Origin of the sequence: Bradyrhizobium sp. BLXBL-01 (assembly GCF_051853025.1) — a bacterium.
Classification (GTDB): Bacteria; Pseudomonadota; Alphaproteobacteria; order Rhizobiales; family Xanthobacteraceae; genus Bradyrhizobium.
This window is the reverse complement of record NZ_CP182471.1, coordinates 5,372,627-5,484,889: the sequence shown is the minus strand read 5'-3', so window position 1 is coordinate 5,484,889 and position 112,263 is coordinate 5,372,627. Positions and strand designations below refer to the sequence as shown.

The window sequence follows — 112,263 nt, the reverse complement described above, 5'->3', positions numbered from 1 at the left end:
GCTGAAGGTGAGGGGAAGCAGGATCGCGACGCCGTTGGCGCCCCCTAGTCCCGGCAGCACGCCGATGATGACCCCGAGCGTGATGCCGATCACCATCAGCATGATGTTGTAGGGCTGCAGGGCGACCGCGAAGCCGTGAAACAGGTTGGCCAACTCTTCCATGTCAAAACGTCCTGCAGCAGCAATTGAATGAATGCGTAGCTCTTACAGACCGAGCCATTCCTCGAGCGGCCCCTTGGGCAGCGGGACCAGGAACCAGCGCTCGAAAACGAGATAGGTCACGACGGGCATGCCGACCGCCACTGCGACGACTGTCAGCCAGCGATAGCCGCCGAGCCAGCGCATGAACCAGGCGATGAACACCATCGAGGCGACGTAGAGGCCGATGAACGGCATTGAGCCGACATAGATTGCGGTCGGCACGACGACGCTCATGACCTGGCGCAGCTGCCCCCATTCCGCGAACAGCCGGCCATCGTCGTCGCGCCGCGCATGCCAGAGGTTGATGGCGCTTGCAACGACGATGGCGCTGCCGACATAGAAGGGGAAGAACCCGGCGCGCGGCCCCTCCGCGCCCCAGTTGATGCCGGCCTTCAGGCTGCCGACGATCACGATCAGGCCGAACACGCCGATCAGCAGCGCCGTGCCGATTTCCAGCGTCTTGTGTGCGGGGCCGGACTCGGATCCGGATCGTTCAGTCATGAGCCCTCCAGGCGGAAATCGCAGTGCTGCGCAGTCGAGGAGACGGCCGGAAGCAGCGTCCTCAGCCGTCATCGATGTCGCGGGTCAATTCGCGGATCAATTTCCCGGCGCGAGGAAGCCGGCTTCCTTCATCAGGCCTTCGTGGCGCTTCTCCTCCGCCTCGACCCACTTGGCGTAGTCGGCGCCGGTCAGGAAGGTCGTGTTGAAGGCGCCGCTCTTCATGAACTCCTGCCATTCCGGCGTCGCGCGGACCTTCTTGAACAGCTCGACATAATATTCGATCTGGTCCTTCGTGGCCTTGGGCGACATGAAGATGCCGCGCAGCATGAGATATTCCATCGCAAGCCCCTGCGACTTGCAGGTCGGAATGTCCTTCCAGGCCTTGCCGTCGGCGATCGGCTCGTCATAGGCCATCGGCTGGGCGTCGAAGACGCAAAGCGGACGGAGCTTGCCGCCGCGCCATTGCGCCACCGCCTCGATCGGGTTGTTGACGGTCGAATCGACGTGGTTGCCGACGAGCTGGACCGCGACCTCGCCGCCGCCCTTGTAGGGGATGTAGGTGAACTTGGCGTCGATCGCCTTCTCGATGCCGACCGTGATGATCTGGTCTTCCTGCTTCGAGCCGGTGCCGCCCATCTTGAACGAGCCGCTTGGCGCCTTCTTCGCGGCTTCGACATAGTCCTTGACGCTGTTGTAGGGCTTCTCGGCATTGACCCAGAGCACGAACTCGTCGAGCGCCAGCATCGCGACCGGGGTCAAATCCTTCCAGTTGAACGGGATGCCCGTCGCCAGCGGCGTCGTGAACAGGTTCGAGAGCGTGATGATGATCTTGTGCGGATTGCCCGACGAGGTCTTCACGTCGAGGAAACCTTCGCCACCCGCACCGCCGGCCTTGTTGATGACGACAAGCGGCTGTTTCATCAGATTGTGCTTGGTGACGATGCCCTGGATGGTGCGCGCCATCTGATCGGCACCGCCGCCGGTGCCCGCGGGCACGATGAACTCGACCGGACGGACCGGCTCCCAGGCAGCCCGGCTTGCGGTGCTGCTCGCGCATGACATCGCGATTGCCGCCAAAGCGACATTCAGAACGAATGGCTTCATCTGTTTCTCTCCCTGTCGAACCCTCAACGCAGCCGCTCTTTGTCGGCTTGCGTCAGCCCATCTCGATTCAAATGCCTGGTGTCGCCCATGGTGCCGATTCTCCCATGGCAGTCCCGGTAGAAACTCTATGAGCAGGGACAACGCGCGGCATCCGCTCCTTTCGGCTAAGCCTCGGCCAGGGTCCGTGCAAATGTGCCCCTCGGCTGCTTCCGCTGCGCTACGTCGTCCCCCGCCTTACACCTTTGATTGTTCAATTGGGCTTGCTGGTCGAATGGTATGCGAGATGCCAAGGGGCAAACAATCGGATCGGCGGGCACGTCGGTGGACGAATCGTCGCAGCTGTGGTCGCGCGGAGGCAGGCGTAAAACGAAAATGGCCCCGACATGGGGGGGCCATTTAATCCAACAAAGGGGTCGCGGTGGTCTGCGGTCCCGCCGTTGGGCGGGGCCGCCAAGCTGTCTTACAGGCCGAAACGCGGCAGGTCGCCATTGTGGTTCGAGATCTCGGCGCTTGCCAGCAGGAACCGATCGACCGCGGCCATGAACCGGGCGAACAGCGAGGAGGAGGAGGGGGCGAAAGCGACGGAGGCGGTCTTCGACATCGGAATTCCCTTTCTTGAGACGGTCAGCCTTGCTGTCTCATTTCTGGGAGCAATCTATGTATACCAGATGCCAGTGTCCATGCCCGTGGTTGCATAGCAGCATGCAGTCTATCGCATTGCAGCATAATAGTGGGTTAAAGGGTCCGGTTCGGACATAAAGTTGCCAATGCGGACACACGGCGGCGCCTTTGTTGAACAAACGGGCACTAAAGCCGGCTGAAAAAGCGGTCCGAGAGGGGCGACCTGGCCCTAGGCGGTCCGGGTTCCGGCCGTGCTGCAATGCCAGGGCCCTTGGCATGGTCATGCAAAGCCGCTAGTGGTCCGCCCCCTTATCCAATCAACTGTCAGAGTGGTTCATGTCGAGCGCCTCGCCCGCCGTCTCGATCGGCATCGATTTTGGCACGAGCAACACGGTCGTTGCGCTGGCGGCGGACGACCGCCGGGTCGAGGCCATTCGCTTCGACCATGGCGGGCAGCGCCACAGCGTCTACGTGTCGGCCCTGTGCTTCTGGGAGGATCGGCCGGGCGCCGGCGCCCAGGCCGAGGGCGGGCCGTGGGCGATCGAGCAGTTTCTCGAAGGGCGCCACGTCTATCGCTTCCTGCAATCGTTCAAGACCTTCGCGGCGAGCTCCAGCTTCAATACCACGCAGGTGTTCCGGCAGCGCTACAAGTTCGAGGACATCCTGGCGGCTTTCCTGCGCACGCTGGCGCGCCACGGCGGGGACAAGTTCGGCTTCGAGGCGGCCAACATCACGGTCGGTCGTCCGGTGCGCTTTGCCGGCGGCAATCCCGACGAGGCGCTGGCGATGCAGCGCTACCGCGCCGCGTTCGAGCGCTTGGGCGCCGGTCACGCGCGCTATGTCTACGAGCCCGTGGGCGCGGCATTCTCCTTCGCCCGCAGGCTGGAGCGCGATGCCACCGTGCTGGTCGCCGATTTCGGCGGCGGCACCAGCGATTTCTCCGTGATGCGTTTCTCGCGTGCGGGCGGCGTGCTTCGCGCCGAGCCGCTCGGCCACGCCGGCATCGGCGTTGCCGGCGACACCTTCGACTATCGCATCGTCGATCACATCGTCTCGCCGCGGCTCGGCAAGGGCTCCAGCTTCCGCTCCTTCGACAAGGTGCTGCCGGTTCCGACCGGCCATTACACCAACCTCGCGCGCTGGCATCAGCTGGCGATGATGAAGAGCAACGGCGATCTGCGCGAGCTCCGCGAGCTCCAGCGCACCGCGCTGCAGCCGCAGCTGCTCGAGGATTTCATCACCATCGTCGATCTCGACCTCGGCTTTGCGCTGTACCGCGCGGTGTCCGACGCCAAGGTCGCGCTGTCGGCGCAGGACGAGGTCGACTTCCGCTTCAAGGGCGGCGGCGTCGACATCGGCGCGGCCATCACGCGCAAGAAATTCGAAGCCTGGATTGCAGACGACATCGCCCGGCTCGGCGCCACCGTCGACAAGGTGCTGGCCGAGGCCCGCATCGCCGCGCGCGAGGTGGAGAAGGTGTTTCTGACCGGCGGCACCTCGTTCGTTCCCGCGGTCCGGAAATTGTTCGCCGACCGCTTCGGCAACGAGCGGCTGATGTCGGGCGACCAGTTCGAGTCGATCGCCTACGGCCTGGCGCTGATCGGGCACAGTTCGGATCCGGACAGGTGGACCGCGGACGGCGAGCTCAAGCGGAAGGCGGGCGCGTAACGATCATTCGTCATTGCGAGCGAAGCGAAGCAATCCAGACTCGTTCTGCAGAGGGACTCTGGATTGCTTCGCTTCGCTCGCAATGACGACGTGGGTAGAGCGGCGCATCTGACCGAACAGCCGTAGGGTGGGCAAAGGCGCGCTCTTCGCGCGCCGTGCCCACCATCTTTGAGAGGTTTAGAGAGCGTTGGTGGGCACGCTGCGCTTTGCCCACCCTACGATGCTGATGTCGTTGCTACTGGTTGATCTCCGGCTCGACCAGCCGCGCCAGATTCCGCAGCGACTCCTGCCAGCCGAGATAGCAGGCCTCGACGGGAATGACGTCGGGCAGGCCCGACTGCGTGATCTCGACCTCGGTGCCGACCGAGACCTTCTTCAGGCTCACGGTCACCTCGATCAGGCCCGGCAGGTTGGGGTCGTCGAACTTGTCGGTGTAGCGGAGGCGCTCGCCGGGCACGAGCTCGACGAATTCGCCGCCGAACGAATGGCCGTTGCCGGTCGTGAAATTCCGGAACGACATCTTGAACGTGCCCCCGACCTTGGGCTCGAAATGATGCACCGTGCAGGTAAAGCCGTTCGGCGGAAGCCATTTCGCCATCGCGTCGGCTTCCAGGAAGGCGCGATAGACCTTCTGCGGGCTGGTGGCGAGAACGCGGTGCAGGCGGACGGTATTGGGCATGGTTGTTATCCCTGGTGATTGATGGGCCCGAGTTGGCCTCTATGGCCCATTCATGTCACGAGGACGACGGGCAAGCCGCCGATCCGACAGGTGGTTTGGATTTTTTTTGGTGCCCTGTCCGCTAGACGGCTGCGACATCCTGCGGTGTCATCGTGAATGCCAGCCTGTAGCGGCCAGTGATGAAATTCTCGCGAGCCCCGGCTGCCTGAAGCGATGACGCCGAAAACTGGCCGGCGATCACGTCCTCGACCACATCGGCATCGTAACCCGATAGCAGCACGATCCAGTCGGCGGTGCTGTCCTTGCCGCGGATCTGCTGTTCGGTGGTGGGCGCACTCGTCCGGGGTGTGTCGGTGAGGAGGAGGTGGGCACCGGTCAGCCCCGGCTTCTGCGCCAACGCGCCGAGCATGTCCGAAAGGCGCGCCTGCAGCGCCGCCTCCCGTCCGGCCTCCGGCGATAGCCTGATGGTGGCCAGCGAAGTCGCCACACCCCCGCCAAAGCTGGCGACGATCCGGCACTGGCTGCGGATCATGCCGAGATGATGCGGCATCATCTTCGTCGACCATGGCGTCGGCGCGTTGAGCCGGTCGAGATAGCCTTTCGATGTGAGGACGTCGTAATGCTCGAGTTCATAGAGCACGAAAAAGCCTTCGGCGTCGGTCGTGCTGGTCCATCGCGACCCGCGCCGAAAGCCTGGAATGCTCATCCGCTCGGGAAAGTGCTCATGCGAATGCCAGTCGCCGAACTCGGTGCGCTGCTCGGGGTGAACGCTCCACCACATCGCAACGGCGGCCTTGCCGAGCAGTGACATGCTGATCTCCCTCTCGTTGTCCGGCAGATTGCTTCAGGATGCGCTCCCGATCAATCAGCCACAATTCCGCTATCCTGCGCCGGCTACCCTGACGCGGGAGAACCTCGCTCTCGTCAAAGCGCCTTTCCAGTTCTGGCGATCGCAGTTCGGCGGACCCGGCGTCGGCGACGGTTTGGGCAACGCACGCGTCGCTGAAAGCTTGCCGGGTAAGCCTGACATTCACGTCGTGCCGGCCGGCCACTATGCGTTCCTCGCACCGTGCTCGGCCGATCTCGCTGCGGCCGTTCCGCGCATCTGCACCGATGTGCCGGCAGGCTTCGACAGGGCCGGATTTCATCGCGAGTTCAACGCGGCGGTGGTGGGGTACTTTCATCGACAGCTCGCCGGCGGAGATCAGTGAGCATCGGGCATTCGCGAGGAGCGAGGATGAGGCGACTTGGCTCGGTAATCGGCTGACGCGCTGTCGATGGCATTTCGCCGTGCTTCCCCCGCTGGCCGGCGGCGCTCGGCAGTCAGCCAAACGCGCCTCTCCATCCCGCGCGGCTCACAAGCGACCTCAGAGGCCACCTATGCGCCGAACATGCCGTATGGCGCGGTGAGCGAACTGTAGGACGGACTCTTGATGATATTGTGCAGGTTCCTGCGGCGAGCCCCCATATTGCCGCCATCGTAGAGCGGGAAGCACATCGCATCATTCATCAATTCCGCCAGCGGGTGCATGTCGGTGTAGCTGTCGACACCGACCAGCCGCATGGCGTCATAGACGACATCGACGCAGGTTTCCGAGCAGAACACTTTCGTCATCACGGCAAGTTCGTGCTCCCTGCCTTTGGACAGGTCGAATTGCTGGCAGGCCTTCCAGGTCAGGTACCGGCAGGCCTCGATCTTCATCTTCATGTCGGCCAGCATGTAGCCCACCGTGGAATATTCGATGATCGGATGCGGCCCGGAGCGGGCATCCTTCCGCGCGAACGCGACCGCATGGTCGAACGCGGCGCGCATGACCCCGACGCAGGCGGCCCCGATCAGCGCCGCAGTCCACGCAAAATTGGTCGAGACGATCTCGATCCCGTCTCCCGGCTTGCCGATGATATTGCCGGCGGGAACGCGGACATTCTCGAACTTCATTCGCGGCGAGATCGTAGCCCGATGCCCGGCCGTATCCAGAATCCCCGTCACCTTGACGCCCGGCGTGCTGCCCGGAACCATGATCACGGCCAGGGAGTCCTGTGCGCCCTTGCTCGGATCGGTCCGGCAGACCACTGCGAAGAGATGGCAATTCTTGCCATCCCAGCCGGTGCCGTTGGTGGTGTAGTGCTTTTCACCGTTGATCACCCACTCATCGCCTTCGCGGATGGCGAAGGTCTTCACGCCGAAGCGCGGATCCGGGGCATCGAAATTCGCGCCACCCGTCACCTCGGTGAAGGCGAGTGCGCCGAGCAGGGATCCGTCCTGGATGAAATCGGGAAGCAGGCGCTGCTTCTGCTCCTCGGTCCCGAACATGATGACGGGCTTGACGCAAAGGCCGGTTCCGAGCATCGCACTGGGAACGTTGACGTCGACGACGCACAACTCTTCCGCCGCAAGCGCGAAATCGAGCGTCGAAACGTCGGTGCCGCCGACCTCCTTGGGAAACAATCCCTTCACGAAACCGGCGTCGACGCCCATCTTGTGGAACGGCCTGATCGCATAGAAGCGGTCATCCGGCTTGGCGTAGTTGCGAATGGTCGCTCGGACGTCCTTGAGAGCTGTTTGCGCGAAGGCACGCGCGCCGTCACGAAGCGCGATCTGATCTTCGCTGAGCCTGAAGTCGATTGCCATGGCGATCTCTCCCCGCGAGAAATGAATGCGCGCCGAAGCTAACGCCACGGCGGCGTTCGATCTTGGCTGGGAGTGACGAAAGAGTTGACCTGGAGTGCACTTCTCGCGGGATCGCGCGGGACGTCGCCGGAATCTATTCCTGCCGTTGCCTCAGTCGATATGCGCGCGGCGAAGCTCCGAAGCGCTGGCGGAAACTTCGGTTGAAATGGGAGATGTCGTTGAAACCCCAGCGGAATGCGACATCGGAGATCCGCGATTGCGCTGAAATATCGAGATCGCCTGCGCAACGGAGCAGTCGGCGCTCCAGCACGACTTGGCCGAACGATCTGCCCTTTTCCTCGAAGATCCGATGAAGATAACGAACGGAAATCCCGAAATGCGCGGCAACGGACGATGCCGATAGCCCGGCATCGGCCAAATTCGTTTCGACGAACTTCACGATGGCCGCGTTGAGGGCGCGTTGCGCGGATTGGCGCTGCCCAATCCGCGTCGCCTCGGTGGCACCGAGGGACAGTGCAGCCAGGTTGACCACATCGGCCGCGAGCGGCTCGATGGCCTCCGATGGCAGCTCGGCCACGCGCATTGCGATCGATTTCAGGAATCCGATCGTGATCTCGCCCAGTGCCTGATCACCTGACACGCATATGCCGGTCGAACAGTCGGGCGTCTGCAGCAACGGCCGCAACATGTGGCGCGGGATACGAAATGAGAATACGTTCCAGTCGTCCATGAAGTCGAGGAAGTAGGGCCGCGTCGAATCCACGATCGCAAACTGGTTCGGGCCGACGATCGTTTCCCGGCCTTCGGTCTCGTAACGGCATCGGCCGCTCAATTGAAGATTGAGGAAATAGACCTCTTGCGGCGACCTGCGGATTTCCGCCTCGTCACGGATGACGCGGTGCGCTTTGGACTGGACCGTCGTCACGTTGATGGTTGACAGCGGATGCGCGGTGACGCGACTGGGAAAGCGGCCTCTGTTATGGTCTCGAGGCCGCTCCGGTCTCAGCGTCACGAAGGCTTCGCAGAGGACCTCGCGCCAATAGACGAACTGTTCGTGGTCGGGCAACTCTTCGGTGTTCCAGACTTTCATCGACCACCTCTCTCGGCGCGATGGTTCATCGACAAGCAAAGCCAGTGCCATTCCAGTGGGGTTGCGGCCGCTTCGTTTCTTCTGATCGCCAACGGCTCATCCGAGCCATGACGCGGTCGAAGCTGGCGGGTCGCTCAAGTGTAGTCCGAGCGCGTTATGCCGGAGCCGGCAGCCCCGGACGCTTCACCAGCGTAAAGGCCGCAGCGGCCAACGGGCAGAGGACCCCGACGAGAAGAAACGCGGGCACGAGGCTAGGCCCGGGCCAATCCCCGCTCAAGAGCAAATCGACGGCAGAACAGCGGGAGCGCTCCCCGTTCAACGCTACCGCTTCAACTTCCCGGAGAATCGGCGAAGAGTTCGCGCCCCGTTGCCCGCCTCCACTGGATCAACTCCAGTGGGTTTGACTTACGCTGTCGGCCGATAGCAGCGGCCGCACGTCCACGTCAGCGAACTTCAGGAGGCTGCGCGGAAGCAATCGACCCGTCCGCGGAACAGACGATCAGCTGGATCAGGCTTCCGATGCTCGGCCGATCTCGCCGCGGCCGTTCCGCGCATCTGCACCGATGTGCCGGCAGGCTTCGACAGGGCAGCCCTTCACCGCGACTTCAATGCGGCCGTGGTGCAGTTCTTTCGCGGGCAGCTCGTCAGCGGAGATCGCTGAGCACCCGGTCCAGGTGTTCCGTCATGTCGGAGCTCTCAGGCCAGGAGAGTTCAGCCATGCCTCGATCTCGATGGCCGTCTCGTCCTGCCGTACCCTTCGTAGCAGCCTTTCGCGATGCTGACCGGGAGGAAGCAAGTGGGCTTCATCTCGCGAGCGTCTGGCGTCGTCTGTCAGACGTTGCTTGAGACTTTCGGTTCGCTTGATGTCGTTTTGACGCCGTCCCATGGCGCTGCTCCATGCTGGAGGAGGCGGGAGCGCTATGCGTTCTCATCACCGATGGATGCCACGAGCCGGGCGGTGATGACGAAGTCTACCACAGATCGCGAGAGGATCGATCATTTAGACTTGTCATCTGCCTGGAACTCCGGAGGAGATCATCGCCGTGTCGAAGTGACGCGCGCGCATTGTGACGATCTCGTCTGGCACTTGCGCCAGAGATCAGGAGGCGAATCCTCAAACGCGAAAACGTTCCACCGCAGGCGGGCGCAATTATATACGGCTCGAGCCTTGTAAGTGCTTGCGATGAGGTATACCTTCAATCTATTCGTTCAGCCGCTGTGCTTGTTGAATGCGCCTGCGGGCTCCTTTTCCAGAGACATCGACGAATTGAATCGATCTGCGTGAACGTCACGCGGAATGCGCGCCTATGCGCTTTGGAGAAGAGAATGACGACAGGTACTGTGAAGTGGTTCAACGGCCAGAAGGGCTTTGGATTCATTCAACCCGACGACGGCGGCAATGACGTGTTCGTTCACATCAGCGCGGTCGAACGGGCTGGTCTTGCGGGTCTCGCCGAGGGCCAGAAGGTCAACTTCGAGACCAAGACCGATAAAATGCGGGGCAAGGTCAGCGCAGAGAATCTCTCGCTGGCTTGAGCTCTGTACGGCCGTTTCACGGATGTACTGAAACGGCTATGTGACCCGCTCGATCGTAAGGGATTGAGCGGGTTCTATCCGTTGCCGAGTAGGCGAAAGACGAGCGCGACGCGATGAGCGCCAGGAAATCGGCCGAACCGTCTCCCGAATCCATCGCGCGATCCGAGCGTCAACGCTTGGCCGCCGAAGAGGGCGCGCGGGCGATCGCCGATGTCGAAAGGCGCGCTGTCGATATCCGCAGCAACATGGCGCGGCTGCGCGAGCAGCGTGAGGCCAAGGAAGCAGCCGAGCAAGCAGCCAAGCAAGCAGCCGATGTCAGTTTTCGCGCATCGGCGCCTCCACCGAAGAAGCGCACGAGGAAATTGCCGAGATAGCCGAATTCGACAGTGCAGACAAAAGGGGCCGTTCACATGCGAATGAGTGCAAGTCGTGCCTAGGATCAAACCGGACGGCGGCGGCACAATCACCTTCTTTCTTGCGCTCGGCGCGGGCCGACAGCTGTGCCGTCTTGCGACGACCTTCCAGACGCAGAAGCAGGCCTTCAGCTACCTTCAGAAATATCGGACGGAGTTCGAGCGCATCGCGCGGGCGCGGCTGGCTTCCGGGGAGCTCGAGGACGGGGTCATCGTGCTCTCGATGCTCTGAAGCTTACCAAGGTCGGTCTCTCTTCGTCCACAGAGATTGCCTGGCCGTGTCGAAGTAATAACGCGGGCACCGGCAATCCCTTATCTGCGACGATTTCCCTGCTCGGCCTCTCGCGCCAGCCGTTCCGCTTTCAGGCGTTCGCGATTTTCGTGATGGGATTGTTGCGCCTTTGCATAGTCGGTCATCGGCTTCTTGGTCTCGACCGGCTTGAATGCCTTGTTGGCCTCCCGCAGAGCCCGGGACGCGGGATGATCTCTCGTCATGTCGACCTCGATGTCGGCGTAGGGGAACGCGGCTCGAAACACGCCCGAGCCGGCGTGTCCGGCTCGCGAGCCGGTAGCGTTAGACTTGTCGTCGGATGGCCGGCTGCGCTCCGAGCGTGCTCCGGTGCAGGAGACAACGAGGCGCAACCCGGTCGGTTCCAATTAGGCGGCTTCAATTCGGCATTGATGCTTGCTCGGCTCGCGCTGACTCGCCTGGCGACCATGGCATAATACCCCTGTTTTGCCCGACGGGTCAGGATTTTTTTCGTCGAATCAGAAATCTCGTTGCGTGCCAATGGGATGGCTACTGTGCATGGGGTTGTTTTCCGAGTTTTGATTTCGAGCCTGCGGCTGCACGCCTTCCCAAGCAAAAAGGGCCGCCCCTTCGGGCGGCCCTTTCGTCTCGTGCAATGTGGGGCCGCTTACTCCGCGGCCTGCTTCTGCGGCGGGTCGAGCGCGCCGGATTTGTGGATCTCGGCGACCTGGTGATCCGAGAAGCCGAGCACCGAGCGCAGGATCTCGTCGGTGTGCTCGCCGAGCAGTGGCGAACGCGTCACGTCCGCCGGCGAGTCCGACAGCTTGATCGGGTTGCCGACCGAGACGTACTTGCCGCGGGTGGGGTGGTCGACCTCGACCACGGTGCCGGTGGCGCGCAGCGACTGGTCTTCGGCGATCTCCTTCATCGACAGGATCGGGCCGCAGGGGATGTCGTCCTTGTTGAGGATCTCCATCGCCTCGAATTTTGTCTTCGTCATCGTCCATTGTTCGATGCGGGCGAAGATCTCGTTGAGGCGCGGCAGGCGGGCGGCCGGCTTGGCGTAATTCGGATCGGTCTTCCAGGTGGGCTCGCCGATCACGTCGCAGATCTTCTCCCAGACCGGGGCCTGGGTGATGAAATAGATGTAGGCGTTGGGATCGGTCTCCCAGCCCTTGCACTTCAGGATGCGGCCGGGCTGGCCGCCACCGGAATCGTTGCCGGCGCGCGGCACGGCATCGCCGAACGGCACGCCTTCGCCGAACTGGCTGTATTCCTTCAGCGGGCCGTGGGCGAGGCGCTGCTGGTCGCGCAGCTTGACGCGGCAGAGGTTGAGCACGCCGTCCTGCATCGCGGCGGTGACGCGCTGGCCCTTGCCGCTGTGGGTGCGCTGATAGAGCGCGGTGACGATGCCGAGTGCCAGGTGCAGGCCGGTGCCGGAATCGCCGATCTGCGCGCCGGTGACGAGCGGCAGGCCGTCGCGGAAGCCGGTGGTGGAGGCGGCGCCGCCGGTGCACTGGGCGACGTTCTCATAGACCTTGCAGTCCTCGTACGGTCCGGGGCCAAACCCCTTGATCGAGGCGACGATCATCTTCGGGTTGATCGCCTGGATCTTCTCCCAGGGGAAGCCCATGCGGTCGAGCACGCCGGGGCCGAAGTTTTCGACCAGCACGTCGCACTTCTTGATCAGCTCGGTCAGGACTTCCTTGCCCTTGGGGTTCTTGGTGTCGAGCGTGATCGAGCGCTTGTTGTGGTTGAGCATGGTGAAATACAGGCTGTCCACGTTCGGGATGTCCTGCAGCTGGCCGCGGGTGATGTCACCCACGCCGGGGCGTTCAACCTTGATCACGTCGGCGCCAAACCAGGCCAGCAACTGCGTGCAGGTCGGTCCGGACTGGACGTGGGTGAAGTCGAGAATGCGAACGCCCTCGAGCGCTTTGGTCATCATATTGCTCCGTACTCTGTCTGCCCCTGCTACCACAGGGAATAAGGGTTGAAGGGGTGGACTTACTTTTTCTTCTGCAGGACGCTCTGCGGATTGAGGTTGCCGATGCGGCCGCTCTCCGAGCCTGCGGCCGGATCGATCACCGCGTTGATGAGCGTCGGCTTGCCGGACTTCATGGCGTCGTTGACGGCACGCTTCAGCTCGTCCGGCGAAGTCGCGTTCACGCCGACGCCGCCGAAGGCTTCCATCATCTTGTCGTAGCGCGCGCCCTTGACGAACACGGTGGTCGCCGGATCGTCGTTGGCGCCGTTGACGTCGGTGCCGCGATAGATGCCGTCATTGTTGAAGATGACGACGCAGATCGGAAGGTTGTAGCGGCAGATGGTCTCGACCTCCATGCCGGAGAAGCCGAACGCCGAATCGCCCTCCACAGCGAGCACGGGATGGCCGGTCTCGAGCGCAGCCGCGATCGCCTGGCCCATGCCGATGCCCATCACGCCCCAGGTGCCGACGTCGAGACGCTTGCGGGGCTTGTACATGTCGATGACGCCGCGGGCGAGGTCGAGCGTGTTGGCGCCTTCGTTGACGAGGATCGCCTCGGGATACTCCTTGATGACGTTCTTCAAGACGCCGAGCGCGCCGTGATAGTCCATCGGCGATTTGTTGTTCATGAGCTTCGGCGCCATCTTGGCGACGTTCTCTTCGCGCTTGGTTGAGACGGCCTTGGTCCATTCGGTGGGCGGCGCGGTCCAGCCGGAGCCCATCGCCTGGTTGAAGGCGGAGACCACCGAGCCGATGTCGCCGACGACGGGCGCGACGATCTCGACGTTGGAGTCCATCTCCTTCGGCTCGATGTCGACCTGGATGAACTTCTTCGGCGTTTCGCCCCAGCTCTTGCCCTTGCCGTGCGACAGCAGCCAGTTCAGCCGCGCGCCGATCAGCATGACGACGTCGGACTCCTTCAGCACGGTCGAGCGGGCGGCGCCGGCGCATTGCGGATGGGTGTCGGGGAGCAGGCCCTTGGCCATGCTCATGGGCAGGAACGGCACGCCGCTCTTCTCGACGAAGCTCTTGATCTCCTCGTCGGCCTGCGCGTAGGCCGCGCCCTTGCCGAGGATGATGAGCGGACGCTTGGCGCCCTTGAGCACGTCGAGCGCGCGCTTGACCGAAGCGGGCGAGGGGATCTGCGCCGGCGCCGCGTCGATCACCTTGACCAGCGACTTCTGGCCGGCCTCGGCGTTCATCACCTGGCCGAACAGCTTTGCCGGCAGGTCGAGATAGACGCCGCCCGGACGGCCCGAGACCGCCGCGCGGATGGCGCGGGCGAAGCCGATGCCGATGTCCTGGGCGTGCAGCACGCGATAGGCCGCCTTGCACAGCGGCTTGGCGATCGCGAGCTGGTCCATCTCCTCGTAATCGCCCTGTTGGAGGTCGACGATCTCGCGCTCGGAAGAGCCCGAGACCAGGATCATCGGATAGCAATTGGTGGTGGCGTGGGCGAGGGCGGTGAGACCGTTGAGGAAGCCGGGCGCCGACACCGTGAGGCAGACGCCGGGCTTCTTGGTGAGATAGCCGGCGATGCCTGCGGCGTAGCCGGCGTTCTGCTCGTGACGGAAGGAGATCACGCGAATACCGGCGGCCTGCGCCATGCGGCCCAGATCCGTGATCGGGATGCCCGGCACATTATAGATGGTGTTGATGCCGTTCAGCTTGAGCGCGTCGATGACGAGATGGAAGCCATCCGTCAGTTCCTGCTCGGTGCCCGGTGCTTCGGACTTGGTCGCGGTATTCAGCATGGGCCTTGTCTCCCTGGTCTCAAGGTCGTTGGGGCGAATTGTTCGCCCTTCTGGTGAACGTTGCTAAGCGAAGAGTTACGTAAACAGTTCTTGGCCGTGCGCTTCGACGTAAGCGGCAAGGCCGAGGGTGTGATCGCGGGCGCGCTTCTCGGCGAGCTCGGTGTCGCGCGCCTCCAACGCTTCGATCATGCCGAGATGCTCGGGCAGTGACGTCGCGGTGCGGTCCTTGCGTCCGATGGTCAGCTGGCGATAGCCGCGCACGTGCAAGAGCAGGTCGTTGGTGAGATCGACCAGCACCGGCGATTCCGACAGCGAGATCAACGCCTGGTGGAAGGCGATATTGGCGCGCGAATATTCCTCGACGTGATCCTCGGGCAGGCGGTCCTTGCCGAAATCCTTGAAATAGTCGCGCAGCGCCGTGATGTCCTTCTTCCGCGCGGTGGTGGTGATGAGCCGCGCCGCCATGCTCTCCAGCGCCGCCCAGGCGCGGATCATGTCGACGATCTCACTCTTGGTCCGGCGCACCACCATGATGCCGCGGCGCGGAACCGTCTTCACGAAACCGTCCTGCTCGAGCATCGCGATGGCTTCGCGGATCGGGGTGCGACTGACGCCGAGACGTTCGGACAGCGCGCGCTCGTCGAGCATCACCGGCTCGGGCGTCGAATAGATGTCCATCTTGAGGATGGCTTCCTTCAAGGCGTCATACGCCTTGTTCTTGAAGCTGCTCTCCGGGGCAATACGAACGATTGCGATGTCTGCCTCGGCCATGTTCGGCAACGCCTTGGTTGGTTTCCGTAGTGACACGACGAATCTCCTCCAGTGGGAGTCGTCTTTTACAGGAATATTAACGGGAAAGTTTTTGGCATACCACATGCCAGAATGTCAAGCTGCCTATTTTTTGCGGCGTTCTGGGGCGTGCACCAGCTTGACAAGTTGGCTTCTGGCATACCAAATGCCATCGCCAGCCATTTTTGATCCAAGCCGGCGGAGTAGTCTTGGCTTTATGCCACTCCGTTCCGCCGCATGGAACAGAGCGCGGCGAATGGCAAGCATCACGGGCAGCCGCAAACTCGCGCGCGCTTTGAAAAGAACGAACTCAGGTCAAGGGAGAAGCCACATGTCCAATTCCAAAGATGCCGTCCGCAAGGTGCTTGACCAGGTCAAGGCGGACAACCGCACCAGCCTGACGGCGCCGGAAGGCAAGCTGGTCTGCGACGCCTACGGCATTCCGGTGCCGAAGGAGGGCGTGGCCAAGTCGGCGGGCGAGGCCGGCAAGATGGCTTCGTCCATGGGCTTCCCGGTGGTGATGAAGATCGTCTCGCCGGACATTCTCCATAAGACCGAAGCCGGCGGTGTCATCGTCGGCCTCAAGACGGCTGAAGAGGCCGAGAAGGCCTACGAGACCATTCTCGGCAACGCCAAGAAGTACAAGGCCGATGCCAAGATCGAAGGCGTCCAGGTCCAGCAGATGCTGGCCGGCGGCACCGAGGTCATCGTCGGCTCGATCACCGACGGCTCGTTCGGCAAGCTGGTTGCCTTCGGCCTCGGCGGCGTGCTCGTCGAGGTGCTCAAGGACATCACGTTCCGCCTTGCGCCTGCCACAAAGGAGGATGCGCTCTCGATGCTCGACGGCATCCAGGCGCATGAGATCCTCAAGGGTGTGCGCGGCGGCGAGCCGGTGAACCGCAACGCGCTCGCCGATGTCATCGTCAAGGTCTCGCAGCTCGTCACCGATTTTCCCGAGATTGTCGAGCTCGACCTCAACCCAGTGTTCGCAACCGCGAAGGGGGCCACGGCCGCCGACGTCCGTATTGTCGTCGACTTCGCTTATGTGCCGAAGCCGAAGCCGCGTCCGACCGAAGAGATCGTCGCGGCGATGAACCGCATCATGCAGCCGAAGGCTGTCGCCGTGGTCGGCGCCTCCGCGGAGGACGGCAAGATCGGCAATTCCGTAATGAAGAACCTCATCAACGGCGGCTACAAGGGCGAGATCTATCCGATCCATCCCAAGGCCGCCGAGATCCTCGGCTACAAGGCCTACAAGAGCGTCAAGGACGTGCCAGGCGTGATCGACGTCGCGGTGTTCGCGATCCCGGCGAAATTCGTCGCCGCCGCGCTGGCCGAATGCGGCGAGAAGAAGATCCCGGGCGCTGTGCTCATCCCGTCGGGCTTCGCTGAAGCCGGCGCGCCTGAGCTGCAGGCCGAGATCGTCGAGGTCGGCAAGAAGTACGACATCCGCCTGATGGGGCCGAACATCTACGGCTTCTATTATACGCCCGCCAATCTCTGCGCGACCTTCTGCACCGCCTATGACGTCAAGGGCCATGCGGCGCTGTCGTCGCAGTCGGGCGGCATCGGCATGGCCATCATCGGCTTCTCGCGCTCGGCCAAGATGGGCGTCTCCGCGATCGTCGGCCTCGGCAACAAGTCCGACATCGATGAGGACGATCTGCTCGCCTTCTTCGAGCAGGACCCGAACACCAATCTGATCGCGCAGCATTGCGAAGACCTCAAGGACGGCCGCGCCTTCGCGGAAGCCGCCAAGCGCGTCTCCAAGAAGAAGCCTGTCGTGGTGCTCAAGGCCGGCCGCACCTCGGCTGGCGCGAAGGCGGCATCGTCCCACACCGGCGCGCTCGCCGGCAACGACCGCATCTATGAGGACGTGTTCAAGCAATCCGGTGTGATCCGTGCCCGCTCACTTCGCCAGCTGCTCGAATTCGCCCGCGGCGTGCCGGTGCTGCCGACGCCGAAGGGCGAGAACGTGCTCATCATCACCGGTGCCGGCGGTTCGGGCGTGCTGCTGTCGGACTCCTGCGTCGACAACGGCCTGTCGCTGATGTCGATGCCGCCGGATCTCGATGCGGCCTTCCGCAAGTTCATCCCGCCGTTTGGAGCTGCCGGTAATCCCGTGGATATCACCGGCGGCGAGCCGCCGATCACCTATGTCAACACCGTGAAGCTCGGGCTGTCGGATGAGCGCATCCACGCGCTGATCCTCGGCTATTGGCACACCATCGTCACCCCGCCGATGGTGTTCGCCCGCAACATGGTCGAGGTGAAGAAGGAGATGGAGGCCAAGGGTTTTGTGAAGCCGATGGTCGCCTCTCTCGCCGGCGACGTCGAGGTCGAGGAAGCCGCCGAATATCTCTACCAGAACGGCATCCCGGCCTACGCCTATTCGACCGAGCTGCCGGTCGAGGTCCTCGGCGCCAAGTACAAGTGGGCGCGCGGGGCAGGGCTGCTCTGAGCTTGCGTTCGCCTCTCCCCGCTTGCGGGGAGAGGTCGGAATTTGCGCAGCAAATTCCGGGTGAGGGGGACTCTCCACGAGTCTGTCTCTCACCGTCTTTGTGGAGATAGCCCCTCACCCCCGCCCTCTCCCCGTAAGAACGGGGAGAGGGAGAAGAGGCGGCTCGCGTCTTGTCTGATTGGCAAATGCAGGTCGCGATGAGCAAGAACGTGATCCGGCGCAAATCGTTCGAGCCCAAATCGGCCGCGGAGGCTGATCACGAGGGCCGCGACGGTGGCGTGCAGTCGGTCGACCGCGCGCTGTCGATCATCGAGACGCTGGCCGAGGACGACGAAGGTTATCGTCTCAGCGATCTCGCGATCCGCACCGGCCTGTCGGCGTCCACCGTGCACCGGCTTCTCGCAACGCTCGAAAGTCGCCGTTTCGTGCAGTTCGACCGTGGCGAGTCCAAATGGCACGTCGGCGTGCGCAGCTTCACGGTTGGCGCCAGCTTTGCGCGGCGACGCAATTTCTCCGCACAGGCCATTCCATATTTGCGCAAGCTGCGCGATCTCACCCGCGAGACGGCCAATCTCGCCGTGGTCGACGATGAGTTCATCATCGTGCTGACCCGCATGGAAAGCCGCGAGATCATGCGCTCGCTCACCAAGGTCGGCGGCCGCGTCCCCATGGTGACCTCCGGCGTCGGCAAAGCGGTGCTCGCAACCTATTCAGACGAGGACGTCGGCGCCGTCATCCGCCATCACGGCATGCCCCGCCTGACCGAGAAGTCGATCGTGCGCCCGAGCGACCTGTTCAGGGAGCTCGAGAAAATCCGCAAGCAGGGCTTTGCCGTCGACGATGAGGAGGCACAGATCGGCCTGCGCTGCGTCGCGGCGGTGGTATACAATGCGTTGGCCGAACCGCTTGCCGCGATCTCCGTATCCGGCATGACCAGTCGGGTCACCGACGAGCGGTTGCCGGAGATCGGACAAATCGTCCGGGAAGTGGCGGCCGAACTGACGGCTGCGCTCGGTGGGGTCATCCCGGCGCCCCGCTGACCAAAAACACTGAGGCATGTCACTGGACAGCATCGGCCGTTTTGGTTGATATGCGACCAAACGACACAATGCGGCGAACGTCCGCATGAGCCCTGGAGATGCCCCCATGTTCCGATTTCCCGCGCGCCTTGTCGGCGCAGCCGTCGCGTTCACCCTGGCGGCAGCCAATCCGGGCTTTGCCCAGCAGCTCGAGCTCAAGCTGATGGCGCCGGCGGCTCCGGGCGGAGGCTGGGACCAGACCGCGCGCTCGATGCAACAGGCGCTGGTGGCTGCGGGCATCGCCCGCAGCGTGCAGGTCACCAACGTTCCCGGTGCAGGCGGCAGTGTCGGCATCGCGCAGTTCGTCAATGGCGCCAAGGGTGACGGCAACCAGATGATGGTCAACGGCTTCGTCATGGTCGGCGCGCTCGCCATGAACAAGTCGCCGGTGACGCTGGAGCAGGTGACGCCGATCGCGCGCCTCACCGAGGAAATCCAGGTGATCGTGGTTCCCGCGAATTCGCCGATCAAAAATGCGCAGGATCTGGCCGCGGCGGTGAAGGCCGATATCGCCAAGGTCACTTTCGCCGGCGGCTCGGCCGGCGGCGTCGACCATGTGATGGCGGCCTTGTTCGCCGGCGCGGTCGGCGCCGACGCCAAGAAGATCAACTACATCCCGTTCTCCGGCGGCGGCGAGTCGCTCGCGGCGATTCTCGGCGGCAAGGTCACCGCAGGCATTTCGGGCCTCAGCGAATATGAAGGGCAGATCAAGTCCGGCAAGCTGCGTGCGATCGGCGTGACCTCGGAGAAGCGAATCGCAGGCAGCGATCTCCCGACCTTCAAGGAGCAGGGCATCGACCTCGTAATCGCCAATTGGCGTTCGGTGGTCGCGCCTCCCGGCATCACGCCGGAGCAGCGCAAGACCTTGAGCGATGCGGTCGAGAAGATGGTGAAGTCTGACGCCTGGAAGGAGATCCTCAAGCAGAAGGGCTGGGAGGACGCCTATCTCGGCGGCGACGCCTTCGCCGACTTCCTGAAGAAGGAAACGGCCCGCGTCACCGACGTGTTGAAATCGGTCGGCTTGGTCAAGTCATGACCTCAGGCGATCCCGTCCAGCCGCCGCGGCGCGTCGACCGTGCCGGTCTCGTCATCGCGGTATTGCTTGCGGTGCTCGCCGTCGTGCTGGTCTGGGACGCGCGCGGCCTGCAATCTGCGGCGATGTACGGGATGGGACCGGAGGCGATGCCGGTCGTGGTCGCCAGCGGCCTTGGGCTGCTTGCGATCGGCAACTTCATCGACGCGCTGCGCGGCAATTTGCCGGCACGCGAGAGCGCCGATCCCGTGCCTGTGGTTCTGATCCTCGTAGGGCTTGCGCTGCTGATCGCCATCATCGGCATTGGCGGCGGCTTCATCCTGGCGACCTCGGCGCTGTTCGTGACGACCTCGGCGGCCTTCGGACGCCGTGCCATCCTCATCGACGCCATCATCGCCCTCGTGATGTCGACCCTCATTTACCTGGCGTTCGACCGGTTGTTGACGCTGAGCCTGCCTGCCGGCCCACTGGAGCGACTGCTGTGATGGATACCTTTGCCGCGCTGGCTCACGGCATGGCGGTCGCCGTCCAGCCGATGAACCTGCTTTACGCGCTGATCGGCGTGTTCCTCGGCACGGCCGTGGGCGTGCTGCCCGGCATCGGCCCGGCACTGACGGTCGCGCTGCTGCTGCCGGTGACCTACAAGCTCGACCCCGGCGGCTCGCTGATCATGTTCGCCGGCATTTATTATGGCGGCATGTATGGCGGCTCGACCACCGCGATCCTGATCAACACGCCCGGCGAGAGTGCCTCGATGGCCACCGCGCTTGAAGGCAACAAGATGGCCAAGGCGGGCCGCGGCGGGCCGGCGCTCGCGACCTCCGCAATCGGCTCCTTCGTCGCCGGCACCATCGCCACCATTGGCCTGGCTTTCCTCGCACCATGGCTGGTCGATGTCGCCGTACGCTTCGGCCCCGAGGATTACTTCGCGCTGATGTGCGTCGCCTTCGTCACGGTGTCGGCGACCTTCGGCGGTTCCCCGATCCGCGGCCTGACCAGCCTGTTCATCGGTCTGACGCTCGGCCTCGTCGGCATCGACAAGCTGACGGGTCAGGCGCGGCTTGCATTCGGCGTCCCCGAACTGCTCGATGGCGTTGAAGTCACAACGCTTGCCGTCGGCCTGTTCGCGGTGGGCGAGGCGCTTTATGTCGCATCGCGCCGCCACCACACCGAAGAGAAGCTGGAGCCGGTGCGCGGCTCGCTGTGGATGACCAAGGAGGACTGGAAGCGGTCCTGGAAGCCGTGGCTGCGCGGGACCATGTTCGGCTTCCCGATCGGTGCGCTGCCGGCAGGCGGCGCGGAGATCCCGACCTTCCTGTCCTATTCGACCGAGAAGCGGCTGACGAAGCACCCCGAAGAGTTCGGCAAGGGCGCGATCGAAGGCGTCGCCGGCCCCGAGGCCGCCAACAACGCTTCCGCAGCCGGCACGCTGGTGCCGCTCTTGACGCTGGGCCTGCCGACTTCGGCCACCGCCGCGATGATGCTGGCGGGCTTCCAGCAATATGGCCTCAACCCGGGCCCGCTGCTGTTCGCCGAGCGGCCTGACCTCGTATGGGGCCTGATCGCCAGCCTCTTCATCGCCAACATGATGCTGCTGGTGCTCAACCTGCCGCTGGTCGGCCTGTGGGTGCGGCTGCTCGCGATCCCGCAGCCCTGGCTCTATGCCGGCATCCTCGTGTTCGCGACCATGGGCACCATCGCGGCAAAGCCGTCGGTGGTGGAATTGTCGATGCTCGCCGGTTTCGGCGTGCTCGGCTTCCTGATGCGCCGGTTCGATTTCCCGATCGCGCCCGTCGTCGTCGGCCTGATCCTCGGCCCGATTGCCGAGAGCCAGCTGCGCCGCGCGCTCGCGATCAGCCTCGGCGATCCCATGACGCTGCTGCAGAGCCCGATTTCGGCAACGCTTCTCGGCATCGCGCTGATCGCGCTGGTGGCGCCCTTTGTGCTGAAGGGGTTGGGACGGTTCAAGGCAAACGAGGACTAGGGCGTGTATGCCGGCTCCTGAGCCCGAGCGGAAATCTCTGATCGGCGAGAGCATTGGTGACACTGAGCCGAAGTCGGATTGCGGCAGCCGCGCATCCATTGCCGGCGGAGCTGCCCAAGCCGTTGGCATCGTTCCTAGGCGGCGCGAACGTAGCCGTAGCGCAGGTTCGACGGTTGCTTCGAAGCTTGCGTGTACTCGTTCTTGAGCGCCGCGAGGCGGTCCTCGGAAAAGGCCGGCATCCTGGTATTCTCAGCCGCCTTCAGCTTGATCTTGTAGAATCTGGTTGCGTTGCCCGCGAAGATCAGCTGCTTGGTAGCGCTGTTGGCGTCGCCAAGCGCCGCAAAGCCGTACTTCCTCTGCATGTCCTCGGGGATTTCGAGCCGGCGCAGCGCCTCGATCTGCCACTGTGGTGAGCCGTACCAGACCGAGTCGGTGCCCCACATGACGTGGTCAACACCCATCCCCTTTATCAGCGTGCCGATCAGCGCGGCGCAGAACTTCGGATGCGCGACCGCCGAGTTGGCAAAGGACGTGCCGAGCTCGGCATAGACGTTGGCGACGCCGAACTTCTGCGGGACTTCCGCGAGATCGGTGGCCCACTGGATACGGCCGGTCTGTTCGAAATCCGCCCACGCGTGATCAGGTAGTTCGAGGAACGGCCGCAACGCCGAGTGATAGATCACGAAGTTCATCTGCGGCCAATCCTTCGCGGCTTTTCCGATGTCCCACGCCGTTGCGTATTCCCAGACGCCGGCGAACGACTTCTCATAATCGGGCGGCAGCAACCCCTTGTGGATACACAGCGTGTTGATGCCGGCCTTCACTGCTTTATCGTAGAACGGATACATCACCTGCTCGTCGTCGAGCCGCCATGGGAACTTCGAGGGCGCCAGCGGATCGCCAATCGTGTAGGACTTCCAGGAATCCGGTTTGTAGACTTCGATTGCCTTGTCCACCTCGTCCATCCAGCCGGGTTGCTTGGGAGTAATGACGCTGTGCGCCAGCAGGCGGCGCGAACCGGCGAAGTCGTTGATCAGTTCTCGCGCCTTGACGATCTGCTCATTGGACAGCAGCCACCAACTCGGGTCGTCGAAGGGCGCGCCGCTCAGGAGCGCCATGTTTGTGTCGCTGTCGTAGTAGATCTCTTTCACGTAGTTTTGGAACTTGTAGCGGGCGAGCGAAGAGACGCCTTCCTCCTTCATCTTCGGATTCCAGTGCTGGCTCGCAAAGTCCGCCAGGCCCAACAGCTCCTTATGATCGAAGTCGTCCCGCACGAAATGAGTCTGGACGTCGAAGATGAATTGGCCGGCAAGGCTCTGCGCGCGGGCCAGCATCAGTTCGGGCTCGCGGGCTTCAGCGGGCGCGACCTGGAAAACATTGCCGTAGATGTCGTTCATGGCGAGGAAAGCAGCTGCCATGCCGCAGCTCGTGTGCAAGAACTGCCTGCGGCTCAAGCCGAGGTGCCTACCGTTAACATCAGCGAGCTCGTTGATCCGTGCCTCGACTTTCTTTTGCCTATCGCTCTGCGGGGGCGGGAGATACTCGCCATTGGAGACGATCTGGGTCGGGATAGGCGTTGCCGCCGATGCCGCCTCCGCGCCCGCGACGAGACGCTGTTCTCGCTCACTAAGCCAGGTGCTCATTGTTCTCCTCCCCGTTTGTTGGCCGACCGTGGTAGGCGGGCATGAGACGCGTATGGCTACTCCCAATCAGTTGGCAGGAGCGACCAGGCGTACCTCTCCGGTTCAGCTACGCATGAAGCCATTACGCGCCCGAAGCCTAGGCGAATCCCTGCGTCGCTTGGTCCTGCGAGAGCGGCAGGCATACCCGAGAAACCACTTACAGTTGTGGATATCCGCGCTGATTCAATGCTCAAAGTTCTATTCGCGCAACCGATTGAATCGACAGTCACGCTGTCCCAACGCCGCATCATTCTTTCATCTGATCAATCTTTCATCTGATCGATTTCACCCGAAGTGAAAGGCTAGTTGCTCAAATGGACTGCGTCGGCTCATGTCCCCGAGCCGAACACCGCAGCAGCGCCATCTCGACTCTCTGCCGGAGATCCTCATAGGTGGCTGCGCGAACTGCTGCTTTTGGACCCATAGCCGACCTCAACGCGCAGTGTTCGAATAGCGCATCCGAGATGGACCAATTCAGCGCCTGAGTCGCTGCGCCGGCGGGTCATTAACCAGCGCTTTTGACCCGTTACGGACGTTGGCTGGGAGATCCTCACCGCATCGGGCCGCAGCCCGGTCAGACGGATGCGCATCCGGCGATGCTATTCGAGCATCGTGCCCGCCGGCTTTACCCGGACGCGCCGAAACGGCTAGCATCGCCTCGTTTCATCTACCGGATCGGCAGATCGAAAACGCGAGATGGCGCTGTATCCGTAGAGAAGATCTTCTCGAGTTCGAGCCGCATGGTGTCGTGGCATTCGCACGCCACCGCAGCGAGCCGCGATGAGTCGATCTCGATTTCGCCTCGCCGCTCAGATCTGATCGCTCCGGAAGCGCGCAGATTGCGCATCAGGAGCGTCACCGTCGTTCGTCGCACACCCAACATCTGCGAAAGCGCGTCCTGCGTGAGGGGCAGGACGTCGTGGTTGATGCGGTCGTGAAGTTGAAGCAGCCAGCGTGCCATACGCGCTTGGACCGGATGCAGTGCATTGCAAGCCCCGCCCAATTGAAACTGTATCAGCACCGCCTTGAAGTGAAGCTGGACTACGTGGCGGATCGCGGGACTCCGGCTGAAAGCGGCATGGAATCGCGCCGCGGGGATCCGCGAGGCCGTCCCCGCGGCACGAACGATAGTCGTAACGGCCGCAGGGGACGGTCCCAGCACGGAAAGAGTGCCCACTGCCCCCTCGCGCCCTATTGCGGCGCTGGCGACCGTTTGCCCATTCGCCATGTCGACCATCACCGAAACGGCGCCACTGTGAGGGAAGAGGACGTGCTCGGTATGATCCCCCACCCGCGAGACGACCTCTTCCCGATCGAGAGTTACCATCTGTAGGTCGGGTGCCAAAAGATCGAGATCAGCGATCGGCAGTGCTGACAGAAGCCGGTTGCCAACTTCGCTTACAAGCATCACTGCAGCCCGATGCGAACGGTCCGCCCCATCGCATTTCGAGCGACAAACGGCAACAACCTCAAACTTTGTTTGAATTCGCCTGTGCGTGTGGCCTCGAAATCCAATTCAGATGCGAAAGCTCTTAATCGCAAAAATGAAACTCCAAGCAGGCGAATTCTGCTGGTGCAGGATCATTCAACTAGATCCGGGCGCCACGCGCAGACAATTGCAAAATGGGTATGGGTAACATCATAAGGGTTCCAATTTCGGCGCGTGGCAAACGCCACAATCAGTGATGCGTAAATTGGGGCGATTGCGCCGCAAGCTGGTTCCCGTTGAGCCTCGAGCTCAAGCCTGGCACCGCTTGCAAAGGGGCGACCAAGCCGCCGCATCTGCGACTTACCTCAGTGGGTAGTTTGGGGCCCGATGCCTCAAGTACGTCGGGGGCCCTTTCGGCCCTCAGCTCTGCGAGAGAACAAGGCCTCAGGTTTGGCGGCTTTAAAATCGATAAGCGCAGCATCGCAGGCGAACGCAATTGGCGCATTGGCGGCGTCTAGGCAAAGTCCGGTTATGGCCCATCGGCGCCTTCAACGTTGTGCACTGTTGAGAGACGAGCCGACATCTGGCGCGCCCAAACTCAGCGTATGATTTTTAAGCACATGCCCTAGCGGAAATTAAGAAGGCGGGGCGCGTCTGCCCAATGCGTAAGCACCGGTGACGTATTATTTGAGTTGCTCTCGCCGCCAGCGGCGGCAACCATCGCGGCGCTGTCCATTCCCACGCGAGAGCCCCGATGACCAAGCTCACCCGCTTCTCCGTCGCGCCGCTGCACAGCATGACGCGGCGTCTGGCTGACGTCGCCTCGGCGCGTGTGACGCCGGATCTCGTCATCACGGGCGCGCGCGTGCTCTCGACCTATTCCGAGCGTATCCATCCGGGGCGGGAGGTCTGGATCTCAGGCGGCCGCATCGCGGCGGTGAAGCCGGCCGGTACAGCGAAGAAGGCGTGGGGCGATGTTCCGCTTTATGACGTGGCCGGTGGCATCATCGCGCCGGGCCTCGTCGATCCGCACATTCACATCGAATCCTCGATGGTGACGGCCTGTGCCTATGCCGAGGCCGCGCTGCTCAACGGCACCACGACGATCTTTTGCGACAGCCACGAGATCGGCAACGTCATGGACGTCGCCGGTGTGGAGGCGATGCTGGAAGATGCGCGCGAGGCGCCGCTCTCGATCTTCCTGACCGTGCCGAGCACCGTTCCTGCGACCTCGGCTGAGCTCGAGACGGCGGGCGGCGACCTTACGCCGGACAAGATCGCCGGCCTTTTCGACCGATGGCCCGAAGCGGTGGCGCTTGGCGAGAAGATGGATTTCGTGCCCGTCACGATGGGTGACGAGCGCAGCCACGCCATCCTCGCCGCCGCCTTGAAGCGGGGGCGCCCGGTGTCCGGCCACGTTTATGGCCGCGAATTCGTCGCGGCTTATGCGGCATCCGGCGTCACCGACACCCACGAGGCGATCGACCGCGACATTGCCGATGACTTGCTCGATGCCGGCGTCTGGGTGTTTTTGCGCGGCGGGCCGCCGACCACGCCGTGGCATTCGCTGCCGCAAGCGATCCGAACGATCACCGAGCTCGGCGCCTCGCACAAGCGCACTGCCGTGTGCACGGACGACCGCGATGCCGATGATCTGCTGCTGTTCGGCCTCGACTGGGTGGTGCGCGAAGCCGTTAAGGCGGGGATGTCGCCGGAGCAGGCCTGGTCGATGGGCTCGCTGCATGGCGCGACCCGCTTCGGCATGGAGGGCGATATCGGCGGGCTCGGCGGCGGCCGCCGCGCCGATCTCGTGCTCATGGACGATCAGCTCAAGCCGCAATGCACCTGGTATGGCGGCGAGCTCGTGGTCGAGCGCGGCAAGATCACGCCGCGTCTCGATCGGGCGCTGTCGCAGCGCTATCAATATCCGAGGGCAGCCTATGCGACCGTCAAGCTGCCGCAGACGATGAAGCTGACGCCGGAATTGCCGGCCAAGGCCTGCACCGTCAACGCCATCAGGACCGCGCTTCCCGGCATCACGCTGATCCACGAGAAGGTCGCGATCGAACCGGCCAAGGACTGGCCGTCGCTGTTCGCGCGCTACAGCCTCTGCTTCGTCGCGGTGGTCGAGCGCCACGGCAAGTCCGCCGGCAATGTCGCCCACGGCCTTCTCAAGGATTTCGGCCTGAAGCGCGGCGCGGTCGCCTCCAGCGTCGGTCACGACAGCCACAACATCATCGTCGCCGGTACCAACGAGGCCGACATGCAGGTCGCGATTGCAGCGATTAGGGAGCAGCAGGGGGGCGTTTGCGTCGTCGCCGATGGCGAGGTGAGGGCGCTGGTTCCGCTGCCGATCGCAGGACTCCTCTCCGACAAGCGTGTCACCGAAGTGGCGGAAGAGGTGAAGGTGCTGAAGAAACAATGGGCCGAGGCTGGCTGCACCATCCCGTACATGGGCTTCAATTTGATTCCGCTATCGGTCATTCCGGAAATTCGCATCACCGACAAGGGCCTCGTGCTGGTGCCGCAGATGGAGCTGGCGCCGCTGTTCGAGTGAGGCGGCTTTCACGCGTCTCACGGTCTAACTGGTTGAGAGCACCGCGATTTTTTCCGCGGCTGCCGCATCGTGGAAAATAAAATCGATCTCGTTGAGATCGCATCCTGCGCATCTGATGATCCCCTCGCTGACTTGAACCCGAGCGAGGTCCGATATGGCGAAGATGCGAGCTGTCGATGCGGCCGTGCGTATCCTGGAGAAGGAAGGTATCTCGACGGCCTTCGGAGTTCCCGGCGCTGCGATCAATCCGCTTTACTCGGCGCTGAAGAAGCGCGGATCGATCCGTCACATCCTGGCGCGCCATGTCGAGGGCGCTTCGCACATGGCCGAGGGCTATACGCGCGCCAAGGCCGGCAACATCGGGGTCTGCATCGGCACCTCCGGGCCGGCCGGCACCGACATGATCACCGGACTCTATTCGGCGATCGCCGATTCCATCCCGATCCTCTGCATTACCGGGCAGGCGCCGCGCGCGCGGCTCTACAAGGAGGATTTTCAGGCGGTTGACATCGAGTCGATCGCAAAGCCTGTCACGAAGTGGGCGGTGACCGTGCGCGAGCCGGCGCTGGTGCCGCGCGTATTCAGCCAGGCCTTCCATGTGATGCGCTCAGGGAGGCCGGGGCCGGTGCTGATCGACATGCCGCTCGACGTGCAGCTCGCCGAGATCGAGTTCGACGACGAGACCTATGAGCCGCTGCCGGTCTACAAGCCCGCCGCGACGCGCAAGCAGGTCGAGAAGGCGCTCGAGATGCTCAACACCGCCGAGCGGCCGCTGATCGTGGCAGGCGGCGGCATCATCAACGCCGACGCCTCTGACCTGCTGGTCGAGTTCGCCGAGATCGCCAACGTGCCGGTGGTGCCGACGCTGATGGGATGGGGCGCGATCCCTGACGATCACGTGCTGATGGCCGGCATGGTCGGGCTTCAGACCAGCCACCGCTATGGCAACGCCACCCTGCTGGAATCCGACTTCGTGCTCGGCATCGGCAACCGCTGGGCCAACCGCCACACCGGCTCGGTCGAGACCTACACCAAGGGTCGCAAATTCGTTCACGTGGACATCGAGCCGACGCAGATCGGGCGTGTGTTCAATCCCGATCTCGGCATCGTCTCGGACGCCAAGGCCGCGCTCGAGCTGTTCGTCGCCGTCGCCAGGGAGTGGCGGCGGTCGGGCAGGCTCCGCGAGCGCCAGGCGTGGCCCGCTTCCTGCCGCGACCGCAAGAAGACGATGCTGCGCAAGAGCCATTTCGACAACGTTCCGATCAAGCCGCAGCGCGTCTACGAGGAAATGAACAAGGCGTTCGGCCGCGACACCACCTATGTCACGGTGATCGGCCTGTCGCAGATCGCCGGCGCGCAATTCCTCGGCGTCTACAAGCCCCGCAACTGGATCAATGCAGGGCAGGCGGGGCCGCTCGGGTGGACGCTGCCGGCCGCGCTCGGCGTGCGCGCGGCGTGTCCGGAGCGCGAGATCGTCGCGCTGTCGGGCGATTACGACTTTCAGTTCCTGATCGAGGAGCTCGCGGTCGGCGCGCAGTTCAATCTGCCCTACATCCACGTCGTCGTGAACAATTCCTATCTCGGCCTGATCCGCCAGGCCCAGCGCGGCTTCGATATGGACTATCACGTCCAGCTCTCCTTCGAGAACATCAACGCGCCCGAGATCGGCGTCTACGGCGTCGACCACGTCGCGGTCGCTGAAGGTCTCGGCTGCAAGGCCATCCGCGTCACCGACCCGAAGGACACGCAAGCGGCGTTTGTGACCGCCCGCGAATTGATGGCGAAGCACCGCGTGCCAGTCGTGGTCGAGTTCATCCTCGAACGGGTCACCAACATCGCCATGGGCACGGAGATCGACAACATCGTGGAGTTCGAGGAGGTGCTGGACCTTCCGCTCGACGAAGTCGAGACCACGCGCGTGCTGCAGCCGGCGGAATAGGGGAAGAAGCACCATGCCGAAGTTTGCCGCCAACCTTACCATGCTCTTCAACGAGATGCCGTTCCTCGACCGCTTCGCGGCGGCGAAGGCGGCGGGGTTTGCCGGGGTCGAATATCTCTTCCCCTATGATTTCGACAAGGCGCAGCTGCGCGAGCAGCTCGAGGCCCACGGGCTGACGCAGGTGCTGCACAATCTCCCCGCTGGCAACTGGGCCGGCGGCGAGCGCGGCATTGCGATCCTGCCCGACCGCACCGCCGAATTCCGCGATGGCGTGTTCCGCGCCATTGATTATGCCAAGGCGCTCGATTGCGAGCAGCTCAACTGTCTCGTCGGCATCGCGCCTGTTGATGCCGATCCGCGCGAGCTTCAGGAGACGCTGGTCGGGAATCTGCGTTTTGCGGCTTCGACGCTGGCGCGGGAGAACATCAAGCTGCTGGTCGAGCCCATCAACACGCTCGACATTCCCGGCTTCTTCCTCAACGGCACCGAGCAGGCGGTGCAGCTGATCTCCGAGGTGAGGTCGAACAACCTCTTCATCCAGTACGACATCTACCACATGCAGATCATGGAGGGCGATCTCGCCCGCACCATGCAGGAATACCTGCCTCAGATCGCCCACGTCCAGCTGGCCGACAATCCCGGCCGCCATGAGCCTGGCACCGGCGAGATCAACTATCCCTTCCTGTTCCGGCACCTCGACGCGATCGGCTATCGCGGCTGGATCGGGTGCGAATACAAGCCGCGCACGACGACGCTGGAAGGCCTGTCCTGGCACGCGGCACAGACGTTTGAGACCTGAGGAAACGCAAACATGACCAATATCGGCTTCATCGGACTCGGCACCATGGGGCGGCCGATGGCCGGCCATCTCCTGGCCGCGGGTCATCGCGTTTTCCTGCATGACATTGCGCCGATCGCGCCGGATCTGATGTCCGCGGGCGGCATCGCCTGCACGTCGTCCAGGGAGGTCGCAGAGCAGGCGGACGCGGTCATCATCATGGTGCCGGATACGCCGCATGTGGAGGCCGCGCTGTTCGGCAAGGACGGTGTCGCCAGCGGCATCTCCAAGGGCAAGATCGTCGTCGACATGAGCTCGATCTCGCCGCTGGCGACGAAGGAGTTCGCGAAGAAGATCGAGGCGCTCGGCGCCGACTATCTCGACGCGCCGGTGTCGGGAGGGGAAGTCGGCGCGAAAGCTGCGAGCCTCACCATCATGGTCGGCGGGCCGGAGCGGGCCTTTGGCACCATGAAGCCGATCTTCGACAAGTTGGGCAAGAACGTCACCCATGTCGGCGCCAACGGCGACGGACAGACGACGAAGGTCGCCAACCAGATCATCGTCGCGCTCACCATCGAAGCTGTGAGCGAGGCGCTGTTGTTCGCATCCAAGGCAGGTGCGAATCCCGCGCTGGTGCGCAAGGCGCTGATGGGCGGCTTTGCCTCCTCGCGCATTCTGGAGGTGCATGGCGAGCGCATGGTGAAGCGCAATTTCGATCCGGGCTTCCGCATCGAGCTGCACCAGAAGGATCTCAATCTCGCGCTCGAAGGCGCTCGCTCACTCGGCCTGTCGCTGCCGAGCACGGCCGTGGCGCAGCAATTGTTCTCGTCCTGTACCGCACATGGCGGCAAAGCATGGGATCATTCGGCGATGGTTCGGGCGCTGGAACTGATGGCCGGCCACGAGATCGCAGCTAGCTGAACTGTTACGCCGTAACAGTCTCCAGATGCGGGGTGACTTTCGCCGCAGGGGAACCGGAACAATGATCTGGCCCCGCGGTTGAAGGCGCAGGACAATCACTGGAGACAAAACACCATGAAAACCCGTCTTGCGATTACGTTGGCTGCAGCGTCGCTGCTGGCGTCGAGCGCAGCCTTTGCCCAGTCGACGACCGAACAAGGCGCCAGGGACGGCGCGCGTGCGGGTGGCGACATCGGCGGCCCGATCGGAGCGATGGTCGGCGGCACCGTGGGTGCAGCCGTCGGCGCCGGTCTTGAAATTCCGAATGCGGTCCTGGGCGGAATTCCGCGCAGCGACTCCGTCGTAGTCCACGAGCGCGTCGTGGTCGGCGAGCCCCTGCCACCCACCGTGGTGCTCCGCCCGGTGCCGAATTACACCGAGTATCGCTATGCGGTCGTGAACGATCGCCGCGTGATCGTCGAGCCGCGCACGCGCCGCGTGGTCAAGATCATCGACTGATCGACGCAATCCTCTGTGCTGAGCAGGGCCCTGCGGAGTGTCACTCCGCGGGGCCTTCGCTTGCCACGGCGGAGCTGGTGCAAAAGCGCGAGAGCAGCCGGTCGGCCGTGGCGGCGAGCGCAAAGCCGAGGCAGGCGGTGGCGGCGTCGACCAGATAATCCTCCAGCCGCGCATGGCGGCCGGGTGCCCAAAATTGCATCAGCTCGAGCACGCCGATCAGGATGACCGCAGCCGCCGCAATCAGCAGACGCCGGCGTGGATAGGCGAGGCCGAAGGCCAACCCCACCATGATGAAGGCAAGCGCATGTTCGCCGTCCTGACCGAGGGTGGAATGGGGGCGAAGGCCGGAAGGACCGAGAGTGGCGAACGTAACGGCAGCGGCGAGCAGCCAGGCAAAGGTACGAATGAAAAGCGACATCTGGGTCGCTTAGCACGAATTTGGTCGGGTTGTCGCGAGGCTCGTATCAGATCGCCGTGTAGTTAATGACAAAATGTTAAAGCGGATCGCGCACGCCAAGGCCATGCATGAAACGTTCCCGGATCTGCACGGGGTCACGGCGGGTGGTGCCCACGCCAGGCTTGTCGTCGATCCTGACCGCGATCAGGCTGGGCTCGGAGGCCGCCATCGCATCGTCGACCAGCCGCTCGAAATCCTCCTCGTCCGCGGCCCAGGCGCTGCTCGCAAGACCAGAGCCGATGGCGATGGCGACGATGTCGGCGACGCTGGCTGCCGGTGTCGGCTGCGCGCCGGTGATCTGGTAGATGCCGTTGTCCATCACGATCATCGTGAGGTTTTTTGGCTTCAGAGCCGCGATCGTCGAGAGCGCGCCGAGCTGCATCAATAGCGAGCCGTCGCCTTCGAGCGCGAAGACGCGGCGGTCGGGCTGTGCCAGCGCCACGCCGAGCGCGATCGGGAAGGCGAGGCCCATGCTGCCCAGCATGTAGAAATTCTGCGGCCGGTGGCCGGCGGCCCAGAGGTCGAAATTGGTGTTGCCGATGCCGCCGATCACGGCTTCCTCGTGCTCGAGCTTTGCGATCAGCCGCGAGGTCACGTCGAACCGGTTCATCACCTTGGTATTGCCAGTGTTCATCGCCGGCCTCACTTGTCGAAGACCTTGCCGCCCGTGAGCAGCGGGTTGAGGATCAATGCCACCGGCGCCTGCGTGGTGACGGCCTGCCTGATCGAGCGGTCGGTGATGAATTCGAGCTCGTCGAGCCGGGTGATGGTGTGGTGCTCCAGCGCCAGCGAATCCAGCACCGGTCGCATGGTGCGGCAGACCAGCGACTGGCCGTAGTTGAACTCGCCGAGCGTGCCGCGCTCGGAGACGAACATGATCAGCGGAATCTGGTAGGGCACCGCGAGCGAGGCCAGCACGTTGGCGAGCGTGGCAAAGCCGGAGGTCTGCATCAGCACCGCGCCGCGCCGTCCGCCCATCCAGGCGCCGGAGACGATGCCGACGGCCTCTTCCTCGCGGGCGGTCGCGAAGGTGGTGAAGAAGGGATCGGCGTGCAGGTTCTTGATCAGCGGCGTGAGCACGCGGTCAGGCACGTAAGGAATCAGGCTGATCTCGTTCCGCTTCAACGTTTGCAGGACGATGCCGTGCCAGCTTCCGTCGCGGCTCCCCTGCGTCTGCTGTTCCGCAATCGCCATTGCGCTCTCCCTGCGGCCGCACATGCTTCTTGGTTCTGGCCGTCGCGGCAGTCTGCCGAACTTGACGCGAACAGCGGGATTGTCAACATGTCCGCGCCGTCACCATGATCTGCGCCAGCAGGCCTGCCGTGGCCGGCACCGCCATGGCATAAGCGGCGATAACCAGAACACGGGAGGGGCACGGGCGGGCGCGCATCGCGCTGACCTTGCGGCTCTCCCTCGCAAGAGCCGGAAGGGTCCTGATGTCCGTCAACAACAAACGCGTCGTCTACTCCAATTACTTGGCCAATCCGATCTATATCGACATCCTGAAGGCGCGGCCCGACGTGCGGCTCGATCGCATCGAGAACGCAAGCCCCGAGGACGTCTATGGGCCGCTCCTTGGCGCTGCCCACGTCTACCAGGTCGGTGCCGCCCGCGATGAGCTCGCCCCGCATTTCCATGTCGATGCCGCCTTCCTGAAGCGTACGCCGAACTTGCTGCTGGTCTCCAGCAACGGTGCCGGCTTCGACCCGGTCGACGTCGAGGCCTGCACGGCCGCCGGGGTCGTGGTCGTCAACCAGTCCGGCGGCAATGCCCATTCGGTCGCAGAGCACGCGCTGGCGATGATGCTGACGCTGTCCAAGCGCATCATCCAGTCGGATCGCCGGCTGCGCCGCGAGCGCGACGTCAACCGCAACGATCTCGTCGGCAACGAGGTCGAGCACAAGACCGTCGGCATCATCGGCCTCGGCAATGTCGGCCGGCGCATCGCCGCATTGTGCAAGGGCCTGCTCGGCATGACGGTGCTGGCCTACGATCCCTATTTGTCGGCCGAGGTGATGGCCGAGCGGGGCGGGGAGAAGGTCGAGCTCGACGAGCTCTTGCGCCGTGCCGATTTCGTCTCGATCTCCTGCCCTCTCAACAAAGGCAGCCGCAACATGATCAGCACGCGCGAATTCGCGCTGATGCAGCGGCATGCCTATTTCATCACGACTGCGCGCGGCTTCATCCACGACGAGGATGCGCTGCTGCAGGCACTGCGCGACAAGCGCATCGCCGGTGCCGGTCTCGACGTCTGGTCCAAGGAGCCGCCGCCGCCGGAGCATCCGCTGCTCCAGCTCGACAACGTGCTGGCGAGCCCACACACCGCAGGCGTCACCATCGAGGCGCGCCAGAATATGGGCCGGATCGCCGCCGAGCAGGTGCTGGATGTGCTCGACGGCAAGCGCCCGCCGCGCATCATCAACCCCGAAGCCTGGCCGCGCTATGCGGAACGCTTCAAGCAGGCCTTCGGGGTGACGCCGGGGTAGGGGCGCACCAAGCGCTCTGGATGATGGCCGGGAACTGAGCCCCGGCCTTGATCCGCGTCAAAATCTCCTTTCCCCGTCCGGCCTAAATGGGACTAGAGTGCCGGCGGGCAGGCAGGGAGGTCCCATGTCAACTTATGTCGTCAGGTTCATGAAGGACGTGCTCGGCGAATACGGCCGGCAGTGCGAGGTCTGCCAGGGCACGCTCGAGATCGACGCCGCCGACGAGGACGAGGCCAGGGAACGTGCGAAAGCGAGGTTCTGCAAGGACCAGGCGTTGCATCACTGGTCGCTGCATGCCGACCGCATCCATGTCAAAGCGGCCGACTTCCCGTCGTAGGGCCTAACGCCCGGGTGCCGTGACAGGCGGGGGCGTCGTCGTCCCCGCGCCGAGCGAGCGTTGCACCATGACGGTGTCGGACCAGCGGCCGTGGCGATAGGCAACGCCGCTGAGCAGGCCGGCGCGCGCGAAGCCAAACCGCTCGTGCAGCGCCAGCGAGGGCGCGTTGTCGGCATCGATATAGCCGATCATCTGGCGAAAGCCGGCCGCCGCGCAGGCGTCGATCAATTCTTGCAGCAACAGCCGTCCGACCCCGCGGCCGAGATGGGCGTGGTGGACATAGATCGAGTGCTTGGCGGCGTAGCGATAGGCCGGCCGCTTGCGGAACAGCACGGCATAGGCATAGCCGACGACCTCGCCGCGCCAGGTCGCGACCAGATGCGGCAGGCGGGTCTGCTTCAGGTTCTTGCGCCGGTCGCGCAGATCGTCCGGCTCCGGCGCACCGGTTCCCTCGACATCGCGCGGCACGCCATTGCGGACGTGATGGCGGTAGATCGCCAGCATCGCCTCGACGTCGCTCTCGCGTGAGGTGCGGACCAGGACCGCTTCGTCGCTCGCGCGCGCAGCTGTCTCGTTCATCGGCACCTACTCGGTCACGACATAAGTGTAGAGCCCGATGCGCCCGTTAGCGTCGACCTCCTTGTAGACGCCCTGGATCTCGACGTCGAAGCCCGGGAACGTGTTGAAGCAGGTCTCGAACATCTTGAGATAATCGATCATGGGCTTGGCCCGTTCCGTCAGTCGCTCGCCGGGCACGATGGTGGCAATGCCGGGCGGGTAGACCACGAAGGGCGTGGTCGCGATGCGGCCGGCGATCGCCTCGATCGGGAGGTAGTCGACGTCGTTCTTGAACAGATAGCGAGCGGCATCGCGGGGCGACATCGCGATCTCGGGCATATGCTCGGGCATGAACTGCCGAGCCTGGAGCGCGCTGACATCGGCGGCGCGGAAGAAACGGTGCATCTCGCCGCAGAGGTCGCGCAGCCGCGCGCCGGCGTAGCGCGCCTGCCGCCGCTGATAGAATTCGGGGATGACATCGGCCAGCAGCGCATTGTCGTCATGCAGCCTCTTGAAAGCGACGAGGCCGGAGATCAGCGTGCCCGCCTTGCTCGCCTCGACGCCGGGCGTCAGCAGGAAAAGCATGGAGTTGAGGTCGTTCTTTTCGGGGACGATGCGGTTCTCGCGCAGATATTGCGCGACGACCGGCGCGGGAATGCCGTGCTCGGCATAGGCCCCAGTCGTACGATCGAATCCGGGGGTGAGCAGCGTCAGCTTGTTCGGATCGGTCATGGCAAAGCCTTCCGCGAGATCGGGAAAGCCGTGCCAGTTGGTATCCGGAGAGAGCTGCCACAGCGCGGGATTGGTGGCGAGCTCGTCGGTCGAGAGGGTCTCCCAGGCGACGTTATGCGCCGCGCCGGGGCGGCTGACATCGGCAATGGCGACGCGATCGGGAACGAACGGCTCGAAGAACCAGCGGCGATCCGGATTCTGCTCCTTCTCCTCGAACTCCCGGCGCATCGCCCGGATCTTCTTGCGCAGCTCGATGCCGAGCCGGATCGTGTCGTCCCACAGCACTTCGCCGGAGCGGCCCTTCATCATCTGCGCGCCGACGTCGAGCGAGGCGAACAGCGGGTAGAACGGCGAAGTCGAGGCGTGCTGCATGAAGCTCTCGTTGAAACGGCGATGCTCGACGCGACGCTTCTGGCCGCGGATGTGGCGGTCCTTGATGTGGATCTGCGAGGCCTGCGAGAAGCTGGCGAGCTGCTTATGGGTCGATTGCGTCGCGATGATGCCCGGCGCTTCAGGGGCCAGGTTCGCAAGCCCCATGGCGAAGCGGCCGGAATAGAGCGGGTGGAATTTCATGAAGCCGGCCCAGGCCTCGTCGAACAGGATGTAGTCGCAGAGATGGCCGATGCGCTTGATGATCATCTCGGCGCTGTGGATCGAGCCGTCATAGGTGCACTGCTCGACCACGGCGACGCGGAACGGCCGCTCCTTGCGCCAGGCATCGCGATCCTTCACGAGGGGATGGTTGCGGATCGCCTCGCGCAGGGTCTTCTCGTCGAGGATGTCCCAGCGCATCGGTCCGATCAGGCCCCAGGCGTTGCGGACGGTCGGGACGTAGACCGGGATGCCGCCGTTGATCATCAGCGCGCCGTGATGGGCGGCCTTGTGGTTGTTACGGTCGAACAGCACGAGGTCGCCGTCGGTGACGAGGGCGCCCAGCGCGACCTTGTTCGAGGTCGAGGTGCCGTTGAGCACGAAATAGGTCTTTTCCGCGCCGAAGATCGCCGCCGCTTCCTTCTGCGCCTTCAGCGCCGGGCCCTCATGGGTGAGGAGGTCGCCGAGGTCGAGCACGGAATTGTCGAGGTCGTCGCGGAACACGGATTCCCCGAGATGCTCGACGAACACGCGCCCGATCGGGCTGCGATTGTAGAAAACGCCGCCATTGTGGCCCGGGCAGGTCCAGAGCTGGTTGCCTTCCTCGGCATAGTCGACCAGCGCGCCGAAGAAGGGCGTCTTCAGCGTCTCGGCATATTGCTTGAGCCGGCTGATCAGGTTCTTGGCGATGAAGGTCGGCGTCTCCTCGGAGAGGAAGACATAGCCGTCGATGAAGTCGAGCACTTCGACCGGCAGGTCCTCGAACCGCTTGCGACGGATCAGGAGAATGATTGGGAAGTCGAGGCCGCGGCGGCGCATCAGGTTGATCAGCGCCGAGGTTTTGCCCTCAAGCCCCTTCTTGCCCCAGTCCACCACCATGCAGCCGATCGCGGCATCGGTCTGCACCGCCATCTCGGCATCCTCCAGCTTGCGGGCGCGGACCACCTCGAAGCCGGAGCGTTGGATCTCCTCGATGATCTGGTTGAAGCGGACGCCTTCGAGATCGTCGGCGTCGAACACAGGTGCGGCGAACAGGAAGTTGAAGCGCTTGAAATAGTCCATGTCGGATCCCGAATGTGCAGGCGATACAGCTCTCGACACATTCGATGACAGTTGGATGACAGGAGCCGGGAGCTGAGGAGGGGGCGAGGGTCTGCGAGCTCAATCCAGCAGCTTGTCCAGCGTGATCGGGAAGCGCCGGATGCGCTTGCCGGTGGCATGATAGACGGCGTTCGCAATCGCGGCCGGCACGCCGACGATGCCGATTTCGCCGAGCCCCTTGATGCCCAGCCGGTTGATGCGATCGTCGGGCTCGTCGACGAAAATGACGTCAATGTCGTGGACGTCGGCGTTCACGGGAATGTGGTATTCGGCAATGTTCGCGTTCATGATGCGGCCGAAGCGGTGATCCATCAATATCTCCTCGTGCAGCACCATTCCAATTCCCCAGACCACGCTGCCCATGATCTGGCTGTGGCCCGTCTTGGTGTTCAGGATGCGCCCGGCTGCGATTGCACTGACAACCCGCGTGACGCGAATGACGCCGAGCTCTTCATCGACCTTGACCTCGGCAAAGACGGCAGAATGGGTGTTGCGCGCGTGCGACTTGTCCTCGGGGAACTCATTCAGCTTCTCCTTCTCGATCCGCTCGACCTGGCCATGGCGCATCGCATCGGCAATCGAAACGGAGCGGCTGCGGTCGGCGGCCTTAGCAACCGTGCCGTCGAGGAGAATGATGTCTGGCACATCGACCCCGGCAAGCGGCGAGGCAGGCATCGCCTTGGCGTATCGCGCGAGCTCGCGGCGAATCTCTTCGGCTGCGCCCAGCACGGCGTGCGCGCTCGAGGCGGCCATCCATGAGCCGCCTTCCACCGGTGCCTGCGGCAGGCTCGAGTCCGCGAGCTTGACGCTGATGTTCTCGATCGGCAGCCCGAGGGCATCGGCTGCGACCTGAGCCACGATGGTGTACGTGCCGGTGCCGATGTCGGACGCGGCACAGGAGACCTCGGCATGGCCGTTGGCCGTCAGCACGATGCGGACGGCGACCGGCATCTGCAGCGCCTCCCACACGCCTGTCGCCATGCCCCAGCCGACCAGTTCCTTGCCGTCGCGCATGGAGCGCGGTGCCGGATTGCGCCTGCTCCAGCCGAACGCCTCCGCGCCGCGGGCGTAGCATTCGCGCAACTGCTTGCTGGTGTAAGGGAGGTCTTCGGTCTGGTCGCGATCCGAATAGCACTTCAGGCGCAATTCGAGCGGATCGAGCTTCAGCGCGACGGACAATTCGTCCATGGCACATTCAAGCGCGCACACGCCCGTTGCCGCACCCGGCGCGCGCATGTCGCAGGGCGTCGAGACGTCGAGGTCGACCAGCTTGTGGGAATAGTGGCTGTTGGGGCTCTTGTAGAGCTGCTCGGCCCAGCCGGTGTCATTGCGAGAGAAATCCTCGTAGCGGGAGGTCACGGCAATCGCTTCATGGCTGACCGCATCGAGGGTGCCGTCCGGCTTTGCGCCGAGCGCAAGGCGCTCGATTGTCATGGGACGATAGCCCAGGCCATACATCTGCTGCCGCGTCAGCACGACGCGAACAGATCGCTTCAGTGCGAGCGCGGCAAGGGTTGCCAGCACGACCTGGTGTTGCGGCCGCAGGCCTGAGCCGAAAGCGCCGCCGACGTACGGCGAGATCACGCGGATGTCGTCGGGCTTCTTGCCGAAAACGCCGCAGAGAAACTTCTGGACGTTCTGGACGCCTTGCGTCTTGTCGTAGACCGTAAGCCTGCCACTGCCGTCCCAGACCGCCGTCGTCGCATAGAGCTCCATCGGATTGTGGTGCTCGCTCGGAATGACGTAGTCCGCCTCGTGGCGCACGGCCGCGCGCGTCAGGGCTGCTGCCGCATCGCCACGCGGCTTGTGCGGCTGATCCACTTTGGAAGCCTTGCCGCGTTCGGATTCGAGATTGGTCGCAAACGCCTCCTGCTCATATTCGACGCGAACACGGGTTGCGGCGAACTTGGCGGTCTCCCAGTCCTCCGCGACGACCAGTGCGATCGGCTGGCCGTTGAACTTGATCCTGTCGTCATAGAGCGGACGGAAGGGCGAGCCCTTCTCCGGCGCGACCTCATCCTTCCAGGCTTCGTCCTTGTCGGCGAGGGGCGGCCGATGTGCATGGGTGAGCACGTCGACCACGCCCTTCACCTTCAGAGCCTCGCTGGTGTCGAGACGAGCGATGCGCCCGCGCGCGATGGCGGCCTCGACAACGAAGCCGTGAAGAAGACCGTCTGCTGCGAATTCGCCGGCATATTTGGCGGCGCCGGTGACCTTGGCCCGGCCGTCGACGCGCGACGTTGGTGTTCCGATATAGGCGTTCATCGGGACCTCATGCGATCTTCTTGTAAGCTTGTGACTGCGGCGTGGCGCTTGCGGCCTGCATCAGCGCCCGCAGGACGGCTCGGCGCGCCAGCTCGATTTTGAATCCATTATGGGAGCGGGCAGTCGCTCCCTGCAGCAGCAGATCGGCAGCGCGCCCGAAATGATCCGGTGTTGCCGCCTGGCCGCGCAATGCGGCTTCGGCCTCGAGGCTTCGCCAGGGCTTGTGAGCCACGCCGCCCAGCGCAAGGCGCGCTTCGCCGATTGCGTTGCCCTCCAGTTCGAGCGCGGCCGCGACGGAGACCAGAGCAAAGGCGTAGGAGAGCCGGTCGCGGATCTTCAGATAGCTGTAGTTCCGGGCAAAGCCGTGCGGCGGCAGCTCGATGGCGGTAATGATCTCGCCGCTGCCGAGATTGGTATCGAGATGAGGCTTGTCATCGGGAAGCCGATGGAAATCCGTCAGCGCGATGGTGCGCTGCCCCGAGGGGCCTGCGATGTGCACGAGCGCGCCGAGCGCGGCCAGCGCCACGCTCATGTCGGATGGATTGGTCGCGATGCAGGACGTGCTGGTGCCGAGGATGGCGTGGTTGCGGTTGAGGCCGTCGATGGCCGAGCAGCCCGTGCCGGGGGTTCGCTTGTTGCACGGCGTCGTGGTGTCATAGAAGTAGGGGCAGCGCGTTCGTTGCATCAGATTGCCGCCGACCGAGGCCATGTTGCGCAATTGCGCGGAGGCGCCGGCCAGGATGGCGCTGGCAAGCAGGGGATAGCGCTGCTCGATCAACGGATGGTAGGCGAGGTCCGAATTCGGCACCAAGGCGCCGATACGCAGGCCGCCGTCGGCGGTCTCCGCGAAGTCGCGGAGCGGCAAGCGGGAAATGTCGATCAGCCGGGAGGGCTGTTCGACATTCTCCTTCATCAGGTCGATCAGGTTGGTGCCGCCGGCAATCAGCTTCGCGCCGGGATCGGCGGCGAGCAGGCGGATGGCGTCGGCCACATCGCTTGCGCGGGAATATTGGAAGTTGTTCATGACCGGCTCATTGCCTGCTCGATCGCAGCCACGATGTTGGGGTAGGCACCGCAGCGACAGAGGTTTCCGCTCATCAGCTCCCGGATCTCGTCCGCATCGCGCGCACGGCCTTCGGCCAACAGGCCCGCGGCGGAGCAAATCTGTCCCGGCGTGCAATAGCCGCACTGAAAGGCATCGTGGTCGATGAAGGCCTGTTGCAGGGGATGCAGCGCGCCGTCCGCGGCCAAGCCTTCGATCGTCGTGATCTCAGCGCCATCCTTCATGACGGCGAGGGTGAGACAGGAATTGACCCGTCTTCCGTCGACCAGCACGGTACAGGCACCGCATTGGCCGTGATCGCAGCCTTTCTTGCTGCCGGTCAGCTCCAGGCGATCACGCAGCGCATCCAGAAGCGTGGTCCAAGGCACGACTTCGAGCGCGTACCTTTCGCCATTAACGACGAGGTTGATCGGAATGCGTTCGGGGATCGTAAGGTCGGCCATGGTCGGTTTCCCTGCGGAAAGGCCGAGTCGGGCAAATTGGGCAAGTGACGCGAGAATGCGTTGCCGCCGCTGGCCAATAGCGCCCAACGGATGAGGAGTTGCTTGGTTCCTGACCGGTTCTCCCGATCTGGATCGACGAGATCAGCGCTTCGTCTCGCCGAACACGACGGTCGGCACCGCGCGGTTAACGATCTCGCGCAGCGCGAAGCTCGATTGCACCCGCGCCACGCGTGGCAGGCGGGACAGCTCGGTGCGATGGATGCGCTCGAAATCCTGGATGTCGCGGGCGAGCACGATGAGGATGTAGTCGTCCGTCCCCGACATCAGGAAGCAGCGCACGACAGAGGGACATTTCGTCACCTCTGCCTCGAATGCCTTCAGCGCCTCGTCGCTCTGGCTTTCCAGCGCGATGCGAACCAGCACCGTGGTGGTGAGGCCGAACTGGCCGAGGTCGAGCGCGGCCTGGTAAGCCTGGATGTAGCCGTCATCCTCCAGCGCCTTCTGCCGCCGCGCCAGCGCCGTGCTCGACAAGCCGATCTTGTTGGCAAGCTCGGTGTGGCTGGCTCGCGCATTGGTCGTGAGTTCCGCGAGGATGGCGAGGTCTTTCCGGTCGAGGGCCAAGGTTTCGTTTCCAGCGCCAAAGGACGTTTTCGCGCCTGAAACCGGCGCGGGTGCCGCCAAGGTAGCGGATATTTGCACGAAACCAAACCGACGCTCTCGCTACGATCAACAATGGAATCAAAGCATTGGCGAAGGAGAGCAAGATGCGCGTCGGGGTGCCGAAGGAGATCAAGGTGCAGGAATATCGCGTCGGGCTCACCCCAGGGGCGGTCCGCGAATATGTCGCCGCCGGGCACCAGGTAATGGTCGAGAGCGGCGCCGGCAGCGGCATCGGTGCGTCCGACGAGGTGTACCGGCGGGCTGGGGCGTCCATTGCCGAGACGGCTCGCGAGATCTTTGCAAAGTCCGACATGATCGTGAAGGTGAAGGAGCCGCAGAAGAGCGAATGGGCTCAGCTTCGCGAAGGCCAGATCCTTTTTACCTATCTTCATCTTGCGCCGGATCCCGAGCAGGCCAAGGGCCTGCTTGCTTCCGGCTGCACCGCAATCGCCTATGAAACCGTCACGGACGCGAGTGGTCACCTCCCGCTGCTCGCCCCGATGAGCGAAGTCGCCGGCCGCCTCGCCATCGAGGCCGCCGGCGCCGCCCTCAAGCGCTCGGCCGGCGGCCGCGGTCTGCTGCTGGGCGGCGTGCCCGGCGTGCAGCCGGCTCGCGTCGTCGTCCTCGGCGGCGGCGTGGTCGGAATGCAGGCGGCGCGCATGGCGGCCGGCTTAGGTGCCGAAGTCACCGTGATCGACCGCTCGATTCCGCGCCTGCGCGAACTGGACGATCTCTTCGTCGGACGCGTGCGCACCCGCTTCTCCACCATCGAGGCGGTCGAGGACGAGGTGTTCGCCGCCGACGTCGTCATCGGTGCAGTGCTGGTGCCCGGCGCCAGCGCGCCGAAGCTCGTCACGCGCGCGATGCTGAAATCGATGCGGCCGGGAGCCGTGCTGGTCGACGTCGCGATCGACCAGGGCGGCTGCTTCGAGACCTCGCACCCGACCACGCACGCGGAGCCGACCTACGAGGTCGACGGCGTCGTGCACTATTGCGTCGCCAACATGCCGGGAGCGGTGCCGGTGACCTCGAGCCAGGCCCTGAACAACGCGACGCTGCCGTTCGGCCTGATGCTCGCGAACAAGGGCTTTGCGGCGGTCCTGGAGAATCCGCATCTGCGCAACGGGCTCAACGTGCATCGCGGCCGGGTGACGAACAAGGCGGTGGCGGAGAGTCTGGGGCTGGAGTTTGCGCCAGTAGAGAGCGGGCTGGCGGCTTAGCGAGATGGGCTACCGCCAATGCGGTGCCATCAACCGACTGGAAGATGGCGCTGCCGCCTTGCCCCGGGCCGGGAATCCCAGCGCGGGAAGGGCGTTGTGACTGGAGTGGCGGTATCCAAATCGGCGGGAAGAAGAAAACTATTGCCGCGGTCCTGTCACGAGGAAGGAGTTTCCCCTTACGAGGGCAAAAACGCCAATCGCTTCCATTGCTGTTTGGAGCCGAAACGACGACATTTGCGCCAGAAATTGGTGGATCGGCAGCCATGGAACGCACTGGATTTGAGCCCTTCGGCGAGCAACTGGTGTCCGCAACGGACACACAGCCGAAGTCGCGTGCGTCGAAGCTCCTGCTGCGGGCCGGCACCACCCTGTTCTGGTCGCTGGTCGCCGGCATCGTGCTGGCCCGTGCCGCCTTCTTCGAGCCGGGCATCTACGACGGCTTCAGCCGCGTCGCCTCGCTGGCCAAGAACCTGATCTTCTGAGGCCGCTTATTCCGGGCCGAGGACAGAACTTCTCTCGGTCCTGATATGTCGAAAACATATTTCCCAATTGGGTCGCACTGCGTATAAATCTTTCTCCTTCGGGAGAGATTTGTGTCGCAGAATCAAGCATCCAGCCCGGCCGATTCCAAGCCGGCCACCGCCGCGAGCCGTATTGCGGCGCTGATTCCGGGCATTCTCCTCTGTATCGCTGTAGCCGGTGTGTCGGCCCTGCTCGAGCGGGCCGAATTGGGCGTGTTCGAGCATCCCTATGTCGAGGCGCTGGTCATGGCGATCCTGCTCGGCATGGCGGTGCGCAGCTTCTGGAAGCCGGCCCCGCGCTGGCAGGCGGGCATCGCCTTCAGCGCCAAGCAGCTGCTCGAGGTCGCGGTCATGCTGCTCGGGGCCTCCATCAGCTTCGCTGCGATCGCGGCTTCCGGCATTGCGCTGCTCGCCTCCATTGCCGCGGTCGTCGTGGTCGCGCTCTGCGTCTCCTTCGGCCTCAGCCGGCTGCTCGGCCTGTCGACGCGGCTGTCGATCCTGATCGCCTGCGGCAACTCGATCTGCGGCAATTCCGCCATCGCCGCGGTGGCCCCCATCATCGGCGCAAGCAACGACGAGATTGCATCCTCGATCTCCTTCACGGCGATTCTTGGCGTGATGATGGTGCTGGGCCTGCCGCTGCTGATCCCGCTGCTGCAATTGTCCGCAACGCAGTACGGCATCCTCGCCGGGCTCACCGTCTACGCGGTGCCGCAGGTGCTTGCCGCCACGGTGCCGGCAGGCCTCGTCTCGACCCAGATCGGCACGCTGGTGAAGCTGATGCGCGTCCTGATGCTCGGGCCGGTCGTTGTCGGCCTGTCGCTGGTCGCCTCGCGCTGGCAGAGCGATGCCCGGAAGACCAGCGTCGGCTTCTTCCGCCTGGTCCCCTGGTTCATCCTCGGCTTCCTTGCGCTTGCGACCCTGCGCTCGCTGGAGATCGTGCCGGCCACGGTGGTCGGCCCCGTGACGAAGATCACCGGCTTTCTCACGGTGGTCTCGATGGCAGCCCTCGGCCTTGGCGTCGACGTGCGCGTGCTCGCCAATGTCGGCGGCCGGGTGACGGCCGCCGTGACGCTGTCGCTGATGCTGCTGCTGGGGATCAGCATCGCACTGGTGCACTGGTTCAAATGATCATGGCATAGGGTGGGCAGAGGCGCGTAAGCGCCGTGCCCACCAGTTCTATAACAGACGGAGAATGGTGGGCACGCTTTCGCTTTGCCCACCTACGAGACCGTCAATGCTGCGAGCGGGAAGCTAAATCACGTCCGCCAGCGAATGGCCCTGCAGCTCGATGTTCAGCCCCTGCATGCCCATGTCGTTGATCTCGCCGCCCATCGCCTTCAGGCTCTCTTCGCGGATCAGCGACATCAGCCCGCGGCGGAGCGCCAAAAACTCCGACGACATCATCATCGATTGCTGACGCGGCCGCTCCAGCGGAATCGGGATCTCCGCCTTGATCGAACCGGGCCGCGCGGTCATGCAGTACACGCGGTCGGAGAGGAAGATCGCCTCGTCGATGTCGTGGGTGACGAACAAGACCGAGATCTTCAACCGCTGCCACATGTTGGTAAGGATCTGCTGCATGATGACGCGCGTCTGCGCATCGAGGGCGCCGAACGGCTCATCCAGCAGCAGCACCTTCGGTCCCGTAGCCAGCGCGCGGACGATGCCGACGCGCTGCTTCATGCCGCCGGAGAGCTTTTCCGGATAGTGCTTTTCGAACGCCTCCAGACCCGCGAGCCCCAAGAGCGTGCGCGCCGCCCGCTCGCGCTGCGATCGCGGCATGCCGCGCATCTTCAGCCCGAACTCGACGTTCTCCCGCACCGTCTTCCAGGGAAACAGTGAATATTGCTGGAACACCATGCCGCGCTCGGCACTAGGGCCGTTCACGCGCTCGCCGTCGACCGTCACGATGCCGGTAGTCGGCTTGAGGAAGCCGGCGACGGCGTTGAGAAGCGTCGATTTTCCACAACCGGAAGGACCGACGATCGAGACGAACTCGCCCGGCTTCACATGGATCTGCGTGTCAGTCACGGCCTGGACCGCTCCCTCGATCGTCTCGTAGGCGAGGGAGAAGTTTTTGACCTCAATGTGGCCCTTCGGCGGACTCGCAACTAATTCGCTCATGTCGATCTCCACGGCATTACCAGCTTCCCTGCACCCCGGATCAGCAGGCTCGATCCGAGCCCGAGCACCCCGATCGCGATCATGCCGAGGGCGATGTCGGCGTACTGGACCAGCGAATAGGCCTCCCACGTGAAATAGCCGATGCCGTATTGGCCCGAGATCATCTCGGCGGCGATCAGCGAGACCCAGGCGACGCCGATGCCGACAGTAAGGCCGGTGAAGATGTGAGGCAGCGATGCCGGAAAATACACTTCGCTGAAGATCGAGCGCTCGCGCGCGCCGAGGCATTGCGCGGCGCGCACCAGCACGGGGTCGACCAGCGACATGCCGTGCAACGTGTTGACCAGGATCGGGAAGAACGAGCCGAGGAAGGTAATGAAGACGATGCTCTGCTCGTTGGTCGGCCACAGCATGATCGCCATCGGCACCCAGGCGATCGCCGGAATCGGCCGCAGCACCTCCGCGACCGGGAAGATTACCTCATGAACCAGCTTGAAGCGGCCCATGATGAGGCCGAGCGGCACGCCGATGATCGCCGCCAGCGAGAAGCCGATGAAGATGCGCCGGCAGCTGAGCAGGATGTGCATCAGGAATTTGGGATCGTGGATCGCCTTGGTGAAGCTCGCATAGACCGCGAGCGGCGAGGGCACGTTGGTGAAGCGCACGAAGAACACGACGCGATAGGTCGTGAGCAGGTGCCAGACCAGCAGGAACGCGAACAGCGAAATCACGCCTATCGCGGCCGCGCGCAGACCTGACCGATTGAGCCGGTACCAGCGCAAGGCGAGTGTGTCGAAGGACGGCGGCGTCGTAGGCGGGGTGATGGCAGCGGGCGAGGAGCCCGCCTCTGCAAGTGCTGTTGCCGGCATGCTGTCCTCGGGAGGTCTGACGAGGGCGGGACTGCTCACGTCTTGCCTCCGACTGCGGCCTTTAGGGCGTCGTCGAAGCCGAGCACCTTACCGCTGATCTTGGCGGCATAGGCTTCGGCATCCTTCTTCAGCAGGAACGGGGCGAGTTCGCCATTGCCGACCGCAAAGAAGGCCTGATCGGCGAACAGCTTGATGCCGCGCGTGGTGTCGAAGACGTAGGCGACGTTGATCTTTTTGCCCTTGGCCTTGTAGTCGGCATAGGCACCGAGTGTGCAACTCGCGGACGAGAACGGCAAGATACCGGCGTCATCGACCCAGACCTCGCCGGCCTTGCGGGGATCCGCGATCGGCTTCTTGCAGAAACCATCTTCACCCGAAATTTCATAGTTCTTGGTGCTCGCAAGCTGCGCATCATAGTCGAGCTTCATATCGGCATAGGCTTTGCGGATGTAGCTGTCGTCGACCCATTTCTTCGGATCGAACTCCTTCATGCGGCCGAGATTCTGCAGCACTTTGACGTCGGTCGTGGCCGCATCGATCAGCGCCGGCTTGATGGTGGGATCAGTGGTCATGTTGCCGCTGGGGCCGAGGAAGATGTAGACGACTTCCTTGCTGATGCCGGTCCATTCCTGGATCTTTTCCGCGGCGAGCTTGGGATCGTCGCGCAGCCACTGATTGGCAGCGATCAGCGCCTTGAAGTAGGCGACGACGACCTCCGGATATTTTTGGGCGAAGTCGGTGCGAACCACGATGCCGTGGAAGGTCGGCAAGTTCGTCTCGACACCGTCGAAGATCTTTCGCGCGAAGCCGCGGAACGGCAGCAATTCCGCAAAGGGGACGAAATCGGCATGCCCGTCAATCTTCTTCTCCTGCAGATTGGTTGAGCCCACTTCCGGGCTCTGGCTGACGAGCTGGAAGAAGTCAGATGCGTAGCCGCGATCCTGCATAGCCTTCAGCACCATGCCGTGCGCGGCGGAGCCGAAGGGAACGCTGACCAACTTGCCCTTGAGATCGGCGAGGTCGTAATAGGGCGAGTCCTTGTGGACGGCGAGGCCGTTGCCCGAGCCGGACAGGCTGTAGGCGGCGATGCCGATCAGGCGGCTCTTGCTCTCGGGGTTACTCTCGAAAGTGAAGCCGTTCACGATCAGCGGATAGTCGCCCATCATGCCGATCTGCAGCTTGTTCGCCATCATCGCGTTGGTGACGGGCGGACCTGAGGTGAAGTTCTGCCACTCCAGCTCGAACTTGATGTTGGCGTATTTGCCGTCCTTCGGCAGGTATTTTTCCAGCAGATGCAACTGGCGGATGACGACCCCCGCGGTCACCGTGTTGGTTGTGGTGTCCTGGGTTCCGATGCCGAGCGTGACGGTTTCCGCGGCGGCCGGCTGCGCGGTGAGAAGCGCCAGCGACGTCACTGACATCGCGATCGAGAGCGTGGGAAGATGGCGGACCATTCTCATCCTCTTTCGGTTGGATGTGCTGTGGTTGCCATGATTGGTTGAGGGCACCGGCAGGGCAAATCCGGAATGACGACAGCGGTCGATTAGTTGCCCGGAAAAGGTGATTGCATACTCCTTGAGCAGTTCTGCACTATAAAGCCGCTTGCCTGTGCATCGGTCTTGGCTGCAAATTCTCCTAATCGGATGCGTGACCGCGCATCTCCTCCAGCACGTCGGTACGGCAGACGACGATCTGCGACCGCTTGGTCAACACGATTCCCTTCTCTTGCATGCGCTTCAGGCTGATCGTGACCCATTGCCTGGTGGCGCCGACCATGTGGGCGATGTCGGCGTGAGTGAAGGCGGCGGCAATGACGGTGCCGTCAGCATCCTCGACGCCGTAAAGCTCAACGAGGTGCAGCAACAGATGCGCAAGGCGCTGGGTGATCGAGCGCGTGCCCAGCATCTGCGCGAGCGCCGAATAGCACTTTCCCTTGAACGTGAGGCCCTCGATCAGGCCGATCGCGAGGTTCGGGATCTCTGCGGCAAGCGACCGCAACTCCTTTCCGGGCAAGTGCACGACGCTGCAATTGCTGGAGGCGACGCCGGACCATTGATGCACGGTGCCTTCGAACACTTCGGGGCCGCCCACGAAATTGCCGACGTGCCAATAGGCGAGTGTGATCTCGCGCCCGAGTGGAGAGGTATAGAATACGCGGATGCGGCCGCTCTCGATCAGCCAGATGCCATCATGCTTGCCACCCTGGCTAAACAGCGTCTGGCCGCGGTTGAGCACCTTGCGGCGGCCCTGCTTCAGCACCAACTCCCGCTCGCGCGGTGAGAGCTTGTCCATCAGCGGTGGTGGACCGCCGATCCATTGCTGGTTCTCGGTGAGCAGCAGGGAGGAACTGCCTGCAGGCCGGGCCGCCGGGGGGGCGGTCCCACGAACCACATTTGCCGCCTGCAACATCGTCTGCCTCCGGAACGTTCAAATCGTTCTAAAGAGGAGCAATGTCTGTGCCAGATGGAGCGAGATTGACGCTCTTCGTCATTCCGGGCTCGCCCTTCGGGCGCCCCGGAATGACGACCGTCGATGGGTCACCGCCCCGCCAGACTGAGCAAATACGGCTTCGGATATATCCCCCGGCTGTGCCCGTCCGAAAACGAGATGTTCAGCCCATAGCCGAGATCGCCGATCCCGGTGATCGCAATCCCGGGAAATGCTTCCGGGAAGCGGCCGTCGAAACGGGCGCGGGTGCAGTGGGCGCATTTGCATGAGAGGCGGAGTTTCTCGGCGGGCACGCTGAGCGCGTCGTCCTGCGTGGTGCGGACGAGAAGCGCGGCGAGATCGGCGCTGGCTTCATAGTTGGCAACGGTCGGTGCCACCAAGGTCATGGTCATGACGAACCTCCGACTTCTATCTATGCCGGCACCGGCGCGGCGAATAGCAACTAATTGCCGGCGCCGGCATGACCGCGTGCCTGGTCTTCGATCACAACGCGCGAAATGTGAAACTAATCGACCGGGAATTTCACTTCTGAATTGCCGGGCCCCCCTCTCTCCATGACCTTGGCGTCATCGACAAGGAGAGACCATGAGTTCATTTCAGAAGGAAACGGTTTTGTCAGTCAGGCATTGGACCGACTCCCTGTTCAGCTTCACTGCGACGCGCGATCCCGGCTTTCGTTTCCAGAACGGCCAGTTCGCGATGATCGGACTGGAGGTCGAGGGCAAGCCGTTGATGCGGGCCTACAGCATGGCCAGCGCCAATCACGAGGAGGCGCTCGAGTTTTTCTCGATCAAGGTGCAGGATGGCCCGTTGACCTCGCGCCTGCAGAAGATCAGGGAGGGCGACATCATCCTGGTCGGCCGCAAAGCGACGGGCACGCTGATCACCGGCAATCTCATTGCGGGAAAGCGCCTGCTGCTGCTCTCGACCGGAACCGGCCTTGCCCCCTTCGCCAGCCTGATCAAGGACCCGGATGTCTATGAGAACTACGAGACCATCGTGCTCGCTCATGGCTGCCGGCAGGTCTCCGAACTCGCTTACGGCGAGCATCTCGTCGAAGGTCTGCGCGATCACGAATTCTTCGGGCCACTGATCCGCGACAAGCTCGTCTACTATCCGACCGTCACCCGCGAGCCGTTCCGCAACCGCGGCCGCATCACCGACCTGATCGCCTCGAACCAGCTGTTCGACGATATCGGTCAGTCCGCCCTCGATATCGGGACCGACCGCATCATGCTGTGCGGCAGCCCGGCGATGCTCGAGGAACTCCACGCGATGTTCTCCGCGCGCGGCTTCGTCGAGGGCAACCACAGCCAGCCCGGCCATTTCGTGATTGAAAAGGCTTTTGTCGAGCGCTGAGGCCAAATCGCTGTCCGGCGACAACTAATTGCTATCGCCGGACATCCACCTGAACAAATCTGATGCACAGGCGCCGCGGGTCGGCGAACCAGGAGCAAGTGATGTCACTAGATCAGATCGTCGACGGACTTTCGGAGGTTTCCTGCGATGTGCTCGTGATCGGCGGCGGCACGGCCGGCCCGATGGCGGCGCTGAAGGCGAAGCTGAAAAACCCGAAGGCCAACGTCGTTCTGCTCGAAAAGGCCAATGTCAAGCGCTCCGGCGCGATCTCGATGGGGATGGACGGGCTGAACAATGCCGTCATTCCCGGTTACGCCACGCCGGAGCAGTACACCAAGGAAATCACTATTGCTAATGACGGCATCGTCGACCAGAAGGCGGTCTATAAATACGCGCAGAATTGCTACAAGATCATCGAAGAGCTGGACAGCTTCGGCATCCGCTTTCTGAAGAACGAGAACGGTGACTACGCGGTCAAGAAGGTGCACCACATCGGCACCTATGTGCTGCCGATGCCGAACGGCGAAACCGTGAAGAAGGCGCTGTACCGCCAGCTCCGCCGCGCGCGCATCCTCATTTCCAACCGCTACATGGCGACGCGGCTGCTCAAGTCGACCGACGGCCGGATTGCCGGTGCCATCAGCGTCAACACCCGCACTGCCGAGATCCTGGTGATCAAGGCCAAGGCCGTGATCCTCTGCATGGGCGCCGCCGGTCGGCTCGGCCTGCCGACCTCCGGCTACATGTTCGGCACCTACGAGAACGCCGCCAATTCCGGCGACGGCTACGCCATGGCCTATCACGCCGGCGCAGCGCTCGCGAACCTCGAATGCTTCCAGATCAACCCCCTGATCAAGGACTATAATGGGCCTGCCTGCGCCTATGTCGCTGGTCCCTTCGGCGCCTACACGGCGAACAATGAGGGATCGCGCTTCATCGAATGCGACTACTGGTCCGGCCAGATGATGCTGGAGTTCTACAACGAGCTGCTGTCAGGCAAGGGCCCGGTGTTCCTCCAGCTCAAGCATCTCCATCCCGACACCATTTCCGAGATCGAGTCCACGCTGCACAAGGTCGAGCGTCCGACGCGCGGCCTGTTCCAGCAGGGGCGCGGGGTCGACTACCGCAGCGAGTCCATCGAGATGCACATCTCCGAGATCGGCTTCTGCTCCGGGCATAGCGCCTCAGGCGTGTTCGTTGACGACAATGCCCGTACCACAGTGCCCGGCCTCTATGCCGCCGGCGACATGGCGAGCGTCCCGCACAATTATATGCTCGGCGCCTTCACCAACGGCTCGGTCGCCGGCATCGACGCGATGGAGTACGCCGACAGCCAAGACTTCGCGGAGTTTGACGCGGCCGACGTCGCGATGGAGCGCGACCGCGTGATGGCGCCGACCAAGCGTGAGGACGGCATTCCGCCGAACCAAATCGAGTACAAGACCCGCCGCTTGGTCAACGACTATCTCCAGCCGCCGAAAGTCACGCGCAAGTACGAGCTCGGCATGCGCCGGCTCGCTGAGGCGAGGGACGACATGCAAGAGCGCATGATCGCGCGCAATGCGCACGAATTGCTCCGCGCGCTCGAGGTGCGATCGATCATGGACTGCGCCGATATGGCCGCGCACGCTTCGCTCTACCGCGAGGAGAGCCGCTGGGGCCTCTATCACTGGCGCACGGATTTCCCGGAGAAGGACAACGAGAACTGGTTCTGTCACACGCTGCTCTCCAAGCGGGACGGCAAGATGACCAGCGAGAAGCGGGCGGTCGAGCCCTACGTCGTACCGATCGCGGACGACGAGAAGGACCTCTACGACAAGCAGCGCATTCGCGCCTCCGCCTGACCACCAGAACACAGCAATAGGAGACATCAAATGCCTCTCGCGTCCTATCAGACATCGGTTCCGGTGGTCGTCGACGATGCCAAATGCATCGCGGACAAGGGCTGCACGGTGTGCGTCGACGTCTGCCCGCTCGACGTGCTGCGCATCAGCGACATGACCAAAAAAGCTTACATGGCCTATGATGAGTGCTGGTACTGCATGCCCTGCGAAGCGGATTGTCCGACCGGCGCCGTCACCGTCAACATTCCCTATCTGTTGAGGTGAGCATGTCGAGCCCGTTCGAATCCTACGACGACCTTGAAGATGCAGACGAGCGGCTGCAGGCCGCCGATCCCGCCGAGCGCCGCGTCGCCATCATCGCGCTCGGCCATTCCGGAGACCCGGCCGCGGTCGCTCATCTCGCCGACATGGTCGCCGATCCCGATGCCGGCGTGCGCCAGCAGGTCGCGATGGCGCTCGGGGAGTTCGACGGGCCGGAGGCGGCAAGCGCGCTGGTCAAGCTGCTGGTCGATCCCGAGAGGATCGTCGCGGCGGCTGCGGCCGACAGCATGGCTGAATTCAAGGATCCCGCCTGCGCCGACGCGATCCTGCCGCTGATCAGGCATACCCACGCCTTCGTCCGCATGGGCGCTCTGCGCGCACTGAAGGAACTGCGCCGCAGGGATACACTCAAGCCCGCTCTGGAAGCACTCCAGGACACCGACGCTGCCGTGCGTGTGCAGGCGATCGGCGTGATCGGCTTCCTCAAGCTGGAGGAATCGATTCCGGCGCTGACCGCGCTGATCAACGATCCCGATGCCCATGTGCGCCGCGCCGCCGTGAGTGCGCTAGCCTTTTCTCAGATGAAGCCGGCGGCCGAGACCATCACCCGCGCGCTGAAGGATCCGGATTGGATGGTCCGTGAGATGGCCGCGGAGACGCTGGGTCTGAACGTGAATGGTGCAATCGCGGCTGATCAGCTCGTCGCTTGTCTCGCGGACGAGTTTTGGCAGGTGCGGCTCAAGGCGATCCGCAGCCTTGGAAAGATGAAGATCGAGCGCGCGGTGCGGCCGATTGGTAGTTGCATCAATCACGACCAGGCGAACCTACGCAAAGAGGCCGCCGCCGCGCTAGGCGAGATTGCCCATCCCGACGGCGAGGCATTCCTCGCCGTGATCGCCGATGATCCTGATCCCGATGTCCGTAAGAATGCGCGCTGGGCACTGCACCAGATTGCGGCACGAAAGGCGCGGGCAGGGGCATAATTGCACGGCGGGTCGCCGCTCTGGACTTCCCCCGCCAGACGTTTATTGGTCTTCGCCAACGGGAACGGCCGCTGCGAACGCGGCCGATCCCTAAAAACAGCGAGGACGCGGCCATGACGACATTGACGGTAAAAGACCTTCTCCCCGAGGACGGCACGCGGGGAACATTGGCTGGCCGCGTCTGGCTGCCGCAGGTGAATGGGCCGGCCGTGGTCGCCGTGCGCGACGACGGCGTGTTCGACGTCACTGCGAAGTTTCCGACCATCAGCGCGCTCTGCGAGGCGGACGATCCCGCCAAGGCGCTTGCCGCCACCAAGGGCGAGCGCATCGGTGATCTCGAGGCGATCGTGGCCAACACCCCGCCGGACCGGCGCGATCCCCAAAAGCCCTGGCTGCTCGCGCCGGTCGATCTCCAGACGTTGAAGGCCGCCGGCGTCACCTTCGCGATCTCGATGCTGGAACGTGTCATCGAAGAGCGCGCCAAGGGCAACCCTGCCTCGGCCGAAGCGATCCGGAAAGAAGTGACGCGCCTGATCGGCGACGATCTGTCGAAACTCAAGCCGGGATCGGACCAGGCGATGCACCTGAAGCAGGTGCTGATCGATCAGAACGCCTGGAGCCAATATCTCGAGGTCGGCATTGGTCCGGATGCCGAGGTCTTCACCAAGGCGCCCACCTTGTCGTCGGTCGGCACCGGCATGGACGCCGGCCTGCATCCGAAATCGACCTGGAACAACCCCGAGCCCGAGCTCGTGCTGTTCGTTTCGAGCCGCGGCAAGATCGTCGGCGGCGCGCTTGGCAACGACGTGAACCTGCGCGACTTCGAAGGCCGCTCGGCGCTGCTGTTGTCGAAGGCCAAGGACAACAACGCGTCCTGTTCGATCGGCCCGCTGCTGCGTCTGTTCGACGACACCTTCACGCTCGACGACGCGCGCAGGCTGGACATCAGCCTGAACGTCACGGGCACGGACGGTTTCGTTCTCGACGGCCATTCCTCGATCAGCAAGATCAGCCGCGATCCGACCGATCTCGTCGCGCAGACCATCGGCAAGGTGCATCAATATCCCGATGGCTTCGTGCTGTTCCTCGGCACCATGTTCGCGCCCGTGAAAGATCGCGATGCGCCGGGGCAGGGATTCACCCACAAGCGCGATGACATCGTCACGATCGCGGCGCCTCAGCTCGGCAAGCTCGTCAACCGCATGCGCACCAGCGACGAGTGCGAGCCCTGGACGTTCGGCATCGGCGCGCTGATGAAGAACCTGGCGCAGCGGAAGCTGATTTAGCGCTGCTGCCCTTCGCCTCCCGCAAGCGGGCGAAGGTCGCATCTTCGCCGCGCTGAAAGCTGAAGCTCAAACGAGCCCGCCTTATTTTTTCATCTCCTCGTTGCATGAGGGGAACGAAATCGCGCTGAGCGTGTCATAATCAGCTCGCCGCCACCTACGTGCGTTTTCCTCCAAATAGTCAAATAATATGACTAGTCGGAACTCCACTTCCGTGAAATAGTGCCCACCGCTGGCCCGAAGGCCGGCCTGTGGGTGCCATGATACCAATGGGCGCCCCGGATAACATCTTGGGAGACACGCCTGATGACCCCTAAAGCCCTCTTTGCGGCCAGCGCCATGGCCGCCTTGTTGCTCGCGACCCCGGCCAGCGCCGGCGAGCTCACCATCGGCTTCTCGCAGATCGGATCGGAATCCGGCTGGCGCGCGGCCGAGACGTCCGTGTCCAAGCAGGAAGCTGCCAAGCGGAAGGTCAACCTCAAGATCGCCGACGCCCAGCAGAAGCAGGAGAACCAGATCAAGGCGATCCGCTCCTTCATCGCGCAGAATGTCGATGCGATCTTCCTCGCGCCTGTCGTCTCGACGGGATGGGATTCGGTGCTGAAGGAAGCCAAGGAGGCCAAGATCCCGGTCGTGCTGCTCGACCGCGACATCGATCCCTCCGGCAAGGAGCTCTATCTCACCGCCGTCACCTCCGACAGCGTGCATGAAGGAGAGGTCGCCGGCGACTGGCTGGCGAAGACGGTCGGCAACAAGGCCTGCAACATCGTCGAATTGCAGGGCACGGTCGGCGCCAGCGTCGCGGCCAACCGCAAGAAGGGCTTCGACACTGCGATTGCCAAGCACGCGAACCTGAAGGTTGTGCGCAGCCAGACCGGCGACTTCACCCGCGCCAAGGGCAAGGAGGTGATGGAGAGCTTCATCAAGGCCGAAGGCGGCGGCAAGTCGATCTGCGCGGTCTATGCCCACAACGACGACATGATGGTGGGCGCGATCCAGGCGATGAAGGAAGCCGGCCTCAAGCCCGGTAAGGAGATCCTCACCGTCTCGATCGACGCGGTGCCCGACATCTTCAAGGCGATGGCCGCGGGCGAAGCCAACGCCACCGTCGAATTGACGCCGAACATGGCCGGCCCCGCGCTCGATGCCATCGCGGCGTTCAAGGACAAGGGTACGGTGCCGCCGAAATGGATCCAGACCGAGTCGAAGCTCTATACCGCCGCCGATGATCCGCAGAAGATCTACGACAGCAAGAAGGGCCTCGGTTACTGAGGTGGGCTCCGCCGGACCGCGTCTTGCGGTCCGGCACCCCCTTTCAAAACCGCTGCGCGAACGAGTAGGCTTGGCGTCCGCGCTGTCCGCGGGCGCCGGTGGGAGTGACGTTGCGATGGAAAACAGCCTTGATCCTGCTCTGCCGCTGCTGGAGGTGCGCGGGATCAGCAAGAGCTTTGGTGCGGTGCGCGCGTTGCAGGAGGTCGACTTCACGCTGCGCGCCGGTGAGATTCATGCGCTGCTCGGCGAGAACGGCGCCGGCAAGTCCACGCTGATCAAGGTCGTCACCGGCGTGTTTCCGCGCGATGTCGGCATCGTCAGGCTCGGCGGTGAGGAGATCGCGCCGCGCTCGGCCAAGGCAGCACTCGCAGCGGGCATCGCGACCGTCTACCAGGAGGTCAACTTGCTGCCGAACCTTTCGGTGGCGCAGAACCTGTTCCTCGACCGCCAGCCGATGCGTTTCGGCATCGTGCGCGAAGGCGAGATGCGGCGCCGCGCCAAGGCTCTGCTCGCGGATTTCGACATCGACATCGACGTCGCCGCGCCGCTCGGCAATTATTCGGTGGCGATTCAGCACGTCACCGCGATTGCGCGCGCGGTGGATCTCTCCGCCCGGGTGCTGATCCTGGACGAGCCGACCGCGAGCCTCGACCGGCACGAGGTCGAGATTCTCTTCCGTATCATGCGCCAGCTCGCGGGGCGCGGCATCGGCATTGTCTTCGTCAGCCACTTCCTCGACCAGGTCTACGAGATCTCCGACCGCATCACCGTGCTGCGTAACGGCCGCCTCGTCGGCGAGCGCGAGACCGCCTCGCTGCCGCGGCTGGAATTGATCCGGATGATGCTCGGCCGCGAGCTGGCGGAAACCACCGCGCGGGCGGCAACGCGTGAGCGCCAGGCCGGCGAGGTGTGTGCGAGCTTCGAGAGTTACGGAAAGGCCGGCTATGTCGCGCCGTTCGATCTCGAGCTGCGTCACGGCGAGGTGGTCGGTCTGGCCGGGCTGCTCGGCTCAGGCCGCACCGAGACGGCGCGGCTGGTGTTCGGCGCCGAGCGCGCGGATCGTGGGCAGGCGAGGGTGGCGGGCGCAGCCGTTCGGCTGCAGTCGCCGCGCGACGGCGTTCGTCACGGCTTTGGCTATTGCCCGGAGGAGCGCAAGACCGACGGCATCGTCGCCGAGCTCAGCGTGCGCGAGAACATCGTGCTCGCGCTCCAGGCCAAGCGCGGGCTGCATCGGCCGCTGTCGCGCCGCGAGCAGGACGAGATCGCGCGCCGTTACGTCAAGATGCTCGACATCCGCCCGCCCGATCCGGAGCGCCCGGTCGGCCTGCTCTCCGGCGGCAACCAGCAAAAGGTGCTGCTGGCGCGCTGGCTCGCGACCTCGCCGCGGCTGCTCGTGCTGGACGAGCCGACCCGCGGCATCGATGTCGGCGCGCATGCCGAGATCATCCGCCTGATCCGCGAGCTCTGCGACGACGGGCTTTCGCTGCTCGTCATCTCCTCCGAACTGGATGAGATCGTTACGTATTCCGATCGCGTGGTCGTGCTGCGCGACCGCGCCCATGTCGAGGAGCTCACGGGCGAGGCGATCGACGTTGGCAACATTCTCGCCGCCATTGCCGCCGATAGCGTCGCTGTTGCGCTTGAGGCCCACACATGACAGCGCTGTTGCCGCGCCGCGGCCTTGCCCAGATCCTGGCGCTGATCGTCATCCTCGCGGTCGATCGCGTGGTCTCGCCGCAATTCTTCGACCTGCGCCTGCAGGATGGCCGTCTGTTCGGCAGCCTTATCGACGTGCTCAACCGCGGCACGCCGGTGGCGCTGCTCTCCCTCGGCATGGTGTTGGTGATCGCGACGCGCGGCATCGATCTGTCGGTCGGTGCCGTGATGGCGATCTGCGGTGCGATCGCCGCGAGCCTAGCCGACAGTCATAGTCTCCCGATCGTGCTGGCGGCTGCACTTGGGGCGGGCCTCGTCTGCGGCCTCTGGAACGGCTTTCTCGTCGCCGTGCTCGGCATGCAGCCGATCGTGGCGACCTTGATCCTGATGGTCGCGGGGCGCGGCATCGCCCAGCTCATCACCGAAGGACGCATCGTGACGTTCTCCTCGCCGGATCTGGTGTGGCTCGGCAATGGCTCGGTGCTCGGCCTGCCGGTGCCGGTCGTGATTGCGTTGGGCATGCTCATCCTCACCGGCGCGGTCGTGCGTGGCTCCGCGCTAGGTCTCCTGATCGAGGCAACCGGCGGCAACGCGCGGGCGAGCGAGCTCGCCGGCGTCGGCACACGCGCAATGATTTTGGCCGTCTACGTCTGGTGCGGCGTCTGCGCCGCGCTCGCCGGCGTGATCGCCGCGGCCGACATCATGGGTGCAGACGCCAACAATGCCGGCCTCTGGCTCGAGCTCGATGCGATCCTCGCCGTGGTGATCGGCGGCACCTCGCTGTTCGGCGGCCGATTCAGTCTCGTGCTGGCCGTGCTGGGTGCGCTGATCATCCAGACCATGAACACCGGCATCCTGTTGTCGGGCTACCCGCCGGAGTTCAATCTGCTGGTCAAGGCGGTGGTGGTGCTCGCGGTGCTGCTGCTGCAATCGCCGAAATTCTCCGGTCTCGCCGGAATCGCCACGTGGCTGCGGAGGGCCAAAGCATGAAAGGCCTGCCGCCCGTCCTGATCACGGCGATCGTGCTCGTTGCGGCCTTTGCGCTCTGCGCCATGCAATTCCCCAACATCGCCTCCACCCGCGTGGTCGGCAATCTGCTCACCGACAATGCCTTCCTGGGGATCGTCGCGACCGGCATGACGTTCGTGATCATCTCCGGCGGCATCGACCTCTCGGTCGGCTCGGTGATCGGCTTCACCACCGTATTCGTCGCGCTGGCTATCGAGCGCTGGGGCGTCCCGCCGCTGGTCGCTTTCGTCGCCATCCTCGCGCTCTCGGCGGCGTTTGGCGCGGCGATGGGCGCCGTCATCCACGTCTTCGATCTGCCACCTTTCATCGTGACGCTGGCCGGCATGTTCCTGGCGCGCGGCGCGAGCTTCCTGCTGTCGACCGAATCGGTGCCGATCAACGCGCCGATCTATTCGACGGTGTCAGATTTTGCACTGCGGATGCCCGGCGGCGGCCGGTTGACGGCCATCGCGATCATCATGCTCCTGATCGTGATCGGCGGCGCCCTGCTGCTGCATCTCACCCGGTTCGGCGCCAACGTCTATGCGCTCGGCGGCAGCCGGGCCACCGCGAGCCTGATGGGCGTTGCCGTCGGCAAGATGACGATCAAGATCTACATGCTGTCGAGCCTGCTCGCGGGGCTCGCCGGGATCGTCTTCTCTTTCTACACCAGCGCCGGCTATTCGCTCTCCGCCGTCGGCGTCGAGCTCGACAGCATCGCCGCCGTTGTGATCGGCGGCACGCTGCTCACCGGCGGCCAGGGCTCGGTGGTCGGAACATTCCTCGGCGTGCTGATCCAGGGCCTGATCCAGACCTACATCAATTTCGATGGCACGCTGTCGAGCTGGTGGACCAAGATCGCGACCGGCGTGCTTCTGTTCGCCTTCATCGCCCTGCAACAGGGGCTGGTCACGCTTGTGCGCCGGCCGGCGGTGAAACATATGGGAGCGGCGTCATGACCTCGCGGATCGTCGTTATCCCGACGCGGCGGGCCCACTCCAACCATGCGGAGGTGGCGCGTTCGATCGGCGTCGACATCATCGCCGGCCGCTATGCGGAAGGCACGCGCCTGCCTGGTGATGCCGAGATGATCGCGATGTTCGGCGTGTCGCGGCCGGTGCTGCGCGAGAGCGTGAAGACGCTGGTCGCCAAGGGCCTGCTCACCACCAAGGCCCGGGTCGGCACGGTCGTGCGCGAGCGCGGCGCCTGGAACATGTTCGACGCGGACGTGCTGGCCTGGCACCTCGACGCCGGCATCGACAAGCGCTTCCTCAACGACCTCGCCGAGATCCGTCTGGCAGTCGAGCCGCGCGCGGCGATGCTGGCGGCCACGCAGCGGTCCGAGGAGGACATCAGCGAGCTTCGCCGCTGCATGGATCGCATGCGGCGTGAAGCCTCCGACTCGGTCGGCTTTGCCGATGCCGATCTCGCGCTTCACGTTGGTGTGGCGCGCGCCTCCGGCAATCTATTCATGCGCTCGGTCGGGCATGTCATCGAAGCAGCGCTGCGTGCATCGTTCCTGCTCAGCGCCCCGGTCGAAACCGAGGACCGCGAGACGGTGCTGCTGTGGCATCAGAGGATCGTCGATGCCATCGTCGCGGGCGATGCCGACGCCGCATCCGAGGCCATGGTCTATGTCATTCACAATGGCATGCGCCGCCACGACAGTACGGTGATCGAGACCGCCCCGGCCGATCCGCTGCCATCGACCGATACCGGAGAACAAGCGTGACAGACCTTCGCATCGCCATCGTCGGCTTCGGCAAGATCGCGCGGGACCAGCATGTGGCGGCGATCGCCGCCACGCCGGGTGCAATGCTCGCCGCCGTGGCGAGCCGCAATGCCTCGCTACCGGGGGTGCCGCATTTTGCAACCATCGAGGAATTGCTTCAGAAGGGGCCGCCGATCGACGCGGTCTCGCTCTGCACGCCGCCGCAGGTGCGACGGGTCCAGGCCGCGGCGGCGCTCGCCGCCGGCAAGCATGTCATGCTGGAGAAGCCGCCGGGCACCGGGGTTGCCGAGCTTGATCCGTTGATTGCGATGGCGGCGGGTGCGAAGCGGACATTGTTTGCGACCTGGCATTCGCGCTATGCGCCGGCGGTCGAGCCGGCCCGGCAATGGCTCGCCGAGCGGCGCATCAACTCGATGCACATCAGCTGGAAGGAGGATGTCCGCGTCTGGCATCCCGGGCAGGGCTGGATCTGGGAGCCGGGCGGCCTCGGCGTGTTCGATCCCGGCATCAATGCGCTGTCGATCCTGACCAGGATTCTGCCGAAGCCCGTGTTCGTCACCGCGGCCGAGCTGGCCTTTCCAGCCAACTGCCAGGCGCCGATCGCGGCGAACCTGAACCTGACGGATATCAGCGGCCTGCCCGTGACTGCCGAGTTCGACTTCCGCCAGACCGGGCCGCAGAGCTGGGATATCCTCGTCGAGACCGATCAGGGCCGGCTGACGCTATCAAGCGGTGGCGCGCGCATGGCCGTCGACGGCAAGGTGCTTGCCGAAGGACCTGATCAGGAATATCGCGGACTCTACCGGCGCTTCGTCGAACTTGCAGCGGCCGGCGCAAGTGACGTCGATCTGACGCCGCTCCGTCTCGTCGCCGACGCCTTCCTGCTCGGCAAGCGCACGATCGTCGAACCGTTTGTGGATTGAGCATGGCCGCATCAACAATCACAAGAGGCGTCTTCGGGACGCTGCCCGACGGCCGCAAGGTCGAGCGCGTCGCGCTGCGTGGGGAGGGCGGTTTCGAGGCGCGTATCATCAGCCACGGCGCGGTGCTGCAAGCGCTGATCGCGCCGGATGCCAACGGCGGATACGACGACATCGTGCTTGGCCATGATGCCTTCGCGGGCTATCTCGCCGAACGGAAGTTTCTGGGCGCCACCGTCGGCCGCTATGCCAACCGCATCGCCAAGGGACAATTTTCGTTTCAAGGCGAGACGGTGCAGCTTCCCGTCAATAACGGTCCGAATGCGCTGCACGGCGGGCTCGAGGGTTTTGATCGCAAGCTCTGGGAGATCGCGGACATCGACGAGGGCGACGAGCCCGCGGTGACGCTCACCTATGTCAGCCCGCATGGCGAGGAGAATTATCCGGGCAAGCTCGACGTCCGCCTCACCTATCGCGTCACCGGCCCGACCGAGCTGTCGCTGCTGATGGAAGCACGGACCGACCGGCCGACCATCGTCAATCTGACCAACCACAGCTTCTTCAATCTCGAGGGTGCGACGTCAGGTACGTCCATTCTCGATCACAGCCTGATGGTCGCCGCCGAGCAGTTCCTCGCAATCGATCCCACCGCAATTCCGCTGCCGGAGCCGCCGCGCAGCGTTGCCGGCACGCCGTTCGATTTCCGCAATCCGCGGCCGGTGGGCGAGCGCATCCGCGAGAGCGACCCGCAATTGCGAAACGGCAGGGGCTACGACCACACCTATTGCCTCGGCCGCGACGGCAAGCTTGCGCTCGCGGCGCGGCTGGAGGCGCCGCTCTCCGGGCGCATCATGGAGCTGCTCACCGATCAGCCCGGACTTCAGGTCTATTCCGGCAATTATCTCGACGGGACGATGGCGGGCAAAGGCGGCAAGCTGATCCGGCAATCGGACGCCATGTGCCTGGAGCCGCATATCTGGCCCGACGCTCCGAACCGGCCGGACTTTCCGAGCCCGCGCCTCGATCCCGGCGGGGTCTATCGCCATCACACGGTCTATCGCTTTTCGGTGAGGTCGCCATGATGGAGCAGGTGCCAACGACTGTCCTCTCGGACCATCCTTGCCATCTCGGCGAAGGCCCGACCTATGACGTGACCACCGACACGGCCTGGTGGTTCGACATTCGCGAAGGCAAGTTGTTCGAGGCGCAACTCGGCAGCGGTTCTGTCCGCATCCACGCGCTCGGCCGGATGGCGAGCGCGCTCGGGCGCATCGACGCCGAGCGGCAGCTGATCGTCGCCGAAGACGGCCTCTACATCCGCAAGCTCGCTGATGGTGCGATGACGCTGTTCTGTCCACTCGAAGCGGACAATCCGGCGACGCGCTCGAACGATTGCCGCGTGCATCAATCGGGTACGTTCTGGATCGGCACCATGGGCAAGAAAGCCGAGCCGAAGGCGGGCGCGATCTACGCGTTTCATCGCGGCAAGATCTCGACCCTGTTTCCCGGCATCAGCATTCCCAATTCGATCTGCTTCTCGCCTGACGGCGCCACTGGCTACTTCACCGACACCCCGCGCGCGGTGCTCTATGCCGTACCGCTGAACCCCGCGACCGGCCTGCCGCGCGGCGAGCCGGAGGTGCTGCTGCGCCACAGCGGCATCGGCGGTCTCGACGGCTCGGTGTGCGACGCCGACGGGCAGATCTGGAATGCGTGCTGGGGCGCGAGCCGGATCGATGTCTATTCGCCGCAGGGCGAGCGCCTGCGGTCACTCAGCGTGCCGGCGAAGCAGGCGAGCTGCCCCGCCTTCGTCGGCCCCGACCTGTCGCGCCTGCTCGTCACGTCGGCCTGGCAGGACATGGACGCGACGGCACGCGCCGCCGATCCGCAAGCCGGCTGCACCTTTCTGCTCGAAGCAAACGCGCGCGGGCGCGCGGAACCCGACGTCAAGCTCGTATAGGAGGCCCAAGCCGTACACCACCGTCGTTCTCGACACTACGAAGAAAGTCTGACACCCAAAGGGAGTGAAACATGCTGAAACTGAAGACGACATTTCTCGCGCTGGCGCTGGCCAGTGCCGCCACGATGGCCACGGGCGTCGCTGCCTTCGCCCAGAAGGCGACGGTCGGCATCGCCATGCCGACGAAATCCTCGGCGCGCTGGATCGACGACGGCAACAACATGGTGAAGGTGCTGAAGGAGCGCGGCTACAACACCGACCTGCAATATGCCGAGGACGATATCCCGAACCAGCTCTCCCAGGTCGAGAACATGGTGACAAAGGGCGCCAAGGCGCTGGTGATCGCCGCGATCGACGGCACCACTCTGTCCGACGTGCTGAAGCAGGCGAAAGCAAAAGGCATCACCGTGATCGCCTATGACCGCCTGATCCGCGGCACGCCCAACGTCGACTATTACGCGACCTTCGACAATTTCCAGGTCGGCGTGCTCCAGGCAGAGTCGATCGTGCAAGGTCTTGGCCTGAAGGACGGCAAGGGTCCCTTCAACATCGAGCTGTTCGGCGGCTCGCCCGATGACAACAATGCCTACTTCTTCTACAACGGCGCCATGAGCGTGCTGAAGCCGTATATCGACAGCGGCAAGCTCGTCGTCGTGTCCGGCCAGATGGGCATGGATAAGGTCGCGACCCTGCGCTGGGACGGCGCCACCGCGCAGGCCCGCATGGACAACCTGCTCAGCGCCTACTACGGCAACAAGAAGGTCAACGCCGTGCTGTCGCCCTATGACGGCCTCTCGATCGGCATCATCTCTTCGCTGAAGGGCGTCGGATACGGCAGTGCCGGCCAGCCGATGCCCATCATCTCGGGCCAGGACGCCGAAGTGCCTTCGATCAAGGCCATGCTGCGCGGCGATCAGTATTCGACCATCTTCAAGGACACCCGCGACCTCGCCAAGGTGACCGCTGACATGGTCGACGCCGCGCTCGCCGGCAAGGAGGTCACCGTCAACGACACCAAGACCTACGAGAACGGCGTCAAGACCGTGCCGTCCTACCTGCTCAAGCCGGTGGTGGTCTACAAGGACAATTGGGAGAAGGTGCTGGTCGACAGCGGCTACTACAAGAAGTCGCAGTTCCAGTAAGACTCTCTCTTTCCCCTCTCCCCGCTTGCGGGGAGAGGGTTAGGATGAGGGGCCTCTTTCCATGCGGGCAGTGGTTGCTATGCACTCCGTCATTGCGAGCGCAGCGAAGCAATCCAGTCTGCCACCGCGGAAATAGTCTGGATCGCTTCGCTGCGCTCGCAATGACGATGTGGATGCAGCGATATCATTCTACCTCTCCCCGCACGCGGAGAGAGGCGAAGTAAAGCAAGGGACACCAAAGCCATGACCGCCATGCTGGAGATGCGCAACGTCAGCAAGAGCTTTGCCGGCGTGCAGGCGCTGCGCGACGTCAACTTCTCGGTTCGCGCCGGGCAGATCCATGCGCTCGTCGGCGAGAATGGCGCCGGCAAGTCGACGCTGATGAAGGTGCTGAGCGGGGTCTATCCGCACGGCAGCTACGAGGGTACCATCGTCTTCGACGGCGAGGAGCGGCGCTTTCGCGACATCAACGATTCCGAGGCGCTGGGCATCATCATCATCCATCAGGAGCTGGCGCTGATCCCGCTGATGTCGATTGCGGAGAACATCTTCCTTTCGCATCCGCCGTCGAAGCTAGGGGTGATCGACCGCGACGAGGTCTACCGGCGCACGCGCGAGCTGCTGGCGCAGGTCGGCCTGAAGGAATCCCCGGATACGCTGATCACCGATCTCGGCGTCGGCAAGCAGCAGCTGGTCGAGATCGCCAAGGCGCTGTCCAAGCGGGTACGGATGCTGATCCTGGACGAGCCGACCGCGAGCCTCAACGAGGCCGACAGCGCCGCGCTGCTCGATCGCCTGATGGCGTTCCGCGAGCAGGGCATCGGCTCGATCCTGATCTCGCACAAGCTGAACGAGGTCGCCAAGGTCGCCGACCACATCACCGTGCTGCGCGACGGCCGCACGGTGGACAGCATCGATTGCCATGCCGAGCCGATCCAGGAAGACCGCATCATCCGCAGCATGGTCAATCGCGATATGGCGCACCGTTTCCCGGAGCGCAATGTGAAGATCGGCGAGCCGGTGCTCGACGTCGAGAACTGGTCGGTCTATCACCCCATCCATCCCGAGCGGCAGGTGATCAAGAATGTCAGTTTCGGCGTCAGGCGCGGCGAGGTCGTGGGCATTGCCGGCCTGATGGGGGCAGGGCGTACCGAGTTTGCCATGAGCCTGTTCGGCCGCTCCTGGGGCACCAATGTCAGCGGCATTATCCGGCTCGAAGGCCGTGAGATCGCGCTGCCAAGCGTCGCCGCCGCGATCGACGCCGGTCTTGCCTACGTCACCGAGGACCGCAAGCAGCTCGGCCTGATCCTCGCCGACGACGTCCGCAAGAACATCACGCTGGCGAGCCTCGACCAGGTCGCACCTAGCAGGGTGATCGACGACATCGCCGAGCTCAAGGTCGCCAGCGACTACCGCAACCGGATGCGCATCCGCTGCTCCGACGTCTACCAGGAGACCGGCCAGCTCTCCGGCGGCAACCAGCAGAAGGTCGTACTATCGAAATGGCTGATGACCGACCCCAAGGTCCTGATCCTGGATGAGCCGACAAGAGGTATCGACGTCGGTGCCAAATATGAGATTTACTGTATCATCAATGAGCTTGCGGAAGCCGGCCGCGGCGTCGTGGTGATCTCCTCGGAGATGCCCGAGCTGCTCGGCATCTGCGACCGCATCTGCGTCATGAACGACGGCGCTTTCGTCGGCGAGTTCAAGGGCTCGGAGGCGACACAGGAAAAGATCATGCGCGCCATCATGCGCAACGAACGAAGCATTGGGAACGCCGCGCCCGCGGCCGCGGAGATGGGAGGATCGCAGCCATGACCGACAAGACGGTTTCGCTGCCCGAGGAGCGCCGGCACGGCAGCTTCATCAAGAACAATTTGCGCAATTACGGCATGTTGATGTCGCTGGTTGCGATCATGCTGTTCTTCCAGGTCGTGACCGGCGGCACGCTGCTGCAGCCGCTCAACCTCACCAACCTGGTGCTGCAGAACAGCTACATCGTCATCATGGCGCTGGGCATGCTGCTGGTCATCGTCACCGGCCATATCGACCTCTCGGTCGGTTCGGTCGCGGGCTTCATCGGTGCCGTGGCGGCCTTGCTGATGGTGACCTACAAGGTCGATTACACGCTCGCCTTCCTCGCTTGCCTCGCGCTCGGCGCCGCCATCGGTGCGGCGCAGGGCTATTGGGTGGCCTATTTCAAGATTCCGTCCTTCATCGTGACGTTGGCGGGCATGCTGGTCTTCAAGGGCCTGGCGCTCGCGGTGTTGCAGGGCCAGTCGCTCGGCCCGTTCCCGGCGACTTTCCAGAAACTGTCGTCCGGTTTCATTCCCGAATTGCTGCCCGAGGCCGGCACGCTGCATCCGACATCCATGCTGATCGGCGCCTTGCTCGCGCTCGGGCTGGTCTATGCCAGTGCCAAGGGAAGGTCGCGCGAACAGTCGCATGGCATCGAGGTCGAGCCCTATGCGTTCTTCCTCGGCAAGAGCGTTGTGCTGGCCTGCGCGGTGCTCTACTTCACCTATCTGATCGCGACCTATCGCGGCCTGCCCAACGTGCTGGTGATCATGAGTATCCTGATCGCGCTGTACGGCTTCGTCACCCGCCGCACCGTGATCGGCCGGCAGATCTACGCCGTCGGCGGCAACGCCAAGGCGGCGAGCCTGTCGGGCATCAAGACGGAGCGGCTGACCTTCCTCACCTTCGTCAACATGGGCGTGCTCGCCGCGCTTGCCGGCCTCGTCTTCGCCGCGCGCCTCAACACGGCAACTCCAAAGGCCGGCCTCGGCTTCGAGCTCGACGTCATCGCCGCCTGCTTCATCGGCGGCGCCTCGGCCTATGGCGGCGTCGGGCGGGTCGGCGGTGCCGTGGTCGGCGCCATGATCATGGGCGTGATGAACAACGGCATGTCCATCCTCGGCATCGGCATCGACTATCAGCAGGTCATCAAGGGCCTGGTGCTGCTGGGTGCCGTGTGCATCGACGTGTACAATCAGCGGCGATAGGCGGTCTCGTAGGGTGGGCAAAGGCGCAACGCGCCGTGCCCACCAATCGCGAACGCTTTGGCCATCTCACTCCACCCCGCTCGCGCCGCGCTCATCCTCAGGATTGCATCACAGGAACCAGCCCGTAGCGCAGCATCGTTTCCTTCATTTTGGCCGGATCAGGCGAGCCGGCCGATAGCAGGCCCGCCATGTCCCTGAAGTATTGCGGACCGAGTACGCCGGGGCTGAGGATGCACAGGCAGGTTGCCGGTCGGGGCGAACGGTTGATGAAGCCGTGCACCACGCCGCGCTTGATGTACAGACTTTCGCCCGGCGCGACGTCAATGTCCTTTGCTTCGATCCGCCAGGTCGAGATGCCGCTGAGTCCATAGATCGTTTCGTCCCAGCGATCGTGATAATGCGGAATCGGCATGCGCGCGTTCGGCTGCAATGTCATCTCGAACAGATCGAGGCCGCCGGCGGTCTCGTCCTTGCTCTGTAGGAATGTCAGCTGCAGCGCGCCAAGGTTGATGATCTCAGGCATGGCCAACTCATCCAATCGTGGAGCGCAATATTAGCGCACGACATCAAGAAGCCAAAACCGAGGAATGGAACTGTCTGACACCACGAGCAGCAGGTGCCTCCTGCTGTGCAGCATCGTAATGACGCCCTGCATTGCGCTCGGGGCGCGGGCCGCTACTGCGTCATGAACAGCACCGTCGCGATCGCGACGGAGAGGCTCACGGCCGAGACCGTTGCCACGGTCGACAAGACCCCCATGCGCCTGAGCGCGATGGCAAAGGCGATGATGATGGGGGTCGCAGTCATCAGCCCGATTTGTGCATCACTCATGTGATCGTTCGCCAGTCCTGGGAACCCTGCGCCGGTTCGTACCGCGATCCGGCCGGCCGGACGTTGCGTCGGCGCAAACAAGTGCTCTGGCGATCCCCAGTTTGTCCGCCGACAAATTCGGAACCGGGACGCCGGGCTAAGTCCGGCCGGTGTCCTGGTCCGGAAAGACGATGTCGACGACCGAGTGCGAACAACAGGAAACCGGCTGGGGAATTCTGCAAGATCTCCCCGGCGATCCCATGATCTGGGTGCTGATCTTCAGCGAGCTCGTCGCCTTCGGCCTGTTCCTCGGCGCCTTTTCGGTCGCCCGTGCGATCCACCCGGCTGTGTTCGCGGCCGGGCAGGCCGCGCTCAATTCGAATCTCGCAGGCCTCAACACCGTCGTGCTGGTATCGAGCGGCTGGGCGGCGGCAAGAGCCACGAAGGCTGCGCGCGCCGGAGAACGGCAGGTGGCGCGATCCTGGATTGTCGGCGCCATCGTGCTCGGCGGTCTCTTCATCGCGATCAAGCTTGCCGAATATGCCGAAGAAATTGGAGGCGGGGTCGGGCTCGAAACCAGCCCGTTCTTCACGCTCTACTTCCTGCTGACCGGCTTTCATCTTCTGCATGTCGGCCTCGGCATCGTCATTCTCGCCGTGGTCTGCCGCCGCGCCGAAATATCAGGCATCGAGACGGGAACGGCCTTCTGGCACATGGTCGATCTGGTCTGGATCGTCATGTTTCCCATTCTCTACCTGGTGAGATGACGATGCCGGATCGCATCGACATCACCTGGATCGTGCTGATCGGCATCGCGCTCGCGACCATCCTGCTGCCGCCGCTGATGCCGCGGGCGCTGCTCGGCAATGCGCTGCTGCTCGCCTTCGCAGCGCTCAAGGGGCACCGCATCGCGCTCGATTTCATGGATCTTCGCGTCGTGCCCGCGCTCTGGCGCGGTCTCGTCGTGAGCTGGATCCTGATCGTGCTGCTGCTTGCCTGGCTCGCCTCGGCCGTCGCCGCCCTGATCTGACGCGCTCATTGCGCCCTGACAAAGAACGTGCCGGGCAAAGCGGCAATAAATCACACCATCGCATGTCTTCGGAATCAAACCGGAAAGGATTGGCAATGGCTGAACGCCTGACCAAGTCGGCCGCTCGGAACGTCTTCTACGGCGGCTCGGCCTTCTTCTTTGCGATCTTCATAGGGCTGACGGCGCACAGCCATTACTACATGGCCACGTCCTCCACGGACGCGACGATGCTGACGTCGTCGGTCGCCCGCGGCAAGCACGTCTGGGAAAAGAACTCCTGCATCAACTGCCACACGCTGCTGGGCGAGGGCGCCTATTTCGCCCCTGAGGTTGGCAATGTCTGGGATCGCTGGGGCGGCAACGAGGACCCGGCCGCCGCACGTGAGACGCTGAAGGCCTGGATGCAATCGCAGCCCTCCGGCGCGCCGGGTCGTCGGCAGATGCCGCAATTCAACCTGACCGACCCGGAACTCGACGATCTCGCCGACTTCCTGCAGTGGACCAGCAAGATCAAGCGCCAGGAATGGCCGCCGAACAAGGCTGGCTGAGCGCCTTCCTCTTTCCAGACAGAGAGAACCCGAGATGAAATACCAAACCCAGAAAGTCGCGATGCTGTATTTCTACGGCGCGCTGACGCTGTTCCTGGCCCAGGTCCTGTTCGGTCTTGTCGCCGGAACCATCTACGTCCTGCCCAACACGCTGTCGGCCCTCCTGCCGTTCAACATCGTCAGGATGATCCACACCAACGCACTGATCGTGTGGTCGTTGATCGGCTTCATGGGCGCGACCTATTACTTGCTGCCTGAGGAAACCGAGACCGAGCTTTACAGCCCGCTGCTCGCCAAGATCCAGTTCTGGATGTTCTTCGGTGCTGCGGGCGTGGCCGTGGTCGGCTATCTCTTCCACTACCACGAGGGCCGCGAATTCCTCGAGCAACCCTTCATCATCAAGGTCGGCATCGTCGTGGTCTGCCTGATGTTCCTGTTCAACGTCACCATGACGGCGCTGAAGGGCCGCAAGACGACGATCACCAACATCCTGCTGTTCGGACTGTGGGGCGTTGCGATCTTCTTCCTGTTCGCCTTCTACAACCCGGCGAACCTCGCGGTCGACAAGATGTATTGGTGGTACGTCGTGCATCTTTGGGTCGAGGGCGTCTGGGAGCTGATCATGGCCTCCGTGCTCGCCTATCTCATGATCAAGCTCAACGGCATCGATCGCGAGGTGGTGGAGAAGTGGCTCTACGTCATCATTGGGCTGGCGCTGTTCTCGGGCATTCTCGGCACTGGCCATCATTTCTACTGGATCGGCGCGCCCGGCTACTGGCAGTGGATCGGCTCGCTGTTCTCCACGCTGGAGGTCGCGCCGTTCTTCACGATGGTGATCTTCACTGTGCAGATGACCTGGAAGGCCGGCCGCAAGCACCCGAACCGCGCTGCGCTGTTGTGGTCGGTCGGCTGCTCGGTGATGGCATTCCTCGGCGCCGGTGTGTGGGGCTTCCTGCACACGTTGTCCTCGGTGAACTATTACACCCATGGCACGCAGGTCACCGCCGCGCACGGCCATCTCGCCTTCTTCGGTGCCTATGTGATGCTGAACCTGTCCGTGATGGCTTATGCGATCCCGCAGCTCAAGGGACGTGCGCCCTACAACCAGTGGCTCTCCATGGCGAGCTTCTGGATCATGTGCACGGCCATGATGGTGATGACCTTCGCGCTGACCTTCGCTGGCGTGGTCCAGGTTCACCTCCAGCGCGTGCTCGGCCAAGGTTACATGGACGTGCAGGACCAGCTTTCGATGTTCTACTGGGTCCGGCTCGGGTCCGGCGTGTTCGTCGCCATCTCCGCACTGATGTTCGTGTGGGCCGTGCTGGTGCCCGGCCGCGCCAGGCAGCCCGTCATCCCCGGCGCGTTGCAGCCGGCCGAATGAGCGTAAAGGCGGCCGCGGTTCGCCGCGGCCGCCATCTCGATGCGAATTGCGGAGAATGATTATGAAAGCTGCCCTTCACGCCGTTACCGCGCCGGCGCTGCCGGCCTATGTCGCAAGCGGCAATGAATGCGCGCTGTTCGAGCACGCCTGGCGGCACCAGCTGCCGGTGCTGCTGAAGGGACCGACCGGCTGCGGCAAGACGCGCTTCGTTGCGCATATGGCTGCGCGGTTGGGATTGCCGCTGCACACCGTCGCCTGCCACGACGATCTCACCGCGGCCGATCTCACCGGCCGCTATCTGCTCAGGGGCGGCGATACGGTGTGGAGTGACGGCCCGTTGACGCGGGCGGTGCGCGAGGGCGGCATCTGCTATCTCGACGAGGTCGTGGAGGCGCGCAAGGATGTCACGGTCGTGCTGCATCCCCTGACTGACGATCGCCGCATCCTGCCTCTGGAGCGCATCGGCGAGGAGCTTGCCGCGCCGAACAGCTTCATGCTCGTCGTGTCCTACAATCCCGGTTACCAGACGCTGCTGAAGGCGCTCAAGCCGTCGACGCGCCAGCGCTTCGTCGCCATCGAGTTCAGCTTTCTGCCGCCGGAGCAAGAGATTGCGGTGGTCGCCGCCGAGAGCGGACTATCGCCGGAGCGCGTGCGGCCGCTGGTCGGGCTGGCTGGCCGGCTGCGCGCGCTGAAGGGGCACGACCTGGAGGAGGGCGTCTCGACTCGGCTCGTGGTCTATTGCGCGACCCTGATCGCGGCCGGCATGCCGCTTGCGGATGCCGTGCTCGCGGGCATGATCGAGCCGCTGACCGACGATGCCGACGTCAAGGCGGCGCTTCTCGACGTCGCGCGCGCGATGATCGGCTGAGGTACGACCATGCTCGATTTCCTCGAACTGGAGGAGACGGTCGGCCGCGCCTGGCACCGCATGGTCGGCGGCACCGCCAGCTACCCGGTTCACGCCGAACATGCGGTTTCCCTTGCAGAAGTGAGGAGCCGCCTCGCGGTAATGTTCCGCGCGCTGGGCGGCGAGGCGGGCGTGCAGATCGCGAGCGCCCGTGCGCGCAAGTCCGGGCACCGGCTCGGTTGGCGGCAACGCATCGGTCTCGGTGACGAGCGCATCGAGCAGCCAGGCCGCGATGCCGCGACCATCTTCCTGCCGGACAGCATCGGGATTTTCGCCGACCGCGAACTCAATGCAAGCCTCTATCGTTGGCTCGCGGCATGGTTCGCGGTTGCGCCGGTCGAGGCGATCGCCGAGACCGATCCGCTCCGGCGCGATCTGCTCGTGCTGCGCCGCGCCGCTGAAACCGCGGTCTTCGTGCTGACCCAGTTTCCCGGGCTTGTCGCCGACTACGCGCAGCTTGCCGCCGCGACCGCAGCGGCGCGGCCCCGGCGTCCCCTGCCGCGCATCGAGCAGGAGATCGAGCAGATTATTCTCGCCCTGCTCGGCGCGGAACCTTCACCAGCAGGGAAATTGTGGTCGGCGATGATGGGGAATGGACCGCTGCCGGGCAAGTCTCCGCCGGGCTATCGTCCGATTCTGCCATGCCCAGTCTGGGGCGATTGCTGGACCCGCGAGCTGTCGCCTACGCATGCGGGAGAGGATGAGTGCGCTGGCAGTGCGGAGGCCGCGAGCGAGGACAATCGCAAGCGCTTCGCCGTCCGCGAGCGCGAGGACGGAGCCAATCGCCGCGATCCCTTCGTGCTCAATCGTTTCGAAAAGATCCTGGCGATGGCCGAGATGGTCAATGTCGATCGCCCCTCGGATGACAGCGAGGACGAGGACGCCCAGAAGGCGGCCGACGATCTCGAGGAGATCACGCTCAGCCGCCGCGGCAAGCCGGCGAGCCGGTTCAAGTTCGATCTCGACCTGCCGCCGGAAGCGCTCGGTGCATCGCGGCTGACTGCGGATTTGACCTATCCCGAATGGGACTATCGCAGCCGCTCCTATCTGCCCGATCATTGCCGCGTGCTCGCATCTGCCGCGTCTGAAACCGGTGAAAGCTGGACGCCTGACGAGACCATGCGCCGGCACGTGCGCCAGGTGCGCCGCCGCTTCGAGGTCCTGCGGCCGCGCCATGATTTGATGCGGGCCCAGGCCGACGGACATGACCTCGACCTCGACGCGCTGGTGCGCGCGCGATGCGACCTCCGCGCCGGCAGCAGCAGCGGTCTTGATCGTGTCCACGTTGCGATGCGCCCGCAAGGGCACGATCTCGCCGTCACCCTGCTGGTCGACGTCTCACTCTCCACGGACGCCTGGGTTGATGGTTACCGCGTGCTCGACGTCGAGAAGGAGGCGCTGCTCGTGCTTGCCCACGGCCTATCCGCCTGCGGCGATCACCACAACATCCTGACCTTCACCTCGCGTCGGCGGTCCTGGGTGCGGCTCGAGACGGTCAAGGCGTTCGGCGAGCCGATGAGCGGCGTGGTCGAGCGCCGCATCGGCGCGCTCAAGCCCGGCTACTACACGCGGATCGGCGCGGCGGTCCGCCATGCCGCCGCCGAGCTTGCACGCCAGCCGCAGCGTAAAAAGCTGCTGCTCGTCCTCACCGACGGCAAGCCGAACGACGTCGATCATTATGAGGGGCGCTTTGCGGTCGAAGACACCAGGAGGTCTGTGCAGGAAGCGCGCCGACTCGGGATGGTGGTGTTCGGCGGGACGATCGACGCGGCGGCGCAATCCTATTTTCCGACGCTGTTCGGGCGCAGCGGCTATGCGATCGTCGGCAACATCAAGCGATTGCCCGCGGCGCTGCCGGCGATCTACCGGCAGGTGGCGCACTGATGCGGGAACGCCACGGCGCCGTGTTCTCGGCTGAACTATTGCTCATAGCGTGGGTATATGATCGAATGGCCGGATGGACAAGGGCCGGCCAAACCCCGATCTGATCATCTTCGACTGCGACGGCGTGCTCGTCGACAGCGAGCTCTTGAGCTGCCGCTGCCTGTCCGAGGCCTTGGCTGAATTCGGTCTTTTGCTCAGCGAGGAGCAGGCGCTCGAACTGTTTCTCGGACGCAGCACCACGGCGATCGAGCAGCACTATCGCGATCTCAGTCAGGTCGTGCCAGATGGCTTCCTGCCGCGATTGAAGTCGCATGTGCTGGAGACGTTCGCCGCATCGCTCGCGCCGATCCCCGGGGTGGAGGCGGTGATCTCGGCGCTGACCGTGCCGTTCTGCGTGGCCTCGTCCAGCGACCTCGATCGCGTGTCGCTCTCGCTCGACGTCACCGGTCTTCGGGGATATTTCGGCGACCGGATCTACACTGCGCAGATGGTCAGGCACGGCAAGCCGGCGCCCGATCTCTTTCTTCATGCCGCCGAGAGCATGCGCACACCGCCCACACGCACGCTGGTGATCGAGGACAGCGTCAGCGGGGTGCAGGCGGGCAAGGCCGCCGGCATGACCGTCTGGGGATTTGTCGGCGGCGGCCATTATCGCAGCCGCGATGGCTGCGCTATATTGTCCGCGGCCGGAGCCGATCGGGTCTTCGCGCGCATGAGCGATTTCTGGGAGATGTGAGCCCGCATGGCCGCCGAGAACGACAAGTCGAGACTCGACGACGCCGCGCGCGCCGGCTGGCTCTATTTCATTGCCGGCCATACCCAGGACGAGATCGCAAAGATGCTCCAGGTCTCGCGCGCCTCGGCGCAGCGGCTGGTCTCGCTGTGCCTCGCCGAGCGGCTCATCACCTTCCGGCTCGAACATCCCATCGCGGCCTGCATGGAGCTGGCGGCGCGTTTGAAGCAACGGTTCGACCTCGTCCATTGCGAGGTGGTGCCGGCAGATCCTGCCGCGCCACAGGCCACGGCGGGCATTGCCGAGCGCTGCGCCAATCTGCTCGATTCCACGCTGCGCTCGGAGACGCCTGTCATCGTCGCGCTTGGGACCGGCCGGGCGGTGCGCGCCGCGGTCGAGCGCGTCACGCCGATCGAGCGGCCCAATCACCAGATCGTCTCGCTGGTCGGCAACATCTCCGCCGACGGCTCGGCGAGCTTCTACGACACGGTCGGCCGGCTCGCCGACCGCACCGGCGCGCGGCACTATCCGATGCCGCTGCCGTTCCTGATGTCGTCGGAGGACGAGCGCAACAGGATGGTGCGCATCGAGCCGATCGCGAAGGTGAAAGCGGTCGCAGCTAAAGCGGATTTGCGCCTCGTCGGCATCGGCCAGATGGACCAGAAGGCGCAGGTGCACGTCGACGGCTTCGTCACCCGCGACGAATTGTTCGAGATGATGCGCCTGGGCGCGATCGGCGAGATCACCGGTTGGGCCTATGATGCCAAGGGCCGCCTGCTCAAGGCCGGCACCAACAAGCGCCTCACCAGCATCCCGCCGGAAGTGCCGGCGAAAACCACGACGATCGGCGCAGCGGTCGGGGCGGCCAAAGTGGCGGCGATCGCGGCGGCACTGAACGGCGGCCTGATCAACGGCCTGATCACCGACGAAGCGACGGCAAGGGCGATTCTGGAGCGGTAGGACGGTTCGCGCGGAGGTGTAGCAAGCCGCGGCGTTCGTTCCCAACAATGCCGTCGCTTCCGCCTGGGTCCTTCCACCCTCCCGCACTGCAGCACTCATAAGTTGCGCAAACACCCGCGCGCGTGCTTGACAACTGGCGCGCCCCCGTTGAACATACGCCCAACGCGTGGGCATATGCTCAAAACGCGAATTGAGGGGAGGTCACCGTGAAACATGTCCTGGGCGCCGTCTGCGGCGCGTCTGTCCTGCTGGCCGTCCCTGCGATGGCCGAAACGACCCTGACCATCGCCACCGTCAACAATGGCGACATGATCCGCATGCAGGGGTTGACGGGCGAGTTCACCAAGAAGAACCCCGACATCACCGTGAAGTGGGTGACGCTGGAGGAGAACGTGCTGCGCCAGCGCGTCACCACCGACATCGCCACCAAAGGCGGCCAGTTCGACGTGCTCACCATCGGCACCTACGAGGTGCCGATCTGGGCAAAGAAGGGCTGGCTGGTGCCGCTCGCCAATCTCGGCGCCGATTACGACGTCGCCGACCTCCTGCCCAAGATCAAGGACGCGGTCTCCGCCGACGGCAAGCTCTACGCCGCGCCATTCTACGGCGAGAGCTCGATGGTGATGTACCGCACCGATCTGTTCGAGAAGGCCGGCCTGAAGATGCCGGAAAAGCCGAGCTGGGACTTCGTGATCGACGCCGCCAAGAAGCTGACGGACAAGAGTGCTGGCACCTACGGCATCTGCCTGCGCGGCAAGGCGGGCTGGGGCGAGAACATGGCGTTCCTCTCGGCGATGGCCAATTCCTACGGCGCGCGCTGGTTCGACGAGAACTGGCAGCCGCAGTTCAATACGCCGGAATGGAAGACGACGCTGACGACCTATGTGAACCTGATGAAGGAAGCAGGCCCTCCCGGCGCGAGCTCCAACGGCTTCAACGAGAATCTGGCGCTGTTCAACGCCGGCAAATGCGCGATGTGGATCGACGCCACGGTCGCGGCGTCCTTCGTCACCAACCCGAAGGATTCCAAGGTTGCCGACAAGGTCGGCTTCGCGCTCGCGCCCAACACCGGCCTCGGCAAGAACGCCAACTGGTTGTGGGCCTGGAATCTCGCAATCCCGGCCGGCTCCAAGAAGACGGAAGCTGCCGAGAAGTTCATCGCCTGGGCGACCAGCAAGGACTACACCAAGCTGGTGGCGTCGAAGGAGGGCTGGGCCAACGTGCCGCCGGGTACGCGCACCTCGCTCTACCAGAACGATGAGTACCTGAAGGTCGCGCCGTTCGCGAAACTGACGCTGGCCTCGATCGACGCTGCCGATCCCAACAAGCCGACGGTGAAGCCCGTTCCTTACGTCGGCGTGCAATACGCCGCGATCCCTGAATTCCAGGGCATCGGCACGCAAGTGGGCCAGCAGTTCTCGGCGGCGCTTGCAGGATCGATGACCGTCGATGCAGCGCTCACGGCTGCGCAGTCTGCTACCGAGCGCGAGATGAAGCGCGCCGGCTACATCAAGTGAACCCGAGCTCTCCCTGAGCTCAAACTTGCGGCCATCCATCCTTGCTGGATGGCCGTCTTCTTCCTCCGAGCGGAGCGCCAAGAAATGGCAACCCGGCAGACGCAGTTTCTTGCGCGGTCGCTCCTGACCCCCGCCGTCGGGCTGCTGTTCATCTGGATGATCGTCCCGCTGGCGCTGACGATCTATTTCTCGACGCTGCACTACAGCCTGCTCGATCCCGGTTCGGAATCGTTCGTCGGCCTCGAAAACTTCCGCTACTTCCTCACCGATCCCGCTTTTCTGGCCTCGCTCCAAAACACGCTGGTGCTGGTCGGCTCGGTGCTGGCGCTGACGATCCTGCTCGGCATTCCGCTGGCGCTGCTGATGGACCAACCCGTGATCGGCCGCAATTTCGTCCGGCTGATGGTGATTGCGCCGTTCTTCGTGATGCCGACGGTGAGCGCGCTGGTCTGGAAGAACCTGTTGATGCATCCGGTGTCCGGGCTGTTCGCCTGGCTCGCCTCGCTGTTCGGCCTGACGCCGATCGATTGGTTCAACGACGTGCCGCTGTTTGCGGTGATCCTGATCGTGACCTGGCAATGGCTGCCGTTCGCGACGCTGATCCTGCTGACGGCGCTGCAATCGCTCGACGAGGAGCAAAAGGAGGCCGCCGAGATGGACGGCGCGAGCGCCATCTCGACCTTCATCTACATCACGCTGCCGCACCTGGCGCGTCCCATCACCGTGGTGATCCTGATCGAGACCATCTTCCTGCTCACGGTGTTCGCCGAGATCTTCGTCACCACGGGCGGTGGGCCCGGCCTGCAGACCACCAACATCGCCTTCCTGATCTATTCGCAGGCGCTGATCCAGTTCGACGTCGGCAGCGCCTCCGCGGGCGGTCTCGTCGCGGTGGTGATCGCCAACGTCGTCGCCTTCTTTCTCGTCCGCATCGTCGGCCGCAATCTGGAGGCTTGAAGCATGGCGCGGATGGCGACGAGACAACGGGTGGTCATCTCGACGATCGGAGCCTGGCTGTTCGGCTTCCTGATCTTCTTTCCGATCCTGTGGATGGGGTTGGCGAGCTTCAAGACCGAGCTCGAGGCCTTCGCGATCCCGCCATCCTTCCTGTTCTTCCACTGGACCACGGAAAACTACGCGACGGTGCAGGAGCGCAGCGATTATCTGCACCACGCGATGAACTCGATCATCATCGCCGGCGGCTCGACGCTCATTGCGCTGTTGATCGCCATTCCCGCGGCCTGGTCGATGGCGTTCTCGCCGACCAAGCGCACCAAGGACGTCCTGCTCTGGATGCTCTCGACCAAGATGATGCCGCCGGTCGGCGTGCTGGTGCCGATCTACCTGATTTACAAGAGCTTCGGCCTGCTCGATTCCCGCATCGGCCTCGTCTTCATCCTGTGCCTCGGCAACCTGCCGATCGTGATCTGGATGCTCTTCACCTATTTCAAGGAGATCCCGCGCGACATCCTCGAAGCCGCGCGCATGGACGGCGCCACGATCGGCCGCGAGCTCGTCTACGTGCTGACGCCGATGGCGATTCCGGGGCTGGCGTCCACGCTGCTGCTCAATCTGATTCTGGCCTGGAACGAGGCGTTCTGGACGCTGAACCTGTCCACCTCGAGCGCTGCGCCGCTGACCACGTTCATCGCATCCTATTCCAGCCCCGAAGGGCTGTTCTGGGCAAAGCTGTCGGCGGCGTCCACGCTGGCGATCGCGCCCATTCTCGTCCTCGGTTGGTTCAGCCAGAAGCAACTCGTGCGCGGGCTCACCTTCGGTGCGGTGAAGTAGAGGGGATCATGGGTCAGATCACACTTCAGGGCGTGCAAAAGTCCTTCGGCCCCGTGCACATCATCAAGGGCGCCGACCTCGACATTGCCGACGGCTCCTTCGTCGTGTTCGTCGGTCCCTCCGGCTGCGGCAAGACCACGCTGCTGCGGCTGATCGCGGGGCTCGAGGACGTCAGCGGCGGCAAGATCCTGATCGACGGCAAGAACGTCGTCGATACGCCGCCCGCCAAGCGCGGGCTGTCGATGGTGTTCCAGTCCTACGCGCTCTATCCGCATATGAGCGTGCGCGGCAATATCGGCTTCGGCCTGAAGATGGCGGGCTTGCGGAAGGACGAGATCAACCGCAAGGTCGAGGCGGCCGCCGCGACCCTGAACCTCACGCCCTACCTCGACCGCAAGCCACGCGAGCTCTCCGGCGGCCAGCGCCAGCGCGTCGCGATCGGCCGCGCCATCGTCCGAGAGCCAAAGGCATTCCTGTTCGATGAGCCGCTCTCCAACCTCGACGCCGCGTTGCGCGTGCAGATGCGCATCGAGGTGACGCGGCTGCAGAAGCAGCTCGGCACCACCGCGATCTACGTCACCCACGACCAGGTCGAGGCCATGACCATGGCCGACAAGATCGTCGTGCTCAACGGCGGCAAGATCGAGCAATATGGTTCGCCGCTGGAGCTCTATGAACGGCCCGCCAATCTCTTCGTCGCCGGCTTCATCGGCTCGCCCAAGATGAACTTCGTCACCGGCGAGCCCGCTTTGCAGAAGGGGGCAGCGACGATCGGCGTCCGGCCGGAGCATCTGAAGATCGAGCGCGACGGCGGCGGAGGCTGGCAGGGCACCATTGCGGTGGCCGAGCATCTCGGCAGTGACACCTTCCTCTACGTCGATGCCGGCGCGCTCGGCATGCTGACGGCGCGCTACGTCGGCGAATTGAGCCTGCATGCCGGCGACCGGGTGTCGCTGATGCCGGACCCAGCGCGCATCCACCGCTTCGACGAGAGCGGCAACGCTCTTCGGGGCTGACAAGAAACGGCAAGAAAACGGAAAGACGATCATGTACCTGGAAAAGTTCAGGCTGAGCGGCAAGACCGCGTTCATCACCGGCGGCGGGCAGGGCATTGGCCTCGCCTGCGCGGAGGCGCTGGCGGAGGCCGGTGCGAAGGTCATCATCGGCGACCGCGACGGCAAGGTCGCCGACAGCGCCAAAGCCAGCCTGAAGGCGAAGGGCTATGACACCGAGACCGCAATCATGGACGTCACCGACACCAAACGCGTGGCCGAGGTGGCAAATGATCTCGTCGCCCGCCATGGCAAGGTCGACATCCTCGTCAACAATGCCGGCATCGCGCGCAGCGAGACGCCTGCCGAGACCGTCACCGACGAGCACTGGCTCAACGTCATCGACGTCAATCTCAACGGCACCTTCTGGTGCTGCCGCGAGTTCGGCAAGCACATGCTCAAGGCGAAGAGCGGTGCCATCGTCAATGTCGGCTCGATGAGCGGCTTCATCGTCAATAAGCCGCAGGAGCAGTGCTTCTACAACGCCTCCAAGGCCGCGGTGCACCATCTGACCAAGTCGCTGGCCGCCGAATGGGGCGCGCGCGGCATCCGCGTCAACGCGGTGGCCCCGACCTATATCGAGACGCCGCTCAACGCCTTCGTGAAGAGCAATCCGAAGATGTACGACGCCTGGATCGGTGGAACCCCGATGGCGCGAATGGGGCAGGTCGAGGAGATCGCCTCCGTCGTCCTGTTCCTCTCATCCGAGGCCGCGAGCCTGATGACCGGCAGCATCGTGCTGGTGGATGGCGGCTACACTTGCTGGTAGGCTTACGTCAAAACGGACGGAAAGCGACCGGGAGCGACAATGCCGCGAGCGTATATCGGCGTCGACGTGGGGACCACGAGCACGCGGGCAGGGGTGTTTGACGAGGCCGGCACACTGCTCGCGACGGCCCGGCATCCGATCAGGATCTGGCACGAGGCCGGCGATATCGTCGAGCAGTCGTCGGAAGACATCTGGAAGGCCTGTGTCAAATCGGTGCGGGCGGCGATGGCGGAAGCTGCCGTCGTCCCCGACAGCATTGGCGGCATCGGTTTCGACGCCACCTGTTCCCTCGTGGTGCTCGATCCGCAAGGCGAGCCGCTCACCGTCAGTGCGTCCGGCGAGGCGCAGCGCAACGTCATCGTCTGGATGGATCACCGCGCCACGGCCGAGGCGCGGCTGATCAACGAGACCGAGGACGCCGTGCTGCGCTATGTCGGCGGCTCGATCTCGCCGGAGATGGAGATGCCGAAGCTGCTCTGGCTGAAGCGGCATCTGCGCGCGAGTTTCAATGCCGCCGGTCACTTCTTCGATCTGGCCGACTATCTGACCTGGCGCGCGACCGGGGCGCTGCAGCGCTCGACCTGCACCGTCACCTGCAAATGGAACTATCTCGCCCATGACGGCGGCGGCTGGAGCGCGCCGTTCTTCAAGCGCATTGGCCTGTCGGACTTCGTCACCGAACAATACGCGCGCATCGGCACCGAGATCGTTGCGCCCGGTACGCGCCTCGGCGCCGGGCTCACGCCGGCAGCAGCAGTCGAGCTAGGCCTCGCTCCGGGCATCCCGGTCGGCGCCTCCCTGATTGACGCCCATGCCGGCGGCATCGGCGCGATCGGCGGCCGCGACGGATCGGGGGGCGCGAGCGATGTCAGCGACCGTCTCGCCTACATCATGGGAACGTCGGCCTGCATTATGGCGACGACGAAGGAGCCGTGCTTCGTGCCGGGCGTGTGGGGCCCCTATTATTCCGGCATGGTGCCGGAGTTCTGGCTCAACGAAGGCGGGCAGTCCGCCGCGGGCGCTGCGATCGATCATCTCCTCAAGTCGCATCCCGGCCATGGCGAGGCGAGCGCGGCGGCGCGCAGCGAGGGCCTCGATCTCATCGATTTCCTCGAGCGCCGCATCATCGCGCGCGCCGGCGATGCCAGCCGCGCCGCGCTGCTGGCGCACGACGTCCACGTGCTCCCGGAATTCATCGGCAATCGCTCGCCTTATGCCGACCCTGACACGCGCGCGGTGATCGCGGGCCTTGATCTCGACACCGACATCGCCTCGATGGAGCGGCTGTTCGTCGCCGGCCTCTGCGGTCTCGCCTATGGTCTCGCCGAGGTGATCGAGGCCTTTGCAGCGCATGGCGTGCGCTCCAGTCTCATGATCATGGGCGGCGGCGCCAGTCGCAGCCCGCTGGTTCGCCAAATCATGGCGGATACCACCGGCCTCACGGTTGCGTTGCCGCAAACGAAAGAGCCGGTCCTGCTGGGCGCCGCGATGCTCGGGGCGGTCGCCGGCGGCGCCTATGCCTCGATCGGCGAGACCATGGCAAAAATGTCGGCGCTGGGACGCAAGAGCGAGCCGACCGCGCCCGACATGGCCGCATTTCACACCCGCAAGCGCGAGGTCTACAAGCTGCTGCGCGAGGTCGATCGCGGCAGCCGCGCGGCGATGAGCAGTGTCGCGAGAGGTTGAAAGACATGCTGATTGCCTGCGGCGATGCGCTGATCGATTTCGTGCCGACGCGAAACGTCGACGGACGCGAGGCCGTGATGCCCGCGGTCGGCGGCTCCTGCCTGAATGTCGCGATCGGCATGGCGCGGCTGGGTGCGCCGACCGGCTTTGTCGGCGGCATCTCGACCGACCTGTTCGGGCGCATGATCGCCGACCATGCCACCGCATCGAACGTCGCGCTCGATCTCGCCACCCGCAGCGACCACCAGACTACGCTCGCCTTTGTCCGTATTGTCGAAGGCGAATCGCACTACGCCTTCTACGACGCCGAGACCGCGACCCGGAGCTGGACGTACCGCCGCGGCACAGTTCCTTTCGACACGATTGAAGCTCTCCATATCGGCTCGACCACGCTGGTCAACGACCTTGGTGCGGCCGAGACCAAGGCGCTGATTGCGGACGCGCGGGCGTCGACCACGATCTCCTTCGATCCGAACTGCCGACCGAACCTCGTCAAGGACAAGCCCGCGTATCTCGCTAGCATGGCCGAGTTCGCCGGAAGCGCCGATCTCATCAAGATGTCGGACGTCGATTTCGCCTATCTGTTCGGCGAGGAGCCTTGTCAGCAGCGCGCGAACACATTGCTGGCGCAGGGCACGAGCCTTGTCGTCATCACCCGCGGCAACAACGGCGCCATCGCCTGGCATGCGCGAGCAGGCCAGATTGAAGTCGCTGCGCCCAAGGTCGAGGTGGCCGACACGATTGGCGCTGGCGACAGCTTTCAGGCGGCGCTGCTGTTCGCCCTGTACAAGCAGGGCCGCATCGCCCGGCCGCGATTGAAGGACATCGGCGCGGACGAGCTCCGCCGTGCGCTGTCCTTTGCGGCCAATTGTGCCGGCCTGACCTGCACGCGTCCGGGTGCCGATCCGCCCTGGAGCCACGAGATCCATTGGAGCTGGTAGTCCGCGTCACATCCGCGCGACGGCCTTCTCGGCACATTTCAGGAAGGTTCCGATCAGCGGACTTTGCGAGTCCCGCCGCCAACAGACTGCAACGTCGAGGGAGTCGGCGACGTTACGCAGGGGTCTGAACACGACTCCGCGTGGCGCGCCGAGCTGTGCGCAGGCCGGCAGGATGGCGAGACCTTCACCGGCCAGGACCAGGCTCATCGCCGAATGCACCGTCTCCACCCGGCTGGCGATCGGCATCACCACTTGGTGCCGACGCAACAAGGGGACGACCGCCGAGGAGGCGGGTCCATGGTCCGGATGCGGCAGTGCGATCAGCGGACAGCCCTGCAGCCGGGCCATCGGCACGGAGCTCAAGCGGGCGAGGGGCGAGCGGATCGGCATGGCGAGCATGAAAGGCTGTGCCCCGATCTTTGCCACCTGGATCTCGGGATGATTGATTGCGGGCATGCACAGCGCGACCGTGACGCTGCGGTCGAGCACGCGGGCCTCGCGCGTCGAGGCGCTGAGTTCGGCGAAGCTGAGGTCGACGCCGGGAACCGCGCGGCGCAGTTCGGGGATGAGCCGCGGCAGCATCGCATTCGCCAGCACGAACATGTAGCCCACCGACAACCGGCCGCGCCGTCCCGAAGCAACCGCGCGCGCGGCTTCGGCGCCGTCGGCCGCCAGCGCCAGCGCTTCGCTGGCGCGCGCCAGCAACGCCTGGCCCGCCTCGGTCAGATCCATGCCTCGGGTGCCGCGGCGGAACAGCGGCGCGCCGATCTCGGCCTCGAGCTTGCGGATCTGGACCGAGAGCGGCGGCTGCGCCATCCGGAGCCGCTCGGCGGCCTTGCCGATGCTGCGCGCCTCGGCGACGGCGACGAAATAGCGGAGCCGGCGAAGATCCATTGGCATACCGAGAGCGTATGGGTTGGCCACAAAAATCGTATTGGACGGCGAGTTAACAAAACTGTCATTCTCGCTGTCAATGTCTTCGGGCCAATGGCGGCCCGCTTCGGAGCGTGATGTGACGATGAACGGCGATCCTTGTCTGTTGTCCGCAACCGAGCTGCGCGGTCTCATTGCGGCAGGGCGGATATCGCCGGTCGAGCTCACCCGCGCCGTACTTGCCCGCGCCGAGGCGCGCCAGCCCGAATTGAATTGCTTCATCACTCTGTGCGGTGACGAGGCGATCGCAGCGGCGCGCGACGCCGAGCGCAAGGTGATGGCGGGCGAACCGCTCGGCCTGCTGCACGGCATCCCCGTCACCGTCAAGGACATCGTCAACACCAAGGGCGTCAAGACGACCTTTGGCGCTGTTCCCTACAAGAACAATGTGCCGACCGAGGATGCCGTCGCCGTCGCACGGTTGCGCAGCGCAGGCGCGATCCTGATCGGCAAGACCACGACGCCTGAGTTCGGCAGCAAGTGCCTCACCGATTCTCCTTTGTTCGGTCGGACCCGCAATGCGTGGGACGCCTGCCGTTCCTCCGGCGGCTCCAGCGGTGGCGCGGCGGTCGCTGTCGCCAGCGGCATCGCTCCGCTGGCGATTGCTACCGACGGCGGCGGCTCGACGCGCATTCCGGCGGCCTGCAACGGCGTGGTGGGCCTGAAGCAGAGCAACGGCGTGATCCCGCACAGCCAGGCCCTCGACGTCTTCGGCAACCAGACCTATGTCACGCCGACCACCCGTACCGTCGCCGACACCGCGTTGATGATGCAGGCGATGGCGGGCGAAGATCCTATCGATCCCTGGTCGATCGGCGTGCCCGTGCCTGACTTCATCGGCATCGCCGCACCGCGCGGCGATTTGCGCGGGATAAGGATTCTGTACTGCCTGACGCCGCCGGGCCGTCCGGTCTCCGCCGAAGTCGCCGCCAGTTTCAAGGCGAGCCTCGACCGGCTGGCCGGATTAGGGGCCGAGCTCGAGGAATTCTCCGGCGAGGGCTTCGACATCGAACCGATCTGGCGCGCCATCAACCACACCGTCTGGCGCACGCGCTTTGCCAAGCTTGCGGCCGAGCATGGGGGCGAGCTGAGCGAGGCTTTTCTCAAGCAGCTCGCGCTCGCCAGCGAAGTCAGCGGCGTCGATTATCAGGAGGCGATGTTCGCGCGCACCGCGTTGTTCCGCCGCGTGCAATCGCTGCTTGCGCGCGGTCACCTCCTGGCGATGCCGACCCTGTCGCGCACCGCGTTGCCGATCAAGCAGGACCTGTTCGGCAGCATCGAGATCGATGGCAGGCACTACGACAGCGTCCGGCCGCATTGGTTCCCCTGGACCATGCCGTTCAACATGACCGGCCATCCCGCGATCAGCCTTCCCTCGGGTTTTGCCCGCGACGGGCTGCCGATCGGGCTTCAGCTGGTCGGCCGCTTCCGGGCCGATGCGGAATTGCTGCGCGTGAGCGCACTGTTCGAGGCGTCAAGCGATCTTCTGTCCCGCTGGCCGGCTTGAGGAGATGGGCGTGCAGCAAAGAGCTTGCTTAAGGCGTCCGGACATGTTGATCGTGGCGTTGGTGAGCACTGAAGCCGAGCGCGCATGAGCGTCTTTGTCCTCCGACGTCTGTTGACCCTGCTGGCGACGCTGGTCGGCGCGTCGCTGATCATCTTCCTGGTGCTCGACGCGCTGCCCGGCAACGCGGCGCAAATGCTGATGGGCGCCGACGCTTCGCCGGATGCGGTCCGCGCGCTCACCGTCAAGCTCGGGCTCGACCAGCCGCTGGCCGTTCGCTACGTGCAATGGATCAAGGGCCTCCTCGTCGGCGATCTCGGCAATTCCTATGTCTACGGCACCCCCGTCGCCAGCCTGATCGCGGAGCGGCTGGTGTTGACCATTCCGCTCGCGATCATGGCGATGACGATCACGGTGACGCTGGCGCTCTCCGCCGGCATCTACACCGCCGCCAATCACAACAAGCTCGGCGACGTCGGCGTGATGTCGCTGACGCAAGTTGGCATCGCGCTGCCGAACTTCTGGTTCGCGATTCTCCTGGTGCTGTTGTTCTCGGTGCGGCTGCAATGGCTCTCGGCAGGCGGCTTTGCCGGCTGGGAGGACGGCATCTGGCCGGGGATCAAGTCGCTGCTGCTGCCGGCGATCTCGCTCGCGGTGGTGCAGGCCGCGATCCTCGCGCGCGTCACGCGCTCGGCCGTGCTCGAAGTGCTGCGCGAAGACTTCGTCCGCACCGCGCGCGCAAAAGGCCTCGGCAAGCGCGAGGTGCTGTGGAGCCACGTGCTGCGCAATGCCATGATCCCCGTGATGACCGTGATGGGACTGCAATTCGCCAATCTGCTCGCCGGCACCATCGTGATCGAGAACGTGTTCTACCTGCCGGGCCTCGGCCGCCTGATCTTCCAGTCGATCGCCAACCGCGACCTGATCGTGGTGCGCAATTGCGTGATGCTGCTCGCCGCGATGGTCGTGATCGTCAACTTCGTGGTCGATGTGCTCTATGCCTTCATCGATCCCCGCATCAAGGTGCACGACCTGTGAGCGCGCCCATCACCATCGACGCGCCCGTCGCAACGCGTCCGCTGCCGGCGCGCACGTTCTGGCGCCGCGCGCTGCGCCACCGCAGCTTCGTCCTCGGTGGCGCGCTGAGCCTTCTGGTGCTGGCTTCGGCATTGGTGTCGCTGGTATGGACGCCGTGGTCGCCCTATGAGATCGATATCGCCGCAAAGCTCCGCCCGCCCTCGGCGGCGCATTGGCTCGGCACCGATTCCTTCGGCCGCGACATCGTCTCGCTGCTGCTTGCCGGCGCCCGATCCACCATCATGGTCGGTGTCATCGCCGTCAGCATCGGTCTCACCTTCGGCGTCACGCTGGGCCTGATCGCCTCGGCCCGGCGCGGCTGGACGGAGGAGATCATCATGCGCTTCTCCGATTTCACCTTCGCCTTTCCGGCTGTGCTGTCCGCGATCATGCTTGCCGCGGTGGTGGGGCCGGGCATGGTGACCTCGATCGTCGCGATCGGCATCTTTCAGATCCCGACGTTGACTCGGCTGACGCGCGGCTCGGCCAATGCGATCTGGGCGCGCGAATTCGTGCTTGCGGCACGCGCGGCGGGCAAGGGGCGCTTCCGCATCACCATCGAGCATGTGCTGCCGAATATTCTGTCGATCCTGATCGTGCAGGTCACCATCCAGTTCGCGCTCGCCATTCTCGCCGAGGCCGCTTTGTCCTATCTCGGCCTCGGCACGCAGCCGCCGCAGCCGTCCTGGGGGCGGATGTTGAACGATGCACAGACGCTGCTGTTCCAGTCGCCGATGCTCGCGGTCTATCCGGGTGCTGCGATCGCAATCTCCGTGCTCGGCCTCAACCTGCTCGGCGACGGACTGCGCGACCTGCTCGATCCCCGGCTGGCGCGGGAGCGATGACGATGGCCGAGCGCGCCAACATGCCGCTGATCGAAGTCGACAATCTCGGCGTTCGCCTCAACACCAGCCGTGGGCCGGCGCAAGCCGTGCGCGGTGTCAGCTTTGCGCTGAAGCGCGGCGAGACGCTTGGGCTCGTCGGCGAGTCCGGCTGCGGCAAGTCGGTCACGGCGTTGTCGTTGATGGGGCTGCTGCCGGACAGTGCCGTCGTTACCGGCAGCATCAAGCTGGACGGAGACGAGCTCGTCGGACTTGCGGATGCCGATTACTGCCGCTTGCGCGGCAACCGCATCAGCATGATCTTCCAGGAGCCTATGACTGCGCTCAACCCGATGCACACGATCGGCAACCAGGTCGCCGAGCCGCTGCGGCGTCATAAAAGATATTCGGCGGCGCAGGCGCGCAAAGAGGCGATCGCCTTGCTCGACCGCGTCGGGCTGCCTGACCCCGCACGTCGTGTCGATGCCTATCCGCACCAGTTCTCCGGCGGCCAGCGTCAGCGCATCACCATCGCGATGGCGCTTGCCTGCGAGCCGGACCTGTTGATCGCGGACGAGCCGACCACCGCGCTCGACGTCACCATCCAGGGTCAGATCCTGGATCTCATCGACGACCTCGTCGAGGAGCGCGGCATGTCGATGATCCTGATCTCGCACGATCTCGGCGTCATCGCCGAGAACGTCCAGCGCATGATGGTGATGTATGGCGGCACCGTCGTCGAGAGCGGGCCGACCAACGAAGTCTTCCGTCGCATGGGCCATCCCTACACGCAGGGCCTGTTCCGTGCCCGGCCCAAGCTCGGCGCGCGCAAGGGGACGCGGCTGAAGACGATCTCGGGCACGGTGCCGGAACTCGCCGATCTGCCGTCCGGCTGCACCTTCTCCGACCGCTGTCCGCTCGTGATCGACCAGTGCCGCGCCGCGCTGCCGCCGATGGTGGGTGTCGGCCCCGGCCATTTTGCGCGCTGCATCCGAACTGACGTGTCGATGGCCGAACGCGTCGGAGCGCTGACCGCATGAGCACCGCGCCGCTTCTCGACGTCCGGGATCTCGAACAGCGCTACACGCTGCCGCGCGAGAGCCTGTTCCGACCGCCGGGGCAGGTGCGCGCGCTCAACGGTGTCAGCGTGCAGGTCCAGGCCGGCAAGAGCCTCGGAATCGTTGGCGAGTCCGGCTCCGGCAAATCCACCTTCGCGCGCGTCGTGATGGCGCTGGAGCGGCCCACGTCAGGGCAGGTCGCGCTGCTCGGGCGGGATCTCAATCGCCTGCCGGCCGACGAGCTGCGCCGCGCCCGGCGCGATTTCCAGATGGTGTTCCAGGACCCCTATGGCTCGCTCGATCCGCGCCAGACCATCGCGCGGATCGTCGCCGAGCCGCTGACCGTGCTGGAAGGTGCCGTCCGCACCACGTTCCGCGACCGCGTCGCAGCGGTGTTGCGCCAGGTCGGCTTGCGCGATGCGGACATGGAAAAATATCCGCACGAATTCTCCGGCGGCCAGCGCCAGCGCATCGCCATTGCGCGTGCGCTGATCACCCAGCCGAAGCTGATCGTCGCCGACGAGCCGGTCTCCGCGCTCGACGTCTCCGTGCAGGCCCAGGTGCTGAACCTGATGCAGGACCTCCAGGAGCAGTTCGGCCTGAGCTACATCCTGATCAGCCACGACCTCGCCGTGGTCGACTATCTCTGCGACGAGGTCGCGGTGATGTATCTCGGCCGCATCGTCGAGCAGGGCCGGCCAGAGGATCTGTTCGAGCGCGGTGCCCATCCCTATACGCGGGCGCTGCTGGATGCGGTGCCGCGGGCGCGTGCCGGGGGTGGCCGGCGCCGGCGCGGGGCCCAGGCGATCGCCTCGCAATCGGCCGCGACGGCCGGATGCCCCTATGCCGCGCGCTGCGCCCTTGCCGACCAGCATTGCCGCGAGGTTCCGCCTGCGTTACGCAAGGTGGGCGAGGGACACCTTGCCGCCTGCCACAAGGCCGAGGCCGTGATGGCGTTGCCGCAGGCGGCCATGGAAGGTTAGTGTCCGGGGCAGGATTGGCGTTAAGCTGGAAACAGGATTGGCCGGGGAGTTTGCGCATGTTCAGGAAACTATCGATCGTCGCCTTTGCCGCTGCGCTCGTCGCGGCGCCTTTGCCGGTGCTGGCGCAGGGCAAGAAGGACAGCGTCGTCATGGCGATGGCGCTGGAGCCGCCGGGGCTCGACCCCACCAACGCCGCCGCGGCCGCGATCGCCGAGGTCACGCTCTACAACATCTACGAGACCCTGACCAAGATCAACGAGGACGGCTCGGTCTCGCCGCTGCTGGCCGAGAGCTGGACCGCTTCGCCCGATCTGAAGACCTATACGTTCAAGCTGCGCAAGGGCGTCAAATTCCACAATGGCGAAGCGTTCGATTCCGCGGCGGTGAAGTTTTCGTTCGAGCGCAACGCGGCGCCGACCAGCACCAACAAGGACAAGAGCCTGTACCAGGCCTTCGAGAAGGTCGAGACGCCCGACGCCGACACCGTCGTGATCACCGTGAAATATTCCGAGCCGAACCTGCCGTTCCTGCTCGGCCAGGCGGGCGGCTCGATCGTCGAGCCGAAGAGCGCGGGTACCAATGTCACGCAGCCGGTCGGCACCGGACCGTACCAGCTTGGCGGCTGGGCCAAGGGCTCTTCGATCACGCTGAACAAATGGGCCGACTACCGCAACGCCTCCGCGATCAAGCTGTCCAAGGTGACGATCCGCTTCATCTCAGATCCGGCGGCGCAGGTGGCGGCGCTGCTGTCGGGCGACGTCGATGCATTCCCGCGCGTCGCCGCGGCGCGCGCCTTGGCACAGTTCAAGGCCGATCCGCGCTTCAACGTCCAGGTCGGCGGCTCCCGGGCCAAGACCATCGTTGCGATCAACCACCGCAAGAAGCCGCTCGACGACGTCCGCGTCCGCCGCGCCATCCTTGCCGCGATCGACCGCAAGGCCATGATCGACGGCGCCGTCGACGGCTTCGGCACGCCGATCGGCAGCTTCTACGTGCCGGGCGCGCTCGGCTATGTCGACACCACCGGTATCAACCCGTACGATCCGGAGAAAGCCAAGAAGCTGCTCGCTGAAGCCGGCGTCACCACGCCCCTCGAATTGTCGCTCAAGCTGCCGCCGCCGTCCTATGCGCGGCAGGGCGGGGAGATCGCCGCAGCCCAGCTCGCCAAGGTCGGCATCGTCGCCAAGATCGAGAACGTCGAGTGGGCGCAATGGCTGTCGCAGGTGTTCGCCGGCAATGGCCCGCACAATTTCGATCTGACCATCGTCAGCCATGTCGAGCCGTTCGACCTCGTCAAGATCACCGAGTCGGACTACTACCTCGGTTACAACAACGAGGCCTTCAACGCGCTCTACAAGCAGATCGTCTCGACGCCGGACGAAGCCGCCCGCGCAAAGCTGCTCGGCGACGCCCAGCGCATGCTCGCCACCGACGCGGTCTCCGCCTACCTGTACCAGCCGCAGCTCATCACCATCACAGCCAAGAAGCTGAAGGGCGTCTGGAAGGACGTGCCGCAATTCGAGAACGACTTCTCCACGTGGTATTGGGAGTAGGCGGCGTCCGTTTCCGTGTCCTCTCCACGCGTGGGAGAGGACACAGCTCCAACCAAAACCTGAAAAACAACCCCATGCACAGTAGCCGGGGTTAGTCATTTCAATGGCTTGCGCGCTTGCGTCGCGCGTGATCAGGTGATGCGCCGGTCGTTGACCCGTCGGGCAAAACACTGGCATGATGGCATCGTCGCGGTCTCGTGGTCAGGGACGCGCCGCAAGGCGAGACAGCCGTGAAGAAGCCATCCCGCCGCGATGCCGGCATTGCCGCGGCGGCCGTCCGCGCCGAGGCGCCGATCTCCCCAAAGCTTGATCATGCAAGGCTCGATCATGCGTCGATGAGCGATATCGCTCATGCCTTGGCTGATGGGCATGTCACTGCCACGGCGCTGCTCAAAGCTTATCTCGCGCGCATCCAAGCCTACGACCGCGGCGGGCCCAAGCTCAACGCGGTACGCGCGCTCAATCCCGACGCGCTCGCGATCGCAGGCAGACTTGACGGCGTCAAGCCGTCGGCCAAGCGGCCGCTGGCCGGCATCCCGATCCTGGTGAAGGACAACATCGCGACCGGCGACGCGCAGCCGACCACGGCGGGCTCGCTGGCGCTGGAAGGCGCGCGTGCGCGGGACGATGCGACGCTCGTCAAGCTGCTGCGCGAGGCCGGTGCGGTGATCCTCGGCAAGGCGAACCTGACCGAATTTTCCAACATGCTCGCGGTCGACATGCCCGCCGGCTATTCGTCGCTGGGCGGTCAGGTCAAGAACCCCTATGCGCCGGACCAGATGGACGAGCATGGTATCCCGATCCTCAGCCCAGGAGGCTCGAGCGCGGGTTCGGCGGTCGCGGTGGCGGCAGGTCTGTGCGCGGCCTCGATCGGCACGGAGACCTCGGGCTCGCTGCTGTTTCCCGCCAGCCAGAACGGCCTCGTCACCGTGAAGCCGACGGTCGGCCTGATCAGCCGCGCCGGCATCGTGCCGATCGCGCACAGCCAGGACACCGCCGGGCCGATGACCCGGACCGTGCGCGACGCGGCGCTGCTGCTGAACGTGCTGGCGGCCAAGGATCCGCTCGACGCGACGACGCAAAAGCTGCGGCGGCCGGCCGATTTCACCGACGGCCTTGCCGCCGACGTCATGAAAGGTGCGCGCATCGGCGTGCCGAGCGACCCTGCCGACCCGTTGAACGATTGCTTTTACGGCAAGCTGCTGCCCAACAGGGTCAAGCTGATCGCCGAAGCGATCCAGGTGCTGGAGGATCTCGGCGCCGTCATCGTGCGTGCCAGCATGCCGACGCCCGGCTGGATCGGCGGGCCCGGCACGACCATGGCCGTGCTCAACCGCAATCCGCTGAGCGCCCACAAAGGCACGATCGCCCGACCGCCGGTCGTCTTCCTCTATGAAATGAAGCACGACCTCAATCTGTATCTGAAGGAGTGGGCGACCAACACCGACATCAAGACCATGACCGACATCGTCGCCTTCAACGAGGCGAATGCGGACAGGGCGTTGCGTTTCGGCCAGGACCACTTTCTCGCCGCGGAGATGACCAGGGGCGATCTCAGCGAGCGCGAGTACAAATCCGCACGCGCCATGGACCTGCTCTCGGCCAAGACGCGCGGCATGGATGCCTATATGAGCCGACACAAGCTCGACGCCGTCCTGTTCCCCGGCGCATACGGCGCCGCAATTGCCGCCAAGGCGGGTTATCCCAGCGTCATGGTGCCGGGCGGGTTCGTTTCGGGGACAGATGACGGCAAGGATACGCCCGACTATCCGTTCGGCGTCACCTTCGCAGGCCGCGCCTGGAGCGAGCACAAGCTGCTGCGCTTGGCCTACGCCTTTGAACAGGCCTCCGCCAAGCGCAAGCCGCCGCCCGGCCTGCCGGCGCTTTAGAGTGCACTGTGGGTGCGCCGCTCTGGCATGTGCTGACAAATCCGCTGTCTGTTCTCGCAGATGCAGCGGACGCGCCGTCCTGCCCTGGGGAGGGCGCTTTGTGACCTGAAGCGGAAGCCAGCCCTAGTCGGCGGGCGGCCCTTCATGCTTTGATTTGCTGTGCTCTGAAACTGGAGGACCACACTCGTGATGTCGGCAGCGTGCACGCGTCTTGGGATCGAACTTCCTATCATTCAAGCCCCAATGGGCGGAGCGGTCGGTCCCGCTCTTGCTGCAGCAGTGAGCAATGCCGGTGGGCTGGGCACCTTGGCTTTATGGGGAGCGGACATACAAACGTTGCGTCGGCAAATTCGCGAAACTCAAGCCCTTACAAGCAAGCCATTCGCCGTCAATTTAAACCTAGAGTTCGCGCAAGAAGAGCGCCTTGACGCTTGCCTGCAGGAGCGCGTGCCGATTATCTCCTTCTTCTGGCGCGACCCTTCCGCGCTTGTGGCCCGTGCGAAGGCGGGCGGCGCTGTCGTACTTCATACGGTTGGCACCGCCGAGGACGCGCGCCGAGCAGTAGAATGCGGGGTTGACATCGTCGTTGCACAAGGATGGGAGGCAGGTGGCCATGTGCGTGGGAAGGTCGCGACGATGGCACTTGTACCCGCAGTGGTCGATGCTGTTGGCCGTGTCCCAGTCATAGCGGCGGGAGGCATTGCGGATGGTCGTGGACTTGCCGCTGCCTTGGCGCTCGGCGCTTCGGGGGTCTGGATCGGGACCCGTTTCCTCGCGAGCACTGAAGTGGAAATTCATCCCCACTATCGCGAGCGAATATTTCGAGCAACAGAAGACGATACCGTTTATCTCGAAGAGCTATTTGACATCGGATGGCCAAAGGCTCCTCACCGTGTATTGCGCAACAGCACTGTCGCGGCTTGGGAAGCCGCCGGGCGTCCAGTTTCGGGAAAGCGGCCGGGTGAGGGCGAGGTCGTCGCCACCTCGAAATCTCGTGGCCCAATCGTCCGTTATCGATCCTATACACCAGCAGCCGATGCCGAGGGTGACATCGATGCACTGTCGCTCTGGGCCGGGCAGAGCGTTGCGCTCGTCCATAAGACACAGCCTGCAGCGGAGATCGTGCAGGAGATTTTTGACGAAGCTCAGGCTGTCTTAGGTCGGCTAGCAACGCCCGTTAAGCCTCAGTGAATTGCCATGTCCGCTCCTAGCCCTTAGCCGAACCGGGCTGAGGCATTTGCTATGTCGGCTAAGGGAGCCAGAGCGGACGCGGGCTAGAGCTTGCCCGACCGCCGCTTGTGACCCGAAGCTGACCCAGGCCGGCTCTCCGGCGTGATCCTTATCGCTTTTGCTCACTAGGCTGAGGAACGACCTAACCGTTCCCTGGGTAGGAGCGGAACACTTGGACTGAACGTACATTAATCAGCATGAACGACCAATTCAGGAAATTTGGCGTCATGGGTATCGAGCGTATGCACTCGCCTCACTACTGGGAGATGCGAGCGGAGGAGTTTCGGGCGAAGGCGGACAACTGCGAGCATCCTGAGACAAGGAAAAGCTTGCGTAACGTCGCTAAGACCTATGAGGAACTCGCGCGCCGGGCGGAGCGGGTCCGCACCCTGCGAGACGTAGCAGAGCAGCCAGTTAGGAACTCCGGCAACTAGTGCGGCACTGCTTGTCTCGCCGCGCGTTGGTGGGCCGAGGGGCCGCTCGCCGGATTGGCTATCTTGATGGTGCGACCATGTAGTTGCCGCTGTTCAAACGTGGGCAGGGAAGCTTGCGCGATCATGGCCGGATTGAAGGGAAGAACCTGATCATTGACTACCGATCGCCTGTCGCGATTAGACCTACTCTCTGAGCGCCAGGTGCGAGACGCAGGCAAGGCTCGCCGATGCACCTACCTGTTAGACCAGTCCTGACGCTCTTGGATCGCGCGTTCCAACTTGGTGGCGAGCCCCAATAGGTTCGAGGAGAGATCAGCAAACAACTCCTTCTTCGACTGGTCGGCTGCGTGGCGTCTGCTGATAAGCGCGCACTCCTCCGCTTCGGTGAGGAGTTTTTCTAGGTGGGTTTGCATGTCGTGCATGGCTGTAGCCTTGCGGCACTAACGTGCTGGCGCCAGCGTGTCGCGGCACTGACGTCCCTCAATCTTCAATGAGCCGCCGGGTTGGCCGTTCCTAAAGCGAATGTGGGTATTGGCCAATTCGGCTCCTTTTGAGTAGTTCCTGGATAGTTCCGTGTGCGGAACGAAATAAACCGTTGGCCTTGTCTTCTTCTAAGCTCCACTTTGTTCCATCACTGAGTGGTCCGAGACCTCTATCGGTGTGTGTGAACGCCAGTTGCGCTCCGCTTAACTTACCAATGGAGCAGCGCCATGATAGAGCGCCGTCGCTTCAAGCAGAGCCATTCTCTCGAAGAACGGCTTCGTCAGGAAACCAATCGGCTGCGCGACGAGGCGAAGTCTCTGCCGCGCGGCCCCGAGCGCGAGCAACTTCCGCGGAAGGCCCGCCAGGCCGAAACCGGTTCGCATATGAGCGAGTGGTTGACCTCGCCCGGCAAACTCCGTCAGAAGGCGCGTACTGGTTTGGAAAACGCCACGCGCTTTCGGGACAAGGCCGCCGAAGCTTTACAGATGGCCGATCAAGTCGGCAATGAGTCTAGGCGCGAAACATTACAACATATCGCCAAGAGCTATAGCTCGGTCGCACAAGGTCTAGAAGATATCGCAAGTTCGGATGCCTATTCCAGCGGAATGAGACCTCCAATGTGCTCTGGGTGCGGGACTATCATGAAGTGGTCCCGCTCCCAATTGGTGAAAGATGGTCCGACAATGCGTCACGTTTTTCTTTGCGTCGCATGTGGAAGTAGTATCGAGACTGAAGCCGACATTGAGAGGTCGCGCTGACGGCGGGTCATTCCACCAGCACTTCCGCTGTTGGCCGCTAGCTGTTCTATCTCAAGCATCGGAATGTCGGCTGTTTCGGCCGAAACCCGACCAAGGTCGGGGAGCGCGGCGATACCCGCTTGTGGACAATGCGGACATTCGCTAGCAGGATCTAGAGCCGGTTGTTTGCCCCATTCTTGCTCGCCGTCTTGCCACAAAGTGGTAGGCTGCAGGCGCCGATGGTGTGGTTCCTAGCGGGGGCTCAATGAGGCGGCGGGAGTTCATCCTGGTGTTGGGAGCCGCGGTGGCCTTGCCGGCGACCGGCCTTGCGCAACAGAAGAAGGTCTTTCGCATCGGCTATCTAAGCGCCCCCACCCGGGAATCAGTCCAGCGTCCGCTCCAGGCGTTCTTGCGGAGGCTGCGCGAACTGGGTTGGGTTGAAGGCGAGAACTTCATCATTGAATATCGATGGGCTGAGGGAAACATCGACTGGTTGCCCGAGCTTGCAAGGGAGCTGGTGGCGCTCAACGTAGACCTGATCGTTGCACCGGCCACCTCAGCGGTCTTGGCAGCAAAAAACGCGACCAGCCGTATTCCGATCGTCATGACTTTCCCGACCGATCCCGTGAAGCTGGGACTCATTTCCAGCCTTAGCGAGCCCGGTGGAAACGTCACCGGGACGACCGCCTCGGTAGGGATGGAAATTATCGGCAAACTTCTGGAAATTCTGAAGCAGGCCGCTCCTCACATCACCGCAGTTGCGGTCCTTGGCAACCCGGCCGACGCGGGTCTTGCATTGCAGATGGAGGAGCTTCAGATCGCCGCGCACTCGTTGAACATTCGCCTTCAATTGTTCGAAGCGCGAGGTCCTGAAGAGTTTGATCATGCGTTTGCCGAGATGGCGCGGGCCCGCATGGATGGCCTTGCAATTATGACATCTCCTTTCACGCCCCATCGCGCCAAGCTCGCCGAACTTGCGATAGCGGCGCGATTGCCGGTCATAACCTTCCTCCGGGAGTTCACTGAGGCCGGCACCCTGATGAGCTATGGGGTGAACATGTCCGATTTCATCGGGCGTGCTGCGGTCTATGTGGACCGCATTCTCAAAGGCGCACGCCCCGCCGACCTCCCGGTGGAGCAGCCCACAAAGTTCGAACTGATGATCAACCTAAGAACCGCGAAAGCGATCGGCCTCTCCGTGCCGCCGGGGCTGCTTGCCCGCGCTGATGAGGTGATCGAATAGGGTCGCAATTGCTGCAGCGCATGGGTCCGCTGTCGGCCCATCGGCGAAGTGGTGGCACCTCGCCAGGAGGTTCGCTCACCGAGGCATAGCGGACCAGATTTGCTCACTTGAGTTCTTCGCACTTTGACCCAACTCGGACATCGGACCGCGGCGAAGCCGGTTTCATCCCTACCAAAACGCTGGCCTCAGTCATATGATGCCGTCGTCTGCGGTTGAGGTAGGTATGAGGCGCCGGGATTTGCTTGGTGCTCTTGCTGGTCTGGTGGCCGTGCGGCCGGTAACGGGCCGCGCGCAGCAATCCCCTCGATTGCCAACCATCGGGTTCTTGGGTCAGAGCACCCCTTCGGTCGAGCGCCAACGGCTTGCTGCATTCTTGAAGCGACTGAGTGAACTCGGATGGATCGAGGGGCGAACCGTCGCGATTGAGTATGCGTGGGGCGAAGGAAACAGTGAACGCTTCGCTAAATTTGCGACGGATTTCGTTCGGCTTAGAGTCGATGTCATTGTAACCTCGGGGACCGCAAACGTTATCGCGGCGATGCAGGCAACATCGGTTATTCCGATCGTGTTCGCGGTGGCGGGAGACCCAGTTGCAAACAAACTGGTTGCGAGTTTGGCGAAACCTGGCGGCAACGTCACGGGCCTCTCGACGGTAGCAACCGATCTTGCCGGCAAGCGCCTAGAACTTTTGCGCGAGGCCATGCCAAGTCTTCGGCGTTTGGCAGCTATTGGGAACATTGGCAATTCCTTGTCTGCACTGGAGCTTAGTGAGGTGCAAGCGGCGGCGGCGAGGCTTGGTCTTGAGACCGACATCCTCACAATTCGTCAAGCAGAGGACATCCCGTCTGCCTTCGAGGCGCTAAAAGGTGGTGCAGGGGCATTGTATATAGTTGCCGATCCGCTTGTGAATACCCACCGCGATCAGATCCAGACTTTAGCAATGGGAGCGCGACTGCCAACAATCTACAACGCCAGAGAGCACGTCGAAGCGGGTGGCCTCATGTCTTATGGGCCGAATTTTACGGATTTGTATCGCCGCGCTGCCGAATACGTCGACAGGATTTTGCGTGGAGCAAAACCCGCTAATCTTCCGGTGGAGCAGCCGGCCAAGTTCGACTTCGTCGTAAACTTGAGGACCGCCAAGGCCCTCGGCCTAGCTTTGCTGCCGTCGATGCTTGCCCGCGCCGATGAAGTGATCGAATAGAGCTGTTGTTTGCTGCGGTGCATGAGTCCGTTCATGGCCCATCGCTTCCGTTAGGGCGTAGCGACGAGTTGTCCGGAAACCGGGGTAAACCGGAAGCGCCCGACCGCTGGGCAAATCGAATGAGCCAGTTTCTGTGGGTGCCGAAAGCGATCATCCGAGTGCAAAGACGTCCGCACGTTCGATGATCAGATCGCGGAACAGTCGCGCCCGGTGTGACATCCATTGCGGGTCGGGATAGACGACATGCATGGGCAGCGGCGGCACGACGAAGTCGGGCAGCACATGGACGAGACGGCCGGCCGCGATGTGCTCGACGGTACACCAGTTCGGCAGCACGGCGACGCCGATCCCCTCCAATGCAGCCAACGTCATCACGTCCGCATCGTCGCAGGTCATCGCCGGCGCGATGTCCACGACGTAACGGCCGGTTTCGGATTCGAACGTCCACTGATTCTTCTGCGACAGGCGCGAGTAGGTGACGCAGGGCATGCGGCGCAGATGATCCGGCAGCGAGGGCACCTGATGACGCGCGAGCAGCGCGGGCGCCGCCACCAGCCGGCGTTTGATCGTGCCCACCCGCCGCGCCACCAACGAACTGGAATTGAGGCTGCCGATCCGTATCGCAAGCTCGGTCCCGGTTTCGATGAGGTCGACAAACTGTTCCGTAAAACTGACGTCCAGCCGGACATCAGGATAGCGACGGGTGTATTCGGCGAAGATCTCACGGAAGAAGAAGCGGCCGAACGACGTCGGCACCGTCATCCGCAACGTCCCTGACGGATTGCCGATCCGGCTCTGCGTCGGAGCGCCGGCGCTCTCGAGCAGCGCGACGATGTCCTTGGCGTACTTCAACACGCGGTCCGCTTCCGGGGTCGGCCGCACCTTGCGCGTGGTGCGCACGAACAGCCGGCAGCGAAACTCGGCTTCCAGCAGCGCGATCCGCTTGCTGATCGCCGGTTGCCCCAAACCGAGGTCGTCGGCGGCCTGGGTGAAGCTGCCTGCCTCCATCACCCGGATGAAGGTCTGCAGCGCCTCGATCCGGTCCATTCATTCCTCGCCGGAATTTATAATATTCTCACCATTCCATATACGGCATGGCTGGTCCGGTCTAGCCTTTCTCGCGTTCAGGGGAGGACACGAATGAGCAAATCGATCGGCATTCTCGGGGCCGGCATCGGCGGCCTGCATCTGGCACTCTACCTGCAGAAGCATGGCATCGCGGCAACCGTGCTGACGGACCGCGCCCCGGAGCAATATGCGGCGACACGGCTGATGAACACCGTCGCGCATCACAGCGTCACCATCGCGCGCGAGAACGAGCTCGGCGTGAACCACTGGGACGATCCCCAATTGGTCTATCACCACCACGATCATTACTTCAATTTCCCGGACGGTGGGCTCCTGTTCCGCGGTGCATTTCGGCGGCCGAGCCGCGCGGTGGATTATCGGATCTACTTGCCGGCACTGATGAAGGACTTCGAGGATCGTGGCGGTCGGATCGAATATGCCAGCATTCAGGATGACGACATCCCCGCGCTGGTCTCGCGCTTCGACCTTCTCGTCGTCTCCACCGGCAAAGGCGCCCTCGGGCGCATGTTCGCTCACCGGCCCGAACTCTCTCCGTACAGTCGGCCGCAGCGCCTGCTTTGCGTCGGCCTGTACGACGGCGTCGATCACGGCAGCCCGGATGGCGACGATCCGCGTGGCGTCACCCTGTCCGTCTCGCCCGGCCATGGCGAGATGATCGTCATTCCCACGCTGACCTTCGGCGGCATGAAAACGGCGCTGTTGATGGAAAACATTCCCGGCGGCGACATGGCCGACCTGGTCTCGCTCAGCTACGATGCCAACCCGGCAGCATTCCGCCAGACCCTTCTGGACAAGCTGGAAAAGCATCATCCGCACACCTACGACCGGATCGACACGCACCGCTTCGGGCTGGCCCAGCCGCTCGACCTGCTGCAAGGCGCGGTGGTGCCAACGGTGCGGCAGTCCTGGGTGGCTTTCGACGGCGACAAGCTTGCGATTGCCTTGGGCGACGTTCACTCCGTCGTCGATCCCTTGATGGGCCAGGGCGCCAACATGGCCTCATATGCGGCCTTCGAGCTCGGCAAGGCGATCGTCGAGGCGGTGGCATTCGATGCGCGCTTCGTCGAGGACGTCGACCGCGCACGCGAGAACCGCGTGCTTGCCGCTGCCCGCTGGACCAACATGATGTTGCAGCCGCCATCGGAAGCCATGGGCCGGCTGATTTTCGCCATGTCGCAGGACCGGGAGCTTTGCGACGAGTTCACCGAGAACTTCAACTATCCGGAGCGCCAGTGGGATCGTCTGGCGAGCGACAAGCGCATCCACGCCTGGATCGACAGAAGCGGCAGGATCGCCGCCTGACGGCGAACCGCCACACGGAAGCAGTCCTGCTCCCGGGCGGTTGGCTGAACCATGTCTGAGAGGAACGCCAATGCACTGCCTGACCGTTCTTTACCCGACGCCCGACGATCCAGCGGCCTTCAGGGGCTACTACGTCGACAAGCACGTCCCCCTCGCAGCGACACTGCCCGGTCTGGTGCGTCATCATTACGCTTTCCCCCACCGACTCGGACCGGGGGAGGCGCCTTTCTGCATCTTCCAGGCATTCTTCCCCGACGCTGCTGCGATGGAGGCGGCGCTCGGCTCAAGCATCGGCCGGAAGGTCGCAGCCGACGTGCCGAACTATTCGCCCAGGGGGGCGACGCTCTGCCATTTCAAGATCGAAGGCGCGTAATGGGCCATCATGCCGAACCGGCCGGTTTTCGGGCAGCCGCATCGCGGTTCGCGACGGGCATTACGGTCGTCGCAACCGTCGACCAGGATGGCGCGCCGCTCGGCATGACCGCCAACAGCTTCACGACCATTTCAGCGAATCCGCCGACTGTGCTTGTCTCTCTCATGCACGGGCGGACGTGGCAGGCTGTGGCCAAGTCCGGCATCTATTCGGTCAATGTCCTGCATGCGGAAGACGCTGCGCTGTGCGCGCACTTTGCCGGAAGGCCTTTGTTGCGCGACGCACCGCCGCTCGTCCCGCGCCAAGGATTTTTCGTGCTCCCGCAGGCAATCGCGCAGTTCGCCTGCGATGTGGTCCAATCGATCGATATCGCTGACCACACGCTCTTCATCGGCGAGGTGCGCTGGTGCCGACACGATGAGGGAGCGCCTCTCGCGTTCTACGCCAGCCGTCTTCGAAGGGGCGTGGGGATGGAAATCTCTTCCGCGGATAGTGTTGCCTATCCCGGTGACGGATGGTGGACCTAGATTTATGTTGTTGCGCCAGGAGCATTTGAGAGCCTTCGCTGCGGCCATCCTTCGAGACGCCCGCTTTGGCGGGCTCCTCAGGATGAGGACGGAGTGCGTGGCTGCAGTTCTAGCAGGCACCGACGCTGATGAGCCTCATCCTGAGGAGGCGCGTAAGCGCCGTCTCGAAGGACGAGGCGTGCGCACCGGTCGCCGCCACGATTCATATGCCGTAGCAGCTATACCTTCCGCCGCCGAACACAACCCAGTGCATTGCAGATGATCCGCGCGACCGCAATCGCTCCCAAATTCTGCACATCGCGCTCGGGAACGAATTCGACGACATCCAGGCCGACTATTCTGGACTTTGCCGCGACTCCCCGTATGAGATCGACCACGTCGAAATAGGACAGTCCGCCGGGCTGTGGGACGAGCACGCCCGGGATGACCGATGGATCGAGACCGTCGCAATCGATGGTCATCAGGCACTCGGCGTCATCCTCGATCGCGTCGAGCACGCTTGCGATCCCGTGATGCTGGACATGTCTTGCCGTGAATATCTTCGCGCCCCAGGCCTTTGCATCATCGAATTCGGCACGACCGGAGCCGCCGATGCCGCGCAAGCCGACCTGCACGATGCGCTTCACCCAGGGTAGTTCGCTGGCGCGCCGCATCGTGCTGGAGAAGGTATAGCCCGATCCGTTTCGCTGATCCCGCCAATCAAGATGGGCGTCGATCTGCACGATCGTCAGTCCCTTGCTGCCCTGGAATGCCTCGAAGAAAGGGATGGGGACGGAGTCATCACCGCCCAGCAGGATCGGAACGGCGCCAACCGAAAGAACGGCTTGCGCGGCTGCTCTGATCGCCTCACGGTTGCTCTGCGGAGTCATTGGGTCGGTCGGCACGTTTCCGCCGTCCAAGTCCCTCGTTTTGCTGGAATCGAGCAACTCGGCGTCCTGGTCAAAATCCCAACGGGTGAGATCGCTCTCGTAGTGACGCAGCGCGCGGCGGATGACGTCCGGCGCTTTTGCGGCATGGCTGGTCTGACCCGCAAGGTACGGGGTGGCATCCGACGCGCCGAACAGGATCGCGTCGGCCGCCGGCGGTGCGGTGGTCAAGTCGCAGGCCTCAACACCGAGGAAAGTCGTCATGTCGGGATGCACTACGCGTATCCATGGATCACCCGCGCGTTTGTTCAACGTGCATCGCTCGGCCGTGTTCCGGTCGGTATCTCCGATGTCCCCTGGAAGCATCGGTGAGCGGCGTGAATATTGCTGTCACGTAGAGGTCTTGAACGTTTGGAACTCTCATGCGTTAGTCCGCGGATGAGGGACATGCGCCATCCGGCATGACGATGCGGCCACGGAGTTCGGTTCTTGCTCAGGCTTTACAGGTGGCCGTCCGACGACTGGCACGGCATCGGCGCGGAAATGCCCTCTGAGATCATCTGGGCCGATCTCCTGAACGGCACCGACGAGGAAAAGCAGTTCGTCGAGCGGCTGCTCGGCATCCGCATTCCCTCGGAAGACTCGCTTAGCGAGATCGAGGCGTCGAGCCGCCTGATCTTTGATCGCGGCACGCTCTATCTCAGCTCGCCGGCGGTGCGGGTCACGGAGGCCAACGAGGCCGAGATCACGCCGGTGGGCTTCGTCATCGGTCCGCACGTGCTGATGACGGTGCGCTTTGCCGAGCTGCCGATCTTCGACGACATCGGCAAGCGCGTCGGCTCCGATGACAGCCTGGAGAACGGCATGTGCGTGTTCGTCAGCCTGCTCGAGGCCATGATCGATCGCGGTGCCGATGTCCTGGAGCATCTCGGCGCCAAGGTCGATCAGCTTTCGCGCGGGGTCTTCAAGGGCGGGCTGGTGCGCACCCAGCGCCCGGTGCGCTCCAGTCGCAGGATGCGGGAGGCCCTGGAGAATGTCGGCGAGCTGGCCGAGCGCCTCGCCAAGGCGCGCGATGTCCTGCTCGGGGTGGGCCGCATCGCCGCGTTTGCCGGCGACGTCGGCAGCGAGTGGATCACGGCGTCGTCGAAGAAGCGCCTCGAGGCCGTGTCCAAGGACGTCGTCTCGCTCAGCGACTACGAGACGCGATTATCGGACAAGATCCAGCTGCTGCTCGACGCCGTGCTCGGCTTCATCAACATCCAGCAGAACGAGCTGTTCAAGATCCTGACGATCGTGTCGGTCGTCGGCGTGCCGCCGACGATCATGGTCGGCATCTGGGGCATGAACTTCAAGCACATGCCCGAGCTGGACTGGAGCTTCGGCTATCCGCTGGCCTGGCTCGCGGTCATCGCCAGCGGCGTGCTGCCGCTGATCTGGTTCAAGCGGCGCGGCTGGTTCGAGTGATGGCAGCGGCGCATCGTTCGAACGATGCGCCGCTGCTTGATCATGCGGCTTTCGCGTCGGCCTTGCTGATCCAGTCGCGGGCGAGCGTCACGTCAGCCTGCGACAATTGATGGCCCGCCGGCAGCACCTTGTGGGTGACGCTCGCACCTGCCTGCGACAGCAGCGCGGCGAGCCGCGCCGAATTGCTCGCCGGCACGATTGGATCAGCCTGGCCCGAGAGCAGCAGTATCGGCTTGTTGCCAAGATCAGCCTTGGGCGGATCGGACAACGGCACCATCGCGCGCAGCAGGATCGCGCCTGCAAGCGCGTCCGGCTGCAGCAGCAACAGCGCCGCCGCGATGTTGGCGCCGTTGGAGAACCCGACCGCGATCGGCGCGGCGATGCCGTAGCGTTGCCGTGCCTCCGCGACGAAGTCGCCGAGTTCGTTCGCGCGACGGCGTACGTCCTCCTCGTCGAACACGCCTTCGGTGAGGCGGCGGAAGAAGCGCGGCATGCCGTGCTCGAGCACGCGGCCGCGTGGCGAGAGCAGGGCAGAGCCGGGCGAGATCATCTTGCCGAGGCCGAGCAGGTCGTTCTCGTCGCCGCCGGTGCCGTGCAACAGCAGCAGCGGAGGGGAGCCCGCGCTGGCCGCGGGCTCGAAACGATGGATGAATGCAGTCTCGGTCATGACACGGTCTCTTCCAGGCTAGGCAGCACGCCCTCGATCTGCTTGCGATGCTGCTCGAGGAAGCTCGGCAGCTTCAGGTCACGCCCCAGCGTCGCGACCGGCTCGTCGACGGCGAAGCCGGGGATGTCGGTCGCGATCTCGAACAGCACGCCGCCGGGCTCGCGGAAATAGATCGAGCGGAAGTAGTTGCGGTCGCGCTGCTCGGTCGGGTGCAGGCCGTGATTGCTCACGAGCTTTTGCGCCATCTGGCCCTGCTCGGCATCATCGGCCGCGCGGAAGGCGATGTGATGCACCGAGCCGCCGCCCTGGTGCCCGCGCAGGAAGCCCTTGGCTTCGTAGATGTCGACCACGCTGCCTTCGGCATCGCCCGGCGCCTTGAAGCGGATCACCGAGCCCTCGCGCCCGGTCTCCTTGAAGCCGAACACGTCGGTGAGGACGGCCGCCGTCTTCGCCGCGCTGTCGAGCAGCAGGGTCACGCCATGGAAGCCGCGGATCGCATGCTCGGCCGGCACGTCGCCATTGCTCCAGCCCGGCTCGTTCTCGGCACCGGGGACGCCGACCAGCGCGAGCGCCATGCCATCAGGATCGGTGAACGGCAGCACGGACTCGCCAAAACGCTTCTCCAGCGCCTCGTACGCGATGCCCTTCTCGGTGAAGCGCTGCGTCCAGTAGCCGAGCGAGCGTTGCGGCACGCGAAAGGCGGTCTGGTGGGTCTCGCCGACGCCGCGGCGCCCGGCCGAGACGCCGGCCCAGGGGAAGAAGGTCAGGATGGTGCCGGGACGGCCGGTCTCGTCGCCGTAATAGAAGTGATAGGTACCGGGATCGTCGAAATTGACCGTCTTCTTGACGAAGCGCAGGCCGAGATCCCGGGTGTAGAAGCCGAAATTGCGGATGGGATCGCCGGCAATCGCGGTGACATGGTGCAGTCCAGACATTGTCGTCCTCCAGATTCGGGGAGCGGTCTTGCTCTGGCCGGAAATATCGTTCCGCTTTGGATTGGAGACAATCCATGCAAATATGACGACTATGTCTACGATTTGGAAACAATCGGCGGGGCGACCCCTTGGATAAGCTCGGCAGCCTCCGGGCCTTCGTAAAGGTGGTGGAAAGCGGCAGCTTTGCCGAGGCCGGCCGGCAGCTGCGGCTGTCGCGCTCGGCGATCAGCAAGTACATCGCCGACCTCGAGGAGAGCCTCGGCGTCCAGCTCTTGAACCGCACCACAAGGCACGCGAGCCCGACCGAGAACGGCCAGCGCTATTTCGAGCGCGCGGTCGTGATCCTCTCGGAGATCGAGGCGGCGGACCAGGCGGTGACGCAGGCGCAATCGGCGCCGCGGGGGCTGCTCCGCGTCAACGCGCCGATGTCGTTCGGCACGATGCGGCTCGGGCCGGTGCTCGCCGATTTCATGGCGCTTTACCCGGAGCTTCAGCTCCAGATCGTGCTCAGCGACGATCTGCTCGATCCCGTGCAGGACGGCTTTGACGTGACGTTGCGGATCGCGGAGCTGGAATCGTCCAGCCTGATCGCGCGCAAGATCATGCCGGTGGCGCGCATGATCTGCGCCTCGCCGGATTACCTGGCGCGCCACGGCACGCCAAAACATCCGCAGGATCTGCGCGAGCATGCTTCGCTGACCTACGGCTTCCTGCTCACAGGCAATCAGTGGAAGCTCACAGGCAGCGACGGCGACCACTGGATCCAGCCGGCCTGGTCGCTCTGCGTCAACAACGCGGAGGTGCTGCGCGACGTCGCGATCAAGGGCCGGGGCCTGGCACTGCTGCCGGAGTTCATCGCCGCCGATGCGTTGCGGAAGGGCGAGCTGCGGACGGTGCTGGACAGCTATTCCGCACCGCCGCTAGCGCTCTATGCGGTCTATCCACCAACCCGGCACCTGTCAGTGAAGGTGCGGCTGCTCATCGATTTCCTGGTGGAGCGGTTTGGGCGGGAGGAGGACGAAGCCGGCGGGCGCAAAGCGACGACCCGCTAGAGGGAAGAGGTCAGTGGTCTTGCCGCAAAGCGCGAGACCGGTCGAGCTTGGGCCAGATGCCGAAGAGCGCCTTCGAAGCAGGTTTTGATCAGCTCGATCATGTCGCCCGTGTCGACTCAACTGAGAGTCCCGCATAGTTGGCTGGACACTATTATACCGCAGCGGAAACCTGAACTTTCTTCCGCTCGCTCGGACTCATACTTGCGTCCCGGCTTCGCGCCTTAGGACCAGAGAGCTTCAGCCGCTGCCGGGGCGTCGCCGAGGGCTGTCTTCCATGCCGCAGCGAAAAGCGGCGGCACGATGTGTAGCTCGCCGGCACTTCTCGACTTGATTTCAACAAGCGCAGGAGGAGCCTATGCGGAAGTCTCTCACCTTTCTCCTTTCCGGACTGGCATTGGCGGTCGCGGCGTCACCCGCCTTAGCCGGCGAGCGGGTGCTTGAGTTCAAGCTGATCACGAAGCCGATCGACCTCAAGGTCATCGAGGCCGCAAACGTCGAAGGACAGACGGTTGTGTCTGGTAAGTTCTTTGGGGTTGCCGTCTTCAGCGATGGCCGCATCGGAGTGAAAGAGTTCGTGAATACTTCGGACCTGCTTAAAGGGTCGGGTCCCTTCTTCGGCTATAGCACTTACACGTTCGAGGAGGGCTCGATCACGGCGCGCTACACTGGTTCGGCCAAAGATGGAAAATCAACGGGCGAATACACGATCCTATCGGGCACAGGTGCTTATGCGAACGCCACGGGTACGGGAACAATCGAAAGCGCGCCGAACCCGTTCAAAGGCGTCAACCTGCTAAATATAAAGCTCGTCGTTAAAACGTCGGGCTCATGACAGCGCAATGGTCACAGGTTTCCGGCACGAAGGAAGTTGATTCCTCGTGTGGGTGTTGGCCCGGCCGGCGGCACGTTGCTGGCCGGGCGACCCGCTCAAGACCCATTGGAGTCGGAAGATTGATCCTGTTGACCAGCTGACTGGAGACAGTCCGCAGCCCGGCCTCAGCGCTGATCTGCTGCGGCGACGGTGTCACGGGCGGGCGCCGTCGCCCCACGGGTCTTGATCGTAGGCCTGCAGGATGCGGACAAAATCAGCCATGCTGGATTGATCTGGGTGTTCGGCTTCGGCCGCAACCTGAGCATCGGATGCAGGCTGGCTCCCTTGCCAAAACCGCGTGAGGAGATTGGCGATGTTTCTCATGGCGTACTCTCAGCAGCCAAGTGTGACGGTCGACGCCAGGGTCTCGAAGCAGCATGCTGCCGCTCGATCAGGAGAAAGGCCGGTGGGCGCTACGCCACCGGACTTGTCCTGCAACTGCCGGCTCGCGGGGCCGGTTCCGTTGCGTTTCATTCTGCGTTGGTAGATAGCAAGAGCACCTGGTCATCGCCATTGTGCGGGGGTATGACGTGACCATACTGACGTAGGTCAGACGCCATGGCGAATTTGGCTGCTGTCGAGGGATAGCGGGCTCTGGCAAGCCGTCCGCTCTGCAGATTTATGGACTCGCGCTAGCCGAGCAAGCGCTGCTCGGCGGGGCGGAGCAGATCGTCAAGCGCGCTCATCGACGCTTCCCGCAGCGCGGCGAGTTCGCGAGCGGCACTCGGGCATTCCTGCAGCGGCATCGCGGGCGCGGCTTCCTCGACCTCGCGGCAGCGCTCGAACAGGCGGACGAGGCCGAGCGCGCTTGCCGCGCTGCCGAGCTGATGCGCGGATCGCGCGAGCTGCTTGTGATCGCCGGCCGCCGCGGCCGTGGCGATGTCGTCGATCAGTCGCTCGCCCGTCTGCTGGAGAAGCTGCTGGAGCTTGTCGATTTGCGTCGCGCCCAGCAGCTCCCGCTGGTCGTCGAGGAAAACCCGATCGATCAGTTCGTGGGCCGCGAGTTGCGCGGCTGCCGGCTCGACTGCCTGATCATCCTCGATCGCCTCGCGTAGCGCGTTGATCAGGATCGGCTTGCTCACGACCTTGGCGATGCCAGCGCCCGCGAGCCGATCGCGGGCACTGCGCGAGACGTCGGCGGTCACGGCGACGAGGCGCGGCATCTTGGCAAGACCGAGCTCGCCGATCCGCGAGGCCGCCTCGACGCCGTCCATGTCGGGCATGTGCAGGTCCATCAGGATGACGTCGAAGGCCTGATCGCGGGCGAGCTCGATGGCGGAGGCGCCGTTCCTCGCGATCGTGGCGTGGTGGCCGAGCCGGTGCAGGATGGCTGCGCCGACCTCGCAATTGACGGGGTCATCGTCGACCAGGAGCACGCGGAGCTGCCGCGACGGCGGCGCAAGCGCGCCTTGCGCTACGCTGTTGCCGGCAAGACCGAGCGGCACTTGGAGCGTGAACGTGCTGCCCGCGCCGGGCGCGCTCTCGACCTTGAGCTCGCCGCGCATCAGGCGGGTGAGGCGGCGCGCGATCGCAAGGCCAAGGCCGGTGCCGCCGAACCGCCGCGCGATGCTGTCGTCGGCCTGGACGAAATCCTCGAAGATCCGCTCGTGCAACTCGGGCGCGATGCCGATGCCGGTGTCGCGAACATTGATGCGCAGCAGGAGGTGATCGTCGCGCCGCTCGGCCGCCGCGCTCACGCCGATGCCGCCGCTCGGGGTGAACTTGATCGCGTTGCCGATCAGGTTGAGCAGGATGCGATTGAGCCTGACGGGATCGCCATGCGCGGCGACGTCGACCGTCGCATCGCAGGCGAGGTCGAAGCGCAGGCCCTTGTCCCGGGCTTGCGGGCGCATCAGGTCGACAGCGGCTTCGATGAGCTGGTCGAGACGGAAGTCGCGCGTCTCCAGAATTTCCGTGCTCGCTTCGAGGCGCGCATATTCCAGCACTGCATCGACCAGCGCGATCAGCGTTTGGCCCGACGCCGCCGCGGTGGCGAGGTGGCGGCGCTGGGCCTCGCTGAGGCTGCCGTCGTCCAACAATTGCAGGACCCCCATGACGCCGTTGAGCGGCGTGCGCAGCTCGTGGCTGACGACGGCCAGGAAGCGCGACTTGGTCTCGTTGGCCGCCACCGCCGCGCTGCGCGCGCGCTCGGCGGCGTCGTGCTCGGCGAGCGCGTGGTCGCGCGCCTTTTCCAGCTCGGAGGTGCGCTCGATCACCTTGCGCTCGAGCGTGGCGTAGGATTCGCGCAAATGCGCCGCCATGCGGTTGAACTGCTCGCCGAGCGCCTCCAGCTCGTCGCCGGTCTTGATCGCGAGCCGGGAGTTGAGGTCGCCGCTGCCGATCCGCTTGGCTCCTTGGGTCAGCAACTGGATCGGCACGGTCATGCGCCGGCTGAGAACCAGCGAGACCAACACCGCACCGGCCAGCAGGATGACGAGGAGGAAGGTCGAGCGGCCGATCGAGGCGTAGATCGGCGCGTAGGCTTCGGTGAGCGGCAGCTCGACGAACACCAGCCAGCCGAGCGAAGGCACTGTCGCATAGGTCGACAGCACCCGTTGGCCGGACAGATCCTCCTTGACGAGGCCGCCCGAAGGCGGCCCGACGCCGTCGAGCGCGGCGCGGACGTCGGCATGGCCGGAGAGATCGCTGCGCTGGAGCGCCCGCCACAAATCGGGATGCGCGATCAAGACGCCCTTGCGGTCGACCACATGGGCCTTGCCGGTGTTGCCGACCCTGATCCCGGCGACCAGGTCCCAGATGAAGCGCAGATTGACCTCGGCGACGATCACATCGGGAGCGCGGCCGGTGCCGCGCGTGGCGAGCGTCATGAACGGTTCGGTGTCGCCGAAGAAGTAGACCGGTCCGTAATAGGCCCGGCTGTCATTGGCGCCGCGGAAGGCGGGCGTCGTGGAGAGATCGATCTTGCTGCCGATCCTGTCTGCGACACGGCGCGACACACGCACCTGCTCGCGGCCCTGCGCGTCGAGCTGGGCGATCTCGGCGATCGCGGGCGAGAGGCGCAGGAGGCGGATGGCGTTCAGCCGCTCGTCCTCGTTGGTCGACAGCTCCGGCGGCAGGCGCGCAAGCCACCTGATCTGGTTCTCGATCTGGCCGATAAACTGGCCGATCTGGATCGCTGCGGAGGCGGCCTGCTCGCGCTGGGTCGCCGCCAGCAGCTGCTTCTGCTCGCGATAGGAGAACCAGACGTCGAAGCCGGTGTTGATGGCGAGCGCGGCAAAGGCGAGGGCGACGATCGAGTAGAGATATTTCCTGAACAACCGGCCGGGAGGCGTCCGCGAAGGTCCCTGGTCGACCGGCTCGTTCACTCGCGGATCTCGTCGGCGCGCGCGAGCAGCGTGAATGGGATCGTCAAGCCGAGCGTGCGGGCGACCGTGCGGTTGATCAAGAGCTCGTATTTGCGCGGCGATTGCACCGGAAGATCGCCGGCCTTGGTGCCGCGCAGGATGAGATCGACATAATCGGCCGAGCGCACCTCGAGCGTCGGTCCGTAGCTCATCAGCCCGCCGGCATCCATGAAGTAATGGAACGGATAGATCATGGGCACGCGGTATTTGGCGGCTGCCGTGACGACCGCCTGCCGGTTGACCACGAGAAAGCTGTCGACCAGCGCAAGCATCGCCGCCTTGGGCGATTCGGAGAAGCGCCTGATGGCGTCATCGATCTCCGTCGGCGCGTTGACGGGGGCGGGCACCGCGGACACGCCGGACACTGCGGCCTCCTGCTCGATCGAGTCGAGAAAGAAGCGCCCGCCGCGCGGTGTGGTCGCCGGGTTGAACAGGACGCCGACGCGCGCGACGTCGGGCACGGCCTCGCGGATCAGCTGGAGCCATTTGCCGCCCATCTCGGCGGTGCTGTTGGTGAAGCCGGTGACGTTGCCGCCGGGATGCGCCAGGCTTTCGACGAAGCCGTTGCCGACCGGATCGTTGGCGGTCGCAAACACGACCGGGATGGTCTTGGTGGCGGCAAGCACGGCGGCGGTCTCGACCGTCGACCCGGTCAGGATCACGTCCGGCCTGAGGTCGAGCAATTCCTGGACCGCCGTCTTC

The 112,263-nt window shown here is 64.1% G+C and carries 107 protein-coding genes (2 of these 107 only partly in view); 68 read left to right on the top strand and 39 right to left on the bottom strand.

Going from position 1 to position 112,263, the window contains the following annotated elements:
• The 4 genes from ACNJYA_RS25575 to ACNJYA_RS25560 all read right to left on the bottom strand — a co-directional run.
• Nucleotides 1–162 carry the 5' end (the start) of a tripartite tricarboxylate transporter permease gene (locus ACNJYA_RS25575; protein WP_172784268.1) on the bottom strand. Its footprint begins 1,338 nt before the window's first position, so only the first 162 of its 1,500 coding nucleotides appear in the window; its start codon is at nt 160–162; its stop codon lies beyond the left edge, outside the window.
• A 42-nt stretch (nt 163–204) separates the two neighbouring features.
• The gene (locus ACNJYA_RS25570) at nt 205–702 is read right to left on the bottom strand and encodes a tripartite tricarboxylate transporter TctB family protein (RefSeq protein ID WP_212256896.1); all 498 of its coding nucleotides are present in this window, start codon (nt 700–702) and stop codon (nt 205–207) included.
• 96 nt (nt 703–798) lie between these two features.
• The gene (locus ACNJYA_RS25565) at nt 799–1,806 is read right to left on the bottom strand and encodes a Bug family tripartite tricarboxylate transporter substrate binding protein (RefSeq protein ID WP_172784270.1); all 1,008 of its coding nucleotides are present in this window, start codon (nt 1,804–1,806) and stop codon (nt 799–801) included.
• Nucleotides 1,807–2,266: 460 nt separating this feature from the next.
• Nucleotides 2,267–2,407: a hypothetical protein gene (locus ACNJYA_RS25560; protein ID WP_172784271.1), complete on the bottom strand. Its 141-nt coding sequence runs from the start codon at nt 2,405–2,407 to the stop codon at nt 2,267–2,269.
• Between the two features lie 356 nt (nt 2,408–2,763).
• Between ACNJYA_RS25560 and ACNJYA_RS25555 the strand changes: the two genes are divergently transcribed.
• A complete protein-coding gene (locus ACNJYA_RS25555) occupies nt 2,764–4,095 on the top strand; it encodes an Hsp70 family protein (protein WP_439363699.1) in 1,332 nt (443 codons plus the stop codon).
• Between the two features lie 235 nt (nt 4,096–4,330).
• On the opposite strand, the gene ACNJYA_RS25550 is transcribed toward ACNJYA_RS25555, so the two are convergent.
• Both ACNJYA_RS25550 and ACNJYA_RS25545 read right to left on the bottom strand, forming a co-directional pair.
• Nucleotides 4,331–4,774, bottom strand: coding sequence for an SRPBCC family protein (locus ACNJYA_RS25550; protein ID WP_172784273.1), 444 nt, complete (start codon nt 4,772–4,774; stop codon nt 4,331–4,333).
• Nucleotides 4,775–4,895: 121 nt separating this feature from the next.
• On the bottom strand, nt 4,896–5,585 hold the full coding sequence (locus ACNJYA_RS25545) for a hypothetical protein (protein WP_212256894.1): 690 nt from the start codon (nt 5,583–5,585) through the stop codon (nt 4,896–4,898).
• On the opposite strand from ACNJYA_RS25545, the gene ACNJYA_RS25540 reads away from it, so the two are divergent.
• Nucleotides 5,584–5,985, top strand: a complete 402-nt coding sequence (locus ACNJYA_RS25540; RefSeq protein WP_212256893.1) for a hypothetical protein — start codon at nt 5,584–5,586, stop codon at nt 5,983–5,985. The two genes, ACNJYA_RS25545 and ACNJYA_RS25540, sit on opposite strands and share 2 nt — an antisense overlap.
• A gap of 167 nt (nt 5,986–6,152) precedes the next feature.
• Here ACNJYA_RS25540 and ACNJYA_RS25535 read toward each other — a convergent pair whose 3' ends face one another.
• Nucleotides 6,153–7,406, bottom strand: coding sequence for an acyl-CoA dehydrogenase family protein (locus ACNJYA_RS25535; RefSeq protein WP_212256892.1), 1,254 nt, complete (start codon nt 7,404–7,406; stop codon nt 6,153–6,155).
• A gap of 133 nt (nt 7,407–7,539) precedes the next feature.
• Nucleotides 7,540–8,496 carry a helix-turn-helix domain-containing protein gene (locus ACNJYA_RS25530; RefSeq protein ID WP_212256891.1) on the bottom strand — a complete coding sequence of 319 codons (957 nt, stop codon included), beginning with the start codon at nt 8,494–8,496 and terminating at the stop codon, nt 7,540–7,542.
• 1,326 nt (nt 8,497–9,822) lie between these two features.
• Here ACNJYA_RS25530 and ACNJYA_RS25525 point away from each other — a divergent pair.
• The 3 genes from ACNJYA_RS25525 to ACNJYA_RS25515 all read left to right on the top strand — a co-directional run bounded on the left by ACNJYA_RS25525 (nt 9,823) and on the right by ACNJYA_RS25515 (nt 10,677).
• Nucleotides 9,823–10,032: a cold-shock protein gene (locus ACNJYA_RS25525; RefSeq protein ID WP_172784278.1), complete on the top strand. Its 210-nt coding sequence runs from the start codon at nt 9,823–9,825 to the stop codon at nt 10,030–10,032.
• Nucleotides 10,033–10,145: 113 nt separating this feature from the next.
• Entirely contained in the window at nt 10,146–10,406 is a 261-nt protein-coding gene (locus ACNJYA_RS25520; protein ID WP_212256890.1) for a transcriptional regulator, read from the top strand.
• A 46-nt stretch (nt 10,407–10,452) separates the two neighbouring features.
• Nucleotides 10,453–10,677, top strand: a complete 225-nt coding sequence (locus ACNJYA_RS25515; RefSeq protein ID WP_172784280.1) for a hypothetical protein — start codon at nt 10,453–10,455, stop codon at nt 10,675–10,677.
• Nucleotides 10,678–10,757: 80 nt separating this feature from the next.
• Here the strand turns inward: ACNJYA_RS25515 and ACNJYA_RS25510 are convergent, their stop codons facing one another.
• The 4 genes from ACNJYA_RS25510 to ACNJYA_RS25495 form a co-directional block, all read right to left on the bottom strand.
• The gene (locus tag ACNJYA_RS25510; RefSeq protein WP_025035185.1) at nt 10,758–10,940 is read right to left on the bottom strand and encodes a hypothetical protein; all 183 of its coding nucleotides are present in this window, start codon (nt 10,938–10,940) and stop codon (nt 10,758–10,760) included.
• A gap of 422 nt (nt 10,941–11,362) precedes the next feature.
• Nucleotides 11,363–12,640 carry a formyl-CoA transferase gene (gene frc / locus ACNJYA_RS25505; RefSeq protein WP_172784281.1) on the bottom strand — a complete coding sequence of 426 codons (1,278 nt, stop codon included), beginning with the start codon at nt 12,638–12,640 and terminating at the stop codon, nt 11,363–11,365.
• A 62-nt stretch (nt 12,641–12,702) separates the two neighbouring features.
• Entirely contained in the window at nt 12,703–14,436 is a 1,734-nt protein-coding gene (gene oxc / locus ACNJYA_RS25500; protein ID WP_212256889.1) for an oxalyl-CoA decarboxylase, read from the bottom strand.
• Between the two features lie 75 nt (nt 14,437–14,511).
• On the bottom strand, nt 14,512–15,207 hold the full coding sequence (locus tag ACNJYA_RS25495) for a GntR family transcriptional regulator (protein WP_166819518.1): 696 nt from the start codon (nt 15,205–15,207) through the stop codon (nt 14,512–14,514).
• 349 nt (nt 15,208–15,556) lie between these two features.
• On the opposite strand from ACNJYA_RS25495, the gene ACNJYA_RS25490 reads away from it, so the two are divergent.
• From ACNJYA_RS25490 to ACNJYA_RS25470, 5 genes are all read left to right on the top strand, one after another.
• A complete protein-coding gene (locus tag ACNJYA_RS25490; RefSeq protein ID WP_212256888.1) occupies nt 15,557–17,686 on the top strand; it encodes an acetate--CoA ligase family protein in 2,130 nt (709 codons plus the stop codon).
• A gap of 197 nt (nt 17,687–17,883) precedes the next feature.
• A complete protein-coding gene (locus tag ACNJYA_RS25485; RefSeq protein WP_212256887.1) occupies nt 17,884–18,726 on the top strand; it encodes an IclR family transcriptional regulator in 843 nt (280 codons plus the stop codon).
• Between the two features lie 106 nt (nt 18,727–18,832).
• Entirely contained in the window at nt 18,833–19,801 is a 969-nt protein-coding gene (locus ACNJYA_RS25480; RefSeq protein WP_172784285.1) for a Bug family tripartite tricarboxylate transporter substrate binding protein, read from the top strand.
• A complete protein-coding gene (locus ACNJYA_RS25475; protein WP_212256886.1) occupies nt 19,798–20,283 on the top strand; it encodes a tripartite tricarboxylate transporter TctB family protein in 486 nt (161 codons plus the stop codon). Before ACNJYA_RS25480 ends, ACNJYA_RS25475 begins: the two co-directional genes overlap by 4 nt.
• Nucleotides 20,283–21,782 (top strand): tripartite tricarboxylate transporter permease, encoded by a 1,500-nt coding sequence (locus ACNJYA_RS25470; RefSeq protein ID WP_439400924.1) that lies wholly within the window; start codon nt 20,283–20,285, stop codon nt 21,780–21,782. Before ACNJYA_RS25475 ends, ACNJYA_RS25470 begins: the two co-directional genes overlap by 1 nt.
• A 134-nt stretch (nt 21,783–21,916) precedes the next feature.
• On the opposite strand, the gene ACNJYA_RS25465 is transcribed toward ACNJYA_RS25470, so the two are convergent.
• Both ACNJYA_RS25465 and ACNJYA_RS25460 read right to left on the bottom strand, forming a co-directional pair.
• The gene (locus tag ACNJYA_RS25465) at nt 21,917–23,491 is read right to left on the bottom strand and encodes an amidohydrolase family protein (protein WP_246571069.1); all 1,575 of its coding nucleotides are present in this window, start codon (nt 23,489–23,491) and stop codon (nt 21,917–21,919) included.
• A 640-nt stretch (nt 23,492–24,131) separates the two neighbouring features.
• Nucleotides 24,132–24,872, bottom strand: coding sequence for a Crp/Fnr family transcriptional regulator (locus ACNJYA_RS25460; protein ID WP_246571067.1), 741 nt, complete (start codon nt 24,870–24,872; stop codon nt 24,132–24,134).
• 775 nt (nt 24,873–25,647) lie between these two features.
• Here ACNJYA_RS25460 and ACNJYA_RS25455 point away from each other — a divergent pair.
• The 5 genes from ACNJYA_RS25455 to ACNJYA_RS25435 all read left to right on the top strand — a co-directional run bounded on the left by ACNJYA_RS25455 (nt 25,648) and on the right by ACNJYA_RS25435 (nt 31,586).
• Entirely contained in the window at nt 25,648–27,450 is a 1,803-nt protein-coding gene (locus ACNJYA_RS25455) for an adenine deaminase (RefSeq protein WP_212256884.1), read from the top strand.
• Nucleotides 27,451–27,604: 154 nt separating this feature from the next.
• The gene (gene gcl / locus ACNJYA_RS25450; protein WP_212256883.1) at nt 27,605–29,389 is read left to right on the top strand and encodes a glyoxylate carboligase; all 1,785 of its coding nucleotides are present in this window, start codon (nt 27,605–27,607) and stop codon (nt 29,387–29,389) included.
• Nucleotides 29,390–29,402: 13 nt separating this feature from the next.
• Complete coding sequence (hyi, locus tag ACNJYA_RS25445) at nt 29,403–30,188, top strand: hydroxypyruvate isomerase (protein ID WP_212256882.1); 786 nt, start codon at nt 29,403–29,405, stop codon at nt 30,186–30,188.
• A gap of 12 nt (nt 30,189–30,200) precedes the next feature.
• Entirely contained in the window at nt 30,201–31,088 is an 888-nt protein-coding gene (locus ACNJYA_RS25440) for a 2-hydroxy-3-oxopropionate reductase (protein WP_172784291.1), read from the top strand.
• A gap of 114 nt (nt 31,089–31,202) precedes the next feature.
• On the top strand, nt 31,203–31,586 hold the full coding sequence (locus ACNJYA_RS25435; protein ID WP_172784292.1) for a DUF1236 domain-containing protein: 384 nt from the start codon (nt 31,203–31,205) through the stop codon (nt 31,584–31,586).
• Between the two features lie 40 nt (nt 31,587–31,626).
• On the opposite strand, the gene ACNJYA_RS25430 is transcribed toward ACNJYA_RS25435, so the two are convergent.
• The 3 genes from ACNJYA_RS25430 to ACNJYA_RS25420 all read right to left on the bottom strand — a co-directional run bounded on the left by ACNJYA_RS25430 (nt 31,627) and on the right by ACNJYA_RS25420 (nt 33,237).
• Complete coding sequence (locus tag ACNJYA_RS25430; RefSeq protein WP_212256881.1) at nt 31,627–32,004, bottom strand: VanZ family protein; 378 nt, start codon at nt 32,002–32,004, stop codon at nt 31,627–31,629.
• Between the two features lie 76 nt (nt 32,005–32,080).
• A complete protein-coding gene (locus tag ACNJYA_RS25425; RefSeq protein WP_212256880.1) occupies nt 32,081–32,677 on the bottom strand; it encodes a thiamine pyrophosphate-dependent enzyme in 597 nt (198 codons plus the stop codon).
• 8 nt (nt 32,678–32,685) lie between these two features.
• Nucleotides 32,686–33,237 (bottom strand): thiamine pyrophosphate-binding protein, encoded by a 552-nt coding sequence (locus ACNJYA_RS25420; protein WP_212256879.1) that lies wholly within the window; start codon nt 33,235–33,237, stop codon nt 32,686–32,688.
• Nucleotides 33,238–33,479: 242 nt separating this feature from the next.
• Here ACNJYA_RS25420 and ACNJYA_RS25415 point away from each other — a divergent pair, with 242 nt between their 5' ends.
• Together ACNJYA_RS25415 and ACNJYA_RS25410 are read left to right on the top strand one after the other, a co-directional pair.
• Entirely contained in the window at nt 33,480–34,529 is a 1,050-nt protein-coding gene (locus ACNJYA_RS25415; protein WP_212256878.1) for a hydroxyacid dehydrogenase, read from the top strand.
• A gap of 124 nt (nt 34,530–34,653) precedes the next feature.
• Nucleotides 34,654–34,866, top strand: a complete 213-nt coding sequence (locus ACNJYA_RS25410; RefSeq protein WP_212256877.1) for a hypothetical protein — start codon at nt 34,654–34,656, stop codon at nt 34,864–34,866.
• Between the two features lie 3 nt (nt 34,867–34,869).
• On the opposite strand, the gene ACNJYA_RS25405 is transcribed toward ACNJYA_RS25410, so the two are convergent.
• The 6 genes from ACNJYA_RS25405 to ACNJYA_RS25380 form a co-directional block, all read right to left on the bottom strand.
• A complete protein-coding gene (locus ACNJYA_RS25405; RefSeq protein WP_172784298.1) occupies nt 34,870–35,445 on the bottom strand; it encodes a GNAT family N-acetyltransferase in 576 nt (191 codons plus the stop codon).
• A 6-nt stretch (nt 35,446–35,451) separates the two neighbouring features.
• Entirely contained in the window at nt 35,452–37,809 is a 2,358-nt protein-coding gene (locus ACNJYA_RS25400; protein WP_212256876.1) for an Orn/Lys/Arg decarboxylase N-terminal domain-containing protein, read from the bottom strand.
• 99 nt (nt 37,810–37,908) lie between these two features.
• Entirely contained in the window at nt 37,909–40,113 is a 2,205-nt protein-coding gene (locus tag ACNJYA_RS25395) for a xanthine dehydrogenase family protein molybdopterin-binding subunit (RefSeq protein ID WP_212256875.1), read from the bottom strand.
• Nucleotides 40,114–40,120: 7 nt separating this feature from the next.
• On the bottom strand, nt 40,121–41,137 hold the full coding sequence (locus ACNJYA_RS25390) for an FAD binding domain-containing protein (RefSeq protein ID WP_212256874.1): 1,017 nt from the start codon (nt 41,135–41,137) through the stop codon (nt 40,121–40,123).
• Nucleotides 41,134–41,619, bottom strand: coding sequence for a (2Fe-2S)-binding protein (locus ACNJYA_RS25385; protein ID WP_212256994.1), 486 nt, complete (start codon nt 41,617–41,619; stop codon nt 41,134–41,136). Before ACNJYA_RS25385 ends, ACNJYA_RS25390 begins: the two co-directional genes overlap by 4 nt.
• A 141-nt stretch (nt 41,620–41,760) precedes the next feature.
• Nucleotides 41,761–42,240 (bottom strand): Lrp/AsnC family transcriptional regulator, encoded by a 480-nt coding sequence (locus tag ACNJYA_RS25380; protein ID WP_036035057.1) that lies wholly within the window; start codon nt 42,238–42,240, stop codon nt 41,761–41,763.
• 143 nt (nt 42,241–42,383) lie between these two features.
• Here ACNJYA_RS25380 and ald point away from each other — a divergent pair, with 143 nt between their 5' ends.
• From ald to ACNJYA_RS25365, 3 genes are all read left to right on the top strand, one after another.
• The gene (ald, locus tag ACNJYA_RS25375; protein WP_172784302.1) at nt 42,384–43,499 is read left to right on the top strand and encodes an alanine dehydrogenase; all 1,116 of its coding nucleotides are present in this window, start codon (nt 42,384–42,386) and stop codon (nt 43,497–43,499) included.
• 263 nt (nt 43,500–43,762) lie between these two features.
• The gene (locus ACNJYA_RS25370; protein WP_027546306.1) at nt 43,763–43,981 is read left to right on the top strand and encodes a hypothetical protein; all 219 of its coding nucleotides are present in this window, start codon (nt 43,763–43,765) and stop codon (nt 43,979–43,981) included.
• 111 nt (nt 43,982–44,092) lie between these two features.
• Entirely contained in the window at nt 44,093–45,151 is a 1,059-nt protein-coding gene (locus tag ACNJYA_RS25365; RefSeq protein ID WP_172784303.1) for a YeiH family protein, read from the top strand.
• A gap of 123 nt (nt 45,152–45,274) precedes the next feature.
• On the opposite strand, the gene ACNJYA_RS25360 is transcribed toward ACNJYA_RS25365, so the two are convergent.
• The 5 genes from ACNJYA_RS25360 to ACNJYA_RS25340 form a co-directional block, all read right to left on the bottom strand.
• Nucleotides 45,275–46,147 (bottom strand): ABC transporter ATP-binding protein, encoded by an 873-nt coding sequence (locus tag ACNJYA_RS25360; protein WP_172784304.1) that lies wholly within the window; start codon nt 46,145–46,147, stop codon nt 45,275–45,277.
• Nucleotides 46,144–47,016, bottom strand: coding sequence for an ABC transporter permease (locus tag ACNJYA_RS25355; RefSeq protein WP_439400923.1), 873 nt, complete (start codon nt 47,014–47,016; stop codon nt 46,144–46,146). Before ACNJYA_RS25355 ends, ACNJYA_RS25360 begins: the two co-directional genes overlap by 4 nt.
• A 35-nt stretch (nt 47,017–47,051) precedes the next feature.
• Nucleotides 47,052–48,470 (bottom strand): ABC transporter substrate-binding protein, encoded by a 1,419-nt coding sequence (locus ACNJYA_RS25350; RefSeq protein WP_439400922.1) that lies wholly within the window; start codon nt 48,468–48,470, stop codon nt 47,052–47,054.
• Between the two features lie 181 nt (nt 48,471–48,651).
• Nucleotides 48,652–49,425: a Crp/Fnr family transcriptional regulator gene (locus ACNJYA_RS25345; protein ID WP_212256872.1), complete on the bottom strand. Its 774-nt coding sequence runs from the start codon at nt 49,423–49,425 to the stop codon at nt 48,652–48,654.
• A 128-nt stretch (nt 49,426–49,553) separates the two neighbouring features.
• Entirely contained in the window at nt 49,554–49,850 is a 297-nt protein-coding gene (locus ACNJYA_RS25340) for a gamma-butyrobetaine hydroxylase-like domain-containing protein (RefSeq protein ID WP_172784631.1), read from the bottom strand.
• 199 nt (nt 49,851–50,049) lie between these two features.
• On the opposite strand from ACNJYA_RS25340, the gene ACNJYA_RS25335 reads away from it, so the two are divergent.
• The 16 genes from ACNJYA_RS25335 to mmsB all read left to right on the top strand — a co-directional run bounded on the left by ACNJYA_RS25335 (nt 50,050) and on the right by mmsB (nt 67,892).
• Nucleotides 50,050–50,823 carry a ferredoxin--NADP reductase gene (locus tag ACNJYA_RS25335; RefSeq protein WP_212256871.1) on the top strand — a complete coding sequence of 258 codons (774 nt, stop codon included), beginning with the start codon at nt 50,050–50,052 and terminating at the stop codon, nt 50,821–50,823.
• Nucleotides 50,824–50,924: 101 nt separating this feature from the next.
• Nucleotides 50,925–52,667, top strand: a complete 1,743-nt coding sequence (locus ACNJYA_RS25330) for a fumarate reductase/succinate dehydrogenase flavoprotein subunit (protein ID WP_212256870.1) — start codon at nt 50,925–50,927, stop codon at nt 52,665–52,667.
• 30 nt (nt 52,668–52,697) lie between these two features.
• Nucleotides 52,698–52,931 (top strand): 4Fe-4S dicluster domain-containing protein, encoded by a 234-nt coding sequence (locus ACNJYA_RS25325; protein WP_024339914.1) that lies wholly within the window; start codon nt 52,698–52,700, stop codon nt 52,929–52,931.
• A gap of 2 nt (nt 52,932–52,933) precedes the next feature.
• Complete coding sequence (locus ACNJYA_RS25320; RefSeq protein ID WP_212256869.1) at nt 52,934–53,911, top strand: HEAT repeat domain-containing protein; 978 nt, start codon at nt 52,934–52,936, stop codon at nt 53,909–53,911.
• Nucleotides 53,912–54,024: 113 nt separating this feature from the next.
• Entirely contained in the window at nt 54,025–55,197 is a 1,173-nt protein-coding gene (locus tag ACNJYA_RS25315; RefSeq protein WP_260382988.1) for a fumarylacetoacetate hydrolase family protein, read from the top strand.
• 303 nt (nt 55,198–55,500) lie between these two features.
• On the top strand, nt 55,501–56,466 hold the full coding sequence (gene ytfQ, locus ACNJYA_RS25310; protein ID WP_172784311.1) for a galactofuranose ABC transporter, galactofuranose-binding protein YtfQ: 966 nt from the start codon (nt 55,501–55,503) through the stop codon (nt 56,464–56,466).
• Nucleotides 56,467–56,581: 115 nt separating this feature from the next.
• Entirely contained in the window at nt 56,582–58,123 is a 1,542-nt protein-coding gene (locus ACNJYA_RS25305; protein ID WP_439400921.1) for a sugar ABC transporter ATP-binding protein, read from the top strand.
• Nucleotides 58,120–59,112 carry an ABC transporter permease gene (locus tag ACNJYA_RS25300; protein WP_172784313.1) on the top strand — a complete coding sequence of 331 codons (993 nt, stop codon included), beginning with the start codon at nt 58,120–58,122 and terminating at the stop codon, nt 59,110–59,112. The genes ACNJYA_RS25305 and ACNJYA_RS25300 overlap by 4 nt, the downstream gene beginning before the upstream one ends.
• Nucleotides 59,109–60,089, top strand: coding sequence for a galactofuranose ABC transporter, permease protein YjfF (gene yjfF, locus ACNJYA_RS25295; protein WP_439400920.1), 981 nt, complete (start codon nt 59,109–59,111; stop codon nt 60,087–60,089). Before ACNJYA_RS25300 ends, yjfF begins: the two co-directional genes overlap by 4 nt.
• A complete protein-coding gene (locus tag ACNJYA_RS25290) occupies nt 60,086–60,862 on the top strand; it encodes a FadR/GntR family transcriptional regulator (RefSeq protein ID WP_172784315.1) in 777 nt (258 codons plus the stop codon). The genes yjfF and ACNJYA_RS25290 overlap by 4 nt, the downstream gene beginning before the upstream one ends.
• The gene (locus ACNJYA_RS25285) at nt 60,859–61,785 is read left to right on the top strand and encodes a Gfo/Idh/MocA family protein (RefSeq protein ID WP_439400919.1); all 927 of its coding nucleotides are present in this window, start codon (nt 60,859–60,861) and stop codon (nt 61,783–61,785) included. Before ACNJYA_RS25290 ends, ACNJYA_RS25285 begins: the two co-directional genes overlap by 4 nt.
• A gap of 2 nt (nt 61,786–61,787) precedes the next feature.
• Nucleotides 61,788–62,864, top strand: coding sequence for an aldose epimerase family protein (locus tag ACNJYA_RS25280; protein WP_439400918.1), 1,077 nt, complete (start codon nt 61,788–61,790; stop codon nt 62,862–62,864).
• Nucleotides 62,864–63,742 carry an SMP-30/gluconolactonase/LRE family protein gene (locus ACNJYA_RS25275; protein WP_439403471.1) on the top strand — a complete coding sequence of 293 codons (879 nt, stop codon included), beginning with the start codon at nt 62,864–62,866 and terminating at the stop codon, nt 63,740–63,742. The genes ACNJYA_RS25280 and ACNJYA_RS25275 overlap by 1 nt, the downstream gene beginning before the upstream one ends.
• A 71-nt stretch (nt 63,743–63,813) precedes the next feature.
• Nucleotides 63,814–64,884, top strand: a complete 1,071-nt coding sequence (gene chvE / locus ACNJYA_RS25270) for a multiple monosaccharide ABC transporter substrate-binding protein (protein WP_172784318.1) — start codon at nt 63,814–63,816, stop codon at nt 64,882–64,884.
• A 243-nt stretch (nt 64,885–65,127) separates the two neighbouring features.
• Complete coding sequence (gene mmsA / locus ACNJYA_RS25265) at nt 65,128–66,705, top strand: multiple monosaccharide ABC transporter ATP-binding protein (protein ID WP_212256864.1); 1,578 nt, start codon at nt 65,128–65,130, stop codon at nt 66,703–66,705.
• Nucleotides 66,702–67,892, top strand: coding sequence for a multiple monosaccharide ABC transporter permease (gene mmsB / locus ACNJYA_RS25260; protein ID WP_172784320.1), 1,191 nt, complete (start codon nt 66,702–66,704; stop codon nt 67,890–67,892). Before mmsA ends, mmsB begins: the two co-directional genes overlap by 4 nt.
• A gap of 97 nt (nt 67,893–67,989) precedes the next feature.
• Here mmsB and ACNJYA_RS25255 read toward each other — a convergent pair whose 3' ends face one another.
• A complete protein-coding gene (locus tag ACNJYA_RS25255; protein WP_212256863.1) occupies nt 67,990–68,415 on the bottom strand; it encodes a cupin domain-containing protein in 426 nt (141 codons plus the stop codon).
• 152 nt (nt 68,416–68,567) lie between these two features.
• A complete protein-coding gene (locus tag ACNJYA_RS25250; RefSeq protein ID WP_439400917.1) occupies nt 68,568–68,723 on the bottom strand; it encodes a hypothetical protein in 156 nt (51 codons plus the stop codon).
• Between the two features lie 170 nt (nt 68,724–68,893).
• Between ACNJYA_RS25250 and ACNJYA_RS25245 the strand changes: the two genes are divergently transcribed.
• The 15 genes from ACNJYA_RS25245 (at nt 68,894) to ACNJYA_RS25175 (ending at nt 83,901) form a co-directional block, all read left to right on the top strand.
• The gene (locus ACNJYA_RS25245) at nt 68,894–69,469 is read left to right on the top strand and encodes a cytochrome c oxidase subunit 3 family protein (protein WP_172784322.1); all 576 of its coding nucleotides are present in this window, start codon (nt 68,894–68,896) and stop codon (nt 69,467–69,469) included.
• Nucleotides 69,470–69,471: 2 nt separating this feature from the next.
• Complete coding sequence (locus ACNJYA_RS25240; RefSeq protein ID WP_439400916.1) at nt 69,472–69,732, top strand: cytochrome C oxidase subunit IV family protein; 261 nt, start codon at nt 69,472–69,474, stop codon at nt 69,730–69,732.
• A gap of 95 nt (nt 69,733–69,827) precedes the next feature.
• The gene (locus ACNJYA_RS25235; RefSeq protein ID WP_260382994.1) at nt 69,828–70,280 is read left to right on the top strand and encodes a c-type cytochrome; all 453 of its coding nucleotides are present in this window, start codon (nt 69,828–69,830) and stop codon (nt 70,278–70,280) included.
• Nucleotides 70,281–70,314: 34 nt separating this feature from the next.
• A complete protein-coding gene (locus ACNJYA_RS25230) occupies nt 70,315–71,661 on the top strand; it encodes a cbb3-type cytochrome c oxidase subunit I (protein WP_260382995.1) in 1,347 nt (448 codons plus the stop codon).
• 61 nt (nt 71,662–71,722) lie between these two features.
• Nucleotides 71,723–72,529 carry a CbbQ/NirQ/NorQ/GpvN family protein gene (locus ACNJYA_RS25225; RefSeq protein ID WP_439400915.1) on the top strand — a complete coding sequence of 269 codons (807 nt, stop codon included), beginning with the start codon at nt 71,723–71,725 and terminating at the stop codon, nt 72,527–72,529.
• Nucleotides 72,530–72,538: 9 nt separating this feature from the next.
• Nucleotides 72,539–74,452: a nitric oxide reductase activation protein NorD gene (locus ACNJYA_RS25220; RefSeq protein ID WP_439400914.1), complete on the top strand. Its 1,914-nt coding sequence runs from the start codon at nt 72,539–72,541 to the stop codon at nt 74,450–74,452.
• A 73-nt stretch (nt 74,453–74,525) separates the two neighbouring features.
• Complete coding sequence (locus ACNJYA_RS25215; RefSeq protein ID WP_439400913.1) at nt 74,526–75,188, top strand: HAD family hydrolase; 663 nt, start codon at nt 74,526–74,528, stop codon at nt 75,186–75,188.
• Nucleotides 75,189–75,194: 6 nt separating this feature from the next.
• Nucleotides 75,195–76,145, top strand: coding sequence for a sugar-binding transcriptional regulator (locus ACNJYA_RS25210; RefSeq protein WP_172784329.1), 951 nt, complete (start codon nt 75,195–75,197; stop codon nt 76,143–76,145).
• A gap of 206 nt (nt 76,146–76,351) precedes the next feature.
• Complete coding sequence (locus tag ACNJYA_RS25205; protein ID WP_172784330.1) at nt 76,352–77,662, top strand: ABC transporter substrate-binding protein; 1,311 nt, start codon at nt 76,352–76,354, stop codon at nt 77,660–77,662.
• 84 nt (nt 77,663–77,746) lie between these two features.
• The gene (locus tag ACNJYA_RS25200) at nt 77,747–78,619 is read left to right on the top strand and encodes a carbohydrate ABC transporter permease (protein ID WP_172784331.1); all 873 of its coding nucleotides are present in this window, start codon (nt 77,747–77,749) and stop codon (nt 78,617–78,619) included.
• Nucleotides 78,620–78,622: 3 nt separating this feature from the next.
• Nucleotides 78,623–79,453, top strand: coding sequence for a carbohydrate ABC transporter permease (locus ACNJYA_RS25195; RefSeq protein ID WP_172784332.1), 831 nt, complete (start codon nt 78,623–78,625; stop codon nt 79,451–79,453).
• An 8-nt stretch (nt 79,454–79,461) separates the two neighbouring features.
• Entirely contained in the window at nt 79,462–80,469 is a 1,008-nt protein-coding gene (locus ACNJYA_RS25190; protein ID WP_172784333.1) for an ABC transporter ATP-binding protein, read from the top strand.
• Nucleotides 80,470–80,500: 31 nt separating this feature from the next.
• Nucleotides 80,501–81,274: an SDR family NAD(P)-dependent oxidoreductase gene (locus ACNJYA_RS25185; RefSeq protein WP_172784334.1), complete on the top strand. Its 774-nt coding sequence runs from the start codon at nt 80,501–80,503 to the stop codon at nt 81,272–81,274.
• Between the two features lie 39 nt (nt 81,275–81,313).
• The gene (locus tag ACNJYA_RS25180; RefSeq protein ID WP_439400911.1) at nt 81,314–82,960 is read left to right on the top strand and encodes an FGGY-family carbohydrate kinase; all 1,647 of its coding nucleotides are present in this window, start codon (nt 81,314–81,316) and stop codon (nt 82,958–82,960) included.
• A gap of 5 nt (nt 82,961–82,965) precedes the next feature.
• Nucleotides 82,966–83,901, top strand: a complete 936-nt coding sequence (locus ACNJYA_RS25175) for a carbohydrate kinase family protein (RefSeq protein WP_439363672.1) — start codon at nt 82,966–82,968, stop codon at nt 83,899–83,901.
• Between the two features lie 6 nt (nt 83,902–83,907).
• Here the strand turns inward: ACNJYA_RS25175 and ACNJYA_RS25170 are convergent, their stop codons facing one another.
• Nucleotides 83,908–84,795: a LysR family transcriptional regulator gene (locus tag ACNJYA_RS25170; protein WP_439400910.1), complete on the bottom strand. Its 888-nt coding sequence runs from the start codon at nt 84,793–84,795 to the stop codon at nt 83,908–83,910.
• Between the two features lie 124 nt (nt 84,796–84,919).
• Between ACNJYA_RS25170 and ACNJYA_RS25165 the strand changes: the two genes are divergently transcribed.
• From ACNJYA_RS25165 to ACNJYA_RS25130, 8 genes are all read left to right on the top strand, one after another.
• A complete protein-coding gene (locus ACNJYA_RS25165) occupies nt 84,920–86,341 on the top strand; it encodes an amidase (protein ID WP_439400909.1) in 1,422 nt (473 codons plus the stop codon).
• Between the two features lie 84 nt (nt 86,342–86,425).
• Complete coding sequence (locus tag ACNJYA_RS25160; protein ID WP_172784338.1) at nt 86,426–87,376, top strand: ABC transporter permease; 951 nt, start codon at nt 86,426–86,428, stop codon at nt 87,374–87,376.
• Nucleotides 87,373–88,260, top strand: a complete 888-nt coding sequence (locus tag ACNJYA_RS25155) for an ABC transporter permease (RefSeq protein WP_439400908.1) — start codon at nt 87,373–87,375, stop codon at nt 88,258–88,260. Before ACNJYA_RS25160 ends, ACNJYA_RS25155 begins: the two co-directional genes overlap by 4 nt.
• A 2-nt stretch (nt 88,261–88,262) precedes the next feature.
• Entirely contained in the window at nt 88,263–89,276 is a 1,014-nt protein-coding gene (locus ACNJYA_RS25150) for an ABC transporter ATP-binding protein (RefSeq protein WP_212256851.1), read from the top strand.
• Nucleotides 89,273–90,277, top strand: a complete 1,005-nt coding sequence (locus ACNJYA_RS25145; RefSeq protein ID WP_172784341.1) for an ABC transporter ATP-binding protein — start codon at nt 89,273–89,275, stop codon at nt 90,275–90,277. The genes ACNJYA_RS25150 and ACNJYA_RS25145 overlap by 4 nt, the downstream gene beginning before the upstream one ends.
• Nucleotides 90,278–90,333: 56 nt before the next feature.
• The gene (locus ACNJYA_RS25140) at nt 90,334–91,830 is read left to right on the top strand and encodes an ABC transporter substrate-binding protein (protein WP_439400907.1); all 1,497 of its coding nucleotides are present in this window, start codon (nt 90,334–90,336) and stop codon (nt 91,828–91,830) included.
• A gap of 230 nt (nt 91,831–92,060) precedes the next feature.
• The gene (locus ACNJYA_RS25135) at nt 92,061–93,719 is read left to right on the top strand and encodes an amidase family protein (protein WP_439400906.1); all 1,659 of its coding nucleotides are present in this window, start codon (nt 92,061–92,063) and stop codon (nt 93,717–93,719) included.
• 243 nt (nt 93,720–93,962) lie between these two features.
• Complete coding sequence (locus ACNJYA_RS25130; RefSeq protein ID WP_439400905.1) at nt 93,963–94,910, top strand: NAD(P)H-dependent flavin oxidoreductase; 948 nt, start codon at nt 93,963–93,965, stop codon at nt 94,908–94,910.
• A gap of 706 nt (nt 94,911–95,616) precedes the next feature.
• Here the strand turns inward: ACNJYA_RS25130 and ACNJYA_RS25125 are convergent.
• Entirely contained in the window at nt 95,617–95,805 is a 189-nt protein-coding gene (locus ACNJYA_RS25125; RefSeq protein ID WP_172784347.1) for a hypothetical protein, read from the bottom strand.
• Nucleotides 95,806–96,093: 288 nt separating this feature from the next.
• Between ACNJYA_RS25125 and ACNJYA_RS25120 the strand changes: the two genes are divergently transcribed.
• The 3 genes from ACNJYA_RS25120 (at nt 96,094) to ACNJYA_RS25110 (ending at nt 99,050) form a co-directional block, all read left to right on the top strand.
• Nucleotides 96,094–96,624, top strand: coding sequence for a hypothetical protein (locus tag ACNJYA_RS25120; RefSeq protein WP_439400904.1), 531 nt, complete (start codon nt 96,094–96,096; stop codon nt 96,622–96,624).
• Nucleotides 96,625–96,868: 244 nt separating this feature from the next.
• Nucleotides 96,869–97,846 carry an ABC transporter substrate-binding protein gene (locus ACNJYA_RS25115; protein WP_439400903.1) on the top strand — a complete coding sequence of 326 codons (978 nt, stop codon included), beginning with the start codon at nt 96,869–96,871 and terminating at the stop codon, nt 97,844–97,846.
• Between the two features lie 223 nt (nt 97,847–98,069).
• Nucleotides 98,070–99,050: an ABC transporter substrate-binding protein gene (locus tag ACNJYA_RS25110; protein WP_439400902.1), complete on the top strand. Its 981-nt coding sequence runs from the start codon at nt 98,070–98,072 to the stop codon at nt 99,048–99,050.
• Between the two features lie 150 nt (nt 99,051–99,200).
• Here ACNJYA_RS25110 and ACNJYA_RS25105 read toward each other — a convergent pair whose 3' ends face one another.
• The gene (locus ACNJYA_RS25105; RefSeq protein ID WP_439400901.1) at nt 99,201–100,097 is read right to left on the bottom strand and encodes a LysR family transcriptional regulator; all 897 of its coding nucleotides are present in this window, start codon (nt 100,095–100,097) and stop codon (nt 99,201–99,203) included.
• A gap of 93 nt (nt 100,098–100,190) precedes the next feature.
• Here ACNJYA_RS25105 and styA point away from each other — a divergent pair, with 93 nt between their 5' ends.
• The 3 genes from styA to ACNJYA_RS25090 all read left to right on the top strand — a co-directional run bounded on the left by styA (nt 100,191) and on the right by ACNJYA_RS25090 (nt 102,341).
• Entirely contained in the window at nt 100,191–101,441 is a 1,251-nt protein-coding gene (gene styA / locus ACNJYA_RS25100) for a styrene monooxygenase subunit StyA (protein WP_439400900.1), read from the top strand.
• Between the two features lie 70 nt (nt 101,442–101,511).
• A complete protein-coding gene (locus ACNJYA_RS25095; RefSeq protein ID WP_439400899.1) occupies nt 101,512–101,814 on the top strand; it encodes an EthD family reductase in 303 nt (100 codons plus the stop codon).
• Nucleotides 101,814–102,341 carry a flavin reductase family protein gene (locus ACNJYA_RS25090; RefSeq protein ID WP_439400898.1) on the top strand — a complete coding sequence of 176 codons (528 nt, stop codon included), beginning with the start codon at nt 101,814–101,816 and terminating at the stop codon, nt 102,339–102,341. The genes ACNJYA_RS25095 and ACNJYA_RS25090 overlap by 1 nt, the downstream gene beginning before the upstream one ends.
• Nucleotides 102,342–102,559: 218 nt before the next feature.
• On the opposite strand, the gene ACNJYA_RS25085 is transcribed toward ACNJYA_RS25090, so the two are convergent.
• A complete protein-coding gene (locus ACNJYA_RS25085; RefSeq protein ID WP_439400897.1) occupies nt 102,560–103,471 on the bottom strand; it encodes an arginase family protein in 912 nt (303 codons plus the stop codon).
• A 225-nt stretch (nt 103,472–103,696) separates the two neighbouring features.
• On the opposite strand from ACNJYA_RS25085, the gene ACNJYA_RS25080 reads away from it, so the two are divergent.
• A complete protein-coding gene (locus ACNJYA_RS25080; protein WP_439400896.1) occupies nt 103,697–104,671 on the top strand; it encodes a magnesium transporter CorA family protein in 975 nt (324 codons plus the stop codon).
• A 40-nt stretch (nt 104,672–104,711) separates the two neighbouring features.
• Here the strand turns inward: ACNJYA_RS25080 and ACNJYA_RS25075 are convergent, their stop codons facing one another.
• Together ACNJYA_RS25075 and ACNJYA_RS25070 are read right to left on the bottom strand one after the other, a co-directional pair.
• The gene (locus tag ACNJYA_RS25075) at nt 104,712–105,338 is read right to left on the bottom strand and encodes an alpha/beta hydrolase (RefSeq protein WP_439400895.1); all 627 of its coding nucleotides are present in this window, start codon (nt 105,336–105,338) and stop codon (nt 104,712–104,714) included.
• Nucleotides 105,335–106,273 (bottom strand): ring-cleaving dioxygenase, encoded by a 939-nt coding sequence (locus ACNJYA_RS25070; RefSeq protein ID WP_439400894.1) that lies wholly within the window; start codon nt 106,271–106,273, stop codon nt 105,335–105,337. Before ACNJYA_RS25070 ends, ACNJYA_RS25075 begins: the two co-directional genes overlap by 4 nt.
• Nucleotides 106,274–106,401: 128 nt before the next feature.
• On the opposite strand from ACNJYA_RS25070, the gene ACNJYA_RS25065 reads away from it, so the two are divergent.
• Both ACNJYA_RS25065 and ACNJYA_RS25060 read left to right on the top strand, forming a co-directional pair.
• The gene (locus ACNJYA_RS25065) at nt 106,402–107,325 is read left to right on the top strand and encodes a LysR family transcriptional regulator (RefSeq protein WP_172784358.1); all 924 of its coding nucleotides are present in this window, start codon (nt 106,402–106,404) and stop codon (nt 107,323–107,325) included.
• A gap of 355 nt (nt 107,326–107,680) precedes the next feature.
• Nucleotides 107,681–108,157, top strand: a complete 477-nt coding sequence (locus ACNJYA_RS25060; protein ID WP_172784359.1) for a hypothetical protein — start codon at nt 107,681–107,683, stop codon at nt 108,155–108,157.
• 192 nt (nt 108,158–108,349) lie between these two features.
• Here ACNJYA_RS25060 and ACNJYA_RS25055 read toward each other — a convergent pair whose 3' ends face one another.
• From ACNJYA_RS25055 to ACNJYA_RS25045, 3 genes are all read right to left on the bottom strand, one after another.
• Complete coding sequence (locus tag ACNJYA_RS25055) at nt 108,350–108,520, bottom strand: hypothetical protein (RefSeq protein WP_439400893.1); 171 nt, start codon at nt 108,518–108,520, stop codon at nt 108,350–108,352.
• A 308-nt stretch (nt 108,521–108,828) separates the two neighbouring features.
• Nucleotides 108,829–111,522, bottom strand: coding sequence for an ATP-binding protein (locus ACNJYA_RS25050; RefSeq protein WP_439400892.1), 2,694 nt, complete (start codon nt 111,520–111,522; stop codon nt 108,829–108,831).
• Nucleotides 111,519–112,263, bottom strand: the 3' portion of a protein-coding gene (locus ACNJYA_RS25045; protein ID WP_439400891.1) for an ABC transporter substrate-binding protein. It continues 299 nt past the right edge of the window; only the last 745 of its 1,044 coding nucleotides appear in the window; its start codon lies off the right edge, out of view — the gene reads right to left on this strand; it ends in the stop codon at nt 111,519–111,521. Before ACNJYA_RS25045 ends, ACNJYA_RS25050 begins: the two co-directional genes overlap by 4 nt.

Excerpts from the sequence above, each read along its gene's own strand:
- ytfQ (WP_172784311.1), top strand. The coding sequence starts at position 55,501 with ATGACCCCTAAAGCCCTCTTTGCGGCCAGCGCCATGGCCGCCTTGTTG.
- ACNJYA_RS25425 (WP_212256880.1), bottom strand. The coding sequence starts at position 32,677 with ATGAACACTGGCAATACCAAGGTGATGAACCGGTTCGACGTGACCTCG.
- ACNJYA_RS25165 (WP_439400909.1), top strand. The coding sequence starts at position 84,920 with ATGAACGGCGATCCTTGTCTGTTGTCCGCAACCGAGCTGCGCGGTCTC.
- ACNJYA_RS25180 (WP_439400911.1), top strand. The coding sequence starts at position 81,314 with ATGCCGCGAGCGTATATCGGCGTCGACGTGGGGACCACGAGCACGCGG.
- ACNJYA_RS25480 (WP_172784285.1), top strand. The coding sequence starts at position 18,833 with ATGTTCCGATTTCCCGCGCGCCTTGTCGGCGCAGCCGTCGCGTTCACC.
- ACNJYA_RS25145 (WP_172784341.1), top strand. The coding sequence starts at position 89,273 with ATGAGCACCGCGCCGCTTCTCGACGTCCGGGATCTCGAACAGCGCTAC.
- ACNJYA_RS25245 (WP_172784322.1), top strand. The coding sequence starts at position 68,894 with ATGTCGACGACCGAGTGCGAACAACAGGAAACCGGCTGGGGAATTCTG.
- ACNJYA_RS25240 (WP_439400916.1), top strand. The coding sequence starts at position 69,472 with ATGCCGGATCGCATCGACATCACCTGGATCGTGCTGATCGGCATCGCG.
- ACNJYA_RS25455 (WP_212256884.1), top strand. The coding sequence starts at position 25,648 with ATGACCAAGCTCACCCGCTTCTCCGTCGCGCCGCTGCACAGCATGACG.
- ACNJYA_RS25120 (WP_439400904.1), top strand. The coding sequence starts at position 96,094 with ATGATAGAGCGCCGTCGCTTCAAGCAGAGCCATTCTCTCGAAGAACGG.
- ACNJYA_RS25440 (WP_172784291.1), top strand. The coding sequence starts at position 30,201 with ATGACCAATATCGGCTTCATCGGACTCGGCACCATGGGGCGGCCGATG.
- ACNJYA_RS25420 (WP_212256879.1), bottom strand. The coding sequence starts at position 33,237 with ATGGCGATTGCGGAACAGCAGACGCAGGGGAGCCGCGACGGAAGCTGG.
- ACNJYA_RS25330 (WP_212256870.1), top strand. The coding sequence starts at position 50,925 with ATGTCACTAGATCAGATCGTCGACGGACTTTCGGAGGTTTCCTGCGAT.
- ACNJYA_RS25060 (WP_172784359.1), top strand. The coding sequence starts at position 107,681 with ATGCGGAAGTCTCTCACCTTTCTCCTTTCCGGACTGGCATTGGCGGTC.
- ACNJYA_RS25535 (WP_212256892.1), bottom strand. The coding sequence starts at position 7,406 with ATGGCAATCGACTTCAGGCTCAGCGAAGATCAGATCGCGCTTCGTGAC.
- ACNJYA_RS25410 (WP_212256877.1), top strand. The coding sequence starts at position 34,654 with ATGTCAACTTATGTCGTCAGGTTCATGAAGGACGTGCTCGGCGAATAC.
- ACNJYA_RS25545 (WP_212256894.1), bottom strand. The coding sequence starts at position 5,585 with ATGTCACTGCTCGGCAAGGCCGCCGTTGCGATGTGGTGGAGCGTTCAC.
- ACNJYA_RS25170 (WP_439400910.1), bottom strand. The coding sequence starts at position 84,795 with ATGGATCTTCGCCGGCTCCGCTATTTCGTCGCCGTCGCCGAGGCGCGC.
- ACNJYA_RS25385 (WP_212256994.1), bottom strand. The coding sequence starts at position 41,619 with ATGGCCGACCTTACGATCCCCGAACGCATTCCGATCAACCTCGTCGTT.
- hyi (WP_212256882.1), top strand. The coding sequence starts at position 29,403 with ATGCCGAAGTTTGCCGCCAACCTTACCATGCTCTTCAACGAGATGCCG.
- ACNJYA_RS25230 (WP_260382995.1), top strand. The coding sequence starts at position 70,315 with ATGAAATACCAAACCCAGAAAGTCGCGATGCTGTATTTCTACGGCGCG.
- ACNJYA_RS25495 (WP_166819518.1), bottom strand. The coding sequence starts at position 15,207 with ATGGCCGAGGCAGACATCGCAATCGTTCGTATTGCCCCGGAGAGCAGC.
- ACNJYA_RS25110 (WP_439400902.1), top strand. The coding sequence starts at position 98,070 with ATGAGGCGCCGGGATTTGCTTGGTGCTCTTGCTGGTCTGGTGGCCGTG.
- ACNJYA_RS25340 (WP_172784631.1), bottom strand. The coding sequence starts at position 49,850 with ATGACCTTGGTGGCACCGACCGTTGCCAACTATGAAGCCAGCGCCGAT.
- ACNJYA_RS25140 (WP_439400907.1), top strand. The coding sequence starts at position 90,334 with ATGTTCAGGAAACTATCGATCGTCGCCTTTGCCGCTGCGCTCGTCGCG.
- ACNJYA_RS25430 (WP_212256881.1), bottom strand. The coding sequence starts at position 32,004 with ATGTCGCTTTTCATTCGTACCTTTGCCTGGCTGCTCGCCGCTGCCGTT.
- ACNJYA_RS25525 (WP_172784278.1), top strand. The coding sequence starts at position 9,823 with ATGACGACAGGTACTGTGAAGTGGTTCAACGGCCAGAAGGGCTTTGGA.
- ACNJYA_RS25345 (WP_212256872.1), bottom strand. The coding sequence starts at position 49,425 with ATGTTGCAGGCGGCAAATGTGGTTCGTGGGACCGCCCCCCCGGCGGCC.
- ACNJYA_RS25130 (WP_439400905.1), top strand. The coding sequence starts at position 93,963 with ATGGGCGGAGCGGTCGGTCCCGCTCTTGCTGCAGCAGTGAGCAATGCC.
- ACNJYA_RS25370 (WP_027546306.1), top strand. The coding sequence starts at position 43,763 with ATGGAACGCACTGGATTTGAGCCCTTCGGCGAGCAACTGGTGTCCGCA.
- ACNJYA_RS25460 (WP_246571067.1), bottom strand. The coding sequence starts at position 24,872 with ATGCTTGTAAGCGAAGTTGGCAACCGGCTTCTGTCAGCACTGCCGATC.
- ACNJYA_RS25055 (WP_439400893.1), bottom strand. The coding sequence starts at position 108,520 with ATGAGAAACATCGCCAATCTCCTCACGCGGTTTTGGCAAGGGAGCCAG.
- ACNJYA_RS25200 (WP_172784331.1), top strand. The coding sequence starts at position 77,747 with ATGGCAACCCGGCAGACGCAGTTTCTTGCGCGGTCGCTCCTGACCCCC.
- ACNJYA_RS25475 (WP_212256886.1), top strand. The coding sequence starts at position 19,798 with ATGACCTCAGGCGATCCCGTCCAGCCGCCGCGGCGCGTCGACCGTGCC.
- ACNJYA_RS25335 (WP_212256871.1), top strand. The coding sequence starts at position 50,050 with ATGAGTTCATTTCAGAAGGAAACGGTTTTGTCAGTCAGGCATTGGACC.
- ACNJYA_RS25160 (WP_172784338.1), top strand. The coding sequence starts at position 86,426 with ATGAGCGTCTTTGTCCTCCGACGTCTGTTGACCCTGCTGGCGACGCTG.
- yjfF (WP_439400920.1), top strand. The coding sequence starts at position 59,109 with ATGAAAGGCCTGCCGCCCGTCCTGATCACGGCGATCGTGCTCGTTGCG.
- mmsB (WP_172784320.1), top strand. The coding sequence starts at position 66,702 with ATGACCGACAAGACGGTTTCGCTGCCCGAGGAGCGCCGGCACGGCAGC.
- mmsA (WP_212256864.1), top strand. The coding sequence starts at position 65,128 with ATGACCGCCATGCTGGAGATGCGCAACGTCAGCAAGAGCTTTGCCGGC.
- ACNJYA_RS25255 (WP_212256863.1), bottom strand. The coding sequence starts at position 68,415 with ATGCCTGAGATCATCAACCTTGGCGCGCTGCAGCTGACATTCCTACAG.
- chvE (WP_172784318.1), top strand. The coding sequence starts at position 63,814 with ATGCTGAAACTGAAGACGACATTTCTCGCGCTGGCGCTGGCCAGTGCC.
- ACNJYA_RS25125 (WP_172784347.1), bottom strand. The coding sequence starts at position 95,805 with ATGCACGACATGCAAACCCACCTAGAAAAACTCCTCACCGAAGCGGAG.
- ACNJYA_RS25565 (WP_172784270.1), bottom strand. The coding sequence starts at position 1,806 with ATGAAGCCATTCGTTCTGAATGTCGCTTTGGCGGCAATCGCGATGTCA.
- ACNJYA_RS25405 (WP_172784298.1), bottom strand. The coding sequence starts at position 35,445 with ATGAACGAGACAGCTGCGCGCGCGAGCGACGAAGCGGTCCTGGTCCGC.
- ACNJYA_RS25530 (WP_212256891.1), bottom strand. The coding sequence starts at position 8,496 with ATGAAAGTCTGGAACACCGAAGAGTTGCCCGACCACGAACAGTTCGTC.
- frc (WP_172784281.1), bottom strand. The coding sequence starts at position 12,640 with ATGACCAAAGCGCTCGAGGGCGTTCGCATTCTCGACTTCACCCACGTC.
- ACNJYA_RS25550 (WP_172784273.1), bottom strand. The coding sequence starts at position 4,774 with ATGCCCAATACCGTCCGCCTGCACCGCGTTCTCGCCACCAGCCCGCAG.
- ACNJYA_RS25225 (WP_439400915.1), top strand. The coding sequence starts at position 71,723 with ATGAAAGCTGCCCTTCACGCCGTTACCGCGCCGGCGCTGCCGGCCTAT.
- ACNJYA_RS25070 (WP_439400894.1), bottom strand. The coding sequence starts at position 106,273 with ATGTCTGGACTGCACCATGTCACCGCGATTGCCGGCGATCCCATCCGC.
- ACNJYA_RS25150 (WP_212256851.1), top strand. The coding sequence starts at position 88,263 with ATGGCCGAGCGCGCCAACATGCCGCTGATCGAAGTCGACAATCTCGGC.
- ACNJYA_RS25195 (WP_172784332.1), top strand. The coding sequence starts at position 78,623 with ATGGCGCGGATGGCGACGAGACAACGGGTGGTCATCTCGACGATCGGA.
- ACNJYA_RS25485 (WP_212256887.1), top strand. The coding sequence starts at position 17,884 with ATGAGCAAGAACGTGATCCGGCGCAAATCGTTCGAGCCCAAATCGGCC.
- ACNJYA_RS25290 (WP_172784315.1), top strand. The coding sequence starts at position 60,086 with ATGACCTCGCGGATCGTCGTTATCCCGACGCGGCGGGCCCACTCCAAC.
- ACNJYA_RS25390 (WP_212256874.1), bottom strand. The coding sequence starts at position 41,137 with ATGAACAACTTCCAATATTCCCGCGCAAGCGATGTGGCCGACGCCATC.
- ACNJYA_RS25560 (WP_172784271.1), bottom strand. The coding sequence starts at position 2,407 with ATGTCGAAGACCGCCTCCGTCGCTTTCGCCCCCTCCTCCTCCTCGCTG.
- ACNJYA_RS25520 (WP_212256890.1), top strand. The coding sequence starts at position 10,146 with ATGAGCGCCAGGAAATCGGCCGAACCGTCTCCCGAATCCATCGCGCGA.
- ACNJYA_RS25275 (WP_439403471.1), top strand. The coding sequence starts at position 62,864 with ATGGAGCAGGTGCCAACGACTGTCCTCTCGGACCATCCTTGCCATCTC.
- ACNJYA_RS25185 (WP_172784334.1), top strand. The coding sequence starts at position 80,501 with ATGTACCTGGAAAAGTTCAGGCTGAGCGGCAAGACCGCGTTCATCACC.
- gcl (WP_212256883.1), top strand. The coding sequence starts at position 27,605 with ATGGCGAAGATGCGAGCTGTCGATGCGGCCGTGCGTATCCTGGAGAAG.
- ACNJYA_RS25305 (WP_439400921.1), top strand. The coding sequence starts at position 56,582 with ATGGAAAACAGCCTTGATCCTGCTCTGCCGCTGCTGGAGGTGCGCGGG.
- ACNJYA_RS25355 (WP_439400923.1), bottom strand. The coding sequence starts at position 47,016 with ATGCCGGCAACAGCACTTGCAGAGGCGGGCTCCTCGCCCGCTGCCATC.
- ACNJYA_RS25350 (WP_439400922.1), bottom strand. The coding sequence starts at position 48,470 with ATGGTCCGCCATCTTCCCACGCTCTCGATCGCGATGTCAGTGACGTCG.
- ACNJYA_RS25095 (WP_439400899.1), top strand. The coding sequence starts at position 101,512 with ATGCACTGCCTGACCGTTCTTTACCCGACGCCCGACGATCCAGCGGCC.
- ACNJYA_RS25470 (WP_439400924.1), top strand. The coding sequence starts at position 20,283 with ATGGATACCTTTGCCGCGCTGGCTCACGGCATGGCGGTCGCCGTCCAG.
- ACNJYA_RS25250 (WP_439400917.1), bottom strand. The coding sequence starts at position 68,723 with ATGAGTGATGCACAAATCGGGCTGATGACTGCGACCCCCATCATCATC.
- ACNJYA_RS25325 (WP_024339914.1), top strand. The coding sequence starts at position 52,698 with ATGCCTCTCGCGTCCTATCAGACATCGGTTCCGGTGGTCGTCGACGAT.
- ACNJYA_RS25175 (WP_439363672.1), top strand. The coding sequence starts at position 82,966 with ATGCTGATTGCCTGCGGCGATGCGCTGATCGATTTCGTGCCGACGCGA.
- styA (WP_439400900.1), top strand. The coding sequence starts at position 100,191 with ATGAGCAAATCGATCGGCATTCTCGGGGCCGGCATCGGCGGCCTGCAT.
- ACNJYA_RS25210 (WP_172784329.1), top strand. The coding sequence starts at position 75,195 with ATGGCCGCCGAGAACGACAAGTCGAGACTCGACGACGCCGCGCGCGCC.
- ald (WP_172784302.1), top strand. The coding sequence starts at position 42,384 with ATGCGCGTCGGGGTGCCGAAGGAGATCAAGGTGCAGGAATATCGCGTC.
- ACNJYA_RS25280 (WP_439400918.1), top strand. The coding sequence starts at position 61,788 with ATGGCCGCATCAACAATCACAAGAGGCGTCTTCGGGACGCTGCCCGAC.
- ACNJYA_RS25115 (WP_439400903.1), top strand. The coding sequence starts at position 96,869 with ATGAGGCGGCGGGAGTTCATCCTGGTGTTGGGAGCCGCGGTGGCCTTG.
- ACNJYA_RS25360 (WP_172784304.1), bottom strand. The coding sequence starts at position 46,147 with ATGAGCGAATTAGTTGCGAGTCCGCCGAAGGGCCACATTGAGGTCAAA.
- ACNJYA_RS25235 (WP_260382994.1), top strand. The coding sequence starts at position 69,828 with ATGGCTGAACGCCTGACCAAGTCGGCCGCTCGGAACGTCTTCTACGGC.
- ACNJYA_RS25105 (WP_439400901.1), bottom strand. The coding sequence starts at position 100,097 with ATGGACCGGATCGAGGCGCTGCAGACCTTCATCCGGGTGATGGAGGCA.
- ACNJYA_RS25300 (WP_172784313.1), top strand. The coding sequence starts at position 58,120 with ATGACAGCGCTGTTGCCGCGCCGCGGCCTTGCCCAGATCCTGGCGCTG.
- ACNJYA_RS25215 (WP_439400913.1), top strand. The coding sequence starts at position 74,526 with ATGGACAAGGGCCGGCCAAACCCCGATCTGATCATCTTCGACTGCGAC.
- ACNJYA_RS25085 (WP_439400897.1), bottom strand. The coding sequence starts at position 103,471 with ATGACGACTTTCCTCGGTGTTGAGGCCTGCGACTTGACCACCGCACCG.
- ACNJYA_RS25090 (WP_439400898.1), top strand. The coding sequence starts at position 101,814 with ATGGGCCATCATGCCGAACCGGCCGGTTTTCGGGCAGCCGCATCGCGG.
- oxc (WP_212256889.1), bottom strand. The coding sequence starts at position 14,436 with ATGCTGAATACCGCGACCAAGTCCGAAGCACCGGGCACCGAGCAGGAA.
- ACNJYA_RS25315 (WP_260382988.1), top strand. The coding sequence starts at position 54,025 with ATGACGACATTGACGGTAAAAGACCTTCTCCCCGAGGACGGCACGCGG.
- ACNJYA_RS25490 (WP_212256888.1), top strand. The coding sequence starts at position 15,557 with ATGTCCAATTCCAAAGATGCCGTCCGCAAGGTGCTTGACCAGGTCAAG.
- ACNJYA_RS25435 (WP_172784292.1), top strand. The coding sequence starts at position 31,203 with ATGAAAACCCGTCTTGCGATTACGTTGGCTGCAGCGTCGCTGCTGGCG.
- ACNJYA_RS25400 (WP_212256876.1), bottom strand. The coding sequence starts at position 37,809 with ATGGACTATTTCAAGCGCTTCAACTTCCTGTTCGCCGCACCTGTGTTC.
- ACNJYA_RS25075 (WP_439400895.1), bottom strand. The coding sequence starts at position 105,338 with ATGACCGAGACTGCATTCATCCATCGTTTCGAGCCCGCGGCCAGCGCG.
- ACNJYA_RS25510 (WP_025035185.1), bottom strand. The coding sequence starts at position 10,940 with ATGACGAGAGATCATCCCGCGTCCCGGGCTCTGCGGGAGGCCAACAAG.
- ACNJYA_RS25190 (WP_172784333.1), top strand. The coding sequence starts at position 79,462 with ATGGGTCAGATCACACTTCAGGGCGTGCAAAAGTCCTTCGGCCCCGTG.
- ACNJYA_RS25415 (WP_212256878.1), top strand. The coding sequence starts at position 33,480 with ATGTCCGTCAACAACAAACGCGTCGTCTACTCCAATTACTTGGCCAAT.
- ACNJYA_RS25570 (WP_212256896.1), bottom strand. The coding sequence starts at position 702 with ATGACTGAACGATCCGGATCCGAGTCCGGCCCCGCACACAAGACGCTG.
- ACNJYA_RS25555 (WP_439363699.1), top strand. The coding sequence starts at position 2,764 with ATGTCGAGCGCCTCGCCCGCCGTCTCGATCGGCATCGATTTTGGCACG.
- ACNJYA_RS25540 (WP_212256893.1), top strand. The coding sequence starts at position 5,584 with ATGCTGATCTCCCTCTCGTTGTCCGGCAGATTGCTTCAGGATGCGCTC.
- ACNJYA_RS25320 (WP_212256869.1), top strand. The coding sequence starts at position 52,934 with ATGTCGAGCCCGTTCGAATCCTACGACGACCTTGAAGATGCAGACGAG.
- ACNJYA_RS25220 (WP_439400914.1), top strand. The coding sequence starts at position 72,539 with ATGCTCGATTTCCTCGAACTGGAGGAGACGGTCGGCCGCGCCTGGCAC.
- ACNJYA_RS25395 (WP_212256875.1), bottom strand. The coding sequence starts at position 40,113 with ATGAACGCCTATATCGGAACACCAACGTCGCGCGTCGACGGCCGGGCC.